This is a genomic window from Paenibacillus sp. FSL H7-0703, from assembly GCF_038003485.1.
Taxonomy (GTDB): Bacteria; Bacillota; Bacilli; order Paenibacillales; family Paenibacillaceae; genus Paenibacillus; species Paenibacillus polymyxa_B.
In genome coordinates this window covers 748703-864045 of record NZ_JBBOPF010000001.1, presented here as the reverse complement: position 1 = coordinate 864045, position 115343 = coordinate 748703, and the positions used below count along the sequence as shown (strand labels likewise).

Genomic DNA, 115343 nt, shown 5'->3' with positions numbered 1-115343 from the left:
TTGTATATGCCACTGGAAGAATAAAGGGTTTGTTGTCCCTCAATCGCTAGATAAATATCAAATACCCGTATATCCTCAGGTTTTTTCTTTAATTTGAACCCGCCCTTGACACCAGGCACAGAAGTAATCAAATCGGAGCTAACCAATTTTCGTAACAGTTTATGAAAATAAGTAGGAGATGCACCTAACTGCTGGCTAATGGCCTCCCCAGGTAAAACGGCTTTGTCCGGCAGCATCGTGAGTAGAAGAAGAGCGTAGACGGATTGTTCGACACCTGTTTTCATATGCACTAGCAATCACCTCAATCTTTATAACCAGGCTAATGTGGATAATCATTATCCACATATATTGCATAATAGATGAGCTTATCATAAAAGTAAACTGTTTTTTGATAAAAACTAAAAATTTAAATCATTTGCAATTCATAAAGGAACACATTATCATAATTGACGTATCAATTGATAGGTCAAAGAATTAAGGCATTGAGGAAAATTCGTAAAATAATATTTTAACAGGGGGTTTATATATAATGACTACGCGTAACGTTGCACTATCTATATTAGATCTTGCACCTGTCCTTGAAGGCGGCACTCCTGCCGATTCCTTCCGCGACACGGTGGATCTTGCCCAGCATGCTGAACAATGGGGGTACCATCGGTACTGGCTAACGGAGCATCATAACATGCAGGCGGTTGCCAGTGCGGCTACGTCCGTGATCATCGGGCATGTGGCTGCACATACAAACAAGATTCGGGTGGGTTCAGGCGGTATTATGCTGGCTAACCATGCTCCACTCATGATTGCAGAGCAGTTTGGAACCCTAGAGTCGCTCTATCCGGGACGAATTGATCTGGGACTTGGCCGGGCTCCAGGCACGGATCAACCTGCGATGAGAGCACTGCGGAGAGGGCTTCACAATACTGGGGAAGATTTCCCTGAGCAATTGAATGAGCTGCGTTCTTACCTGAATCCAGCGCTGAACGGAGCCGTTCCGGGAGTAAGAGCGATTCCTGGAGAAGGGCTGGACATTCCCATCTGGTTACTGGGATCAAGCGGATTCAGCGCACAGCTGGCAGGTCAGCTTGGGCTGCCGTTCGCGTTCGCCAGCCACTTTGCCCCGGCTCATTTGCTACAGGCTCTGGAGTTGTATCATCGCAATTTTCGGCCATCCAAAGCACTGGATAAGCCATATGTGATGGTCGGTGTTAATGTGCTTGTTGCAGATTCTGATGAGGAAGCAAAATGGCTCTTTACATCACAAGAACAACAGTTTCTAAATGTGCTGCGCGGGCACAGCGGAGGACTGAAGCCACCAGTGGATGACATGGAAAAGCTTTGGAGTGAGCACGAGAAGGAGATGGTTCGTGGTAATATGCTGGGGTATTCAGCCATCGGCAGTCCTGACACCGTCAAGCAAAAGATGGATTTGATAATCGACCAGACTAGAGCCAATGAGCTGATTACAACCTCTCAGGTATATGACCATCAAGCGCGCCTGCGCTCGTATGAGCTGCTAGCCAAAGTGATGCGAACAGACGGGTAGTTGGTCAAACCATAAGGCCGTGCTGGAAAAGGTTCTCATAACCTGATCTGGCATGGCCTTATTATATTTTAAAGCTTATACTTACGAATCGAATAGGTTGGGGTAGCTCCACGCGTGACAGTAGCTGTTGATCAGATAACTGCCGTAGGGTGAAAAGGCTTTGTTATGGGGATCGTACAACTCCCAGAACGTATCGGCTCCGTCCCGCAGCATGCCTCCCCAGTAGGATTTGAGGTGCTGCACAGCTCCATCCCGATCACCCGTAATCAGCCAAGCTTCAACTAAATAGTGATGCATATATGGTGTTGTCAGTCTAATTTCGGGTTTCTCAGACAGCAAGTGTTGCTGTCGTAACGTCCTCTAACCGCTGGTTCAGGAACGGAATCCTGTCAGGATCAACCTGTTCAGCCAATCGAATAGCCCTTTTTAACGTGTAAATAAGTATGGCTTGAGAAGGGGGTTGGCTTATCCAACTGCTCATGCCAATCGATAAAAGACCACCATTCGTCGGTATGCGGTGGGAGGTGATGATTGCCCAAGGTGTACTCAATTATCCGCAAGCAGAATTGGTATTGATGGAAAAGTATAGTCTGTTTATGTGGGGAGAAACATCCGAGGCAGCCTATGTGAAAACAATTATTGATATTTGCAATACATTGAGCAGCATTATCGGGATTACACGCTACCCCAATTGGGGACGGCATTTAATTTTAATGCTAATTATCTGGGGAATTTGTTAAAAGAGCAGACTGGCAAAACTTTTCGGGAGCTTGTTCAAACCCAACGTATGCTGCACGCAGAGACGCTACTTAGCTACGATCAGAATGATTAAAGCCTGGTGCAATCCGGCAATTCAGCATTATGATATATCATCTCTCACATACTCGCTTAACAAAAAGCTTGTCTTCCACGACTTGAACCCCACAAATATAAGTTGCATATATTATCAAGCAAGTTGGTTCATAAGCTTTGAGTTTGAAAGGGGAAGAGCACGTGATAATCCATGTTTATGCTTTATGCTGGAATGAAGAAAAAATGCTCCCGTTTTTTTTAAAGCACTATGATAATATAGCGGATCAATACTATATTTTCGATAACGGCTCAACTGATAATTCTATATCCATGTTAAGGGAAAATCCCAAAGTTGTTATAGATAGATTCGAAATAAAAGGTAATTCTCTCGTGAAATCAGCACAAGATAAATTCAATCAATTTTGGAAAGGAAGCAGAGGAAAGGCAGACTGGGTTATTGTCTGTGACGCTGATGAACATTTCTATCACCCTAACCTTAGAATATATCTGCGAGAATGCACCTCTAAAGGGATAACGTTGATTGTCCCTGATGGTTATGAGATGGTTTCTGATTTTTTTCCGAGTAGCGATCAACCATTACATGAGACGGTAAGGAATGGTGTAAGAAGTCAAACGTACGATAAGCCTCAAATATTTAATCCAAATGCGATACAAGAAATAAATTTCAGTCCTGGCAGGCATACTGCTTCACCTATAGGGGACGTCATAAAGCCATCCAATAATGATGTTTTATTGTTACATTATAAATACTTGGGACTTGACTATATAAATTCACGTTTCTCGGCTTTAAAACAAGGGCTGCGAGAAGGGGACACGGCAAATAGATGGGGATTTCATTATTTATGGGATGAGAAACAAAGGTTGGAACAATTTGAGAAATTAAAAAATAGATCTATTAGAGTGTTCTAGCATGAACTGTTGGCACAAGTGGCATTTGTAAGAAGCTATTATAACTTCATTGTTTCTATGTAAACGTGATAGCAAGAGAATGGAGTTGATTGAAATTGATCTACAAGGCTTAAAGGCACCTTTTTTTCTTGGGGTGCCTTTTTTATGGTTTGAAATGATATTGATGAATAAGCGCCAATAAGTTACTTAAAGCTCGATCACTACCTTTTAATGTCCCCAGAATTTAAAAAGGTTTGAAAAAGTAAATATCTATTTTAATTTTAATAGGTAAACAAACAATCACATGTAACAAATTATTAATATGATACATGGAGCTACAGTAATCCCTATTCTTTTCTATATGGATTGAACTGTAAAATAATATAGTGGATTAAAACCCAAGTATATTTAAGTTCAATATATATAGTATTTTTACATGATATGGATTTGTTGTTAATAAATAGGAAAGGGGAGACCGACTAAATGGCAGTATTATCAACTGGACCTATTGAGAATAGTCCTGTTAGTGGGATCAGGCCTATCCAGCAGGTTACCGTTAAAATAATTAATCGTGATTTGGTCAATTCTTCAACTATTTTAATTCAGGGCTACATTTTAAATGGTTTACGAACATTGTATGTACAAGAACAAATAGCTTTAGCCCCCAATGCAGTTGTTACGAGAAACTATCTAGTGAACTTCGACGCATATGAATTCGTTTTTACCACAAGCGGTTTAGCAGAAGAAAGTACTGATATTTCAGTTTGGGGAAAAAACGCGAGCGGTACAATCATTGATGTTCAGCGTATTGTTGCGGATGAGCAACTAGGGTCTTAAAACTCAACATATGTATAGTGATAGAACCACAATCGCAGCAAATGGTTGAGACATAAAATAGAGGGAACAGGGTCTTGAGAAAGATCATTGTTCACAAAAAAATTTGCTTTTTACTAGAGAGGAGGGAGTATCTAAATGGCAGTATTATCAACTGGACCCATTGCAAACGATCCTGTTCTAGGAGTCAGACCCACCCAACTAGTCACAGTAAAAATAGATAACCGAGATTCTGTAAATTCTTCTACTGTTTTGATCGAGGGTTTTATTTTAAACGGCAGCAGAACATTATATATACAACAACTAGTGGCAGTGGGACCAAATGCGGTTATAACTAGGAATTTCTTTGCAAATTTAGACGCATTTGAATTCGTGTTTACCACAAGCGGACCAGCAGAGGATGAAACTCAAATTTCTGTTTGGGGTAAAGATGCATTGGGGCAATTAGTACCTGCGCATCGGTTAGTATCTGATGAACTTTTAGGAACCGATCAAGGAGTCCAAGGACCTCAGGGTGTTCAGGGAGCCCAAGGTGACCAAGGACCTCAGGGTGTTCAGGGCGTACAAGGCGATCAAGGACCTCAGGGTGTTCAGGGCGTACAAGGCGATCAAGGACCTCAAGGAGTTCAAGGAGCCCAAGGCGACCAAGGACCTCAAGGCGTTCAAGGAGTCCAAGGCGATCAAGGACCTCAGGGTGTTCAGGGCGTACAAGGCGACCAAGGACCTCAGGGTGTTCAGGGCGTTCAAGGTGACCAAGGACCACAGGGTGTTCAGGGCGTACAAGGTGACCAAGGACCTCAGGGTGTTCAAGGAGCCCAAGGCGACCAAGGACCTCAGGGTGTTCAGGGAGCCCAAGGTGACCAAGGACCTCAAGGCGTTCAAGGCGTGCAAGGCGACCAAGGACCTCAAGGTGTTCAGGGCGTACAAGGCGACCAAGGACCACAGGGTGTTCAGGGAGCCCAAGGTGACCAAGGACCTCAGGGCGTACAAGGCGACCAAGGACCTCAAGGAGTTCAAGGCGACCAAGGACCTCAGGGCGTACAAGGTGACCAAGGACCTCAAGGAGTCCAAGGCGATCAAGGACCTCAAGGAGTTCAAGGCGACCAAGGACCTCAAGGAGTTCAAGGCGACCAAGGACCTCAGGGCGTACAAGGTGACCAAGGACCTCAAGGAGTCCAAGGCGATCAAGGACCTCAAGGAGTTCAAGGCGACCAAGGACCTCAGGGTGTTCAAGGAGTTCAAGGCGACCAAGGACCTCAAGGAGTTCAAGGCGACCAAGGCCCTCAGGGTGTTCAAGGACCGCAAGGTGACCAAGGACCTCAAGGAGTCCAAGGTGATCAAGGACCTCAGGGCGTACAAGGTGACCAAGGACCTCAGGGTGTTCAGGGCGTACAAGGCGACCAAGGACCTCAGGGAGTCCAAGGCGACCAAGGACCTCAGGGAGTCCAAGGCGACCAAGGGCCTCAGGGAGTCCAAGGTGACCAAGGACCTCAGGGTGTTCAAGGAGTTCAAGGCGACCAAGGACCTCAAGGAGTCCAAGGCGATCAAGGACCTCAAGGAGTTCAAGGCGACCAAGGACCTCAGGGTGTTCAAGGAGTTCAAGGCGACCAAGGACCTCAAGGAGTTCAAGGCGACCAAGGACCTCAGGGCGTTCAAGGTGACCAAGGACCTCAAGGTGTCCAAGGTGATCAAGGACCTCAGGGCGTACAAGGCGACCAAGGACCTCAAGGAGTTCAAGGCGACCAAGGACCTCAGGGCGTACAAGGTGATCAAGGACCTCAAGGAGTCCAAGGTGATCAAGGACCTCAGGGCGTACAAGGTGACCAAGGACCTCAGGGTGTTCAGGGCGTACAAGGCGACCAAGGACCTCAGGGAGTCCAAGGCGACCAAGGACCTCAGGGAGTCCAAGGCGACCAAGGGCCTCAGGGAGTCCAAGGTGACCAAGGACCTCAGGGTGTTCAAGGAGTTCAAGGCGACCAAGGACCTCAAGGAGTCCAAGGCGATCAAGGACCTCAAGGAGTTCAAGGCGACCAAGGACCTCAGGGCGTTCAAGGTGACCAAGGACCTCAAGGTGTCCAAGGTGATCAAGGACCTCAGGGCGTACAAGGCGACCAAGGACCTCAAGGAGTTCAAGGCGACCAAGGACCTCAGGGCGTACAAGGTGATCAAGGACCTCAAGGAGTCCAAGGTGATCAAGGACCTCAGGGCGTACAAGGTGACCAAGGACCTCAGGGTGTTCAGGGCGTACAAGGCGACCAAGGACCTCAGGGAGTCCAAGGCGACCAAGGGCCTCAGGGAGTCCAAGGCGACCAAGGACCTCAGGGTGTTCAAGGAGTTCAAGGCGACCAAGGACCTCAAGGAGTCCAAGGCGATCAAGGACCTCAAGGAGTTCAAGGCGACCAAGGACCTCAGGGTGTTCAAGGAGTTCAAGGCGACCAAGGACCTCAGGGCGTACAAGGCGACCAAGGACCTCAAGGAGTTCAAGGCGACCAAGGACCTCAAGGAGTCCAAGGCGATCAAGGACCTCAAGGAGTTCAAGGCGACCAAGGACCTCAGGGCGTACAAGGCGACCAAGGACCTCAAGGAGTTCAAGGCGACCAAGGACCTCAGGGTGTTCAAGGAGTTCAAGGCGACCAAGGACCTCAGGGCGTACAAGGCGACCAAGGACCTCAAGGAGTTCAAGGCGACCAAGGACCTCAAGGAGTCCAAGGCGATCAAGGACCTCAAGGAGTTCAAGGCGACCAAGGACCTCAGGGTGTTCAAGGAGTTCAAGGCGACCAAGGACCTCAGGGCGTACAAGGCGACCAAGGACCTCAAGGAGTTCAAGGCGACCAAGGACCTCAGGGTGTTCAAGGAGTTCAAGGCGACCAAGGACCTCAGGGCGTACAAGGCGACCAAGGACCTCAAGGAGTTCAAGGCGACCAAGGACCTCAAGGAGTCCAAGGCGATCAAGGACCTCAAGGAGTTCAAGGCGACCAAGGACCTCAGGGTGTTCAAGGAGTTCAAGGCGACCAAGGACCTCAGGGCGTACAAGGCGACCAAGGACCTCAAGGAGTTCAAGGCGACCAAGGACCTCAAGGAGTTCAAGGCGACCAAGGACCTCAGGGCGTACAAGGTGACCAAGGACCTCAAGGAGTCCAAGGTGATCAAGGACCTCAGGGCGTACAAGGTGACCAAGGACCTCAGGGCGTACAAGGTGACCAAGGACCTCAGGGCGTTCAAGGTGACCAAGGACCTCAAGGTTTCCAAGGCGACCAAGGACCTCAAGTCCAAGGCGACCAAGGACCTCAGGGAGTCCAAGGCGACCAAGGGCCTCAGGGCGTACAAGGCGACCAAGGACCTCAGGGCGTACAAGGTGACCAAGGACCTCAGGGCGTACAAGGTGACCAAGGACCTCAGGGCGTTCAAGGTGACCAAGGACCTCAAGGTGTCCAAGGTGACCAAGGACCTCAGGGTGTTCAAGGAGTTCAAGGCGACCAAGGACCTCAAGGAGTTCAAGGCGACCAAGGACCTCAAGGAGTCCAAGGCGATCAAGGACCTCAAGGAGTTCAAGGCGACCAAGGACCTCAGGGTGTTCAAGGAGTTCAAGGCGACCAAGGACCTCAGGGCGTACAAGGTGACCAAGGACCTGAAGGACCACAAGGTGATCAAGGACCTCAGGGCGTACAAGGTGACCAAGGACCTCAGGGCGTACAAGGTGACCAAGGACCTCAAGGAGTTCAAGGTGACCAAGGACCTCAAGGAGTCCAAGGTGACCAAGGACCTCAAGGAGTCCAAGGTGATCAAGGACCTCAGGGCGTACAAGGTGACCAAGGACCTCAGGGCGTACAAGGTGACCAAGGACCACAGGGAGTCCAAGGCGACCAAGGACCTCAAGGAGTTCAAGGAGCCCAAGGTGACCAAGGACCACAGGGAGTCCAAGGCGACCAAGGACCTCAAGGAGTTCAAGGAGCCCAAGGAGCCCAAGGCCCTCAGGGAGTTCAAGGCGTCCAAGGCGAACAAGGACCTCAAGGAGTTCAAGGACCGCAAGGCGACCAAGGCCCTCAGGGAGTTCAAGGCGTCCAAGGCGAACAAGGACCTCAAGGAGTCCAAGGACCGCAAGGTGACCAAGGACCTCAGGGCGTTCAAGGACCACAAGGTGCTCAAGGCCCTCTAGGTCCACAAGGTGTTCAAGGCCCTCTAGGTGCTCAAGGCCCTCTAGGTCCACAAGGTGCTGGAGGGCCTCAAGGAGTTCAAGGACCACAAGGTGACCAAGGACCTGAAGGACCACAAGGCGACCAAGGACCTCAAGGTGTCCAAGGACCTCAGGGTGTTCAAGGACCGCAAGGCGACCAAGGCCCTCAGGGAGTTCAAGGCGTCCAAGGCGACCAAGGACCTCAAGGAGTTCAAGGCGTGCAAGGCGACCAAGGCCCTCAGGGTGTTCAAGGACCGCAAGGTGACCAAGGACCAGCTTAAGGTCAAGGTATATTTAGAGGACTCAAAAGTTATTTATAACTTTTGGGTTCTTTTTTTGTCTTAAGTTCATGTTTGCAGTTCTGCTGTAACGAAAAAAAACCTTTGTCGAAGTCTCATGGAAATGATTCAGAGAGACTTCGTCAAAGGTATTGGAAAATAATTGTTGGCTAATATTCTAATCAGCCTTGTTGTAATTTAGGGCAACACAACCACTTTCTCTTTGCAGGACGCAACAAATTTTCCATATTGAATACAAGTTTCTAATGAATCATTTGGCTCCATAGGCCACCATCGTATGGCTCCCCTGGGAGCTTTGGAGGCATAGGTTTCGATTTCTGATGGAATTCGACCTACAACCACAATTTCAATCTCCCTAAAGTTGTTTTCAATGCCCTTTTGGAGTGTCTTAATTAATTGGGTATGCTCTATTTCAGGGCAGGGATGGGGGATAGGGAACAATATCGAGAATCTTGAAGTATCTTCTTGAATAACATGAGCAGATTTCCGGGCGGGATCATCCGTAGAAGTCTCCCAAATACGACGATAAGGCAATAGCTCTGGTAAATCGAGCTCTTTCAATCTCATTTGGATCCTTTGAAAATAGCATCTATATAGTTCCCTTACAAGAACCTGAATCTGCTTATTTCTGAGAAATGTAGTGTTATTTCCATGTTCGTTACGATATTGGATATATATCAAATCGGGGATGTTTACAAATTTAGTACAAAGAAACGTCCGGACCAGCATATCGTAATCATCTGCTACCAGTAGTTCATTGCGATGGCCTCCGATCAGATGGTAACAGTCCCTCGTCCACGCACGGGGATGATTGGGTAAACCGACCAAATGTCGAATGGTTTTGCCATTAATGGTCGTATGTTTTTGTACATTTTGCCATCTGTTCATTTCATGCAGCCAGACTCGATAATGAACACTGTAGCCAAAGCCACAATCCCAGCCATACCAATGTGCATGATTGCTCCCTGCATACACTTCAGCACAATCCCCATAAACAAAGCCACAGTCAGGGTTTTGTTGAAATGCTTTGACGATTTTCTCCAGGCAGTCAGGAGTTAGCTCATCATCATGATCGACTTCTACCAAAATTTCCCCTGTACATAGACCTGCTGCAAACCTTTTGATAGCCCCTATATAACCATTGCGGGAATCCTGGCGATATCTCCGCACACGGTGATCCTCTAAAGGGAGTAAATACTCCTTGTACGTTTCATCTTCATCACCGGAATCATCCACGATTACCCATTCCCAGTTCTTGTAGGTCTGCTTCAATAAAGATTGATAAGGTCGTTGAATTTTTTCCTTTGATCTGTAGCTGGCAGTAAAGACGGATATTAAAGGTGTGTTTGAAGAAAAATGTGTTGGAGGAATCGTTCTATTCTCCGGCAGAGGATCTGTTGCCTTAAGCCAGCAGAAAAATAAATGCATAGGTTGAATTTCGTTTGGTGATTGGAAGTGCAACCAGCGTTTTTTTTCGTGACCAGGCAACGCTTTTAGTGCTGAAAATTCTCCCCACTCTTCTCCGATCGAGACGTAAACCCGAGGCTTTTGGAGGCTATTGTCTATAAGTGGCTGCTCAGCCTCATACAAGTTTATTGTAATGTGACTTTCTTCCAATCTATCTATCAATTCTTTTACATGATCCTTTAAAACCTTCTTCGATACAAATAAATGAGTTATCAGTAGCGGAGTGAAATTCAATGACATGATCATTCCCCTTTACCAGTTTCGAACACCAACGAGAGGGAGGTGCCGTTCAGACGTAAGTTATTATTTTTATTGAAACAACCATTTTCCTGGCATCATTTTATTTCCCAGTAGTATATATGTATGTGTATGTGTTCGGGGATGTGAGGAAAATGCCAGCCCATATGAACATAGCGAATAAACCGTTTGAAACCTCCGACGTAAACACCTAAGCATAAAAGAAAGGTGGAGTAAGTGTGGAATGCCCATTAGTAAGTGTAGTTATACCTGCATATAACCGGCCGCATACACTAAAAATCGCCATCGACAGTGTATTGGAACAAACTTACCCGAACATCGAAATTATTATCTGTGATGACAGTATAACGAATGAAGTACAAGAAATGATTGATTCTTATTTAGATTCTTTTCCCCAAATTAAATATTATAAAAATGATAAAAATCTTTTTCTTGGAAATTGGCATAAATGTTTTGATTTGGCATCAGGTGAATATATCAATTACTTGATGGATGACGACATGTTTCATAAAGAAAAAATAGCAAGGATGCTCTATTTTTTTGAAAATTTCGAAAACATCACACTGGTTACCTCGTATCGGCAAACCATGAATGAATCAGGGGCTATTCTCCCACCGCTCTATGCAACGGAAAAGTTATACGAAGAAACAAGGATAATGGACGGAAGAATGTTGGCAAACGTTGCATTAACTCGTTGTTTAAATGTGATTGGTGAACCTACAACAGTGTTTTTCAAAAAAACAGATCTTATCGAACGGTTTGGAGTTTATAAAGGAAAACAGTATTCTCTTCTTAATGATTTAGCTTCCTGGTTGAACTTACTATCCAAAGGAAAAGCAGTTTATATTCCTGAAGCACTAAGCTATTTCCGAATACATCCCAATCAAAATAATCAAACACTTGGTCAAAATGCGTTCACGGAATGGTTAGATATTATGATTGCCTCAAGAGATGATGGATTTCTTGATACTGACGATTTGTTTAAAACTGCACTTCATTCTTATCAGGAACGTATAAGGGGTCGTTCACAATTTGTTGCAGATATCAAGCGAATTGAAATGATATTAAAAACATTGGAATCCTAGTTTGCTCATCCCATATGCGAAGGAGGCTGGCTCATGTTCGACATTCCCTTTTTACGACCTAATTTAGTAAAAAAGGAACGATTTATTGCTAATTTTGAGAAAATAGAAGAGACCCGGATTTACTCCAATTATGGTCCCTTAAATAACCTGTTTGAAGAGCGGGTCATTGCGCAAATGTTTGATGGAATCGGTTCGGCTGTGACCGTTCATAACGCTACCATCGGCTTGATTTTGGCGATCGCCCAAAGCAAGCGACCACAGGGCAAATATGCAGTTATGCCAAGTTTTACTTTTGCTGCCACTCCACTTGCTGCTGAGTGGTGCGGGTTGGAACCCTACTTCCTTGACATTGAACCGGAGAATTGGCAAATGAATAGGGAGCAGTTAGAGCAGACAGTCAAGCTGCTGGGAGATAAGATTGCGGTAATCGTTCCTTATGCCACTTTCGGTACAGCCATTGATTTATCCGTATACAATAAGCTGCAGGAGCAAGGAATTCCGGTAGTCATTGATGCTGCTGCCAGCTTTGGAACGATAACACCCGAGGAAGCCACCCAATTTGGTAAAGGCTTTGGAGGAGCTGTAGTATTCAGCTTTCATGCCACCAAATCCTTCGGTATTGGAGAGGGTGGCCTAGTATATAGTATGGATCAGGATCTCATCAAGCGGATTCGTCAGGCAGGAAATTTTGGTTTCTCCAGCAGCAGGGAGTCTGTCATCCAAGGTCTAAACAGTAAGATATCTGAGTATACCGCTGCTATCGCTTTAGCCACTCTTGATCATTTCAAGACTGTACGGGAGAATAGAAGGACTATCTACGAATATTATCTTCAAGAACTGCTCCAAGCAGACTTATTAGAACGAGGATGGTCTATACAAAAAACGCAAGGATCGGTTGTTCATCAATTTATCCCTATTCTTAGTCCAGATTCACACACGAATCAAGAGGTCGTTAAGTTATTAGCCTCTAATTCAATAGAAGCCAGAACCTATTTTTCTCCGGCGTGCCATCAGCAAAAACAATTCCAAAGTTATCTCCATTCTACTCTTCATGTTACCGAGCATATTGCCAAACATATTGTCAGCCTGCCCTTGTGGGAGGAGCTGGACGAGATGATCGTTCGAAGAATTGTGAACGTTCTAGGGAACTTGGGAAGAAAGGCAAGCGGATGAGAAAAATCGTTATCTGGGGATCGGGCGGACATGCGAGGGAAGTCAACTGGTTATGTGAAGAGCTGGGAGTTCATGTGACAGGTTTTTTAGACGAACGGCCTGAGACGAAAGGGCAGATCGTAAATGGCGTTCCTGTACTGGGAACGTTGAATGACATTGAAGCATTAAAATATGAGGTGGAGCTGATATGTGCGGGGGTGGGTGACCCGGCATTAAAGAAGCGATTCGTTCATCATACAATTCAAGCGGGATTTCGTATCGCAGCTCCGCTAATACATCCCCGTGTTCGCTTGTCTCGAAGAAACACCATTGGAGAAGGAAGCATGATCTTTGAAGGGGCTATCCTGACGGACAATATTAAAATCAGACAGCATGTAATTATCAATCGGAGTGTTAACGTGAGTCATGATGCGGTTATTGGCGATTATGTAACCATAGCCCCCGGCGTGAATCTGGCAGGTAACGTAACCATAGATGAAGGAGCCTATATCGGGGTCGGTGCCTCGGTACGAGAGAAATGTCACATCGGCTGTTGGTCTATGATAGGTGGAGGTGCCTTTGTTAAAGATGATATACCCAGCTTTACCATGGCTGCAGGTGTACCAGCAGTCGTTAAAAAACGACTTGATATGCCCTAAGCCTCCTTCCTTTGAACCAGAGCGCAATCAAATTCGTAGCAATATGCTTGGTAATGAAGTGATTTACCTGTCAAAAGGCCGTACCGGAAAAGGTCCTTATACCTGATCTGGCACGGCCTTATTATATTTTAAGCTAGACAAATATATTCCTTTTTAAGATGGATAAAATTAAAATTTATTTTTGATTATTTTTGTATTTTATATTTTCAAATTAAAACAAAAGTGTTATAGTCTCCATAAACAAAGAATAACCACTGTAATAAAGCCATTCAAAACAAAAACAGAACTTGGAGGTCTTTTTCCTATGGTACAAAGTCTGTGGATTTCTTCACAAGCATCTGAGCAGAAAAGCATGCTGGAACAGCTCGTATACCGTTCTAACCTGATTGGCACAGATAGGAGTGTGTGCAACTGGGGAGGCGGCAACACTTCGGCCAAAACGATGATACAAGATTTTCGTGGGCGTGAAGTAGAAGTGATGTACGTTAAGGGCAGCGGTTCCGATCTAGCAACAATGAAAGCGCATAACTTCACAGGGCTTCGTATGGAGGATATTCGTCCTTTATTTGAAAGGGAAGATATGTCTGACGAGGATATGGTGGCATATTTGGCGAACTGTATGATAGATGCCAAGCATCCACGGGCTTCAATTGAGACGCTATTGCATGCTTTTCTGCCTTTTAAGCATGTCGATCATACACATCCGGACGCGATTATCAGCTTATGCTGCGCGCATAACGGCAAGGAAATCGCTAAGAAAATTTTCGGTGACCGTTTTGTATGGGTACCCTATATCCGTCCCGGCTTTAAGCTGTCGAAAATGATTGCCCGAGGTGTAATCGATCATCCACAAGCTGAATTGGTATTGATGGAAAAGCATGGTCTGGTTACGTGGGGAGACACATCCGAGGCGGCTTATGCCAAAACGATCGAAATCATCCAAGAAGCAGAAAACTATATTAAAGCTCGTCAAGAGGAAAAGCAGGCGTTTGGAGGTGTAAAATATAAAGCGCTTACTTCTGGAGAGCGCCGAAGCATTGCGTCCCAAGTTATGCCATCCGTCCGGGGTGCAGTTAGTGATGAGAAAAAGATAATCCTCACCTTTGATGACGCGGAGGATGTGTTGGAGTTTGTGAACGGCCGAGATTCTGCTGTTTTATCCCAGGTTGGGGCAGCATGCCCGGATCATCTGGTTCATACCAAGATGAAGCCACTCTATGTAGATTGGACACCGAATGTGGAGGACGTAGAGGGCTTGAAAGTTAAGCTAGCTGAGGGTATAGCAGCCTATAAGGAACAGTATCAAGCTTATTTCGAGCGCAATCGGCATGAGGGAGATGTTATGTTTGAGGCTGCGCCACGTGTAATTTTGATTCCGGGTATGGGTATGATCAACACAGGAAAAAGCTGGAGCAACGCGCAGGTAAGCGGCGCCTTGTATCATCGTGCTATTGCTGTCATGCGAGGAGCAACGGCGTTAGGAGAGTTTGTTTCACTCAGCGAGAACGAGTCATACAACGTGGAATACTGGCCGCTGGAGCTTTATAAGCTGTCACTCGCACCAGCAGAAGCTGAATTTTCCCGTAAAATTGCATTCATTACAGGCGGTGCAGGCGGGATTGGCAGTGCAACCGCACGTCGCTTGGTGGATGAAGGTGCACATGTCGTACTGGCAGATCTGAATCTGGAAGGCGCGCAAAAGGTAGCCGCAGAGATAAATAGCAGCTACGGAGAAAACCGTGCCATCGCCGTAAAAATGGATGTGACGCAGGAGGAGCAAATTCAGGCTGCCTATGCAGAAACGGCATTGACCTATGGCGGTGTAGATATCATCGTCAACAATGCAGGCCTTGCTACATCCAGTCCGTTCGATGAAACATCGTTAAAGGAATGGAATTTAAATGTGAATGTGCTGGGAACGGGTTATTTTCTGGTTGCACGAGAAGCGTTCAAGCTCATGAAGGAGCAGACACATGGCGGCAGCATGGTATTCGTCGGCTCTAAAAACTCAGTCTACGCAGGCAAAAATGTAACGGCCTATAGCTCGGTCAAGGCGCTGGAAGCACATTTAGCCCGTTGTATTGCCGCAGAAGGCGGTGAATATGGCATCCGTGTGAACACCATTTTGCCGGATGCCATTCTGCAAGGCTCGGCAATTTGGAACTCCAATTGGCGCAACGAGCGCGCTACCGCCTACGGCATCGAGCCCGACCAGCTGGAGGAGCATTACCGCAAACGGACGACGCTGCTGGTTAACATTTACCCGCAGGATATCGCCGAAGGCATTGCCTTTTTCGCCTCATCCAAGGCAGAGAAAACGACAGGCTGTATGCTGACCATCGACGGTGGCGTCCCCGCAGCATTTACACGCTAGGCGAATTAAAATGAACCTATGTAGGCGATATGACGATAGTTTCGAAGGGTTATAAAACTCTTTGAAAAACACGTAAATAAGTAATGATATTTATTTACGTGTTTGCATCCTTTTATATACACACTAACACTTTAAAATAGAAGTGACTTTATGGATGGTCAGCAGCGAAGCGGCCTCCCGTAACTCGCTTTATTTTCCAAGGAGGAACCACGATGAGTGATAAAGCGTACGCCTTATTCGAGGAGCAACAGCAACAACGAGGCATTGACTTGGAGCAAGTAAAGGCAAAGCTGAAAGCGCTTAGCATAGAAACACCATCCTGGGGATATGGCGACTCAGGTACACGGTTTAAAGTCTTTCAGAAAACAGGCGTCCCGCGTGATCCGTTCGAAAAGTTGGAGGATGCCGCGCAGGTTCATGCTGTGACAGGCTTATGTCCATCCGTTGCGATCCACATTCCGTGGGATACAGTAGACAATTACGGCAAGCTTCGCAGTCATGCCGAAAGCCTCGGTTTGCAGATTGGGGCCGTGAATCCCAATTTGTTTCAAGATGAGGACTACATGCTCGGCAGTGTCACCAATGTAGACCCGGCCATCCGCCGCAAGGCCATCAACCATTTGCTGGAATGCGTGGATATTGCGAAGGAAACGGGCTCTAACGATTTTAGCTTATGGTTCGCAGACGGAACGAATTATCCCGGTCAGGGGGATATTCGCAAACGGAAAAATTGGATGCTGGAAGCGCTCAGTGAAATGTATAAGGCGCTCACACCTGACATGCGCATGCTGATTGAATACAAGGCGTTCGAGCCAGCCTTTTATCATACGGATATTGCCGATTGGGGTATGGCGTACAATTATGCAACCAAGCTGGGGCCGCAGGCACAGGTGCTGGTGGATACAGGGCATCATCTGCCGGGAGCCAACGTGGAGCATATTGTCGCGTTTCTAATTGATGAGAAGCGATTAGGTGGTTTTCATTTTAATAGCTACAAATATGCGGATGATGACCTGATTGTAGGTTCCGCCAATCCGTATGAGTTATTTTTGATCTTTTATCAGATTTTAAATGCGGCTCAGGATGTAGAAGCTGATATTCGCCAAACCGTAGATAAAATCGCGTATTTGATCGATCAGTCGCACAATATTGAACCCAAAATCCCGGCTATGATTCGCTCGGTGCTAAATGTACAGACTCAATATGCGAAGGCACTCTTGATTAATCATACAGAAGTGGAGGAAGCGGCGAGCCGCCAGGATGTGCTGGGTGCGGAGGATGCTGTACGTCAAGCGTTTGAGTTTGATGTGGCGCCATTACTCAGAGCGATCCGTGAAGAGCAAGGGTTACCAGCAGACCCGATGAAAGACTACTTAGCGTCTGAGTATGGTACGCAGATTTTGCAAAGAGGCAAGGGTGGTGCAAGCTGGTGAGTATCCTCGCTTATGATTTGGGGGCAAGCAGCGGCAGGGTTCTACTCGGAGAATTGACAGATTCACGTATAGTGGTGGAGGAAATCCATCGCTTTTCGAATGATCCGGTCAAGGTTGGGGAACGTCTGCACTGGGATCTGTTGCGTCTGTATCACGAGGTTCAGCAAGGATTGCTCAAAGCCAAGCATATGGGAGTAAATCCGTCCAGTCTTGCGATTGACTCCTGGGCGGTCGATTTTGGATTAATTGGGGAAACCGGAGAATTACTGGGGAACCCTTATCATTATCGGGATTGGCACACCCATGGGGTGATGGAAGAAATACAGGGACGGCTGGGAAAAGAGTTCATTTTTCAGCGTACAGGCATTCAGTTTTTGACGTTTAATACGATTTATCAGCTGGCTGCTATGCGAAATGCGAGTTCTCCGTTGTTGGAGCAGGCAAAGCATTTCTTGATGATTCCAGATTTGCTGCGGTATTTTCTGACAGGTGAAATGTACAATGAGTTTTCGAATGCGACCAGCACGCAATTATATAATCCGTTGCAGCAAAAATGGGATGAAGAGCTTTTGTCTGGAATCAACATCCCCTGTTCCTGGTTTGGTGAGGTGCTGGAGCCAGGAAATGTTGCAGGAACTATCCGCTCGTCGGTCATGACTGATCTGGGCATTGGAGCGATTCCTGTGATTGCAGTAGCAGAGCACGATACGGGATCTGCTGTGGCTGCCGTGCCTGCCCTGGAGCGCTCGTTTGCGTATTTGAGTTGCGGAACATGGTCCCTGATGGGAACGGAAACGGCACAGCCTGTAATCAATGACGATACGCTTCGTTTTAATTTTACGAACGAAGGTGGGGTCGGTCGAACTTACAGACTGCTTAAAAACATTATGGGCTTGTGGATTTTACAGGAGGCGCGCAGAGAGTGGGAGCGGCAGGGAAGCTCCTATTCCTTCCCCGAACTGGTTCATATGGCAGAACAGGCTCCAGCATTCACTTCTTTGATTGACCCGGACGATGAACTGTTTCTGCATGCCGGGGATATGAAAACACGTATTCGCCAATATTGCCGTAACACCGGGCAGCCATTGCCCGAGACGCCGGGAGAGATTACGCGCTGTATTTTGGAGAGTCTGGCGTTAAAGTATCGTTACATTTTGGAGCTTACGGAACGGGTCTCAGGACAACGGTTTAATGGTTTGCATATGGTCGGAGGAGGGATTCAAAATCGCTTGCTGTGCCAATGGACGGCCAATTCGATTCAAAAACCAGTGTGGGCGGGACCTGCAGAAGCGAGCGCAATCGGCAATCTTGCGGTACAATGGATGACACAGGGAAAGTTCGCCGATATATGGGAAGCACGCCGGGTCATCGCGGATTCTATTTCCGTGGAGGAATATGAACCTGCCGAGTCAGAAGCGTGGGAGGATGCCTACGGGCAATTCCGGCGGGTGGCGGGACTTTTTGTACATTAAAGATGTGGAGTGAGATTGCCATGCTGGTCGCAGAAAGATATGAGATGATTGTGCAGCTCGTTAATGAAAAAGGAAGCATACGGGTGTCCGAATTGAGTGAGTTGTGCAAAGTAACGGAGGAAACGATCCGCCGTGATCTGGACCGCCTGGAGCAGGCGGGGCGACTGCGCCGTTCGCATGGGGGAGCGGTCAGTGTCAAAAACGAGCAGCCTGAAACGCCCTATGCGGTACGGGAAATTATGAACGCAGAGGAAAAGCGTAGGATTGCCGAAGAAGCGGTCAAGCAGATTCAGCCGAATGATCGTATTTTGCTGGATGCTAGCACAACCGCCTGGTATATGGCGTCAAGCTTACCGGATATTCCTTTGACAATATTAACAAATTCGATTCGGGTAGCTACAGAGCTGTCGGGTAAGGAAAAAATCGAGGTCATTTCGACGGGGGGGCAGTTGCTTCAACGCTCGCTGTCATTTGTAGGCCCGCTCGCAGAGCGTTCACTAGAAACCTATTATGTGGATAAATTGTTTTTCTCCAGCCAAGGGGTTCATCTGGATCGCGGTATTAGCGAATCGAATGAACTGCAAGCTCGTTTGAAGCAGAAAATGGTCAGCATTGCAGACCGTGTGATTTTACTGGCGGATGCGAGCAAATTTGGGCAGCAGGCGTTTACGCATGTCGTGAGCCTGTCGCAAGTGTCCGAGATCATTACAGATTCACGGTTGTCGGACCCGATTCGCAGTCAACTTGCGGAGCTGGCGATTCCAGTTACGGTTGTATAAAGCGGGGAGTTTCCAAGGTGAAGGCCGCTTTGCGTTTCATTTGATCTTACAATCGCTGTTGCAGGGGAATTCTTTGATGATGTAAAAAAGTTATAAATGAGAATCCCCCTGCAAGCTTCTAAATTATCACTTCCCCGGATTTTTAGCATTGAGTAAAAATCTGGGGGCAACAGCGATGGGAAGCACCATCCGACTGCGCAGTGGCACCAAAGGTAACTTTTCAGTTATAGAGTAATAGCAATTCTATGGACGGAAGGGGTGTTCCGTATGAAGGTATCTTTATTTATTACCTGTCTGAGTGATGCGATTTATCCCAAGGTGGGGGAAGCGATGGCATGCTTGCTTGCCAGATATGGTGTTCAGCTGGATTTTCCGAAGGTGCAGACATGCTGCGGACAGCCGTCCTATAACAGCGGGTATTGGGATGAAACGAGGGCTGCGGCCAAAACGATTTTGAAAGCGTTTAACGACAGCGATTTTGTCGTATCCCCCTCCGGTTCCTGCACATATATGATTCATCATTACCCGGAGTTGTTTAAGGATGAGCCCGAATGGCTCGATTCGGCACGGAGGCTTGAGCAAAAGACGTACGAGTTTACGCAATTTATGGTGCAGGTGCTGGGCGTGACCGATGTGGGCGCGTCTTTTCCGCATAAGGTAACCTACCATCCGTCTTGCCATGGCACACGTTTGCTCGGCGTGAAGGAGGAACCGATGAAGCTGCTTGGCAGTGTAAAGGGGCTGCAATTAGTACCACTTCCCTTTGCTGAGGACTGCTGTGGCTTTGGCGGGACTTTCGCGGTGAAAATGCCGGATATTTCGGGAGCGATGGTGACTGAAAAAGTGGACCACATCAGGGAGACCGAAGCCGAGGTACTGGTCGGACTGGATATGGCCTGCTTGATGAACATTGCCGGAAATATCCGGTATCGGGAGGAGCCAGTTCGGGTGATGCATCTGGCTGAGCTGCTGTACGAAGGGGTGAAGCACGCATGACCGCCGTACACTCACATTCCATGAACCAAAAGGTTAAGAAACGCGCAGAGCTGGCTCTCAATGATGATTTTCTGCGGAATGCAGTTCGTTTCACTACAGAGCGGCTGCGCAACGGTAAGCGGGTGGCCTCAGAGCAGCACGGAAATTGGGAGGAATGGCGTGAGCGCGGGCGCCAAATTCGTCTTCATACCATTGCCCATCTGGACTATTACTTAAATCTATTTGTAGAAAATGCCCGCGCCAACGGGGTGCATATCCATTTTGCCGACACAGCAGCCGATGCCGTACGTATTACACTGAATATTGCTGCGCATAGCCAAGCTCGTTCCGTCGTCAAATCCAAGTCGATGGTGTCGGAGGAGTTACATTTGAATCAGGCGCTGGAGGGTGCGGATATCGAGACGATTGAAAGTGACCTCGGTGAATATATTATTCAACTGGCAGGAGAGCCCCCGTCTCATATCGTCATTCCGGCGATTCACAAAAACCGCTATCAGATTGCCGAGCTGCTGTCCAAAGAAGCAGGGGAGAAACTGTCCACGGATACGACGATTTTGGCAGGCTTTGTCCGCAAAAAGCTGCGTGAAAAGTTTCTAGAAGCGGATATTGGCATGACCGGGTGTAATTTTGCCATCGCCGAGACAGGCTCCATGGTCCTGTTTGAAAATGAAGGCAACGCACGAATGGTATCCACTTTGCCCAAAACGCAAATTACGCTGATGGGCATGGAACGGATTATTCCATCCTGGACGGATTTGGAGGTCATGGCTACATTACTGCCACGATCTGCTACCGGACAGAAGCTGACCATGTACATGTCTGGTATTTCAGGCCCCCGGCGCAGCCAGGATGCCGATGGGCCTGACGAAATGCACATCATCATCGTAGATAACGGACGTTCACTACAGCTAGGCAATCCCGAGTTTCAAGAGCTGTTGAATTGCATTCGCTGTGGGGCTTGCCTGAATGCCTGTCCGGTGTACCGACACATTGGAGGGCACGCGTATGGCGGGACATATAGTGGCCCTATCGGAGCAGTGCTTACGCCTGCCCTTCATGGTAACATCGAAGAGTGGAACGATATTGCAAGTGCGTCTAGTCTGTGTGGTGCGTGTTATGAAGCCTGTCCAGTCAAAATACCACTGCATGATATGCTGGTATATTTGCGTAGACGCAAGGTGGAGGCGGGACAAGGAGATAAGCTGGAAACGGCAGGAATGAAAGGTTTTGCGACCGTAGTTTCCAGCTCGAAGCGATTCGCAGCGGCGATTCGGCTAGGGCAGATTGCACAGAAAGCGGTCGTCCGTAAGGGCGAAATCACCCTAAAGCTGGGCCCTCTAAAGGGATGGAATACGTACCGTGTAGCCCCCTCTCTGGCGAAAAAATCCTTCCGTCAGCAATGGAACACGCTGGAGCATAAGCTGGAGCAGGAACGCAACGTGATGCAACCGGATGTTCTCAGCCGAATGGAGAAGATTTTGGCAGATAGAAGTAAAGGAGGGACGCAGCATGAGTGAACAGAGTAATCCTTCTGCACAAGCAAAAGCGGCCCATGAAGCGTGGCTTCATCAAATGGAAGTTGAATCCCGTGCCAAGCAGGTGCGCTTTATGGACGGCATCGCGACTCGGCTCAAGCGTCCACGACAGACGGAGCCGCCAGTTCAGCCGTTTCGCGGGGCACCTGCATTTTGGCACGAATTCGAATGGAGCGCGGAGCAGCGCATCGAGGAGTTTACCGCCAACTTTACAAGTGTTGGCGGGCATGTCGTGCGTCTGCTGGATTTGGAGCAGACCGCAGACTGGATCGCGCTCAAAGCGCGAGAGCTGGGAGCGGCCTATATCGTCCGGCAGAATGAGCCGGACCTGGATGCGCTCCAGCTGGAATCGGCGCTGCCGGAAGTCCGTTTATCGGTGTGGAACACCGATCCAGTCGAGGACTGGAAGGCCCGCGCTGCCGAGGCGGATATTGGCATCGTCATCGCCGACGAAGCGGCTGCTTACACCGGTTCGGTAGCGGTGCTATCCTCGCCGGAGAAAGGCCGTGCGGTAAGCCTTTTGCCAACCGCACTGATCATTCTTTTGCCAGTAGAGCGCTTGCGAACACGACTGGGCGAGATTCTAAGCAGCTTTGACGAAGTCGGGCGTGAGCAGCTGCCCGCAGGCATTCATTTCATTACTGGACCGAGCCGCTCGTCGGATATTGAAAATGATTTGACGATTGGCGTGCATGGACCCGGCATCGTCTATACGTTGTTAGTGGGCTAGCGTGGAGGCCGCCTAACGAGCATGATAGAGGGGAAAACGGGTTTCAAAATCTGTTTGTCTGCGATTACTCCTAACCGAAATGCGGCCATCGTGCAGCTCAGTAATACTTTTTGTAATCGCAAGGCCCAGTCCGGTGCCTCCGGTTTCCTTGGAACGTGATTTATCCACCCGGTAAAACCGCTCAAACAAGTGCGGGACATCTTCCGCAGGAATTGGGGTGCCGTAGTTGGTGCAGATTACCACCGCCTCGTCGTCTTCGCGTCCTATGGTGATATCGAGGCGTTTGCCGTCTTTTCCGTATCGAATAGCGTTGGAAAACAAATTTTCATACAGGCGTACCAGCTCGTCGGTATCGGCTAGAATCCGAACAGGCTCGACGATTCGGACGCGGTAGGACATGTCCGCCTGTTCCAGCGAGGGTACAAATTCCTCAGCAAGCTGAGTGAGCAATTTGCCGAGATCTACAGGCTCCAGCTCCAGTGGCAGACTGCCACCGCTCACACGCGTGTATTCAAACAGCTCGTCGATCAGCTTTTTAAGCGTCAATGACTTTTCATAAGCAATGTTCACATAATAGCGCAGCTCAATTTCATCCCGATAGCGGTCGGTTTCAATATATTCCAAAAAACCGATCACGGATGTTAGCGGGGTGCGAAGATCATGAGATACGCCGGTGATCAGGTCGTTTTTGGCTTTGGCGGAAGCCCGTTCTTCTTCCAGTGAGAGACGGAGCTTGTCCGCCATGGTGTTCATATTTTTCGCCAAGGTACCCAGCTCGTCCGCTGAAGAAACAGGAATCGTATATGACAGATCTCCATCAGCAAACTCCTGCATCCCCGTCGTAATTTCGCGAAGGTAGCCAATCGTATTTTTGGTAAAAAGAAAAAAGAAATAGATATATGTAGGTAGCCCGCCCACCAGCATGATCAGTGGGGACCCAATGTGATTTACGGTCCAGCGAACCAGACGGGTGCCAAAAAATGAACGGGAAGGGTTCAGCCATAGCAGCAAGGATGCTCCATAATAAAACACCATCAAAATCAGTCCGGTTAGAGCGAAAGCGGCAAGGCTAAGGGCTGCCAGCTTCCATCCCAACGTGTCATATCGTTTTGCCTTCAAGACGTAAATCCTCCATTAATCGAATTTTTCCATTTTGTAGCCGATGCCCCACACCGTTTTCAGGTATTTGGGTTTTCTCGGATCAGCCTCAATTTTCTCGCGAATTTTACGCACATGAACCATCAGCGTGTTGTTGGATTCCAGATATTGCTCCTTCCACACTTTTTCATAGATCTGCTCCATGCTCAGCACTTGACCACGATTACGGGCCAACAGCTCGACAATGGCAAATTCTCGCGGGGTCAGCTTAATGGATTCTCCGGCGAGAGTGATCTCATGCGTAGCAGAATTAATGGTGAGTTCGTCCAGTATCATTTCATGCTCCAATGCAGGGGAAGAGTGGGTATATTTCCGTACTCTGCGCAGCTGAGATTTGATGCGTGCCACCAGCTCCAACGGGCTGAACGGCTTAGTGACATAATCATCGGCTCCAACGCTAAGTCCTGTGATTTTGTTGCATCAGCTTAATAATCTCAGGCTCATCGTCTACTAATAAAATGGTTCCGTTATGCATGGTTGTGCACCCTTTCTGTTCTTCCAGCAGTAAACAATATGGGCGTATTATATACCTTTTTAAAGATGGAGGCTATGGACACTCATCTCAGTTCGCTTGCTTGGGGTCGTCAGCCTTTGGATAGTGCTGTTTCAGTTGAAGAAATACGGTTTTCTTGCTTGAATTGTCTTTTTTCTATTTCTGGTAGTTGACCGAACAAGATCCAAGCAAATGGCAGGAAACGGGAGATGATCGACACGACGAGCCAAGAGCAAAGAAGTGCAAAGAGAAAACCTCCGGCATACCACACATGAATAAGCTGCGGAGAACCGATATGTGGTGAAAACTGCCGATACAGGAGCAGGAAGAACGGATGAACCAGATACACACCAAAGGACAGTGTGCCTAGACGTTCCAGTTTGCGAGTGACAAAGGAATGTTGCCGTCTGTATATTAAAAAGGAAATCTGTAGTATTACCAGCGTGCTAGACAGGCTGTACATATTATACATAAGTTCAAAAACTAGCGAATTGTACGAGATTCCGTACATTCTATTTTCGTACCACATATAGACATGCATGGTGGCTGAAATCAGCCATAAAGCCCAAATTGCGATCCATGTCAGCACGCCGGCAACACTTCGTTCCCCCTTACGCATCAGAAACCACGTTTTCAGCTGTGGGTAGTAGTAACCGAGAGCAGCACCCAGCATGTAGCAGGCTATATAAGACAGTGCCCAACTGCCCTTATTTTGAACCTGAAATAGAAATTTATTGCCAATTACAAATGACCACTGTACCAATAGCCCAAGGACAATAGAGCATTGTGGAAGTTGCCGACAACGCTGGAACAGCCACAGTACGAATGGAAATGCGAGATAGAATTGCATCATGATAAAAATATAATATAAATGAGTATACGCTTTACCTGTGGCCAGCTTTAGAGCAAAGCTTTTCGCAAGTGTAGCTATATTCCATGGTTCGGAGCTGCCAGCCATAAGGGACAGAATGAAATAAAACAGAGAGAACATGACATAAGGTAAGAGGATGTACAGCAATCTCTGCTTATAAAAGCGGCTCAAGAGCTGTCGTCCCATCGGACGATCCTTGTAGTTGTAGAACAGCACCATGCTGCTAAGCGCGATAAATACGGGGGTTCCATACTTCATCAACACATTGAGCGCATTGTATACAACATAAAGACTGGAATTTGTAAGCTGAACCGTTGCATAAGAAGTGGCATGTACCATCAAGACGGCTAAAATCGCCATGGCTCTGACCAACTGCAACTCGGGAATTTTTTCTTTGGTCTTAGGCTTCATAAGCTTCATTTCCTTTCAGGAGTGAACTGTATCTTGTTGAACTCTTTCTATTAAAAAATAAAGTTCTTAACAACCTGAAAGGGAACGGCTTAAGAAACGCTTATGAACTTCTTAACTTTTGTTAAGAATTGAGGATTTTGCAAAAATCCCATAAGCGACTTCCAATGAACAAGATATAGATCGAAATGGTTTAGTTCGTCTATATATTGCACTTCGGAGCGACTGGAATCGAATTTTGCAAAATCCTGAATTAAAAAGAACTTCCATAGCCTCAAAATGAGTGGCATGGAAGTTCTTTTTTTATACTCATGATCATTCGTTATTTGCAGCGTTTGATAGGTGCGCGTCTAATTTGTCCACGAATGGCACCGTTCGGATGACGGATCGTGTGGACATTGACGTAGGCATTACCCTCTCTAATTTGGCACACCAAATCATAAATGGTTCTGCCTCTGAGCGGACCGGTAAGATCACATGCACGGAGCACGCCGCTAACGACGCCTCTTCTAACGGTTATCCCAAACTTCGAAGGACCAAACAGTGTAGCAACAACAGGGCCATTTTCACCTCTTCGTCCCAGATGAATATGCGCTTCGGTTACCCGTGAGATATTGCGTACAGTCAGTTCAAAGCTTAATTGTTGGCTCGTTGGACGGTAACGAAATTCGGCTGTTCCTGTCGCATTTGTTCTGACAGGAGGCACTTCATTAGCCCCCCTTAAGGTGGCTCTAAACTTATTAGACATGACATCCCTCCTTTCCCAGTGTTGGTTTAGTGTATTCACAGGGCCAGAGAAAGGGCTGCACATTAGCCTATTCATCCAAAGTTGTGTGTTTTACAAGTTATTCAGTCCAAGCACAAAACAAACTTTTTCATAGTCTAATAGTATCTGGTAGAGAGAGGAGGAAAAACCATGGGAACATTTATTGATGGAAGAACATCTCAAAATGCCTCATTTGCAAACTCTATTGCCATTCCGATCACCGTTTTGAATACGCCTCAGTTGTTTGGGCAGATCGGATTAAACACACTGGGAGCTACAGGTACGGCACGGGTTCTGCTTAAAGGAACCATATCAGTCCTACTTCCGCTTGCTTTAGTCGGAATTACGATCACCATTGTAAGAGGTACCTTGCCAACCGATCCTCTCGTTTATTCGGCTACGTCAACTTTTAGTTTGAGTTTATTAGCTCCACAGGTTATTGCGTTCTCAGCAGATGATTTCAATCCGCCTATTACGCCACAACTGGTGTATACCGCTTTTGTTTCTTCGAACCTGCTGGGTACAGTACGAGTAGGCCCAGAGAGCTTTGACGGTATTCTGGTTGCGGATTAATGCAGTAATTTTGAATTAACGAAATTTTGATTCATATAGCTTCGCAGTTGTATCTGCGAAGCTTTTTTGTGTATATGCACAAGTTTTAGCTTAACGAATAAACTACTTTTCTTTTGCATAAGAATTACATAGGCATAACCCTGCAACAATGGGTAGAATTTTATGTATACGCTTACAAAAAAGTGAAATGTCCTTTGCTTCATACAATTAAAAATTTGGAGGAGGAATGAAAAATGAAGTGGAAAAAAGGATTGACTGGTATGCTTTTAGCAGCTTTTTTATGTGGTGCACCAGTTGTGGGCATAGCTACCCCGGCACATGCATCCGCTGGCGAGTACAAGTTTGATTTTGGTGGAGGTACGGTCGAAACGGGTTATACTGGAGTGAGCGCTTCGCTGTCCTATGACTCAGCACGTGGCTATGGCTTTCGTACCCCTGAGAATATGCGTAATGTCAGTGCTTCGGGGACTGGAGTGGCAAGCGATGCGGTACGGTTCCTGGCTACAGGTACGAAAAGCGAGAATACTTTTGACGTTGATCTTCCTCCTGGTTTGTATGAGGTGTCGGTTACTTTAGGAGATACCTCTCGTTCGAGTATTGCGGCTGAAGGGGTGTATCAGGTCATTAATATGACAGGGAATGGGGCCAAGGATCGCTTTCAAATTCCAGTGACAGACGGACAGCTAAATCTGCTGGTTACTGAAGGCAAAGAGGGCGCGGTCTTCACACTCAGTGCATTGGAAATCAAGCAATTATCTAGCAATCCGGTTACGAATCGAACGGTTTATATCGGTGGAGATTCTACGGTTTGTAACTATTATCCGCTAGATAGCAGCGTGCAGGCGGGATGGGGTCAACTGCTGCCAGAGTTTGTGAACACGAATACTTTTCAAATTCGCAATATGGCGTCAGGAGGCCAAATTGCTAGAGGCTTCCACCAGGACGGTCAGTTGGAGGCCATCGTCCAATATATCAAGCCGGGGGATTATTTTATTCTCCAATTGGGCATTAATGACACCAATCCAAAGCATAACGAAAGCGAAGCGGAGTTTAAGGACTGGATGCGGGATATGATCCGGCAGGTTAAGACCAAGGGGGCGACGGTAATCCTGTCAACTCCGCAAGGACGAGCCACTGACTTTAATACTAACCATGTACACAACGCAGAAAACAGATGGTATAGAAGCGCTATTTTGGCGCTGGCTCAAGAGGAACAAACGCCTTTAGTCGATCTGAATGTTCTTAGCTCAGCTTATTTCACTTCTATTGGTAAAGACGCTACACTGGCCTTGTATATGAATGGCGATACACTCCATCCAAACTATGAAGGTGCAAGGGAACTGGCCCGATTGGTAGCACAGGATTTAAAAAGGCAGGGTCTGAGCGGATTCTAAATTTAAATTATGGGTTTTCCCCTGCTTCTTGCATTCGTAGGAGCAGGGGTTTTTAGCCTCTGTTCAGGGTGCTATAATTATTGAAAAAGCAATAGTAATACGGAGGAATTAGAACATGCAGCCTTTCACTGCCCGTGTGCTTCAAATTATACTGTTGATCCCTGAGGGAAAAGTAATGACTTACGGTCAAATTGCGGCAGAGGCCGGAAGCCCAAGAGGTGCCAGGCAGGTGGTGCGAATTTTGCATACATTGAGCCAAAAACACCGACTTCCTTGGCATAGAGTAGTCAACCGCTTGGGGGAGATTGCTTTGCAGGAGGATGAGTCCGCATCCCTGCAGCGTCTGTATTTAGAGGAGGAAGGCATACATTTTAATGAAAGCGGGCGTATTCCACTAGATCAATATCTCTATGATCCTCAGGTGGAGATGGAAGAATAGGAATGGAACAAGCTATGCGGTTTTATATTGGGTTTGATTATCACAAAGATCCGGGACAAATCAATTATCGATTTGTCCCGGATTTTTTTCATCTAGCATACGAAGCAGATAACTAGAGGTAATCTGTTATTTATAGCATAAAATTCACTTGTCATTTTATCCGATAAGATGCTGCTGATCCCGTTGAGCAAGGTGAAAAGAAATGCTGTTCATCAGCGGTATATCGTTATTTTTCCGGGCTTCCCGGATTAGTTGTTTCTTTTTTTGTTCTGATTCACGTAAAAAGCGGGTCATCCACAAATCAGACGGTTCGTTAGTGGTTGTCATGCGAGATTCTTTTATCATCTATTAACCCTCCCAGTGAGCGGCTGTTATTCTTTCTCTAGTATATGTTCCAAACCTTAATAGATGCTGTTGGTTTCCTTAAAATTAGCTGAAAATTAGGTAAAGTTCAGGTAAAAATAGCTTGAATCAATATCTCATTGGACGAAAAGCAGTATAAAGCGAGTAATCAGGGAAGTAAAGGTTACAAAAATGTATTGTTTTGATACCTTGTACCAACATAAACCTGAAAGTACAATTAGAATGCAAAGAGTTCGTGGAAGTTTATGTCGAAAAAAATGGAAAAGATTCGGGGAATGAACCGAAAGGGGAGAGATTCATCTATGAAGCAAAAAGCGGCTGTCGTGCTGCTTGTATTGTCCTTATCATCAGGATTGGCCTCCACTGTACAGTCTGAGAGTTTATCAGGAAATGTAGCATCAAGTACGTCGGTTAGTCCATCTACTGCGGCTACATCGAAGACATCATCCGTAACGGGTCAGGCTTTACCTACATTAACACTCAAGCAGGCCGTGGAATGGGCACAGACGAACAGTTACAATACGCGTACCGCCGAACGGGACGTAGAGCGTCACAGAATGGAACTAAAAAATGCAGAAAAGGATCTGGGAAATGCATTTGTTGATTTTATAGACGGCGAATATGTTGATGATAATACCTCTTGGAAAAGTTATAACTCTTCGACGCTATCTTATCTAGCCAGCAAAAAGCAGGCGCAGTTCGCCAAAGACCAGATTTATTTTAATGTAATGAAAAGCTATCAAAGTGTGTTCGTGGCAGAGAATCAAGTGAAAAATGATCTAGAAGCGCTGGAAATCGCCCAAGCGGAGGAAAAGATTGCACTTGCCAAATTTGCGCGCGGCAAGCTGTCTGAGTATGCAAAAAACGAGAGTACACAGGCCAGAAACCAGGCTCAGCAAACAGTAGAGCAGGGGAAAATTGCGTTGCAAAAATCCAGGGATGCTCTGAACTTCCTCATGGGACAGCCTAATGGAACAGCTTATGAATTGGTTGATCGGCCCGTGTACAAGGAACCGAAGAAGCTGGATATCGAAATACATATACAACAGCTGACAGACATGAATCCGAATTTATGGAAGCTGGAGGATAGTATCAAAACTTCGGAGCTCAATGTGAGATACTTCGATTTTAACAGCGGCGCAGGTGCTTACGATCTAGCTAAAATGGATGTCGATACAGCCAAAGAGGAGCTCGCCAAAGGTCAAAAGGATTTTGCCGAATCAATCCGCAATTTGTATGCCACGGTTAAGGAAAACCAAAAGAAATACGTACAACTGGAAGAAAGCTTGCGTACGGCAAAAGAGGCCTTGGAGTTATCACGCAAAAAGTGGGCCAGAGGTCTAATTATCGAGACGGAGTTGAAAAATAATCAGCTAAAAGTGAACCAGATTGAACGGCAAATGGAAGAGCTGGCGATCGAGTTGGATCAAAATGAGTATACGTTGAACAAGCCATGGAGCACATAGGGAGGAAAAGGCGTTGGCAGAAACGGTTTTAAATGATGCTTTAATCAAGTTACGGAAAAAACGGAGAAAAAAGTGGATATGGACTGCAATTGTTCTACTGGTTGTAGGTGGAGGCGGAGCGGCAGTATATCTGAATCTGCCCAAAGAGCAGGCGGCACCTTTAGTTCAGGATGAGACGCTTAAAGTAGAGCGCGGCGATGTGAGTGAGAAGCTGGACACGTCCGGCACTGTGCAAGCGTCCAAGGAAGTGAAGTTAAACTTCACGAGTGCAGGTGATAACAAGCTGGCAGCGGTAAATGTGAAAGCCGGGGACAAGGTGAAAAAAGGACAGGTGCTGGCTCTTCTGGACAGTTCAGAAATTAAAATGCAAATTCAGACTGCGTCTGATACTTTGGAAATATCCAAAGCCAAGCTGGCTGAATTGGAAAAAGGTCCGAAGGCAGAGGACATTGAAATTCAGAAGACAAATGTACTTCGGGCCAAAATGGCTATCGATACAGCGCAAGAATCATTTGAATTGGAAGAAGCCGAAAGTCAGAAGAAAACTTCCCAAAAGCAGTTGGAACAGGCGCGAAAGGCATATGAAGACCAAAAGTTTTTACATGATGCCGGGGCGGTGTCCAACAGTGAATTGGAGCAGGCAGAGCAAGCACTGGATAAAGCACAGACGGACTATGATGGTCTGGATCTGCAGTTCCGCAAAATCATGTCGCAAAAACGTCGCACCATTTCAGAAGCTGAAATCGGATATCGTACGGCAATGGCAGAGCTTCGCAAAATTCAGGTTCCTGCTGATGCATCCAATATTCAAGCCTCACGGATAGAGGTTCGAAGACAGGCGACGGAACTGGAGCAGAAGAAAAATGAATTGAACAAGCTTCAGGTCACAGCACCTTGGGACGGAGTGATCTTGAAGGTGAACGGGGATGTGGGGACCAGTCCGACCGCTCCATTCATTGTCATGAATAACTCGGATTCCAACGATCTTAAGGTAGTTGTAAAGGTAAGTCAGACCGACATTGTCAAAGTAAAGAAGGGTCTTTCAGCCGTGTTGACTACCAATGCCTATCCGGGTGAATCTTTTCCAGGGAAGGTGCAATTCGTCTCACCGGAAGCCTCTACGGATGAAGGGATGACGACGTATCTGATGGAACTGTCTGTCCATGACCCGAAAGGCAAGCTCAAAACGGGCATGATTATGAATGTGGCCGTTATTTTGGGAGTACACAAAAATGTACTGTTCGTACCTGCGACTGCGCTGAGATCCGAAGGGGGACAGGATGGCGTGTATGTTGCCGCCAATAACGCTGCGAATCCAGGGGCGCGCACATTCAAGCCCGTAGAACTCGGATTTTATACGCCAGATCGAGTCGAACTCAAGTCAGGTGTAAAGGAGGGTGACACGCTTATTGTGCCTGCTCCTGAACCTCCGCCGGATCCTTCCGCTATGGGCGGCATGCAGGGAGGCTTTTAAACGGGTATGAGATACGTCATTCAGATTGAGGATTTGAAAAAAGTGTACCAGGTCGGAGATCAGGAAATTCATGCCCTGCGTGAGGTACAACTTAATATTGCTGACGGTGATTTTGTTGCGATCATGGGACCGTCTGGATCAGGCAAGTCCACGATGATGAATGTCATCGGCTGTCTGGATTTACCTACATCGGGACAATTTTATTTGGATGGCTATTCGATATTAGATGCCCGCGAGGATGAACTGGCTATTATACGTAATCAGAAAATCGGATTTGTATTTCAAAAATTCCATTTGCTCCCGCGAGCAACGGCTTTGGAGAATGTGGAACTGCCTATGATCTATGCGGGTATTTCTGCCAAGGAGCGTCGTTTGCGGGCAATGGAAGCCCTCACTAGCGTAGGTCTAGGCGATCGGATGAACAATAGGCCGAACGAATTGTCAGGCGGTCAGCAGCAGCGGGTATCCATTGCGCGCGCACTTGTGAACAATCCGGTTATTCTCTTGGCGGATGAACCGACAGGCGCATTGGACTCCAAAACTAGCGTTGAAATAATGGGGATTTTTCAGCGTCTGAATGATCAGGGGAAAACGGTTGTATTGGTTACTCATGATCAGGAAATTGCGGAATACGCCAAGCGTCTGATTCATTTTCGAGATGGGCGGATTGAAGAGGATCAGCCTGTTGGGAAACGAAGAATGGCGGCAGAGGAAGTGAAGGCATGAAGTTTAAGGAAATTATCCGTGTGTCGCTCAACAGTTTGCGAACCAATATGCTGCGATCTTTGCTGACCATGGTGGGCATTATTATCGGAGTAGCCGCTGTGATTATGATTGTAGCCATCGGTAAAGGATCAACGGCTACGATTACATCTCAGATCAACAGTATGGGAAATAATCTGCTGATGATCTATCCTTATGCTCCATATGATGGGTCCAGCTCCATGTCGTTCAGTCAGACGAAAGGAATATCTCTGGAAGATATCGATGCGCTAGAGCAGCAAAAAGCAGTAGCAGAGGTAGCACCAAGTGCCATGACCAATGCAGATATTACGTGGAGCCGCAATAAGGTCAGCGGGCAAATTGAGGGAACTTCGCTGGCATTTGTCCATGTGAGAAAGCTGTCGCTAGCTCAAGGTAGGTCCTTTACACACTATGAAGTGGATAAACGAATGAATGTGGCTGTGCTTGGGAGTGATGCGGCCCGTAATATTTTTGGTCCGGATGCCTCCAGAGCGGTCGGTGAGACGATCATGATCAAACAGCTTCCTTTTAAGGTGGTTGGTGTGCTGGCAAATTCCAATTCCAATATGAGTAACAGTGGTCAGCAGGTATATGTACCGATTACAACGGGGATGGAACGGCTAGGCAATATGAGTATTCAGCAGGTGAACGCCTCCGCAACAACAGAGGAGAAGATCAGTCAGGCAAGTGCTGAAATTCGGCAGGTGTTACGTGTCAGACATGAGCTAAAGCCATCAGAGGGTGATGATTTTCAGATTATGACCCAGACGGAAATCTTAAAAACGGTGTCCGGGGTTGATCGTATTATGAATATGTTGCTGGCCGGTGTAGCTGCAATTGCGCTTGGCGTTGGTGGTGTCGGCATTATGAATATTATGCTGGTGTCCGTCACGGAACGCACAAGGGAGATCGGGATTCGCAAAGCGATTGGTGCGCAGCGCAGTGATATAATGCTGCAGTTTGTGGCTGAGGCTGTTTTTCTCAGTCTGATGGGTGGACTGGTTGGCGTAATGGTGGGTCTCGGAGGTGCAAAGCTGCTCGAGAAATTCGTCCAAATGCCGATTGTGTATTCGATAGAGCCCGTGCTGTACTCTTTTCTGTGCTGTATGGCAGTCGGGGTGTTATTCGGAGTATATCCGGCGCGGAAGGCGTCGAAGCTACGTCCGATTGATGCTTTAAGATACGAATAAGGGAGCGGGTACTTCGCCTTACTCGAAAGAGCAGGGTGTAAGTACCCGTTTTTTGTGTGTAATAAGTGTTTTAAATGATGAAAAGACATGAATAAACACTTTAGTTTTATATATATGATGTTTTATATGATTTTTAAGGTTGATTTATTGTTATATATGACGTATTATATTCAATATCAGATTGAAAGAAAAAAGGAGGGACGTTCATCATCGACCTTACGGCAAGACAAGTAGAAATTTTAAACATTGTACAAAAGCATGCCCCGATTACCGGGGATCAGATTGCGGAAATGCTTAATCTCAGCAAGGCGACCATTCGGACCGACTTATCCAAATTGGGCATTCTGAATTACATAGATGCAAAGCCCAAGGTCGGATATTTTGTTGGAAAGCGGGGCACGCCGAACCGGGAGGAAAAATTCCGGCTGTTGCAAATGAAGGTCGGCGATCTTCATGGGGTTCCAGTCATCGTACGTGAAACAACAACGATTCAGGAAGCTGTCGTGGCTCTCTTTTTGGAAAATGTGAGCAATTTGATCGTCACCGATGAAGACGGAGATTTGGCAGGGGTAGCTTCCCGCAAGGATTTGCTTAAGGTAACGTTAGGGAATCCCAATGCAGCAACCATTCCTGTCAGCCTTGTGATGACCCGACAGGCGAATGTTGTCACCGTTTCCCCAGAGGATACGGTATTAGAGGCAGCGCGCAAAATTATTGCCCGTCAAATCGACAGCCTGCCTGTCGTCGTCCCTTCCGACTCCGACAAGCAAGGGGAGCACTGGAAAGTCGTGGGACGCATTACAAAAACGAATATTATTAAAATGTTGCTCGATATGGTAGCAGAGGATTAATGGGAGGAATCGAATGGTTCAGGCGAGCAGTCATTTTATAGCGATCTGTTCAGACTCAATTGGCGAAACGGCAGAAGCTGTCGTACAGGCGACCATGCGCCAATTTGAGTTACCAGACACAGAGATCAAAAGATTTATGAACGTGAGGGATGAAGACGAGCTGAGCCGGGTGATGGAGGAAGTTGCCGAGCGTAAAGGCTTTGTAGCTTATACGCTGGTACAGCCGGAATTGAGAGAGGCGATGAAAGAGGAGGCTGTCCGGCTGAATGTGCGGGCTGTCGACATTATGGGGCCGATGATGCAGGCGTTTGCCGATACGTTCCATGACGATCCCAAAGAGAAGCCTGGTCTGCTGCATCGACTGGACGACAACTATTTTCGCCGTGTAGAGGCCTTGGATTTTGCGGTTCAATACGATGATGGCAAAGATGTGAGCGCCATTCTTAAAGCGGATATTGTATTGCTTGGGGTATCCCGTATTTCCAAAACCCCTTTATCCATGTTTCTCGCGCATAAAGGTTATAAAACGGTCAACATACCGGTTGTACCGGAGCTGACACCCCCTGTTCAGTTGAAAGATGTTCAGCGTGGTCGAGTGTTCGGATTAACGATCGAGCCAGAGTTACTGTTAAAAATACGCAGTGAGCGACTAAAGGTTATGGGGCTTCCTAATAATGTGCAGTATGCTACAGCGACGAGGGTGGAAGAGGAAATAGCGTATGCGCAGTCTTTGTTTAAAGAGCTGAATTGTCCGGTTATTGATGTTACAGATAAGGCGATTGAAGAGACGGCAGGTTTGATTATCAGAATGTTATAGAGCCTAGTAGCTGCTCATATAACTAAAAATTAAAATCGTAGGATACAGGAGTTTAATAGATAAATAGAAAGATTGCAGCAAAGCTACCCTAAATAATTCATTTGCTTAAGGGTAACTATTATTTTTAGAAGAGGTGGAGGGATAGGTATGGAGAGTCAAATGGCTTTGGAATTCGTTCGGGTAACAGAGGCAGCGGCACTGCAATCAGCACAATGGACAGGGCGTGGAGATAAGAATAGCGCGGACGAGGCGGCTACGGTAGCCATCCGCACTCATTTTAATGCGGTATCCATGGACGGCACGGTCGTCATTGGCGAAGGCGAAATGGATGAGGCTCCCATGCTGTATATCGGAGAAAGAGTAGGCAATCGTAGAGGACCGGCTATGGACATCGCTGTCGATCCACTAGAGGGAACCGAAACAGTAGCAAATGGTTTGAATAACGCTCTGTCGGTCATTGCTGCTGCACCTCGTGGTAGTCTACTCCACGCTCCAGATATGTACATGCAAAAAATGGCCGTTGGCCCGGCATTGGCTGGAAAGCTGTCACTTGAGGACCCAATCCCAACTACATTGTCAAAAGCTGCACGAGTACTCGGTAAATCCTTGTCTGATCTTACCGTGTCCATTCTGGATCGTACACGGCACGCTGGGATCATCAAGCTTCTGCGGGAAAGCGGCGTTCGAATCAAATTGCTTGGGCATGGGGATGTGATGGGCGCGATTGAAACATGCCTGGATAGCGGTGTGGATTTGCATATCGGTTCTGGTGGCGCTCCTGAGGGTGTATTGGCCGCTGCAGCGCTGAAATGCATGGGCGGAGAAATTCAGGGTCGTCTGCTGCCTCATGGTGAAGAAGAGATTGAGCGTTGCAAACGTATGGGCATTACTGACCCCGGTGCGTTGCTTACCATGGATGATATGGTCGGACGCCAAGGCGTGATGTTTGTGGCTACAGGTGTGACACCTGGAGAGTGGTTGCAGGGGGTTCGTTCTCTTCCCGGTCACAGAGCGGAAACTCATTCAGTCGTAATGCACTCGGAAACAAAAACGATTCGCTTCGTTCGGAGTATTCATCATACAGCTGATTCTTCCGGCACGCTTGCGGTAGCGGCATCCTCTTGAATATTGAAGTCATGGCTTCCTAAATCTGTTTCCACAGTAAGCAAAAGGTTCTTCTTCACCTTGCATTGTCCAGAGGTGAACTCGAAACAGGAGTTTGCGTATGCTGTAAACACAATACGGAGATTAAGTTTATCGTTTAACAAACGAGGAACGATAGTTCAATAAAACAGCGGTATCTAGGACTCGTCTAAAGATACCGCTGTTTTTCATATTTCGGGATCAATCTAACTGTCATAGAGCAGATGAAGTTATCAACTCTTGGAATACGCATCGAGTAACCTCACTTTCATTGAGTGACGTAAGCATAATTGTTTTTGCCATAACTAATTGACAAAGCAAATCCTTATGTAAAATTAGAATAACACAGATTTAAGTAATACTTCCGCCTATTGGCATATGAATTACTTTGGTGTTTATCTATAGTTGTCTATTAAAAGGAATTAATTGCAAGTAGAATTAATTTGGTATACGTGTTAAATTACTAGTCCAGCCGATAAAACAAGATCAAAGAATTTTAATAAGTTTGAACAAGTTGGAAATTTTTACATGTATACTTAATTGCTTTAAATTGATATATTGTTAATCCAGCCCGAAAATGATTATTAAAAATATGGGTTGGATGAATCGCCTGGAATTATTTACAGGTTGAACAAATTAGACGAAAATGTTATATTATTATTCTGGCTCAAACAAAGCCGTATGAAAATTTGATCTTTGAAAACTGAACAACGAGTGAGCATGGATTTTGTTTACAAAATCCAACGCAGAAATTTTGGTACATGCCATTAGGCTGTATGAAATGGAAGCGAAAATGAGATGTTTTATCTCGTCAGTTTCAACATGAGCTTATCGCTCTTTCTATAAACCAACTTCGGTTGGTCTTTAATGGAGAGTTTGATCCTGGCTCAGGACGAACGCTGGCGGCGTGCCTAATACATGCAAGTCGAGCGGGGTTGTGTAGAAGCTTGCTTCTACACAACCTAGCGGCGGACGGGTGAGTAACACGTAGGCAACCTGCCCACAAGACAGGGATAACTACCGGAAACGGTAGCTAATACCCGATACATCCTTTTCCTGCATGGGAGAAGGAGGAAAGACGGAGCAATCTGTCACTTGTGGATGGGCCTGCGGCGCATTAGCTAGTTGGTGGGGTAAAGGCCTACCAAGGCGACGATGCGTAGCCGACCTGAGAGGGTGATCGGCCACACTGGGACTGAGACACGGCCCAGACTCCTACGGGAGGCAGCAGTAGGGAATCTTCCGCAATGGGCGAAAGCCTGACGGAGCAACGCCGCGTGAGTGATGAAGGTTTTCGGATCGTAAAGCTCTGTTGCCAGGGAAGAACGTCTTGTAGAGTAACTGCTACAAGAGTGACGGTACCTGAGAAGAAAGCCCCGGCTAACTACGTGCCAGCAGCCGCGGTAATACGTAGGGGGCAAGCGTTGTCCGGAATTATTGGGCGTAAAGCGCGCGCAGGCGGCTCTTTAAGTCTGGTGTTTAATCCCGAGGCTCAACTTCGGGTCGCACTGGAAACTGGGGAGCTTGAGTGCAGAAGAGGAGAGTGGAATTCCACGTGTAGCGGTGAAATGCGTAGAGATGTGGAGGAACACCAGTGGCGAAGGCGACTCTCTGGGCTGTAACTGACGCTGAGGCGCGAAAGCGTGGGGAGCAAACAGGATTAGATACCCTGGTAGTCCACGCCGTAAACGATGAATGCTAGGTGTTAGGGGTTTCGATACCCTTGGTGCCGAAGTTAACACATTAAGCATTCCGCCTGGGGAGTACGGTCGCAAGACTGAAACTCAAAGGAATTGACGGGGACCCGCACAAGCAGTGGAGTATGTGGTTTAATTCGAAGCAACGCGAAGAACCTTACCAGGTCTTGACATCCCTCTGACCGGTCTAGAGATAGACCTTTCCTTCGGGACAGAGGAGACAGGTGGTGCATGGTTGTCGTCAGCTCGTGTCGTGAGATGTTGGGTTAAGTCCCGCAACGAGCGCAACCCTTATGCTTAGTTGCCAGCAGGTCAAGCTGGGCACTCTAAGCAGACTGCCGGTGACAAACCGGAGGAAGGTGGGGATGACGTCAAATCATCATGCCCCTTATGACCTGGGCTACACACGTACTACAATGGCCGGTACAACGGGAAGCGAAATCGCGAGGTGGAGCCAATCCTAGAAAAGCCGGTCTCAGTTCGGATTGTAGGCTGCAACTCGCCTACATGAAGTCGGAATTGCTAGTAATCGCGGATCAGCATGCCGCGGTGAATACGTTCCCGGGTCTTGTACACACCGCCCGTCACACCACGAGAGTTTACAACACCCGAAGTCGGTGGGGTAACCCGCAAGGGAGCCAGCCGCCGAAGGTGGGGTAGATGATTGGGGTGAAGTCGTAACAAGGTAGCCGTATCGGAAGGTGCGGCTGGATCACCTCCTTTCTATGGAGAATCGTTTCCTGCAATGGAAACATTCAAATCAGCAGGTACAACGTACCTGCAACTGGATATTCAATTCGGTTCATCACGTTCGTGTGAATGAAATGAATATCCTTAACTTACTCACTCGTTGCTCAGTTTTGAGAGTTCAAACTCTCACATCAGATTTCCAAAATATACTTGTATTCAAGTGTTGAGGAATTTGATATGATGTTTTTCCGGGGTTAAAGCCGGAGAGAATATTGCACCTTGAAAACTGGATACCGAAACGAAATTGCGTTTTAGAATATTCCTTTAAGCTGATCTTGTGTAAACAAGTGAAATAAAGGTAGCAGGTAAGGAAAGATTTTTTGCTTATGGCAAAAATCATTCTTTATCGAACATCGACATTTTCTTTCTTTGAAAGAAAAGTCTAGGTTAAGCTACAAAGAGCACACGGAGGATGCCTAGGCGCCAGGAGCCGACGAAGGACGTGGCGAACAACGATAAGGCCTCGGGGAGCTGTAAGCAAGCTTTGATCCGGGGATGTCCGAATGGGGAAACCCGGCTGTCTTCATCGACAGTCACTTTCTGCTGAATACATAGGCAGAATAGAGGCAGACCAGGGGAACTGAAACATCTAAGTACCCTGAGGAAGAGAAAACAATAGTGATTCCGTCAGTAGCGGCGAGCGAACGCGGATTAGCCCAAACCAAGGAGCTTGCTCCTTGGGGTTGTGGGACGTCTCACATGGAGTTACAAAGGAACCGGTTAGATGAAGAGGTCTGGAAAGGCCCGCCAGAGAAGGTAAAAGCCCTGTAGTTCAAAACTTGTTCTCTCCGAGACGGATCCCGAGTAGTGCGGGGCACGTGAAACCCCGTATGAATCCGGCAGGACCATCTGCCAAGGCTAAATACTCCCTGGCGACCGATAGTGAAGCAGTACCGTGAGGGAAAGGTGAAAAGCACCCCGGAAGGGGAGTGAAATAGATCCTGAAACCGTGTGCTTACAAGAAGTCAGAGCCCGATCTATGGGTGATGGCGTGCCTTTTGTAGAATGAACCGGCGAGTTACGTTCCCGTGCAAGGTTAAGGTGAAGAGCTGAAGCCGCAGCGAAAGCGAGTCTGAATAGGGCGAATGAGTACGTGGACGTAGACCCGAAACCGGGTGATCTACCCCTGTCCAGGGTGAAGGTGCGGTAACACGCACTGGAGGCCCGAACCCACGCATGTTGAAAAATGCGGGGATGAGGTGGGGGTAGCGGAGAAATTCCAATCGAACCCGGAGATAGCTGGTTCTCCCCGAAATAGCTTTAGGGCTAGCCTCGGAAAAAAGAATCGTGGAGGTAGAGCACTGATTGGGTGCGGGGCCCGCAAGGGTTACCAAGCTCAGTCAAACTCCGAATGCCATAGATTTAGTTCCGGGAGTCAGACAGTGAGTGCTAAGATCCATTGTCGAAAGGGAAACAGCCCAGACCATCAGCTAAGGTCCCCAAGTGTGTGTTAAGTGGGAAAGGATGTGGAGTTGCACAGACAACCAGGATGTTGGCTTAGAAGCAGCCACCATTGAAAGAGTGCGTAATAGCTCACTGGTCGAGTGACTCTGCGCCGAAAATGTAACGGGGCTAAACACACCACCGAAGCTATGGCTTGATGCTTGCATCAGGGGTAGGGGAGCGTTGAATGCGGGTTGAAGGTGTACCGTAAGGAGCGCTGGACTGCATTCAAGTGAGAATGCCGGTATGAGTAACGAAAAGATCTGTGAGAATCAGATCCGCCGAAAGCCTAAGGGTTCCTGAGGAAGGTTCGTCCGCTCAGGGTAAGTCGGGACCTAAGGCGAGGCCGATAGGCGTAGTCGAAGGACAACAGGTCGAAATTCCTGTACCACCGTAATCCGTTATGAGCAATGGGGTGACGCAGTAGGGTAGTGACGCGGACTGATGGATGTCCGTCTAAGCAGTGAGGCTGGTGTGTAGGCAAATCCGCACATCGTAAGGCTGGGCTGTGATGGGGAGCGAAAATTGTAGTAGCGAAGGTCATGATCTCAGACTGCCAAGAAAAGCCTCTAGCCAGGAGAAGGTGCCCGTACCGCAAACCGACACAGGTAGGCGAGAAGAGAATTCTAAGGCGCGCGGAAGAACTCTCGTTAAGGAACTCGGCAAAATGACCCCGTAACTTCGGGAGAAGGGGTGCCTCGGTAGGGTGAATAGCCCGAGGGGGCCGCAGTGAAAAGGCCCAAGCGACTGTTTAGCAAAAACACAGGTCTGTGCGAAGCCGCAAGGCGAAGTATACGGGCTGACGCCTGCCCGGTGCTGGAAGGTTAAGGGGAGTGGTAAGCCCTTCGGGGCGAAGCTATGAACCGAAGCCCCAGTAAACGGCGGCCGTAACTATAACGGTCCTAAGGTAGCGAAATTCCTTGTCAGGTAAATTCTGACCCGCACGAATGGCGTAACGACTTGGGCGCTGTCTCAACGAGAGATCCGGTGAAATTTTAATACCTGTGAAGATGCAGGTTACCCGCGACAAGACGGAAAGACCCCATGGAGCTTTACTGCAGCTTGATATTGAATTTGGGTACGATCTGTACAGGATAGGTGGGAGCCGTTGAATCTTGAGCGCCAGCTTGAGAGGAGGCATCCTTGGGATACCACCCTGATCGTATCTAGGTTCTAACTTGGTACCGTGATCCGGTGCGAGGACAGTGTCAGGTGGGCAGTTTGACTGGGGCGGTCGCCTCCTAAAGAGTAACGGAGGCGCCCCAAGGTTCCCTCAGAATGGTTGGAAATCATTCGAAGAGTGCAAAGGCAGAAGGGAGCTTGACTGCGAGACCTACAAGTCGAGCAGGGACGAAAGTCGGGCTTAGTGATCCGGTGGTACCGCATGGAAGGGCCATCGCTCAACGGATAAAAGCTACCCTGGGGATAACAGGCTTATCTCCCCCAAGAGTCCACATCGACGGGGAGGTTTGGCACCTCGATGTCGGCTCATCGCATCCTGGGGCTGAAGTAGGTCCCAAGGGTTGGGCTGTTCGCCCATTAAAGCGGTACGCGAGCTGGGTTCAGAACGTCGTGAGACAGTTCGGTCCCTATCTGTCGTGGGCGTAGGAAATTTGAGAGGAGCTGTCCTTAGTACGAGAGGACCGGGATGGACGTACCGCTGGTGTACCAGTTGTTCCGCCAGGAGCACCGCTGGGTAGCTATGTACGGAAGGGATAAGCGCTGAAAGCATCTAAGCGTGAAGCCCCCCTCAAGATGAGATTTCCCAATTAGTAAGACCCCTTGAAGACGACGAGGTAGATAGGTTGGGGGTGGAAGTGCAGTAATGCATGGAGCTGACCAATACTAATCGGTCGAGGGCTTATCCTAAGAATAAAACGCAAATGAGTTTCGGATCCAGTTTTCAGGGTGTAACCTTGAAGGTATGTAGAAATACATACAACAAGCGCATGGCTATTCATTCGCACGATAAGTGATGAACCGAATAACCATACGGAAGAATTTACGATGTAAATTCATGTTTGGTGGCGATAGCGGAGGGGTTCCACACGTACCCATCCCGAACACGACCGTTAAGCCCTCCAGCGCCGATGGTACTTGGACCGCAGGGTCCTGGGAGAGTAGGACGTCGCCAAGCACGATAAAAGAGCACAGCCTTAATGGGCTGTGCTCTTTTTGTATACCATAAGGCTTTCGCGTTTTGGAAATTATACAAGAAACCCATACATATACTCCATCCCACTAAATTAATAAGATTGGGGGATAACTATAATAAAGCTTACAACGCTCTGCATAACGACCGATAGTGAAGTCAAACATAATAAAATTTATAATGCAGCAAGCTCCAACAACAGGGAGCCTTGCTGTTTTGCCGTTACTGTTTTTTGAGGGGGTGAAAGATTAAAAGTAAGGCTATAAATTTCTAGAGAACAGGTAATTTGAATCGAGATAGAAACGTTTCTATTAGAGTTTGAAAAGAAAATTCATAGCTTTGGGAGAGAAAAACTCAATCCGAACTGAATTTTTTAGACGAAGAGTCAGAAAAAAATATGCAAAATATGGTCCTTCAGGACTATGAAATAACAATATTTATTACAAAATTAAAGAGTTATTAATTTTGGTTTATGTGAGCTTGATATAAATTAAATCCATTATTTAGGATGTTAAAGAGAGTTGCGGAAAAAGGCGGAATTTGTCGGATGATATCAGGTTGAATTTGTTACATTTATGTTAATGGCATGTAAAGATAAAATTGTTGTAGGATAAGGGGGTGGAGCTTCAATGTAAATCATAATGAGTTTAGTTTTACAAAATTCGTGAAAACCTAAAATTTCGTTTCAAACTAAATTAACAGATCATGATTGACAGATAACTAATACAAAAAGTGAAATTGTTGCTTTTGAATTTTGGAAACAAATAACATAATATGGATTTTGTTTTATTTTTATGAGCTCTATCAATTTAGCCCTTTTGTCCCATGCCAAGTGGTTTTAAAGTTTGTATATTTAAAAACAGTTAGAAAGTGTTGGAATAAAAAAAGAGATATAAGGATTTACTGTAAAATTATGAAATGCATAGAGGATGGAGGAATTCATATGACGACTCGATCGCAATCTTGGTTCGCGAAAACAGAGGTCCAACTGACTGCGAAGCTCCAACTATTTTGCTTCCCCTACGCCGGTGGTGGTGCTTACATATTTAACTCTTGGAAGTCTAGGTTTGCGCCTGACATTACCGTGTTGCCTATACAACTTCCAGGACGTGAAAGCCGTTCAACAGAAGCTCCAATGGATACTCTTCAAGACATCGTTCAATCGTTGGTTCCCGCAATGGCTCCATACATGCATAAGCCGTTCGCTTTTTTTGGGCACAGTATGGGGGCACTGATTGCATTTGAAACAGCGCGACAGTTGTACAGCAAAACTGGAAAGCTACCTGTGCATATCATTATATCTGGTAAATCCGCACCACATCTTCCATACTCCAAAAAACGACTCCATGATTTAGCAGACGATTCTTTCACAGAAGAGCTTCGTTTAATGCAGGGAACCCCTGAAGAGGTGCTGCAAAATGCAGAATTGATGCAAATTATTATGCCTCGTCTGCGTGCAGATTTTAAGGTATGTGAAACTTATGTTTATCAGCCGGGAAATCCACTGGTATGCCCGATGACCGTTTTAGGCGGAATGAAGGATTTTGAGGTTAGCACAGAGTCACTCCATGCCTGGCAACAACATACGACATCACCTATGGATGTTCGGATGTTCGAAGGTAATCACTTTTTCATCCATGAACAAGAACAAGAGGTTATGAGCGCAGTCGAGAACATTCTTTCTACATCCTCGCCGATGGCCCACGCAGCGGCATCTCATACAGCTTACAACACAAGCACCCTACAACCACGATTCAGACAGAGTTGAATGTCCCACACATCACGATACACTTCCTTATTACCATCTCAGCAACAATCAACAACCAGCCCACACCAAGATGCAAATTCCAGCATAGTTCAAAATCGCATTTTATTCTGCACGGATACTCATGCATCCAAACCCAGAGTTTATCTCATCGACGTCCACAGCCAATATAAAAAGTTCGCACTGATAAAGTGTGGGCAACGAAAAGAGGGATGCCCTTGTTTCGATTAAATTCTGCTTTTCGGAGACTCATACGTTATGTAAGACCGTACAATCTATGGGTTTTCATAACGGTGATCGCCTCCTTGTGTTTGGCAGCTATTGACATTGTTTTGGGTAAGGCCATTGAGCAAATGGCACAGGGGACATTCTCCTCTACCCAGAACATGATCTATCTGGTTGTTGGTATGACGCTAATTGGAATGCCCTGTAAGTTTGTGATGAGGTACGCTTCAGCGCGATTTAGTGTTAGTGCTCTGCGCGACTTGAGAGGCGATCTCGTACATAAGTTTTGCGATTTACCGGTTTCCAGCGTGGAAAGGAAATTTACCGGAGATTTGGTATCCCGTCTAACCAATAATACGGCAGTATTACAGAACTTTTTTATCCAGCAGTTTTCCAATCTGTTTTATTTACCGCTTGTGTTTACGGCATCACTCATATTGCTTTTACTGACAAGCTGGAAACTGATATTGGCAAGTCTTGCGCTCATGCCAATAGGAATGATCATAACATCACTAATGAGCAAGCCGATTGAAAAATATTCCGCAGATCTTCAGGAGAAAATTGCTCATTTGAACGCTGTGGGGCAAGATGCAATCGGAGGAATCCCTATCGTCAAGGCATTCAATATGCAAGCTGTGCTGTTGAAGAAGTATATGGTGATTATGGAGGAGGTCGTCAAGCGCGGCTTAAGGCTAGAAAAGCGCTATGCAGCCATTACTCCAGTAGGTGTGATGATGCTGGCAACACCAATTATTTTGGTCATTGTATACGGAGGATACCTGATACAACAAGGAGAGCTGAATGCTGGAGGCATTGTACTTTTTTTATACCTGATTTCGTTCATATTGCAGCCGATTGCCATGCTGCCGACGATCATTTCGCAAATGAAGGAAGCGGGTGGAGCCGCAAAGCATTTGTTTGAGGTACTGGATTGGCAGAATGAACGTCAGGATGGCGAAATGACCTTGGTAGATCAGAAGCGAGAGAATGAGGCGCCTCATTTGAAAGACGATGCAAATGGGGAAGCCAACCGAATGAGTGAAGGCGGAGCAGAAAGTGATGATGACGTTGATAGTGTTGCTGTAGTCAGCTTTGAGCATTTGACCTTTGGCTACGATGAAGGGAACACAGTGCTGAAGGATATTAGCTTCCAGGCAGGGCAAGGGGATATGGTGGCGATTGTCGGTGCCAGCGGTGGAGGTAAAAGCACGATTTTCAAGCTACTTTGCGGATTTAATGAACCTGGAGAGCATGCTGGAACCATTCAACTATTTGGAAAGAGTTTGACAGATTGGAATTTAACAAGCCTGCGCAGTCATATTTCGATGGTATCTCAGGAGCCGTCGCTTTTTCCGGCCACTATTGCAGAAAATATCGGATATGGACGTTTGGAGGCGACTCGGGAAGAAATTGTCGAGGCGGCGAAAGCGGCACATGCGCATGATTTTATTGTTCAACTTCCCGAGGGCTATGAAACCCTGTTGAGCGAGCGGGGAGGCGGATTGTCTGGCGGTCAAAAACAGCGTATTTCCATAGCAAGAGCATTACTGAAAAATGCTCCGCTGCTTCTATTGGACGAGCCGACTTCAGCACTCGATAGTCAGTCGGAGGCTCAGGTGCAGAATGCGATGAATGCGGTAATGCAAAACCGGACGGTACTGGTCATTGCTCATCGACTGTCAACCGTACGTCAGGCGAACCGCATTATTGTACTCGATCAGGGGAGCATTGTGGAATCGGGTTCTCATGAGGAATTACTAGGTCGTGATGGTGTGTACCGAAAGCTGTATTTGAAAAATTTTGAAGAAGAACAGCATACGGCGGAAAACGGTAATTCGTTGCCTGAGGAAAGGGGTGAGCGTCGTGACCTTCAAACAGGGGTTTTATGAATTTAAGCAGTTGATATCCCTGATGAAGCCGCACCGAAAATGGTATTTTACCGGGCTGGTTGGCAATAGTCTGACCAATGCCAGCATCACGATTTTACTTTCTTTTGTGGTGCATTATTTGCTGAATTTCGCGGTTAATGGCGATGTACAGGAGCTATACCGAGCGGTCTATTTGGTCAGTGGTACATTTTTGGCATTAAGTCTTATTTCCCCCCTGTGCAGCTATATGTATAAACGGTGTGTAAAGCTGGCGATTGCCGATGTACGAATGAAACTATTTGGCCACATTGTTAAGCTATCGTACGATAAAGCCGAAAAACACCATTCGGGTGATCTTGTATCCCGTATGACGAACGATGTACAGGCGCTGGAGCAGGCTTACACCGTTCATATCCGCTCGATTATACTGGAAATTTCGCTTTTCTTGGGCTCGTTGGTCATTTTGATGGTTCTGGATTGGCGATTTGGGATTATGGCGGTTTTACTTGGGCTGGCTTCAGCCTGGATAAATGCTCATTTCGCAAAGAAAATGCGAAAGACGAGTGAAGAGTTACAGGGACGGATGAGCAGGTTCACGGAACGATTGAGTGATTTGCTTTCCGGTTTGCAGACGGTGAAGTTGTTTGGATTGAGGACAAAGGTAGGTGGACTATGTAACGATGCAAGCGAGGACATAAACCGTATCAGCATCCGGCAGGGACGTCATATGGGCTTGCAGGATATGTGCAATTTTGTCATAGAGTTCATTACGCTGGGCGGTGTGCTTGTCGCCGGATTGATTCTGGTATCGCAGAAGCAAATGGAACTGGGAGTATTGGGACAGATTGTGCAGCTGCAAACCGGTATTTCAACGGTGTTTTTGGAGCTAGGGGCAGCTGTAACACTGTTACAAAACTCTTTGGCAGGCTTGGCGCGTATCCGCGAAATTCTGGATGAGTCGAAGGAAGAAGAGCAGTTCCCCGCGGCTAAAAAGAAGGGACCGCTGACTATGCTTATCGATCCCGAGACGGCAGCTTTATCAGCCCGTGAATCTGGGGAATTCTATGGCGATGTTGAGACCTTGCGTTCAGACCATGCCATTGAACAGACTCCGGCTGCGCTGGAGCTGCACGACATCACCTTTGGCTATCAGCCTGACCATCCAACGCTGCAAAGGTTAAACTTGGTTGTGCCAGAAGGGCAGGTAACCGCGCTTGTCGGCCCGAGTGGTGGTGGCAAAAGCACAGTCATGAAGCTGTTGCTGGGGTTTTACCCACCGGACGAAGGTGTGCTGCGGGTTCGTGGTCGCTTGGCAGAAGAATTTCTGTTGGATGAGATCAGGGATTTGATGGCCTATGTACCACAGGAGGCTACGCTTTTCCACGGTACAGTAGCGGATAATATCCGTTTTGGCTCACCGACTGCCACGGATGAGGAAGTAGAGGCTGCGGCCAAAACAGCCTATGCCAGCGGCTTCATAGCCGAGCTGCCAGAGGGGTACGACACGATTGTCGGTGAACGCGGAGCCAATTTGTCTGGCGGTCAAAGACAGCGGATCGCAATTGCTCGTGCTTTGCTCAAAAATGCACCGATTTTGCTGTTGGATGAAGCGACCTCGGCTTTGGATGCAGAATCGGAGTATGAAGTCCAGCAGGGCTTAAATGAGCTGATGAAGGATCGTACGACATTAGTTATTGCCCATCGATTGTCTACGATTGAACGGGCGGATACGATCTGTGTCCTTGCCGATGGCGAACTGAAAGAGCAGGGTACCCACGATCAGCTCCTTGCCGAGGGAGGTCATTATGCAGAGCTGTATGAGCTTCAATTTCGAAAGCATCCCGAGGAACAAACCGCATAAATATGCGAATTTCCTTTTTACCAATATCTATTTTGCGAGGAGAGAAACGGATGACACAGCAAGATGTTCAATTGTTTTCGCTAAGCCAGCCACAGCAACGGATTTGGTATACGGAGCTTCTGTATCCTAATCGGAACACATCAACAATTATTGCAACAGTAAAAATCAGGGGAACTGTTCGTATAGATGCCTTGCAGCAAGCAATGAACCGGGTGATTGCCCAAAATGATTCTTTCCGTATCAAGATCACTGCTCAGGATGGGATTCCATATCAATATGTAGAGCCGTTTACGGCGGAAAATATAGAAACGCTCCAAGTTGCCCCGGAAGAAGCGAATGTATGGTTAAAGCGTCATAATCCACAGCCGTTCTCATTGTTGGATTCGCAGCTGTACCGATTTGTTATCTTGCAGCTCGGAGCAGAAGAAACATGGTTTAATTTTAAAATGCATCATATTATTTCAGACGGTGTGTCCATGAATCAGGCCATTAATGAAATCACCGGACATTATATGGATATTGTGCATGGTACAGGTCAAGATGCACCGACCAAAGACAATCCATATCTGGATTTTATCCAGGTAGAGCAAAGCTATGAGCAATCAGACCGTTATCAAAAGGACAAAACGTACTGGACAGAAAAGTTTGCCGATTTGCCAGAGACTACAGGTTTGAAATCATATAACCCGCTGACACTGAGCACAGCTGCACGCCGGGAGAGCTTTATACTGGAACATGAGTTGTATCGTGGTGTTACGGCTTTTTGCGAGGAACATAAAATTAGTATTTTCACGTTCTTCCTGGCGGCTCTGTATATTTATTTGCATAAAGTGACGGGAGAGCAGGACCTAACCGTGGGGACACTCTATGCCAACCGTACGTCTAAGAAGGAAAAGGATACCATCGGTATGTTCGTCAGCACCGTGGCTACGCGTCTGTTGGTCGAACCAGAATCCGAACTGCTGACCTTCCTGCAAGGTGTAGGGAAGGAGCAGGCGTCCATTTTGCGGCATCAGCGTTACCCGTACAACAAAATTATTCAGGATTTGCGTGAACAGCAAAGCAGTCTGGACATTCAGCGTCTGTTTGGTGCTTCCATTCAGTACCGTACCTTGAGTTTCTCCCGGTTTGATGAAGCGATTCAGCAGGTTGATAACGATTTCTGCGGAGATACGGTGAACGACTTCGATATTCACATGGTTGAAATGCTGGATGACGATAGACTCGTGCTGTACCTGGATTATCGTACCGAGCTGTTTAGTGAACAGGAAATTGCTCGAATTATTCGACAATTTTTGAGTGTGGCGGAGCATATGGTGCAGGGCCCACACAAGCGGATACAGGAATTGTCGCTGATCAGTGAGGAAGAACGGGCGCAAATCATCGATGTATTCAATGCTACAGCGGTGGAATATCCACACGAAGCAGGCATTCATGAGTTGTTTGAGGAACAGGCTGAACGTACACCGAATCAGATAGCAGTTGTGTTCGGAAATGCCCGTTTAACTTATGGCGAACTGAATGTTAAAGCAAATCGACTGGCTCACACGTTGCGCGGATACGGTGTTACCGCCGAGCAAACTGTAGGTATCGTTGCTGAGCGTTCCACGGATATGATTGTCGGCATGTTGGCGATTCTCAAAGCGGGCGGCGCATATGTGCCGATTGACCCTGATTATCCGGCTGAACGTGTACGTTACCTGCTGGAAGATTCGGGGGCAAAGTTGCTGCTGGTGCAGCATGCAGAACAGCAACTGGAGGAATACACCGGAATCGTACTGGATCTGAGCGATGCTAAGGTGTACGGGGCAGAGAATGACCAAGGCTTGAATACCGTACATTGGGAGCAAAACGAGGCTTATCATGCGGATTATACCAATTATACAAATCTGAAAAATGAGATTTTAAATGAATCATCCTCGTCTGTCGTAGACAGCACTGCTGGAGAACAAGAACGTAAATTTGGAAACCGACTAGCTTATTTGATGTACACTTCGGGCACGACCGGACAGCCCAAAGGGGTTATGGTAGAACATCGCAATGTCGTGCGTTTGGTGAAAAGTACAAACTATGCGCAATTAGATGCTGATACACGCATTTTGCAAACTGGCGCCGTTGTCTTTGACGCGTCCACCTTCGAAATTTGGGGTGCGCTATTGAATGGTGGACAGCTCGTGCTGGTAAGTCAGGATGTCATTTTGGACGCTCCAAAGCTCAAGGCAGCCGTGCGCAACCATGGTATCACGACAATGTGGCTGACTGCGCCGCTCTTTAACCAGCTATCTCAGCAGGACTTGGAGCTGTTCGAGGGGGTACAAGAACTGCTGGTCGGTGGTGATGTGCTGTCTGTACCGCACATTAACCGGGTGCTGGAGGCTCATCCGTCCCTGCGGATCATTAACGGCTATGGGCCGACAGAAAATACAACTTTTTCTACAACTCATGCGATTGCTAGCGTGCAATTGGAAGCGGTGCCGATTGGGCGTCCGATTCACAACTCCACAGCGTATGTCGTAGACCGTTCCATGCAGCTTCAGCCTGTCGGGGCATGGGGGGAGTTGATCGTCGGCGGCGACGGGGTGGCACGTGGCTACCGGAACCGTCCGGATTTAACAGCTGAAAAGTTTGTAGACAGCCCGTTCCGCAGCGGAGAGCGCTGCTACCGCACAGGCGATTTGGTGCGCTGGAATGAGGACGGAACGCTGGAATACAAAGGACGGATTGACGCACAGGTGAAAATCCGGGGCTACCGGATTGAGTTGGGCGAGGTGGAAGCACAGCTGCTGAAGCTGGAGGCGGTGCAAGAAGCCGTCGTCATTGCACGTGAGGATGAGCAGGGGCAAAAGCAGCTCTGTGCATATGTAGTCACCCTTGCGGATATCGCGGCTAGTGAGCTGCGAAGCGCCTTGAGCCAAGAATTGCCGGGTTACATGGTACCGTCATATTTTGTGCAGCTGGAGCAATTGCCGTTGACACCAAATGGCAAAGTGGATCGTCGGGCGTTGCCGCAACCGGAGGGAAGCGTGGATTCCGGTGAGGATTACGTAGCGGCACGTAATGAGGTAGAACGGACGCTAGTGTCCGTGTGGCAATCTGTACTTGGTATCGAGTATATTGGTGTGCTGGATAACTTTTTCCATCTGGGGGGCGACTCGATTAAGGCCATCCAGGTGTCTTCAAGACTGCTGCAAAATGGTTACAAGTTGGAAATGAGAGAGCTGTTCCAGTATCCGACGATTGCTGAGCTGAATGGACGGGTGCAGCGGGTGACCCGCGTTTCCGATCAAGGAGAAGTCAGTGGAAACGTGGTATTGACACCGATTCAACACTGGTTCATTGAGCAGCAGCCATCCAATCCAGAGCACTATAATCAGGCTCTGATGCTGCACCGTGAGGATCGTTTGGACGAAACGGCGCTTCATCAGGCACTGCAACGCATTGTCGAGCACCATGATGCTTTGCGCATCGTATTCAGCCAAAATGCGGACGGCGGGTATGAAGCATGGAACCGTGGCGTGCAAGAAGGAGAACTGTACAGCCTGGAAGTGGTTGATTTTACAAATGAGTCTGACTTTGCTCATTTGCTGGAGAACAAAGCCAGCGAAATTCAAAGCAGTATCCGTCTAGATGAAGGCCCTTTGGTGAAACTAGGTCTGTTCCGTTGCACCGATGGAGACCATTTGTTGGTAGCGATCCACCATTTTGTAGTCGACGGCGTGTCTTGGCGTATTTTGCTGGAGGATTTGGCATCCGGTTATGAGCAGGCTTTACGGGGCGAGTCTGTCCGTTTACCCAACAAAACGGATTCCTTCCGTCTGTGGGCAGACCAGCTATCCGCTTATGCGAGCAGTGGAGCGTTGGAGAGCGAGCGTGCGTATTGGGAGCAGATTGAGCAAGCAGGGAAGAGTCAGGCATCCTTGCCAAAAGATTACACTCGTAAATCTCAGGCCAAGCCACAGCTTCGCGATGATCGGACACTGACAGTAGCGTGGACGGTAGAAGAAACGGAACAATTCTTGAAACAAGCTCATCGTGCCTACAATACGGAAGCAAACGACCTGTTGCTGACAGCTCTGGGCACCGCAATTCAGGAGTGGGCAGGCATCCGTCAGGTGCTTGTAAATCTGGAGGGTCACGGACGGGAAGCTATTTTGCCGGATGTGGATATTACGCGTACGGTCGGTTGGTTTACCAGCCAATTCCCGGTTGTACTCGATATGGGTGAGGAACAGAATGTGGGACGGCGTGTCAAGAACGTCAAAGAAGGACTGCGCCGTTTGCCGCATAAAGGAATTGGATACGGGATTTTGAGATATCTTGCTGACGGGGAAGGGGAAGCCGCTTTTGTCGCCGAGCCGGAAATCAGCTTTAACTATCTCGGACAATTCGATCAGGATTTAAAGAAAAATGCCTTTCGCATGTCTCCTTATTCCATCGGAGCTTCCATTAGTGACACGTTAACCAAGCGGTATGCTCTGGATATCAATGGCATGATCACGGACGGTGCACTGGAACTGACGATCAGCTACAGCAACAAAACGTTCATGAAAAAGTCAATCAAAAAGCTGGCTGATCTGCTTCAGGAGAGCTTGCGTGAGGTATTAGCCCATTGCGTGCAAAAAGAGCTGCCGGAACTGACACCAAGCGATCTGTCCTTCCAAGGACTGACGGCTGGAGAGCTGGATCATATTGTAGAGCAGACGGCTGCTGCGGGAGAACTGGAAAATATTTATTCGCTCACACCCATGCAAAAAGGCATCCTGTTCCACGGCTTAATGGAGCCGAAACCCGGGGCGTACTTTGAGCAGGCGACATTTGATCTGCAAGGCAGCTTTCAAGTGGAGGCTTTTGCCGAAAGCTTAAATCAACTGGTGGATCGCCATCAAATACTCAGAACGAATTTTTATAGCGGCTGGAATGAGCAGCCTTTACAGGTGGTGTACCGCCACAAACATGCCGGGTTCCGTTTTGAAGATGTGCGTTCAATGGGACAAGGAGAGCAGGACGCATACATTGCTGATTTTGCTGAGCGTGACAAAGCCGGAGGCTTTAATTTCAGCTCAGGCGAGCTGATGCGGGTGTCTGTCTTGCGTACAGGCGAGGAGTCGTACCGTTTTGTGTGGAGCTTCCACCATATTTTGATGGACGGCTGGTGCTTGTTCCTAGTTGTGGGGGAAGCATTTAATACGTACTTTGCCATCCTCGAAGACCGCAAGCCGGAGCTTGCCCCGGTAACGCCATACAGCGAATATATTGAATGGCTGGAGCGGCAGGACAAAGCAGAGGCTGAACGGTTCTGGAATGATTATTTTGCTGGTTTCGAGCAGCAGACGGTATTGCCGCAGGCAAAACAGCTGGATGGTCACGCTAAAGAATATGAAGCGGATAAGCTTTCGTTTACACTGGACCGCGAAGTGACCAAGCAGATGAACAAGCTGGTCAAGCAGCAGCAGGTAACGGTCAATACGCTTCTTCAAGCAGCGTGGGGCGTTGTGCTGCAACGGTATAACAACAGTCGGGATGTTGTATTTGGCAGTGTCGTATCCGGCAGATCAGCGGATATTCCGGGCATCGATAAAATGATTGGTTTGTTCATTAACACGGTTCCTGTACGGATTCACAGTGAGAAAGATATGACGTTTGCTGCGTTAATGAAGCGGATACAGGAGCAGGCACTGGCTTCCCGTGCCTATGAAACCTATCCGTTATATGAAATTCAGGCCCTGACAGAGCAAAAACAGGACCTGGTGAACCATATTATGGTGTTTGAAAACTACCCAGTGGAACAGCGCATGGAGCAAATGGGTAGCCGTGGTACGAATGGTTTTACGATTGCCAATGCTTCCGTGTCGGAGCAAACGAACTATGATTTCAACATTACGGTTGTGCCGGGGGATGAAATTCATGTCCATTTGGAGTACAACGCGCGAGTATTGGAACGTACAGCTGTAGAGCAAATCCGCGAGCATTTGCTGCATATGATTGAAGAAGCGATTAACAGACCAGATGCGCTGGTAGATGAGTTTGAGTTGGTGACTGTTTCGGAAAAAGCGAAAATCATCGACGGCTTTGGTTCCGTTGGTGTATCTGCATGGAGTGATGAAAAGCAATCAGAAGGGTTGTTCCACGCCTATGTGGAAGAACAAGCGCAGCTTGCGCCGGATCACGTGGCAGTTGTATACGAGGAGCGGCAGCTTACATACCGTGAGCTGAACGAGCGTGGGAACCAACTTGCTCGTAGATTGCGGAATGAAGGCATTGGGCGCGAATCCATTGTTGGTATTTTGAGCGAGCGCTCGGTGGACATGCTGGTCGGCGTATTGGCGGTGTGGAAGGCTGGCGGTGCTTACGTGCCACTGGATGCGGATTATCCGTCCGAACGTATCCGCTTTATGCTGGAGGACAGCGGTGCGACAGTGCTACTGACGCAAACAGGTTTGCAGGAGCGTGCCCAAGCATGGCTGGAGGAAAGCCGATGGGCTTTGGCCGAAGGAAAGGCTGAGGGCGAGCTGGAAACGGCGGTTAGCATTGAAACGATAGAAAGAGACAGCCTTAATGAGGGATTAAGCTTGAAATCAGATTCGTCATCTGATAGCGAAGCAGCATCCGAATCCGCAGCGAACTTGCGTCTGCACACCGTACTGGCGCTGGACGATGAGTCGCTGTACATCGGGGATGCCACGGATGTGGAACCTATCAATGAGCCGCAGGATCTGGCGTATGTGATCTATACGTCCGGTACAACGGGACGCCCGAAAGGGGTCATGATCGAGCATCACAGTTTGGTAAACACAGCCGCGGCCTACCGCCGGGATTACCGTTTGAACCAGTTCCCGGTACGATTGCTGCAACTGGCAAGTTTCTCCTTCGACGTGTTCGTCGGCGATATCGCGCGGGCGCTCTATAACGGTGGCACGATGGTCATCTGCCCGAAAGACGACCGGATTGACCCAAGCCGTCTATATGGCTGGATTCGTGACTATCAGATTACGGTGTTCGAATCCACACCGGCTTTAATTGTACCGTTCATGCAGCATGTACATGAACAGGGACTGGACATGAGCAGTCTGGAACTGCTGATCACCAGCTCGGATAGCTGCAGTGTGACAGACTACCGGGTGCTGCAGGAACGGTTTGGCGCGGATGTTCGTATTATGAACAGCTACGGCGTCACGGAAGCGGCGATCGACTCCAGCTTCTACGACGAAGAACTGTCGAAGCTGCCAAGTAGCGGCAATGTACCGATTGGTCAGGCGTGGCTGAACGCACGGTTTTACATCTTGGACAGCCAGTTGAATCCGGTGCCGATCGGCGTACTGGGCGAGCTGTGCATTGGCGGTGCCGGGGTGGCACGAGGCTACCTGAATCGTGCGGACCTGACGGCCGAGAAGTTCGTGGCAAACCCGTACGTACCGGGTGAACGATTGTATCGCACAGGTGACCTCGCGCGGTGGATGCCGGACGGCAATGTGGACTTTATCGGCCGGATGGATTATCAGGTCAAAATCCGGGGATATCGGATCGAGCTGGGCGAGATTGAAACGGCAATCCAGCGGGTGCCGGGTGTGCGTCAAGCGGTAGTCATCGACCGGACGGACGAACGCGGACACAAGTATTTGTGCGGATACATCACGGGAGAAGTGGAGCTGCGGATCGAGGAGGTACAGGCCGAGCTGGAAGCAGGACTGCCAGCACATATGGTGCCGGCACGCTTGATGCGACTGGAGACCTTGCCACTGACCCACAATGGAAAAATCGACCGCAAGGCCTTGCCGGAACCGGAAGGAAGCATCCATACCGGTGCAGCTTATGTGGCTCCACGTACTACGGTAGAACAGGTTTTAGCTTCAGTGTGGGCCGGGGTGCTGGGTGCCGAAATAGTAGGCACGCAGGATAACTTCTTTGAACTGGGCGGCGATTCGATCAAAGCGCTGCAAGTATCCTCCCGCTTGCTGCAAGCAGGGTATCGACTGGACATGAAGGATTTGTTCAGCAATCCGACGGTAGCGTCACTCAGTCCTTTGCTTCGTACAGATGGCAAGATGGCCAGTCAGGAAGAGGCAGTAGGCCAGGTGGAACTGACACCCATTCAGCGGTGGTTCTTCGAGCAGCAGCCGGTAGACCTGCACCACAGCAACCAGGCGATGATGCTGTATCGAGCCGGGCGCTTTGACGTCGACGCGCTGCGCTGTACGATGGAACGCATTGTCCAGCATCATGACGCATTGCGCACTGTATTCCGTGAGACGGGGCAAGGCTATGCCGCCTGGAACCGCAGTGTGGTGGAAGGCGAGCTATATACGCTGGACATCGTAGATTTTAGCGGAGTTGAAGACGAATCCACCGCTGTAGAAGCCAAGGCGAGTGAAATTCAAGCGAGCATTCACTTGAGCGAGGGTCCACTTGTGAAGCTCGGTCTGTTCCATTGCGCTGAGGGCGACCATTTGCTAATCGTCATTCATCATCTGGTTGTGGACGGTGTATCATGGCGCATTTTGCTGGAGGACTTGGCAGCCGGATATGAGCAGGCCGTTGCAGGTAAAACGGGTAAAGCTATTCAACTGCCGCATAAAACAGATTCCTACCAGGTATGGGCCAAACAGCTGTCAGCCTACGCGAATCGTGTGACGATGGAGCGGGAGTTTGCATACTGGCAGCATATCGAACAGGCGGAAGCCAGCCTCGCGAAGCCTTTGCCGAAGGATTTTGCGAATGACAATGCTCTGCTTGGAGACAGCGAGGTAGTGACAGTCAGCTGGACGAAGCAGGAAACCGAGCAGCTGCTCAAACAAGCTCATCGCGCGTACAACACGGAAATGAATGACCTGCTGCTGGCCGCACTCGGCAAAGCCGTGTATGAATGGTCTGGTTCCGAACGGGTGTTGGTTAACTTGGAAGGCCACGGACGGGAAGCCGTTGTACCCGACGTGGATATTACGCGCACAGTCGGCTGGTTTACGAGCCAATTTCCGGTTGTACTGGATGGAAGTCTGGGACAAGGTGGAAATACCGCTCGGCTGATTAAACGGGTCAAGGAAGGGCTGCGTCATATTCCGCAAAAAGGCATCGGTTATGGTATTTTGCGATACCTGTCAGATATGAATGTGCTGGAGAAAGCAGGCGTGCAGTTAAAGACTCAGCCTGAGATCAGTTTTAACTATTTAGGCCAATTCGATCAGGATTATAAAGGTAACGATCTGAAGCCTTCCTCCTATTCCATTGGTGTGCCTGTTAGCACGAACGCGGCTATGGATTTTGCACTAGATATCAATGGATTAATCGAGGATGGCGAGCTGATGTTCACTATTCGCTACGGTACCACACAATTCCGGCACGAAACGATTGCACGGCTTGGAGAACTACTGGCATCCGGCTTGCGTGAGGTGATTAGCCATTGCATTGCGCAGGAAAGAACGGTGTTGACCCCAAGTGATGTCTTGTTAAAACATGTAACGCTGGACGAGCTGGAGCAATTGGTGAAAGATACACAAGATATGGGTGAACTAGAAAATGTGTATGCTTTGACGCCGATGCAAAAGGGCATGCTCTTCTTCAGTCTAATGGATGAGAGTTCGGCAGCTTATTTTGAGCAGGCAACCTTTGAATTGAATGGACGTTTTGATGTGGTTGCTTTCAGCAAAAGCTTTGATTTGCTCGTACAGCGTCATGAGGCGTTACGGACGAACTTTATCAGTTTATGGAAGGATGAACCTGTGCAGGTCGTCTTCCGTAATCGTAGCGGGCAATTATATTATGAAGACTTGCGCGGACTAGAAAAAGAGGAACGAGAAGCTTGTGTTGAAGCTTTTGTCATCGAGGATAAAGCGAAAGGATTCAATCTTGCAGAGGATGCACTCATTCGTGTCTCCATTTTGCAAACCGGGGATGATACGTACCACTTTGTTTGGAGCTTCCATCACATTTTGATGGATGGCTGGTGCTTGTCCTTTATGACACAGGAGGTATTCGGTAGCTATCTGGCACTGCGTGCGGGTCATGAGCCAACGCTGGAGCCTGTCACGCCGTTTAGTCGATTTATTGAATGGTTGGAGCGTCAGGACCGTGAGGCAGCCTTGCAATACTGGCGTGGGTATCTGGCGGACTACGAGCAGCAAATTACGCTTCCTCAGCAAAAAACACAGCCTAAATCGATGCAAGATGGGGAATATGTTGCTGAAGATCTGGAATGTGACTTCCAGCCGGAGCTGGTTGCTCAGATCGAACGGGTGGCGAAGCAAAATCAGGTGACGGTCAACACGTTGATTCAGACCGTATGGGGCGTTCTGTTGCAAAAATATAACAACAGTTCGGATGTCGTGTTCGGTAGCGTAGTGTCTGGTCGTCCAGGCGATATTCCAGGTGTGGAGCACATGATCGGGCTATTTATTAATACGATTCCAGTGCGTGTGCAGTCTGAAGAGGGCGAAGCCTTTAACGAGCTGATGAAACGAACACAGCGGCAAGCGCTGGCGTCCAATGCCTATGATGCGTTCCCGCTTTATGAAATTCAGGCACTGACCGAGCAGAAGCAGGATTTAATCAATCATATTATGATATTTGAAAATTATCCGGTGGAGCAGCAGGTAGAGCAGCTGGGAGGCCAAGGACAGGAACCGTTCACGATTTCGAATGTGGTGGCTACAGAGCAAACCAACTACGATCTGAACGTAGCCGTTATGCCGGGAGAAGGCATAAAGATTCGCTTTATGTATAACACGCTCTGTTTTGATCGGAAAGGCATTGAGCGTCTGTATGGACATTTTACCCGTCTCTTGGAGCAAATTTCGCTCAACCCAAATGTTCGGGTTGAAGAGCTGGAACTACTCACAGCAGCGGAAAAACAACAGATTACAGTAGCATTTAATGACACTGCTTGTGCATTTCCGTCCAAACAGACGATCCATCAGCTGTTCGAGGACCAGGTGGAGTGTACGCCAGACCAAGTGGCATTGGTGTTTGGAAATCAGAGTCTGACTTATCGGGAACTGAATGAACGGGCAAACTCATTGGCCCGAATGCTTCAAGCCCAGGGAGTAGGACCTGACAAACGGGTCGGTCTGATGGTGCAGCGCTCAGTGGAAATGATCGTAGGTCTCCTGGCCGTTCTCAAAGCAGGTGGTGCTTATGTGCCGATCGATCCCGAATTTCCGTCCTCTCGTATTGCATACATGCTGGAAGACAGCGAGGCCGCAGTGCTTCTGACCAGTCGTGAGCTGGCAGAAGAGCACCATTGCCATGCCAATACCATGTTTCTTGAGGATGCCGCATTGTATCAGGGAGAAAGTAGCAACCTGGAGACGATTGCTCGCCCAGAGCATTTGGCTTACGTCATCTATACCTCGGGTTCGACTGGAAATCCGAAAGGAGTTATGCTCCAGCATCGCTCGGTACTCAACTTTATTACCGGGATGCGCGAAGCCATTGACTTTGAAACGAGCCAAACCCTTTTGTCACTCACGACCATTTCATTCGATATTTTCGTCTTGGAAACCATCCTGCCCCTGCTGGGTGGAATGTCTGTTGTGCTTGGCGACCGCCAGCATCAGGTGAATCCGCAGGCGCTTGGTGAGTTGATTACTCAACATTCGATTGAGATGTTGCAAATGACCCCATCCCGGTTGCAAATGCTGCTGGGTCATGAAGTAGGTTCCCGCGCGCTGCGAAACGTGAAGATCATTATGGTCGGGGGTGAAGCCCTTCCGTCCAAGCTGCTCGCAGCACTGCAAGAAATAAACGGTCCCCGCATTTATAACATGTACGGACCTACAGAAACGACGGTGTGGTCGGCCGTACAGGAACTGACCCATGCTCAAGACATTAATATCGGACGTCCCATCGCGAATACCCAAATCTATATCATGAATGCGAGTGGAGAATTGCAGCCCGTCGGTGTGCCGGGCGAGTTATGTATTGCAGGGGAAGGATTGGCCCGTGGGTATTGGAAACGTGAAGAACTGACGGCCGAAAAATTTGTGAATAATCCGTTTGCTGGTGGCAAGGCAGGCCATGAGCGGATGTATCGTACAGGCGATTTGGCGAGATGGACGCCGGACGGCAACATTGAATATTTGGGGCGGATGGACCATCAGGTCAAAATCCGGGGCTACCGGATCGAACTGGGCGAGATCGAATCGCAGCTGCTGCAGGTGGAGTCGGTACAAGAAGCGGTCATCATGGCACGCACGGACGAAACGGGTCAAACACAGCTCGTGGCGTACTACGTGGCGAGCCAAGAGCTTGGAGCTGGTGAACTGAGACATGAGCTGGGGCGGGAGCTGCCAAGCTATATGATGCCGTCGTATTTCATTCAGTTGGAGCAGATGCCGCTGACACCGAACGGTAAAACCGACCGCAAGTCCCTGCCAGCACCGGAAGGTAGCCTGCAAAGCGGAGCGGATTATGTAGAGCCGCGCACTGCACCGGAACGGGCACTCGTAACGGTCTGGCAATCCGTCCTAGGCGTGCCAACCGTCGGTATTTTAGACAATTTCTTTGACCTGGGTGGCGATTCGATCAAGGCGATTCAAATCGTATCCCGTGCGTTCCAGGCAGGCTACAAGCTGGACATGAAGGATTTGTTCCGCTATCCCCTCGTCGCAACGCTGGCACCGCATATGCACGAGGTCAGTCGTATGGCAGATCAGGGAGAAGTGAGCGGAGAAACGGCGTTACTTCCGATCCAGCATGGGTTCTTTGCGCAGGAGCAAGTGGATGCGCATCACTTTAATCAGGCCGTTATGCTGCACCGGGAGCAGGGGTTTGACGAAGCTGCTTTGCGTCAGGCGCTTGGCAAACTAGCAGAGCACCATGATGCACTGCGGATGGTGTTCAGCAAGACTGAGCAAGGCTATAAAGCATGGAACCGCGGAATACAGGAAGGCGAGCTGTATCATCTGGACGTGCTGGACTTTAGGGATTTGACGGATGAAGCCATGCTCAGCGCAGCAATGGAGGCAAAATCCACTGAAATTCAAAGCAGTATCCAACTGCATGAAGGACCGCTGTTAAAGGCTGGTTTGTTCCACTGTGCCGATGGGGATCATCTGCTGATGGTGATTCACCATTTGGTGGTGGACGGGGTATCCTGGCGTATTTTGTTTGAGGATTTGGCTACTGCCTATGAACAGGCCGTTCATCAGGAAGTGCTTCAGCTGCCGAACAAAACGGATTCCTTCCGTTCCTGGTCTGGGCGACTCTCCGCGTATGCGAATAGCACAGCCATGGACAGGGAACACGCCTACTGGGAGCAACTGAACGCAGCCGCTTGGGCTGACCAAGTACGTTTACCTGAGGATCAAGCGCAGGCTGAGCCCTTTACCTTGGCTGACACCGATACAGTGGTCGTCCAGCTTACGGAGGAAGAGACATCAAAATTATTGAAGCAAGCACACCGCGCATATAACACGGAAGTGAATGATCTGCTTCTGACGGCACTGGGCATGATGCTGTACACGTGGACGGGTCATGAACGCAGCCTGATTAGTTTAGAGGGACACGGACGTGAAAACATTTTGCCGGATACGGACATTTCTCGTACGGTAGGCTGGTTTACGAGTCCATATCCGGTATTGCTGGACGTTGGTCGTGATCCCGCTTTGTCAGAACGCATCAAACAGGTCAAAGAGAGCCTGCGCCTTATTCCGAATAAAGGACTGGGCTACGGAATCTGGAGATATTTGAGTGAATCCGGCCAAGTCGCCAGTCAGCAAGCAGATACACTGAACCCTGGTCAACAGCAAGCTTTTGCCGAGCCGCAAGTGAGCTTCAATTATCTCGGACAGCTGGATCAGGACTTGCAAAACAGCGATATGCGTAGGTCTCCTTACTCAATTGGATCGGTCGTTAGTGACCGGACGAAGATGAAATATGCTCTCGATGTGAGCGGAATCGTAACGAACGGCATCCTAGAACTGGACATTCGGTATAACGGCAAAGCCTTCCGTAAGGACACCGTCCACATGCTGGCTAATCTGTTAAAATCCAATCTGCTTGAAATGATCGAGCATTGTGTCACACGGGAGCGGACTGAATTGACTCCAAGTGATGTGCTGTTTAAAGGTCTGACACTGGAGCAATTAGATACGATTAAGGAGCAGACCAAGACGGTTGGAGAACTGGAAAATATGTATCCGTTAACCCCCATGCAAAAGGGGATGCTGTTCCATAGTCTGATGAATGCAGAAACAGGCGTGTATTTTGAACAGGCGACCTTTGATCTGGAGGGCTACTTTGAACCGTCCCTATTCGAGGAAAGTCTGAAGCTGCTGGTTAGCCGACATGCTATATTACGGACGAATTTCTACAGTGGTTGGTATGGGCAACCGTTGCAGATCGTCTATCGTCATAAAAATCCGAGCTTCCGTTATGAGGATGTCCGAGGCCGTGAGCACGCTATAGCTGAATTTATGGCCCAGGATAAAGCTCAAAACTTTGATTTAGGCAAGGATGCGCTCATGCGCGTAACCGTCTTCCGCACGGGTGATAGCTCCTACCGTTTTGTATGGAGCTTCCATCATATTGTGATGGACGGATGGTGCCTGTCGCTGGTGACGGATGAAGTGTTTGGTGCATATGTTGCCCTGCTGGAGCACAAGCAGCCAGAGCTCGCACTTGTCAAGCCGTATAGTGACTATATCGAATGGTTGGAACATCAGGATGCACAGGAAGCGACCCGTTATTGGAGTAAGTATTTGGCGGGTTATGAGCAGCAAACCTTGTTGCCTGGTGAGAACGCACAAGCTTCTGTAGTCGCACGGGATGAAGAACCAGACGGAAGCGGTGCGGGTTCCCATTCCGGCTATGTTTCAGAAAAGCTGCCATTTATGTTGGGTAAAGAACGGACCGCGGCATTGAACCAAATGGCCAAGCAACAACATGTCACGATTAACACCTTGCTGCAAAGCGTGTGGGGCGTTATTTTACAGCAATACAATAATCATCAGGATGTTGTATTTGGTGGTGTGGTATCCGGTCGTCCGGCAGACATTCCAGGCGTGGAGAATATGATCGGATTGTTTATCAACACGATTCCGGTACGTATTTGCAGTGCACCGGATGCTACATTTGCTGAAGTATTGCAGCGCACACAGGAGCAGGCTTTGGCCTCTGGTGTCTATGACACGTTCCCGTTATACGACATTCAGGCACTGACTGCACAAAAACAAGACCTGATTCATCACATTATGGTCTTTGAAAACTACCCGATCGGGCAACAGATGAAGCAGATGGGCGGTTCCGGTGAGACAAGAGCACAAAATGGCTTCTCTATTGCCAATGTGGCACTTGCCGAGCAAACCAACTACGATTTCAACCTGATTGTCGTGCCTGACGAGGATATCTCCATCCTGCTTGAATACAATGCTCTGGTGTATAACCGATCTGCTATGGAGCGTATCCAGGGGCATATCGACCATGTCATCGGGCAAATTGTGGACAATCCGAATATTCGTGTGAATGAGCTGGAATTGGTAACCCCGCAAGAACAGGCACAGATCGTTCAGGTGTGGGGAAATACGACGGCAGCTTATCCGCAGGATCAAACGCTAAGTGCACTGTTCGAGCAGCAGGTAGCGAACACGCCAGAGCAAGTAGCAGTGCTGTGCGGAGCGGAATCGCTGACCTACCGTGAGTTGAATGAGCGCGCGAACCGTCTCGCACGCACCTTGCGTGCCGAAGGTATTGAACCGGATCAGCCCGTGGGCATTTTGGTTCAGCGCTCGCTGGACATGATCGTGGGTATCTACGCGATCCTCAAAGCAGGCGGAGCTTACGTGCCCATCGATCCAGAATATCCGGCGGATCGTATCCGCTTTATGCTGGAGGACTCGGGCGCGAAGCTGGTGCTGACGCAATCGCATCTGGCGGAGCAAGCATTGCTGAGTTTCGACGGCCAGGTGCTGGTACTGGATCGTCATGCGCAGGATGGCCAAGACATTTACCACGAAGATGGTTCGAATCTGGAGCCACTGGCTGGCCCACACCATGTAGCCTATGTTATCTATACGTCCGGTTCCACGGGAAAACCGAAGGGCGTGATGGTGGAGCACCATTCTGTGCTAAATCGGATTTTGTGGATGCATGATCGTTATGGCTTGAGTGGGGAAGATACGATTCTGCAAAAGACCGCCTTCACCTTCGACGTGTCAGTGTGGGAGCTGTTCTGGTGGTCGCTGGTCGGCTCGAAGGTGAGCCTGCTGTCGGTTGGCGGGGAAAAGAACCCGGAAGACATCGTCGACACGATTGCCCGCGATGGCGTGAGCACGATGCACTTTGTACCTGCGATGCTGCATGCGTTCCTGGAGTACGTGGAGCAGCAGCCACGAGAAGTGATGCAAGCGAAGCTGGGTACGCTGCGCCATGTGTTTGCCAGTGGTGAAGCATTACCGTCACAGCATGTGGCGCGATTCCAACGGCTGGTGTCGAGCCTGTCCGGAACGAAGCTGATCAATCTCTACGGTCCAACCGAAGCGACGGTGGACGTATCGTACTTCGATTGCGAGCCGGATGAGGAATATGGAGTTATTCCGATCGGGAAGCCGATTCAGAATATTCGTCTGTACATCGTGAAGGAAGGCACGGAGCAATTGCAGCCGATCGGGGTTGCAGGGGAGCTGTGCATCGGCGGTATCGGGGTAGCCCGCGGTTACCTGAACCGACCGGAGCTGACGGCCGAGAAATTTGTGAAAGATCCGTTTGCTGGCGGGGAAGCCGGCTATGAGCGGATGTACCGCACAGGCGATTTGGCGAGATGGATGCCGGACGGCAACATTGAATATCTGGGCCGGATCGACCATCAGGTGAAAATCCGGGGTTACCGGATTGAGCTGGGTGAGGTCGAATCGCAGCTGCTCCAAGTGGAATCGGTACGAGAAGCCGTGGTCATGGCGCGTGCAGACGAAACGGGCCAAAAACAAATGGTGGCGTACTATGTCGCGGGGCAAGAAATGGGTGCCAGCGAGCTGAGAAGTGAGCTGGGCCGGGAGCTGCCAAGCTACATGGTGCCATCGTACTTTGTACAGCTGGAGCAGATGCCGCTGAGTCCAAATGGCAAAATCGACCGCAAGGCCCTGCCAGCACCGGAAGGCAGCCTGCAAACCGGAGCGGATTATGCTGAGCCGCGTACCGCGCAAGAACGTGCTCTGGCAGCGGTCTGGCAGTCAGTACTGGGACTACAGACTGTCGGTATTTTGGACAATTTCTTTGATCTGGGCGGCGATTCGATCAAGGCGATCCAAATCGCATCGCGTGCGTTCCAGGCTGGCTATAAGCTGGACATGAAGGATTTATTCCAGTATCCAACGGTTGCAACACTGGCACCGCATATGCACGAGGTCAGTCGTATGGCAGATCAAGGAGAAGTGAGCGGGGAAACCGCTTTGCTTCCGATCCAGCATTGGTTCTTTGCGCAGGAGCGCGAGCGTCCGCAGCACTTTAATCAGGCGGTCATGCTCTATCGTGCCGAGGGCTTTGATGAGACGGCGGTTCGCCAAGTCATGGATCACATCGTGAAGCATCATGATGCGCTTCGTACGGTTTTCCATCAGGCTTCAGCCGATTACGAGGCTTGGACACGCGGCGTAGATGAAGGCGCGTTGTATGCGCTGGAAACCGCAGACTACCGTAAACAGGAAACCTATGCGGAAGCGCTGGAAGCGAAGGCAAATGAAATTCAAAGCAGCATCCACCTGTCTGAAGGGCCTCTGGTCAAGCTGGGATTGTTCCGCACAGCCGAGGGCGATCATTTGCTCATAGCCATTCACCATTTGGTGGTGGACGGGGTGTCGTGGCGAATTCTGTTTGAAGATTTCTCGACAGGCTACGAGCAGGCGATCAAGGGTGAGCCTGTACGATTGCCCTATAAAACGGATTCCTTCCAAGCATGGGCACGGGAGTTGTCGTCTTACGCCAACCGTCCTGAGGCTGCATCGGATGAAGCCTACTGGCAGCAGCTGGAACAGGCCAAAGCGGAAGCGGCGCCGCTGCCTAAGGATTTTGCCTACGAGGGTTCCTTGAATGCTGACAGCGAAGTGCTGACGGTAGAGTGGACCGAAGCTGAAACCCAGCAGCTGTTAAAGCAGGCCCATCGCGCCTATAACACCGAGGTCAATGATTTGCTATTGACCGCGTTAGGATTGGCGATGCACAACTGGACAGGCGCCGGACAGGTGCTGGTGAATCTGGAGGGACATGGCCGGGAAGCAATCCTGCCAGAGGTGGATATTACACGTACAGTAGGCTGGTTTACGAGCTTGTATCCGGTGCTGCTGGACACAGATGTCAACCTGACGCTGGCCCAGCGGATTAAAGAAACGAAGGAAGGTCTGCGCCGGATTCCACATAAAGGGCTGACGTATGGCACATGGCGCTACTTGTCCCCTGCGTCTGCATCGGATGAAGCGCAGGCGATTGGAGCAGAACCGGAAATCAGCTTTAACTACTTGGGGCAGGTCGATCAGGATGTGCAAAACAGTGGAATCACGTTGTCGTCCTATAGTGCAGGGGATACAGAGGATGCACATTCACCGTTACTGTATACGCTGGATTTGAACGCGATGATCTCGGAAGGCACGCTGCGCTTGACGATCGCTTACAGCCGTAAGCAGTATCGCAAAGAAACGCTGGAACGTGTGGCGAGCCTGCTGCAATCCGCTTTGCAAGAGGTGATTACGCATTGTGTCGCTCAGGAACAGCCAGAGCTGACGCCGAGTGATGTGTCCTTCAAAGGTCTGACGACTAGAGAACTGGAACAAATAGCGGAACAGGCGGCACATACCGGTGAGCTGGAAAATGTATACGCACTGACGCCGATGCAAAAGGGCATGCTCTTTTACAATCTGATGGATTCGCAATCAGGAGCTTATTTTGAACAGGCATCTTTTGATCTGCAAGGACATTTCAATATCGCTGCATTTGCGGCCAGTTTGGATGTCTTGGTGCAGCGGCATACGGTACTGCGCACGAACTTCTACAGTGGCTGGAAAGATGAACCACTGCAGGTCGTGTATCGGAATAAGCGCAGCGAACTGTATGTAGAGGATTTGCGGGATATGGAGCAAGAGCGGCAAAACGAGTACATCCTCGAATATACGCGTAAAGACAAGCAAAGAGGCTTTGATCTGGCGCAAGATGCTTTGATGCGTGTGGCTGTTTTGCGCACAGGTGAGGATGCGTACCGTTTTGTATGGAGCTTCCATCATATCGTCATGGACGGCTGGTGCTTGTCGCTGGTGACAGGCGAAGTGTTTGCGAGTTATTTTGCGATACTGGCTCATAAGCAGCCTGAACTGGCACCTGTAACGCCGTACAGTCAATATATTGAATGGCTGGAACAGCAGGATCGTCAGGCCGCATCAGGTTACTGGAGCAAGGTTCTGGAAGGATATGAGGAACAGTCTCGCCTGCCACAGGCTAAAATTCAGGGTAAGACGGGGTATCAGGCGGAGCGTCTGGATTTTGACTTGGGCGCGGATCTAACGGCTGGCATTCAGCGCGTAGCCAAGCGTTATCAGGTAACGATCAATACATTGATGCAGACCGTTTGGGGCCTGTTGCTGCAAAAATATAATGGCACAGATGATGTGGTGTTTGGCAGCGTGGTATCTGGACGTCCGGCAGACATTCCGAATGTGGAGCACATCATTGGTCTGTTTATCAATACCATTCCTGTGCGTATCCGCAGTCAAGTGGACAGCTTATTCTCCGATGTGATGAAGCAAACCCAGGAGCAATCGATTGCTTCCCATACCTATGATACGTACCCGTTGTATGAAATTCAGGGGCTGTCGGAGCTTAAGCAGGATTTGATCAATCATATTCTTATTTTTGAGAACTATCCGGTAGAAGAACAATTGGAGCAATTAGGTAGCAGTGATGAGTCCAACTTCAGTATCACCGGAGCTCAGTCTGTCGAGCAGACCAACTATGACTTTAACCTGGTGGTATTGCCGGGGAACACCATTCATATGAGCTTTGGGTATAATGCGCTGGCCTTTGAACGGGAAAGTGTAGAGCAAATTCGAGGTCATCTGGTGCAGCTGCTGGAACAGGTGACAGCGAAGCCGAACATTCGCGTACATGAGCTGGATATGGTAACCACGCAGGAGCGCAAGCAAATCGTCGAGGTTTGGGGCAATACAGCGGTAGCATATCCAAACAAGCAAACGATTCATGGCTTGTTCGAGGCGCAAACCGCGCGGACGCCGGAGCAGACAGCCTTGTTCTTTGAAGGAGAGCAGTTGACCTATCGCGAGCTGAATGCACGCGCCAATCGTTTGGCTCGTACCTTGCGTAGTCAAGGCGTGACGAAGGATCGTCTGGTGGGTCTGATGACCGAGCGTTCGGTAGACATGATCGTGGGCATCTTCGGAATTTTGAAGGCCGGGGGTGCATATGTCCCCATCGATCCGACGTATCCAGAGGAGCGTATCCGCTATATGCTGGACGACTCAGGTGCGAAGTTGCTGTTGACACAAAGTCATCTGGTAGACAAAGTCACGTTTGACGGCCGCATGCTGGTGCTGGATGAAACGCAGGATGTGTACCATGAAGATCATTCCAATCTGGAACCGTGGTCCGGTCCGAATGATTTGGCGTATGTGATCTACACGTCGGGTACAACGGGGCAGCCGAAGGGCGTGATGCTGGAGCATCACGGGCTGTGCAATCTGAAAACGTATTTTGATCAGACACTCAAGATCCGTACGTCGGATCATGCGTTGCTGTTCGCCAGCTATTCGTTTGATGCAGCTTGCTGGGAAATCTTCCAGGCGCTGTTCTGCGGAGCCACGTTGTATGTGCCAACGTCAGAAACGATTTTGAATTACGAGCGGTTTGAGCAATATATGGCGGATCATCAAATCAACGTGGCCGCTTTGCCGCCGACCTATGCGGTGTATCTGGAGCCAGAACGGATGCCAAACCTGCGTATTTTGTTTACGGCGGGTTCAGCATCTTCAACAGAATTGGTGTACAAGTGGAAGGATCAAGTGGCGTACTACAACGGCTATGGTCCAACCGAAAACTCCGTGGCGACGTCCATCTGGCCGGTATCCGAGGATGAGAGAGCCGGACAACTGATTTCCATCGGACGCCCTGTGCCGAACCATCGGGTATACATGCTGGATGTGCATGGACATTTGGCTCCGGTAGGTGTCGCGGGTGAGCTGTGCGTGTCCGGTCCAGGTCTGGCTCGGGGTTATCTGGATCGTCCAGAGCTGACGGCTGAGAAATTTGTACCGAACCCGTTTGCGGCTGGTGAAGCCGGCTACGAACGGATGTACCGTACGGGTGACTTGGCGAGATGGATGCCAGACGGCAACATCGAATACTTGGGCCGGATCGACCATCAGGTGAAAATCCGGGGCTACCGGATCGAGCTGGGTGAGGTCGAGGCACAAATTTTGAAAGTGGAAGACGTACAAGAGGTCATCGTACTGGCACAAGCGGACGAGCAGGGGCAAAACCAACTGGTGGCGTACTATGTTGCTGAACGGGAAGTAAGCGCTGGTGAGCTACGCAGCTTACTGGGTGAGGAGCTACCAAACTACATGGTGCCTTCGTATTTCATCCAGCTGGAGCAGATGCCACTGACACCCAACGGTAAAATCGACCGCAAGGCCCTGCCGGCACCAGAAGGCAGTCTGCAAAGCGGAGCGGATTATGTAGAGCCGCGCACAGCGCTGGAGCAGACTTTGGTTTCGATTTGGCAGGCTGTATTAGGAGCGAAGAGAGTCGGGATTTTGGATAATTTCTTTGATCTGGGCGGCGATTCGATCAAGGCAATCCAGGTATCCTCCCGTTTGCTGCAAGCGGGCTACAAGCTGGACATGAAGGACTTGTTCCAATATCCTTCCATTTCGCTGCTGAGTGGTTATGTACACAAGGTCAGCCGTACAGCTGATCAGCGGGTGGTTTCGGGGGCAGTTAGATTGACCCCGATTCAGCAATGGTTCTTTGGACAATCCTCAGCAGAGCCACATTATTTCAACCAGTCGGTGATGCTGTATAGGGCGCAAGGCTTCGATGAAGCCGCATTGCGTGAAACGGTGACCAAGGTAACTGAGCATCATGATGCGCTACGTATGGTCTTCCGTCAGACCGAACAGGGCTATGAAGCGTGGAATCGCGGTCTGAATGAAGGCCAGCTGTATAGTCTGGATGTTGTAGATCTGATGGGCCTCGAAGACGCGACAGATGTGGTGATGGCGATTGAAACGAAAGCCAATGCCATCCAAAGTTCCATTCGTCTGGACGAAGGACCGCTGGTGAAGCTGGGACTTTTCCGCTGCATGGATGGAGATCATTTACTGATTGCGATTCACCATTTGGTCGTAGACGGCATTTCATGGCGGATTGTGTTTGAGGATTTTGCCACGGGATATGAGCAGGCGGTTCGTGGAGAAGCCATTCGTTTGCCTTATAAAACGGACGCTTTCTCCGACTGGGCAGAACGCTTGTCTCAATATGCAAATAGTCCAGCCATCGAAAATGAACGCGAATATTGGCACCGTCTTGCCCAAACGGAAGTTGCATCGTTGCCTAAGGATCAAGAGAGAGCAGAGGGACAACATTCTCTAATCAAAGACACTGCGACGGTGAGCGTAGCTTGGAGCGAGCAGGAAACACGACTGCTGCTGCAGGAAGCACACCGTGCGTACCACACCGAGGTCAATGATCTGCTGTTAACCGCACTCGGCACAGCATTATATAACTGGAGCGGTCAGGAGCGCGTGCTGGTCAATCTGGAGGGACATGGCCGGGAAGCCATTGTTCCAGATATCGACATCACCCGTACCGTGGGCTGGTTTACGAGTCAGTATCCGGTGCTGCTGGGTGTGGACGGAAAGGCAGAAGTAGGGCAGCGAATCAAACGGGTGAAGGAAGACCTGCGTCATGTGCCACAAAAGGGCATTGGCTACGGCATTTTGAAATATATGTCTCAGGATGATGCCCATCATTCCCTTGCCTTGCAGCCTGAAATTAGCTTTAACTATTTGGGACAATTTGATCAGGACTTGGAAAATGGGGATATTACGCTGTCTTCACATCCAGGTGGAGAGCCGATGAGTGACCATACCGTTCTGGAGCATCCGCTGAATGTGAACGGAATGATTACAGCAGGCGCGCTGACACTGGACATTCGCTATGACAGTAAGGTATATCATCAGCAAAATGTAGAAAAATTTGCGCAGTTGCTGCAGGAAAGCTTGCAGGAAGTGATCGCTCATTGTGCCTCCAAAGAGCGGAGTGAGCTAACACCAAGTGATGTATTGTTCAAAGGCTTGACGCTTGGGCAACTGGAACAATTGACGGAGCAAACTTCTTCTGTGGGCGAGCTGGAAAATGTGTATGCTCTTTCGCCTATGCAGAAGGGGATGCTGTTCCATAGCTTGATGGAGCCGGACTCAGGCGCCTACTTCCAGCAAGCCTCGTTTGATCAAAAAGGCAGCTTTGATGTAGCTGTTTTCCGCAAGAGTCTGGATGTACTGACACAGCGTCATGAAGCACTGCGAACGAATTTCCATATGTTTGAGACAGGGCACAGTCAGGAGCCATTGCAGATCGTGTTCCGTCATAAAGATAGCGACCTTTCTTTCCAAGATATACGGGAAATGCAGGAAGCGGAGCAACAGGCGTATATCCAGGCGTTTAAGCAAGAGGACCAGGCTAGAGGCTTTAATCTTGGTACGGATGCACTCATGCGCGTACAGGTATTGCAGACCCATGAAGAAACGTATCATTTGGTATGGAGCTTCCATCATATTGTCATGGATGGCTGGTGCTTATCGCTGGTTACAGGTGAAGTGTTTGGTACGTACTTTGCGCTACTGGAGCAGAAGCAACCGGAGCTTGCAGCGATTACACCGTATAGCCAATATATCGAATGGCTAGAGCGTCAGGATGAACGTGCGGCAAAAGATTATTGGAGCAGCTATTTGGCGGGCTTTGAACAGCAGACGTTGTTGCCGGGTGCAGATGCTTTATGGAAGGAGCCAACGCCGGACAGCAAGGAAAAAGAAAAGGGACATGTTCCATCCACTATTGCCAGTGAATATATTTCTGAAAAAATAACGGTAGATCTGGACCCAACGTGGAGCGAAGCCATACACCGGATTGCAAAGCAGCAGCAGGTCACGATTAATACGCTGATGCAGAGCGTGTGGGGCCTTATTTTGCAGAAATATAACAACAACGAGGATGTTATTTTCGGTAGTGTCGTATCTGGACGTCCGACGGATATTGCTGGCGTAGAGCATATGATCGGTTTGTTCATTAATACGATCCCGGTTCGGATTCAAAGTGAACGGAATGCCACTTTTGTGGAAGTGATGCGGAAAACGCAGGAACAGGCACTGGCCTCGGGAGCCTATGACAGCTTCCCGCTATATGAGATTCAGGCATTGACCGAGCAGAAGCAGCATCTGATTAACCACATTATGGTATTCGAGAATTATCCGGTAGAGGAGCAAGTTGAGCAGCTGGGTGAAGTTCGTCCGTCCGCTTTTGAAATTACGAATGTAGAGGTTGTCGAGCAAACGAACTATGATCTGGATTTGATTGTGATGCCCGATGAAACCTTCCGCATCATGTTTAGATACAACGCCAATGTATACGAGCGGTCTACGATAGAGCGAATGCAGGGACATGTACTGCATGTCATCGAGCAAATCGTGAATAATCCGCATATCCGTGTGAATGAGCTGGAATTGGTGACACCGGAAGAGCAGGCGCAGATCGTTCAGGTCTGGGGGGATACGGCGGCAGCCTATCCGCAAGATCAGACGTTAAGTGCGCTGTTCGAGAAGCAGGTAGCGGAAACACCAGATCAAGTGGCAGTGCTGTACGGAGCGGAATCGTTGACCTACGCGGAGTTGAATGAGCGCGCGAACCGTTTGGCTCGGACGCTGCGTGCCGCAGGTGTTGAACCGGATCAGCCCGTGGGCATTTTGGTCCAACGCTCGCTGGACATGATCGTAGGTATCTATGCGATCCTCAAAGCAGGCGGAGCCTACGTGCCCATCGATCCGGAATATCCGTCGGATCGCATCCGCTTTATGCTGGAGGACTCGGGAGCGAAGCTGGTGCTGACGCAGTTGCATCTGGCGGAGCAAGCATCGCTGAGTTTCAACGGCCAGGTGCTGGTGTTGGATCGTCATGAGCAGGATGGCCAAGACATTTACCACAAAGACGGTTCGAATCTGGAGCCACTGGCTGGCCCGCACCATGTAGCCTATGTCATCTATACCTCCGGCTCCACGGGAAAACCGAAGGGCGTGATGGTGGAGCACCATTCCGTGCTGAACCGGATTTTGTGGATGCATGATCGATACGGCTTGAGTGCAGAAGACACAATCCTGCAAAAGACCGCCTTCACGTTCGACGTATCGGTGTGGGAGCTGTTCTGGTGGTCGCTGGTCGGCTCGAAGGTGAGCTTGCTGTCGGTAGGCGGAGAAAAGAACCCGGAAGACATCGTCGATACGATTGCCCGCGATGGCGTGAGCACAATGCACTTTGTACCTGCGATGCTGCATGCGTTCCTGGAGTACGTGGAGCAGCAGCCACGGGAAGTGATGCAAACGAAGCTGGGCACGCTGCGCCACGTATTTGCCAGCGGCGAAGCGTTGCCGCCACAGCATGTGGCCCGGTTCCAGCGGCTTGTGTCGAGCTTGGCCGGAGCGAAGCTGGTCAATCTCTACGGCCCGACCGAAGCGACGGTGGACGTATCGTACTTTGATTGTGAACCGGATGAGGAATATGGAGTTATTCCGATCGGGAAGCCGATTCAGAATATTCGTCTGTACATCGTGAAGGAAGGCACGCAGCAATTGCAGCCGATTGGGGTTGCGGGTGAACTGTGCATCGGCGGTGTCGGCGTAGCCCGCGGCTATCTGAACCGTCCGGAGCTGACGGCAGAGAAATTCGTAGCCGATCCGTTTGCGGGCGGGGAAGCCGGCTATGAGCGGATGTACCGCACAGGTGATTTGGCGAGATGGATGGCAGACGGCAACATTGAATATTTGGGCCGGATCGACCATCAGGTGAAAATCCGGGGGTACCGGATTGAGCTGGGCGAGGTCGAATCGCAGCTGCTCCAAGTGGAATCGGTACGCGAAGCCGTGGTCACGGCGCGTGCAGATGAGACGGGCCAAAAACAAATGGTGGCCTACTATGTCGCCGGGCAAGAGCTCGGAGCCAGTGAGCTGAGAAGTGAGCTGGGCCAGGAGCTACCAAGCTACATGGTGCCGTCGTACTTTGTACAGCTGGAGCAGATGCCACTGAGTCCAAATGGCAAAATTGACCGCAAAGCCCTGCCAGCACCGGAAGGCAGCCTGCAAAGCGGAGCCGATTATGTCGCACCGCGGACGTGGGTGGAAGTGAAACTGGCGCACATTTGGCAGGATGTGCTGGGTCTGGCGCAGGTCGGTGTGAAGGAAAACTTCTTCGAGATCGGCGGACATTCGCTGCGGGCGACGACACTGGCCTCGAAGATTCACAAGGAGCTGAACAAGCCGCTTCCACTGCGCAGTATTTTTGAAGCACCAACGATTGAACAACTGGCAGTCGTACTGGAACAGCTGGATCAAGTAACCTATGCGTCCATTCCGGTAACGGAAGAACGCAATTTCTACCCGTTATCTTCGGCGCAAAAACGACTGTATGTGCTGCATCAGTTCGACCCGAATGATGTGAACTACAACATGCCGTCGGTGCTGCAAGTGAGCGGTCCGCTGGACGTAAAACGAGTAGAAGACGTGTTCCGTCAACTGATCGCCCGCCATGCAACCTTGCGTACCCGCTTTGAGCTGGTAGACAATGAGCCGATGCAATGGGTTGAGGACACCGTGCCGTTCGAGGTGGAATATACGAAGGTACAAGCAGAGGGTGCGACTACGGATACAAATCAGGACATATCTATAGCTACAGCTACGGACACGACGATCAGCCAGAAAGCACAAGAACGGGTTCGGCAGTTTGTGCGTCCGTTCGATCTGAAAGCTGCACCGCTGCTGCGGGTAGGCTTGGTGAATATGGGCGCACGAGGAGCAGAGCAAGAACCCCAGCATCTGCTCATGCTCGACATGCACCATATCGTTTCGGATGGTGTGTCGATGGAGGTACTGACCGATGAATTTGTCCGCTTGTATGGCGGTGAAGAGCTATCGCCATTGCGGATTCAGTACAAGGATTACGCGGTATGGCAGCAAAGCGAAGCCCATCAGGAGTGGATGCAGCGTCAGGAAGCGTACTGGCTGGGTACCTTCCGGGGCGGCGTGCCTGTGCTGGATCTGTCAACCGACTTTGCCCGTCCGGCGGTACAGAGTACGGCAGGGGATACGATCGAATTCGGACTGGAGCGTGAAGTTAGCGAACGCCTGAAAGAACTGGCTTCGCAAACAGGTTCAACCTTGTATATGGTGCTGCTGGCGGCGTACACCACGCTCTTGCATAAATACACAGGCCAAGAAGATATCGTAGTCGGCACGCCGATTGCTGGAAGACCGCATGCGGAACTGGAGAGTCTGGTAGGTGTCTTCATCAATACGCTGGCAATCCGCAATTATCCGTCTGGCGACCAATTGTTCCTGGATTATCTGCAAGAGGTGAAGGAGCATGCGCTCAGTGCTTATGAGCATCAGGACTATCCTTTTGAAGAGCTGGTTGAAAAGCTGAATTTGACGCGGGATACGAGCCGAAATGCGCTGTTTGACACGATGTTTGAGTTGAAAACATTGGAGCAGCAGGAGTTGCAGCTGGAAGGTCTGACCTTGAATTCATATCCGCTGGAAAATAATACGGCCAAATTTGATCTGAGCTTGGATGCAATAGAGCAGCCAGAAGGCATTCTGTGCCGTCTGGAATATAGCACGGCGCTGTACAAGCCTGAAACGATTTCGCGATTGGCGCAGCATTTTACCGAACTCGTACGTGCAATTACACTGCATCCACAACAGCCACTGGCAGCTTTGGATATGGTACCTGCCGAGGAAAAAGCACAAATCATCCATGGATTTGGAGATGTGGGGGTATCGGATGTTGCTGTAGTCGAGGCAGGAGCCTTATTCCATACCTTTGTGGAAGAACAGGCGCAGCTTGTACCGGATCATGTGGCGGTGGTGTACGAGGAGCAGCAGCTTACGTACCGGAAACTGAACGAGCGCGCGAACCAATTGGCGCGGAGATTGCGGAACGAAGGCGTTGGACGCGAGTCGATGGTTGGCATTTTGAGCGAGCGCTCGGTGGATATGCTGGTCGGCGTATTGGCGGTATGGAAAGCCGGAGGTGCATATGTACCGTTAGATGCAGACTATCCATCAGAACGTATTCGTTTCATGCTGGAGGACAGCGGCGCGACAGTACTGTTGACCCAAACGGGCTTGCAGGAGCGTGCACTGGGTTGGCTGAATGAAAGCCAATGGGGTCTGGGCGAAGGAAAGAATGAGAGTGAGCTGGAGACGGCGGTTAGCGCTGAAACGATGGAAAGAGACCGCCTTAGTGAAGGCGTAAGCTTGAAATCAGATTCGAAGTCTGACAGCGAAGCAGCATCCGAACCGGCAACAGTGCTGCGTTTGCATACCGTGCTGGTGTTGGACGATGAGTCGCTGTACATCGGAGACACCACCGATATCGAGCCTATTAACGAACCGCAGGATCTGGCGTATGTCATTTACACGTCCGGTACAACAGGACGTCCGAAAGGGGTCATGATTGAGCATCACAGCTTGGTGAATACGGCTGCGGCGTATCGTCGGGATTACCGTCTGAACGAGTTCCCAGTACGACTGCTGCAACTAGCAAGCTTCTCCTTCGACGTGTTCGTCGGGGATATTGCGCGGACGCTCTATAACGGCGGCACGATGGTCATTTGTCCGAAAGACGACCGACTTGATTTTAGCCGTCTGTACGGATGGATTCGCGATTACCAGATTACCGTGTTCGAATCGACTCCGGCCCTGATCGTACCGTTTATGCAGCATGTGCATGAACAGGGACTGGACATGAGCAGTCTGGAACTGCTGATCACCAGCTCGGATAGCTGCAGTGTGACGGATTATCGGGTGCTGCAAGAACGGTTTGGCGCAGATATCCGCATTATGAACAGTTACGGCGTCACGGAAGCGGCGATTGACTCCAGCTTCTACGATGAAGATCTATCGAAGCTGCCAAGCAGCGGCAATGTGCCGATTGGTCAGGCGTGGCTGAACGCCCGCTTCTACATCGTGGACAGCCAGCTGAATCCGGTGCCGATCGGCGTACTGGGTGAACTGTGCATTGGCGGAGCCGGGGTGGCACGAGGCTATCTGAACCGTGCAGACCTGACCGCCGAGAAATTCGTAGCGAATCCATATGTGCCAGGTGAACGATTGTACCGCACAGGTGACTTGGCGCGGTGGATGCCGGACGGCAATGTGGACTTCATTGGCCGGATGGATGATCAGGTCAAAATCCGGGGCTTCCGGATTGAACTCGGCGAGGTGGAAGCGCAGCTGCTGACCGTGGACGGCATTCAGAAAGCCATCGTCACCGCCTGGGAAAACGAAGACGGAGACAAGGATTTGTGTGCGTATATCGTAGCCTCTGAGGCGCTGAATTTGCCAGAGCTGCGCAACCTGCTGCAGCCCAAGCTGCCGGGTTATATGATCCCGACGTATGTCGTACAACTGGATCATTTCCCGCTGACACCGAACGGAAAAATTGACCGCAAAGCGTTGCCAGCACCGGAAGCGCGCCTCGAAGGAGGCACAGCGTACGTGGCACCGCGGACACTGCTGGAAGAGCAACTGGTACGTATTTGGCAAAGCGTTTTGAATCACCCGCGGATAGGCATCCAGGATAACTTCTTTGAAGTGGGAGGACATTCTCTGCGCGCGACAACACTGATGGCGAAAATCCATCAGGAGCTGAATTACAAGCTGGCGCTGCGAGATATTTTCCAATATCCGACGATTGAGCAACTGGTACAGGTGATGGGAGAAGTTCAGACACAGCAAACGTATGTATCCATCCCTGTTGCGGAGGAACGTGCATATTATCCGGTTTCCTCGGCGCAAAAACGGATGTACGTGCTGAGTCACCTGGAAGGCGGAGAGGTTAGCTACAATATGCCAGGCGCTTTGATCATTGAAGGTTCCTTGGATAAAACGCGACTGGAGCAAGCCTTCCGCCAGCTGATTGCCCGTCATGAAGCCCTGCGTACCCGATTCGACATGGTGGATGGCGAGGTGATTCAACGGATTGAATCGGGCGTCGCATTCAACGTGGAGCATGTGCAGGCAAGCGAAGAAGAGACCCAGCAGTATGCACTGGACTTTGTACGTGCATTTGATCTCGCACAAGCACCGTTGCTGCGGGTTCAGCTGGTAGAAACCGGACCGGAGCGTCACGTCATGTTCTATGACATGCACCATATTATTTCGGATGGCGTGACTGAAGGAATTATCGTGCAGGAGTTCTCTCAATTGTATGAAGGCAAAGAACTGCCGCCTCTGCGCATCCAGTACAAGGACTATGCGGTTTGGCAGCATGCCGATATGCAAAGTGAACGTCTTCGTGAGCAGGAAAGCTACTGGCTGAACACGATGGCTGGTGACATTCCAGCACTGGATATGCCAACGGATTTTGCAAGACCAGCCGTACAGCGTCTGGAAGGAGCTCGATTGGAATTTGCGATCAGCTTGGAGGACAGCGAGCAGTTGAAACAGCTGGCCGCGCAAACCGGCTCCACCTTGTACATGGTGTTGCTGGCAGCGTATAGCACGCTCTTGCATAAATATTCGGGGCAGGAGGATATTATCGTCGGCACGCCGATTGCCGGAAGACCGCATGCGGAACTGGAGGGCTTGGTAGGCGTATTCCTCAACACGCTGGCGATCCGCAATTATCCGGCTGGCGACAAAACGTTCCTGGATTATCTGCAAGAGGTCAAAGAGCATGCGCTCAGTGCTTATGAGCATCAGGAATATCCTTTTGAAGAACTGGTTGAAAAGCTGAATTTAACGCGGGATACGAGCCGGAATGCGCTGTTTGACACGATGTTTGAGCTGAAAACATTTGAACAGCAGGAGTTCGAGCTGGAGGGTCTGACCTTTAAAACGTATCCGACGGACAATAACACGGCCAAATTTGATCTGACCTTGGATGCAGTGGAGCAGCCGGAAGGCATTCTGTGCAGTCTGGAATACAGCACGGCGCTGTACAAGCCTGAGACCATCGCGCGATTGGCACAGCATTTTACCGAACTCGTACGTGCAATTACCCTTCATCCACAGCAGCCACTGGCAGCTTTGGATATGGTAACCGTCGAGGAGAAGGCACAAATCATCTACGGTTTTGGAGATGTGGGGGTATCGGATGTTGCTGCTGAAGCAGAGGGCTTATTCCATACCTTTGTGGAAGAACAAGCGCAGCTTGTACCAGATCACGTGGCGGTGGTGTACGAGGAGCAGCAGCTTACGTACCGTAAACTGAACGAGCGTGCGAACCAATTGGCCCGTAGACTGCGAAATGAAGGCATTGGACGCGAGTCGATGGTCGGCATCTTGAGTGAACGTTCGGTAGACATGCTGGTCGGTGTATTGGCGGTATGGAAAGCTGGTGGCGCATATGTGCCGCTAGATGCAGACTATCCGTCCGAACGTATTCGTTTCATGCTGGAGGACAGTGGTGCGACGGTACTGTTGACCCAAACGGGGTTGCAGGAGCGTGCACAGGTCTGGCTGGAGGAAAGCCGACAGGCCTTGGCCGGAGGGCAGACTGAGGGCGAGTTGGAAACAGCGGCTGGCACTGAAACGATGGAATCAGATACACTCCATGGAACCCTGAACGGAACAGCAGATTCGGCACCTGACAGCGAAGTAACATCCGAACCCGCAGCGCACTTGCGTCTGCATACCGTGCTGGCGCTGGACGATGAGTCGCTGTACATCGGAGACATCACCGATATTGAGCACATCAACGAACCGCAGGATCTGGCGTATGTGATCTACACGTCCGGGACAACAGGACGTCCGAAGGGTGTCATGATTGAGCATCGCAGCTTGGTGAATACGGCTGCGGCATACCGTCGGGATTACCGTCTGAACCAGTTCCCGGTACGGTTGTTGCAACTGGCGAGCTTCTCCTTCGACGTGTTCGTCGGGGATATCGCACGGGTGTTCTATAACGGCGGAACGATGGTTATCTGTCCGAAAGATGATCGCATCGACCCAAGCCGTCTATATGGCTGGATTCGCGACTATCAGATTACGGTGTTCGAATCGACCCCGGCCCTGATCGTACCGTTTATGCAGCATGTGTATGAACAGGGACTGGACATGAGCAGTCTAGAATTGCTGATTACCAGCTCGGATAGCTGCAGCGTGACGGATTACCGGTTGCTGCAAGAACGATTTGGCGCGGATATCCGCATTATGAACAGCTACGGCGTCACGGAAGCGGCGATCGACTCCAGCTTCTACGACGAAGAACTGTCGAAGCTGCCAAGCAGCGGCAATGTACCGATTGGTCAGGCGTGGCTGAACGCACGGTTTTACATCTTGGACAGCCAGCTGAATCCGGTGCCGATCGGCGTACTGGGTGAGCTGTGCATTGGCGGTGCCGGGGTGGCACGAGGCTACCTGAATCGTGCGGACCTGACGGCCGAGAAGTTCGTGGCAAACCCGTACGTACCGGGTGAACGATTGTACCGCACAGGCGACTTGGCGCGGTGGATGCCGGACGGTAATGTGGACTTTATCGGCCGGATGGATTATCAAGTGAAAATCCGCGGCTACCGGATCGAGCTGGGCGAGATTGAAACGGCGATCCAGCGGGTGCCGGGCGTGCGTCAAGCGGTAGTCATCGACCGGACGGATGAGCGTGGACACAAGTACTTGTGCGGATACATCACGGGAGAAGCCGAGCTGCGGATCGAGGAGGTACAGGCCGAACTGGAAGCCGGGCTGCCAGCGCACATGGTGCCAGCACGTTTGATGCGACTGGAGACGATCCCCCTGACGAGCAACGGAAAAATCGACCGCAAGGCCTTGCCGGAACCGGAAGGAAGCATCCATACCGGTGCAGCTTATGTGGCACCGCGTACCACGGTGGAGCAAGTGCTGGCTGGGGTATGGGCCGGAGTACTCGGCGTGGAAGCGGTAGGCACGCAGGATAACTTCTTTGAACTGGGTGGCGATTCGATCAAGGCCTTGCAAGTATCCTCCCGATTGCTGCAAGCAGGGTATCGACTGGAGATGAAAGACCTGTTCAGTCATCCAACCGTGTCTGCCTTGGCACTGAAAGTTCAATCGGTGACCCGATTGGCGGATCAGAGCGAAGTGGTGGGCGCTGTGAAACTGACACCCGTTCAACAATGGTTCTTTGAGCAGAACCTGACGGATGCTCATCATCATAACCAGTCCATTATGCTGCATAGCAAGGACGGTTTTGATGAACCGGCCCTGCGCACAGCGATGGATCAAATCGTTAGCCATCACGACGCACTGCGTATCATTTTCCGTCCTAGTGAGCACGGTTATGAAGCCTGGAACCGCGCGATTGGGGAGGGCGAGCTGTATACGCTGGAACGTATGGACTTCAGCCATGAGACTGGGGTGGCAGCGGCGATCGAGGCCAAAGTGAATGAAATTCAGGCGGGTATTCATTTAAGCGAAGGACCGCTGGTGAAGCTGGGGCTGTTCCATTGTCCAGATGGAGATCATTTGCTGATAGCTATTCATCACTTAGTGGTGGATACCGTATCTTGGCGCATTTTGTTCGAGGATATTACGACCGCCTATGAGCAGGCATTGAACGGACAAGCGGCTCGTCTTCCGCACAAAACGGATTCGTTCCGCACCTGGGCGGATGGGCAGTCTCAATATGCGAACAGTCCGGCCATGGCAGCAGAACTCGCATTCTGGCAGGAAATGGAACAAGGCGTATATCAGCCGCTTCCAAAAGACGAGTCCCCTTCTCATTCCTTAAATAGGGACAGCGAGAACATTACAGTTACGTGGACAGCTCAGGAAACGGAGCAGCTGTTAAAACAAGCGCATCGTGCTTACAACACGGAGATGAATGATTTGCTGCTTACCGCATTGGGACTGACGATTCATCGCTGGGCGGGCCTGGAACGAGTGCTCGTGAGCCTGGAAGGTCATGGACGGGAGTCCATTCTGCCAGAACTGGATATTACGCGTACCGTGGGCTGGTTTACGACCCAATTCCCGGTTGTGCTGGATATGAGCGTGGGGCAAGACCTTTCACAGCGCATCAAACATGTGAAAGAAGGACTACGCCGCATTCCGCAAAAGGGCATTGGCTACGGTATGTTGAGATACCTGTCCGCAGCACGTGAGCAAGAGCGTTTTGTAACCGAACCTGAAATCAGCTTTAACTATTTGGGACAATTTGATCAAGATATGCAAAATCAATCCATTGGCGTATCTCCTTACGCTAGCGGTGCAGAGCTTAGCGCCCATGCAGCCAGATCGCACACGCTGGATATGAACGGACTGATTTCGGAAGGCGAACTGCAATTGACGATCAGCTACAGCAAGCAGGAATATCGTCGTGAAACGATGGAGCAGCTAGCTGAAGCGTTCCGAATCAGTTTGCAGGAAATCATTGCGCATTGCACAGGCCGCAAACAGCAAGAGCTGACGCCAAGCGATGTCATGCTGAAACATGTAACCATGGCCGAGCTGGATCAATTGGTAGAACGGACTCGCGACATGGGGGAACTGGAAAATGTCTATGCGCTGACGCCGATGCAAAAAGGCATGTTGTTCCATAGTCTGATGGATGCAGAGTCAGGTGCTTATTTTGAACAAACGACCTTTGATTTGCATGGACGCTTCCAAGCGGATATTTTCCAAGATAGCTTGAACCATTTGGCGCAGCGGCATGAGATCTTTAGAGCCAATTTCATCAGCGGTTGGCAGGATGAGCCTGTGCAGGTCATTTTCCGCCGCAAGGAGGTTGGTTTTAGATGTGAAGATTTGCGTCATCTGAATGAGCAGGAGCGTGACGCGTATGTGAAGGAATTTATTCGCAAGGACAAGGCAGCCGGATTCGATTTGTCCCGGGATGCGTTGATGCGCGTGGCGATTTTACGAACAGGTGATGAGGATTATTATTTTGTGTGGAGCTCTCATCACATCTTGATGGATGGCTGGTGTGTGGCATTAGTCACGGATGAGGTGTTTGAGGCTTATTTTGCAGCCGTGGAGCATAGACAGCCGAAGCTTGCCCCCGTGACTCCATACAGTCAGTATATTGAGTGGCTTGAAGCACAGGATGTAGAAGCAGCTGCTGCGTACTGGAAGGATTATTTGCTCGGCTATGATCAGCAAACTTCGATTCCGACCGGAAAAGTAGGCGTGAAAGCGGACGGTGCACAATTTGAACATATCCTGTGCGATCTCGGCAAGGACTTGACCGGACGTATGGAAATGGTGGCTAAGCAGCATCACGTGACCGCGAATACATTGCTGCAAACAGCCTGGGGCTTGCTGCTCCAAAAGTACAACGGTAGTGACGACGCTGTTTTTGGCGGTGTAGTGTCTGGTCGTCCAGCGGATATTACGGGGATCGAAAATATGGTGGGCTTGTTCATTAACACCATTCCAATACGTATCCGCAGTGGGGCTGAGGACACCTTTGCTGACATGATCAGAACGAATCAGCAGCAGGCGCTGACTTCTCAAGATTATGAAACGTATCCGCTATATGAAATTCAAGCCTTGAGCGAGCAAAAGCAAGATCTGATCAACCACATTATCGTGTTTGAAAACTATCCGGTGGAGGAGCAGGTCGAGCAACTTGGCGAAGGTGCAGCGTCGGATTTTGAAATTCGCAATGCCGGCATGATTGAACAAACCAACTATGATTTCAATCTGGTTGTCATGCCGCAGAAAGCGATGAAAATCCGATTTGAATACAATGCGAAGTTATATGATCGGGAAGCCGTTGAACGGATTCAGGGCCATCTGATACAGCTGTTGGAGCAGGTGGTGGCGAAGCCGGACATTCGAGTGCATGAGCTGGATATGGTAAGTGAGCCAGAGCGCGAGCAAATTCTCCGCGTATGGGGAAATACAGCTGCTGAGTATCCAAGCGAGCAAACGATTCATGGCTTGTTCGAGACACAAACGGCGCAGACACCGGAACAGCCAGCGTTGTTCTTCGAAGGAGAGCAGTTGACCTATCGCGAGCTGAATGAACGCGCCAATCGTCTGGCTCGTACCTTGCGTAGTCAAGGCGTGACGAAGGATCGATTGGTGGGTCTAATGACCGAGCGTTCGGTAGACTTGATCGTGGGGATCTTAGGCATTTTGAAAGCCGGGGGTGCATATGTGCCCATCGATCCGACGTATCCGGAGGAGCGTATCTGCTACATGCTGGACGACTCGGGTGCGAAGCTGCTATTAACGCAAAACCATCTGGTGGATAAAGTGGCTTTCGACGGTAACGTGCTGGTGCTGGATGAAGCACAGAGTGTGTATCACGAGGATGCTTCCAATCTGGAGTCGCTGTCTGGTCCAAACGATCTGGCGTATGTCATTTATACGTCGGGTACGACGGGGCAGCCGAAGGGCGTTATGGTGGAGCATCGCGGTCTATGCAATCTGAAAACGTATTTTGATCAGACACTCAAGATCCGTACGTCGGATCATGCGTTGCTGTTCGCCAGCTATTCGTTTGATGCGGCTTGCTGGGAAATCTTTCAGGCACTGTTCTGTGGAGCCACACTGTATGTACCAACGACAGAGACGATTTTGAACTACGAGCGGTTTGAGCAATATATGGCGGATCATCAAATCACGGTGGCTGCTTTGCCGCCGACCTATGCGGTGTATCTGGAGCCGGGACGGATGCCAAACCTGCGTATTCTGTTCACTGCGGGTTCAGCATCCTCAACAGAATTGGTATACAAGTGGAAGGATCAGGTGGCGTACTACAACGGCTACGGTCCAACCGAAAACTCGGTGGCGACGTCCATCTGGCCGGTATCCGAGGATGAAAGGGCCGGACAACTCATTTCCATCGGACGCCCTATGCCGAATCATCGGGTGTACATGGTGGATGTGCATGGACATTTGGCTCCGGTAGGCGTAGCGGGTGAACTGTGCGTGTCCGGTCCGGGTCTGGCCCGTGGTTATCTGGATCGCCCAGAGCTGACGGCTGAGAAATTTATACCAAATCCGTTTGCGGCTGGTGAAGCCGGCTACGAACGAATGTACCGTACGGGTGACTTGGCGAGATGGATGCCAGACGGCAACATCGAATATTTGGGCCGGATCGACCATCAGGTGAAAATCCGGGGCTATCGGATCGAGCTGGGCGAGGTCGAGGCACAAATTTTGAAGGTGGAGGACGTACAGGAGGTCATCGTACTGGCCCAGGCCGACGAGCAGGGGCAAAACCAGCTGGTGGCGTACTATGTTGCTGAACGGGAAGTAAGAGCTGGTGAGCTGCGCAGCTTACTGGGCGAGGAGCTACCAAACTACATGGTGCCTTCGTATTTGGTACAGCTGGAGCAGATGCCGTTGACACCGAATGGTAAAATCGACCGCAAGGCACTGCCAACACCGGAAGGCAACCTGCAAAGCGGAGCCGATTATGTCGCACCGCGGACGTGGGTGGAAGTGAAGCTGGCGCAAATTTGGCAGGATGTGCTGGGTCTGGCGCAGGTCGGTGTGAAGGAAAACTTCTTCGAGATTGGCGGACACTCGCTGCGGGCGACGACGCTCGCCTCGAAAATTCACAAGGAGCTGAACAAGCCGCTTCCACTGCGCAGTATTTTTGAAGCGCCAACGATTGAACAACTGGCAGTGGTCATGGAAGGTCTGGATCAAGTGGCGTATGCATCCATTCCGGTGACGGAAGAACGCAACTTCTACCCCTTATCTTCGGCGCAAAAACGACTGTATGTGCTGCATCAGTTCGACCCGAATGATGTGAACTACAACATGCCGTCGGTGCTGCAAGTGAGCGGACCGCTGGATGTGAAACGGGTAGAAGACGCGTTCCGTCAATTAATCGCCCGTCATGCGACCTTGCGTACCCACTTTGCACTGGTGGACAGTGAGCCGGTGCAATGGATTGAGGACACCGTGCCGTTTGAGGTGGAATATACAAAGGTACAGGCAGAAGATACAACCACGGATACGGACACGATGGTCAGCCAGGAAGCACAAGAACGTGTGCAACAGTTTGTACGTCCATTCGATCTACAAGCCGCTCCGCTGCTGCGGGTAGGCTTGGTAGATTTGGGTGTACAAGGAACCGAGCAGGAATCGCAGCATTTGCTCATGCTCGATATGCACCATATCGTCTCGGATGGTGTGTCCATGGGGGTACTGACCGATGAATTTGTCCGCTTATACGACGGTGAAGAGCTTTCGCCATTGCGTATACAGTACAAGGATTATGCGGTATGGCAGCAAAGCGAAGCCCATCAAGAGTGGATGCAACGTCAGGAAGCGTACTGGCTCGACACCTTCCGGGGTGAACTGCCTGTGCTGGATCTACCGACAGACTTTGCCCGTCCGTCGGTACGAAGTACGGCAGGCGATACGGTGGTGTTCGGGCTGGAGCGCGAAGCAAGCGAACGCCTGAAGGAACTGGCGGCGCACACAGGCTCGCCGCTGTATATGGTGCTGCTGGCAGCGTACACCGCGCTCTTACACCAATACAGCGGGCAAGAAGATATTGTAGTCGGCACACCGATTGCAGGACGACCGCATGCAGATCTGGAGCCAATGATTGGGATGTTCGTCGGAACGTTGGCATTGCGAAACTATCCGACAGCGGAACATACCTTCCGCAGCTACGTGGAAGAAGTGAAAGTTTGTGCTCTGCAAGCCTATGAACATCAGGACTACCCATTTGAGGAACTGGTGGAAAAGCTAAATGTGAAACGGGATATGAGCCGCCATCCGCTGTTCGATACGATGTTTACCCTGCAAACTACCGAGGAAGGCGAACTGCAACTGGCCGATCTGAGCTTCCGTCCATACGGCTTGGAACAAACGCCAGCGAAGTTTGATTTAACGCTGGAAGCCAGAGAGGAAGAGGCAGGTATCCAGTTCGGATTGCAGTATGCAACTGCGTTGTACGAGCGCGAAACGGTAGAACGGATGACGCGTCACTTTGTTCGCTTGGCCGAAGCCGTGGCGGCGAACCCGGATGCGAAGCTGGGTGAGCTGGAGTTGATTACGGCAGAAGAAACCGAGCAGATTCTGAAGGTGTTCAATGATCCGAATGCGCACAGCCTGCTTGGAGCATTGCAAGGACGTTCGCTCAGTGAGCGCTTTGAAGAGCAAGCTGAGCGCAACCCTGAGCGGATAGCAGTCGTGTCTGGGGACACCGCGCTGACCTACACTGAGCTGAATGAGCGTGCGAACCAATTGGCTCGTGTGTTACGAGCGGAAGGGGTCGAAGCAGATCAACCGGTAGGGGTATTGCTGGAACGTTCTGCGGATATCCTGGTGAGCATTCTGGGGGTACTTAAGGCCGGAGGCGCGTATGTGCCGATGGATACGATGTATCCACAGGAGCGCATCGACTACATGCTCCAAGACAGTGGGGCCAGGGTCGTGATTACAAGCAGAGTCGCCAACCTCTCGCTCAGCTTGCCATCCCTAGTACAAGCTGTAGTGCTTGACGACGAGGACGTTCAAGCTCAGTTGGGAGCACAGGATGCGAGCAATTTAATCCCTGTCGCCCGCCCGCATAACCTGGCCTATATGATTTACACGTCAGGTACCACCGGCCAGCCGAAAGGGGTCATGATCGAGCAGGGCAGTGTTAGCAATCTGGTAGATGCTTTATTGGAGCGAGTATACAGCCGTTATGAACAGCCGCTTCATGTCGCATGGCTGTCGGCATTTGTATTTGACGCTTCAGTGAAGCAAATCTTTGCCAGCTTGCTGTTAGGCCACACCCTGCACGTGGTGTCCCGTGACGTCAGTCTGAGCGGAGAGCATTTGATCGCCTACTACGGCACGCACCGGATTGATCTGTCGGACGGCACACCTGCGCATCTGCATATTTTGAACGAAAGCGTCAATGTGACGGAAGCGCCGGAAGTGAAGCATTACCTGATCGGTGGCGAAGCATTATCCGTGCAGCTGGTAAATGTGTTCCTGCACAAGTGGTCCGGGTATCGTCCGGTCATTACGAACGTGTACGGTCCGACCGAAACCACGGTAGATGCGACCGCTTATACGATTGAAGATGTGGAGTCCCTGAACGCACTGCTGGAAAAAGGGGAGCATACGGTATCCATCGGAACGCCGATCGCGAACCAGTCTGTGTACATCTTGAACAGCCAGCAACAGCTGGTGCCGATCGGTATCGCTGGTGAGCTTTATATCGGAGGTGCAGGTGTCGGACGAGGATACCTGAACCTGCCGGAGCTGACGGCAGAGAAGTTCATCCCAAATCCGTTCGCTGATGCGGCAGCAACCGATCAAGCGGACAGCACTCACGCACACCGGATGTACCGGACGGGCGACCTGGCCCGGTGGTTGCCAGACGGCAGCATTGAGTATTTGGGCCGGATCGACCATCAGGTGAAAATCCGGGGGTACCGGATCGAGCTGGGCGAGGTGGAAGCGCAGCTGCTGACCGTGGCCGGCATTCAGAAAGCCGTGGTCACAGCATGGGAAAACGAAGACGGACACAAGGACCTGTGTGCCTACATCATAGCTTCAGAGTCCCTGAGTTTGCCGGAGCTGCGCAATGCGCTGAAGCCGAAGCTGCCGGATTACATGATCCCGACGTATGTGGTACAACTGGATCGTTTCCCGCTGACACCGAACGGGAAAATCGACCGCAAGGCGTTGCCGGCACCGGAAGCACGTCTCGAAGGAGGCCAGGAGTACGTTGCACCGCGGACGCCGCTGGAAGCCAAGCTAGCCCAAATCTGGCAGGATGTCTTGAAGCTGTCCACCGTAGGAGTCACCGACTCATTCTTTGACGTGGGTGGGCACTCCCTGCGGGCAACGACGCTGGTGGCCAAAATCCATCAGGAACTGGACAGCCGGATTACGCTGCGTGAGGTGTTCCAACACTTTACGATTGAGCAGCAAGCCCAGCTCATAGCTACGCACGGCACAGACACCTATACGATGATCCCTGCGGCGGCGCAACAGGCGTACTACCCGGTTTCCTCGGCTCAAAAACGACTGTACATTTTGAGCCATCTGGAAGGTGGGGATCTCAGCTACAATATGCCGGGTGTATTAACCGTAGAGGGACCGCTTCAGGCCGATCGGCTGGAGGATGCGTTCCGTCAGTTAATAGCCCGCCATGAAACGTTGCGGACTTCCTTTGAAATGGTGGAAGGCGAGGTCGTTCAGCGGGTGTACGATCAAGTGGAGTTTGCAGTAGAGCACTTGCAGGCCAGGGAGTCCGAAGCCGAAGCCTATATCGGGTCCTTTGTACGCAGCTTTGATCTTCGTCAGGCACCACTGCTGCGTGTCCGTCTCCTTCAAACCGGGCCAGAGCGCCATCTCCTGATGTACGACATGCACCATATTATTTCGGACGGTGTATCGTCTAACAATATCGTGCAGGAGCTGGTACAACTGTACGAGGGACAGGAATTGGAGCCGTTACAAATTCAGTACAAGGACTATGCCGTGTGGCAGCAGCAGGAGACGCACCGTGAATCATACCAACGCCGGGAACACTTCTGGCTGGAGCATTTAGCCGGAGAATTGCCGGTACTGGATTTGCCGATTGCTTATCCTAGACCTGCTGTTCGCAGCTTCGAGGGTGCGATGTATGAATTTACAGTGGACCCGAATGTATCCGAGCAACTGCACCGAATTGCGGCACAGACCGGAAGCACGCTGTACATGGTGCTGTTGAGCGTCTACACCGTTCTGCTGTCCAAATACAGCGGTCAGGACGATTTGATCATCGGTACGCCGGTAGCAGGCCGCTTGTTGCCTGAACTGGAGCCACTGATCGGAATGTTCGTCAATACGCTAGCCATCCGGCATCAGCCGAGGGGCAACCAAACGTTCCACAGCTACTTGCAGGAAGCCAGAGATCGTACGCTGCAAGCCTTCGAGCATCAGGATTATCCACTGGAAGAGTTGGTGGAAAAGCTGGATGTAGCACGGGATGCAAGCCGTAACCCGTTGTTTGACACTATGTTTGTACTGGAAAATATGGAGTCACAGGAAGCGAAGCTTGAAATGCTGTCCTTCAGTCCGTATGTTCAGGAGCATCGTATTTCCAAATTCGATTTGACCTTGTCCATGAGTGATGAAGATGGGGAGATCAAGGGTTCGTTTGAATATTGCACGAAGCTGTTTGGAGCTGACGCTATTGAGAGATTAAGCAGGGATTTGATAGCGATCCTGTCCCAGGTTGGGATCAATCCAGATTTACTGTTAAGCGATATTCAGGTGAACTCGGACGAGCAACCGGAAGGCTTCTCGCCGGATTCCATCGACTTTGTTTTCTAAATCCGTTTTCTAAATGTAATGATTTCACTTTGCGTGTGCAGAGGGCGGCGGCTTGTCCGACTGCCCTTGCCTGCAAAGTATTCTTTTTCTGACACAACGCTCATGTACGTAACAACGCACCATCCAACCGGGGGAACAGGCCCCGAGAAGCAGGAGGGATGTCATTGAAAGCCTTATTTGAGAAGGAAAAAAATTACTGGAGCCATAAACTGGAATCTGAGGATCATATCATCTGTCTTCCATATACTAACAACGTGTCCAAAAGTACAACTGCAACGAGTTTAAATTCCCACACATACACACTCACATTTCCATCTGAAATTTCCCAAAGAATATCATCTATAACAGGTGGCGCTCCATGGGCCGTGTTTATGGTCCTGCTTGCTGGAGTAGAGAGCTTATTGCATAAATACACATGTGAGGAACGTGTGCTGCTGGGCATTCCGGTAGCCAAGTCTAGCAACGGTGCTACAAAGCCGATCAACCATCTGCTTTTATTGAAGAATACGCTGGATTCCAGCACAACCTTCAAAGCCTTGCTGTCTCAAATCAAAACCTCTGTCGGCGAAGCTATTGAACATCAAAACATTCCTTTTTGGAACTATTCTGAATTACTTGACATTCAACGTAATGAGGATGGAAAGCCTCTTATTCACACCACAGTATCCTTGCAAAATATTCATATTTCTGATTTTTTGAATCACGTACAATCTGAACTAGATTTCCAGTTTCAATGGGAACATGAAGCGGTCTCCCTGAACGTAAAGTATAATAGCGACCGTTATAGCGAGACGACGATTGAGCACTTTGTTGAGCAGCTTCTGCGGCTGTACACTATTGTTTTGCAGCAGCCAGAGTTGGCGATTTCCACAGCACAAGTGCTGTCAGAGCAAGAAGTAGAGCAGCTGCTCCATACCTTCAACGATACAAATGTGGATTATCCACGTCATGCGTCTATTCATGAATTGTTCGAGAAACAGGTGAAGCAGACACCACAGCAGGTGGCGGTAGTGTGTGGGCAAGATAGCCTAACCTATGCAGAATTGAATGAAAAGGCCAACCGACTGGCTCATTCTTTACGTAAGCAGGGAATCCGCACCGAGCAGACGGTCGGCATTGTAGCTGAACGCTCGATTGAGATGATTGTCGGTATGCTCGGAATTCTCAAAGCAGGTGGAGCGTATGTACCTATTGATTCTGATTACCCGGATGAGCGTGTACGCTATTTACTGAAGGATTCCGGTGCGGACATACTGCTCGTGCAGCGAATGGAACATCGGCCCACTGATTTTAAGGGAAGGGTGCTTGACCTTAGCGATGCTGCAATTTATGGAACGGATGATGCTGATCGTTACGATCCCATTTTGCCGAATGATCACGGAACGAATACTGATCCGGGATACGTGGACTGCCTAGATCCGTTCTACTCCATTTCCGCCAGTCCCGAACTTGCTTCTACGACAACCATACAACCAGAAAACATGCAACCCAAAGCTACGCAATCAGAACAAGCAAAACAAATACAGCAGACTTATGCAGCTAAAGAACAACCGAAGGCGAGCGCAGCTGATTGCTTGGCCTATATTATGTACACCTCAGGGACTACAGGCCAGCCCAAAGGGGTTATGGTGGAGCACCGTAATGTCGTGCGTTTGGTGACAAATACAAACTATGCACGCTTGAATGCCGACACACGCATTTTGCAGACCGGGTCTGTTGTCTTTGACGCGTCCACCTTCGAAATTTGGGGTGCGCTATTGAACGGTGGACAGCTTGTGCTGGTGAGTCAGGATGTTATTTTGGACGCGCCCAAGCTCAAGGAAGTTGTTCGCAATCACGGCATTACCACGATGTGGCTGACCGCACCACTCTTTAATCAGCTATCCCAGCAGGACTTGGAACTATTTGAGGGAATGCAGGAGCTGTTGGTCGGTGGTGATGTGCTGTCCGTACCGCATATTAACCGGGTATTGGAGGCCCATCCGAATCTACATATTATTAACGGCTACGGTCCGACGGAAAATACGACCTTTTCCACCACACATGCCATTACCGGCGTTCAATCGGCATCTGTGCCCATTGGTAGCCCGATCCATAACTCGACGGCATATGTTGTGGACGGTTCGATGCAGCTCCAGCCTGTTGGAGCGTGGGGAGAACTGATCGTCGGCGGTGACGGGGTGGCTCGCGGATACCGCAACCGCCCAGAACTGACGACCGAAAAGTTCATTGACAGTCCGTTCCGTGGCGGCGAACGCTGCTATCGAACAGGGGACCTGGTGCGTTGGAATGCGGACGGGACGCTGGAATATAAGGGACGAATCGACGCGCAGGTGAAAATTCGAGGCTACCGGATTGAGCTGGGCGAGGTGGAAGCACAGCTGTTGAAGCTGGAGGCAGTCCGAGAAGCTGTTGTAATTGCACATGAAGATGAGCAGGGGCAAAAGCTGCTCTGCGCATATGTGGTCACCCATGCGGAAGTAGCGACAAGTGAGCTGCGTAGTGCTTTGAGCCAGGAGCTACCGGGCTACATGGTACCGTCGTATTTTGTGCAGCTGGAGCAATTGCCACTGACGCCCAATGGCAAGGTGGATCGCCGAGCGTTGCCACAACCAGAGGGAGGTGTAAGCTCAGGCGCAGAATATGTACCTCCTCAAAATCAATTACAAGCACAACTGGCTAGCATCTGGAAAGATGTGCTGGAGCTTGAGCGCATTGGGATTAAGGATAACTTTTTTGAGGCAGGAGGACATTCCCTGCGGGCGACACATGTCATATCACTCATCTATAAGGAATTGCATAAAAATGTGCAACTAAAGGATCTGTTCCAGCATCCGACAATTGAACAGCTGGCGCAGGTTATTGAAGCACTGGAGCAAACCACCTATGAATCCATCCCTGTTACGGAGAATAAGCCATTTTATGCGGTTTCTTCAGCTCAAAAACGGATGTATATCCTCAATCAGCTTGATGGAGCGGGAATTAGCTATAACATACCTGGTGCCCTGACTCTGACCGGTTCACTTGATCACAAGGCACTGGATAACGCGTTCCGTCAGCTTATTGACCGCCATGAAACATTGCGCACAAGTTTTGAGACCATGAACGGTGAACCTGTCCAGCGAGTACATGACGAGGTTCCTTTTTGCATGGAATTGACCTATGCTCACGGAGCTGCCCCAAAGGAAACGGATGAGCTGGTACGTAACTTTGTCCAACCATTCGATCTGGGGCAGGCCCCGTTATTCCGAGTTGGTTTGATTGAAACAGACCCAGAGCATCATATTTTGCTCATGGACATGCATCATATCATTTCGGACGGCACCTCTATAAATGTACTAATTCAGGACTTTATTCATTTATATGCAGGCGACACACTGCCATCGCTACGCATTCAGTATAAAGACTACGCCGCTTGGCAACAGAAGCAGCAGCAAAGTGAACGCTACCGGGAACAGGAAAACTACTGGCTCAATACCTTCGCAGGAGAGCTACCTGTGCTTGATCTACCGACTGATTATCCACGCCCAGCGGTGAGAAGCTTTGAAGGAGATGTGCTGGAATTTACGCTTGACCAACGGCAAAGCGAAGGCTTAAAAAGCATAGCGGTGCAGACGGAATCGACATTATATATGGTGCTGTTGGCTGCCTATTCGGCTTTGCTTAGCCACTATAGCGGGCAGGAGGATATTATTGTCGGTTCGCCAATTGCAGGGCGGCCCCATGCGGATCTTGGCAGTCTGATCGGGATGTTCGTGAATACACTGGCAATCCGTAATTATCCAGAAGGCGGGAAAACGTTCCGCGATTATGTGTTGGAGGTCAAGGAAAACGCGTTAAAGGCTTTTGAACATCAGGATTATCCGTTTGAAGAGCTGGTGGAGAAGCTGGGCGTAGATCGAGATTTAAGCCGTAATCCGTTATTTGATACCATGTTTGCACTACAAAACATAGAGCAAAAAGAGCAGCAGCTGGCGGGGCTGCAATTGGCATCTTATCCAAGTGAACAAACGACGGCTAAATTTGATTTGAGTCTGTTCGCAGTGGAGGATGGAGAACAAATTTCCTGTGCTCTTCAATACGGAACTCGGCTGTACAAACGGGAAACCATTGAACGACTGACTGAACATTTGCAGCAGCTTATCAATGCGGTTATAAAACAGCCGGATATCGCTCTTTCGGCTATAGAAATGGTTTCGGCCCAAGAAAAAGAGCTGCTTGTGCAGAGATTCAATGATACGGTAGCAGACTATCCGTATCCACGAGATCAAGCACTGCATGTGCTGTTCGAGGAACAGGTAGCGCAATCACCAGATCGGCTGGCCATCACCTTTGCGGACATGCAGCTTACCTACCGCGAGCTAAATGAACGTGCCGACCGTCTGGCACGCATACTCGCTTCCCATGGGATACAGCGCGGGTCCGAGCCAGAGACACAGCGAGTAGGGATTATGGCTGAACGCTCCATTGAAATGGTCGTCGGTATGCTGGCGATTTTGAAGGTCGGAGGGGCTTACGTTCCCATTGATCCTGATTATCCTGAAGAGCGTATCCGTTATTTACTGGAGGATTCCAGTGCGGGGCTGTTACTGTTACAGCGACGTGAACAGATTCCTTTTGAACCCGGCATTCCGGTCATTGATTTGAGTGATGAACAGCGATGCAATAGCAAATCTGAATGTGACGCTCAGACGGATGGAACAATTGCGATTACAACAGGGGGATCTTCCTCCGATCTTGCGTATGTGATCTACACCTCTGGTACGACAGGCAAGCCGAAGGGCGTGATGATTGAGCACCGTAATGTCGTGCGGCTAGTGAAAAACAAAAGCTATGCCATGCTTGATGAAAATACACGTATGCTGCAATTGGGCGCAGTTGTGTTCGATGCCTCCACATTTGAAATCTGGGGAACGCTGCTGAACGGGGGACAACTGTATGTGGTAAGCCATGACACTATTCTGGATGCCTCCAAGCTCAAGCAGGCGATTGACAAGTATCGTGTTAACACGATGTTCATGACCACGGCTTTATTCAATCAGTATTCGCAGCAAGAAATCGGAGTGTTTGCGTCCTTGAAGGAGTTGCTCGTGGGTGGTGATGTGTTGTCTGTACCACACGTCAATCGTGTGTTGAAGGAGTACCCGCAGCTTCGCCTGGCCAATATTTATGGTCCGACGGAGAACACCACCTTTTCCACCATCTATGACATTACAGAACCGCAAACCCAGGCTATTCCCATTGGACGTCCAATTGATCACTCGACCGCTTATGTGGTCAATCGTTCGTTGAAGCTGCAACCTATCGGAGCCTGGGGAGAGTTGATCGTCGGTGGCGACGGTGTTGGGCGAGGATATCTGAATCGGCCCGAGCTTACGGCGGAAAAATTTATTGAAAGTCCATTCCGGTCTGGAGAATATTGCTATCGTACAGGGGACTTAGTGCGTTGGCGTGCTGATGGTGTACTGGAGTACAAGGGAAGAATGGATGAACAGGTCAAAATTCGCGGCTACCGCATTGAACTGGGTGAAATTGAAACCCGATTGTCCACAATTCCAGGTGTGAAGGAATCGGTTGTTACCGTGCGGCAGGACGATCACGGACAAAAGCAGCTGTGTGCCTATTTTGCAACAGACAGTGAATTGAGCGCCAGCGACTTACGTAACATTTTGTCGCAGGATCTGCCTGGCTATATGGTGCCGTCCTACTTTGTGCAGCTCTCCAGACTGCCTTTGACGCTGAATGGCAAAGTAGACCGTAGGGCACTGCCCGCACCTGAGCACAATCTCGATACAGGTATGGATTATGTGGCACCCGAGACGGATGTCCAACAGGCACTGGCTACGGCTTGGGGAGCCATTCTTGGTATCCCGAAAGTCGGAATACAGGATAACTTTTTCCATTTGGGTGGTGACTCCATCAAGGCCATCCAAGTATCGTCCCGCTTGTTTCAGGCTGGATACAAGCTGGAAATGAAGGACTTGTTCAAATACCCGACAATTGCGGGACTAAGCACATATATTCAGCCTGTTAACCGAATAGCCGAGCAGGGCGAGGTTACAGGAAATGTAGTGCTTACACCGATTCAGCGCTGGTTTTTTGAACAGCCAACGGGAGAACTACACTATTTTAACCAATCTGTCATGCTCTATCGTCAGGAAGGCTATGACGAACAGGCACTACGGCGGGCGCTCCATCAGATTACTTCGCACCATGATGCATTGCGTATGGTTTTTAGTTTGTCGGAGAACGGATGTACAGCATGGAACCGCAGTGTAGAGGAAGGCGAACCGTACCATCTGGAATGCTTTGACTATAATGACAGCGATGTAAACAAGCAAGATTTGGCGAAGATAATTGAAGCGAAATGTAATGAAATTCAATCTGGTATTTCCCTAAGCGAAGGTCCGCTGATGAGACTGGGGCTGTTCCGTTGCCCGGATGGAGATCATCTGCTGGTCGTGATTCATCATTTGGCGGTGGACGGAGTATCCTGGCGCATTTTATTCGAGGATTTGGCGACTGCCTATGATCAAGCCTCCAAGGGTGAACAGGTGATTCAGCTGCCTCATAAAACAGATTCGTTCCAAACATGGGCCGAGCAGCTGCACGCTTATGCCAACAGTCCAGCTATGGAACGTGAGCGAGCGTATTGGGGGAAACTTGCACAAGCGGATCCGGCTCCTTTGCCGCAGGATTACGGGCATAACGAGCACGAAAAGCCATTGATTGGCGATAGTGAGTCGGTTACTGCTTTGTGGACACATGCAGAGACAGAGCAACTGCTCAAGCAGGCCAATCGTGCCTACCGTACAGAAATTAATGACCTGTTGTTGACGGCGGTAGGAATGGCATTGCAAGCATGGAGTGGAAATGATCGTTTCCTGATAAATCTAGAGGGACATGGACGTGAAGCCATTTTACCAGAGGTGGACATTACTCGAACGATAGGGTGGTTTACAAGCCAATATCCTGTTTTGCTCGATATGCCGGAAGAACTGGCACTTTCGCAACGGATTAAGCGTGTGAAGGAAGGACTGCGCGGCATTCCGCAAAAAGGGATTGGCTACGGTGTACTGAAATATTTAGCCGACCGTCAGACACAGGCACCGGAGGCATCTCCAGCCATATTTACGACAGATCCCGAAATCAGCTTTAACTATTTGGGACAGTTCGATCAGGATATGAAAGGGAACGACTTGCAATCATCCTCATATGAGGGTGGGATGCCGTTGAGCCCGACCATGGCTCGAACGTATACGCTGGATTTTGGCGGCATTATTTCGGGGGGCCAACTGGGTCTGACGATTAGCTATAGTCGTACCAGCTATAGACCGGAGACCATCGAGCGATTGGCGAAATTCCTGGAATCGAGCCTGCGTGAAATTTTGGCGCATTGCATCCATAAAGAACACCCGGAGCTTACCCCAAGTGATATTTCTTATAAAGGAATGAGTGTGGAGGGCTTGGACAGCCTGTTATCTGAAATGGGTGCTGCGGGTGAGATCGACAATGTATATGCACTGACCCCCATGCAGAAAGGGATGCTGTTTCACAGTCAGCTAGATAGTCAAGCAGCTGCGAATGACGCGTATTTTGAGCAGGTTTCTTATGATATGCGAGGTCAGATGGACATTCGGGCTTTTGCAGAAAGCCTGAATATTCTGGTTCGGCGACATGAGGCGTTGCGTACACATTTTTATTTTGGCAGAGATACGGAACCGTTGCAGGTGGTGTATCGAAATCGGGATTGCGGCTTTCAATATGAAGATTTACACCATCTGGATGAGGATGAAATAGATACCTGGGTGAAAAATTTCAAGCTACAAGATAAAGCACGGGGCTTTGATCTGCGTCGGGATGTCCTGCTGCGTGTAGCGATTTTACGTACTGGAGAAGACAGCTATCATTTTGTATGGAGCTTCCATCATATCGTCATGGACGGCTGGTGTCTCTCCCTTATAAATAAAGAAGTGTTTGAAAGCTATGCAGCACTTCAGGAGGGCAGAGTACCAGAGCTGGCACCGGCAGTGCCGTACAGCCGCTTTATTGAATGGCTGGAAGCACAGGATCGCAAGGCGGCAACCGACTACTGGAGCAGCTATTTATCCGGATATGAGCAGCAAACAGCGTTACCAGCTGTAAAATCCGGTCGCAAGAGTGAAGGCAACACGGCTAGTGATTGGGTGACGGTTTTGGAACGTGAGTTGACCCTCCGGGTGGAGGAGACGGCTAAGCGATATCAAGTGACCATGAATACGTTATTACAAACCGCATGGGGGATTGTGCTGCAAAAATATAACAACCACAGTGATGTCGTATTTGGCAGTGTCGTCTCAGGCCGTCCATCAGATATTATCGGGGTAGAGGATATTATCGGCTTGTTCATTAATACCATTCCCGTTCGCATTCTTAGTAAGGCAGGGGAATCTTTTGCAGAAGTTATGAAGAAAACGCAGGAGCAGGCGCTGGCTTCTCATGCATATGATACGTATCCACTGTTTGAGATTCAGGCATTGACCGACCAGAAACAGGATTTAATTAACCATATTATGGTGTTTGAAAATTATCCGGTAGATGAGCAGGTCGAAGAACTGGGAAGTGCCGGGCAGGATACATTCCCGATTTCCAACGTGGTGGCTGCAGAGCAGACTAACTATGATCTGAGCTTAGTCGTTATGCCGGGAGAATGCATCAAGATTCGTTTTATGTATAATGCGTTAAGTTATGATCAAACAGGCATTGAGCGTCTGCATGGGCATTTTGTGAATCTGTTGGAGCAAGTTTTGCTTAACCCGAATGTTTGCGTAGAAGAGCTGGAACTCGTTACAGCGGCGGAAAAACAACAAATTACAGGAGAGTTTAATGACACTGCCTCTGCATATCCAAGCCATCACACGATCCAAAAACTGTTTGAGGAGCAGGCAGAGCGCACGCCGGATCATATTGCTGTAGCTTTGGGTCATCAATCATTGACCTATCGGGAACTCAATGAGACAGCCAACCGTTTAGCGCATACGCTACGTGATGCAGGGGTGAAATCCGATGAACCTGTGGGCATTTTGACGGAGCGCTCACTGGATATGATTACGGGAACACTCGCTATTTTGAAGGCTGGAGGCGCGTATGTGCCGGTAGACCCTCAATATCCGGAGGACCGTATCCGTTATATGCTGGAGGACTCGGGAGCTAAGCTGCTGCTGGCTCAGCAGGATTTACTGGATCGTTGCTATTTTGACGGACAGATTGTCAATCTGAATGAGGATACGTCCTACAGTGCAGATGCTTCCAATCTGGGTATAGATGGAGCGGGTAATCATGCTGCTTATGTCATTTATACCTCAGGTTCAACAGGTAAGCCTAAGGGTGTCGTAGTTGAGCATCAAAGTGTCGTGCGCCTTGTCCGCAATACGGATTATGTGCCATTTGATGAATCGACCCGAATGCTGCAGACTTGCGCGTTTGTATTTGATGTATCTACGTTTGAAATTTGGGGTGCGCTACTGAATGGTGGTCAGCTTGTTCTTGTGCATAAGGATGATCTATTGGACGCGGCCAAGCTTAAAGAGACGATACGGGATCATCACGTCACCATGATGTGGCTGACCACACCGTTATTTAATCAGCTTTCACAGCAGGATAGTAAACTTTTCGGCGATGTGAAGTATTTGCTGGTTGGTGGTGATGTTTTGTCTGCACCCCATATTAACCGGGTCCTGCGCGATAATCCGGACATGAACATCATTAACGGCTATGGGCCAACGGAAAACACAACCTTTTCGACAACGTATCACATTACGGAAGAACAGCTGGATTCTGTGCCGATCGGACGGCCCATCTGCAATTCGACGGCGTATGTTGTAGATTCGTCATTTAACCTGCAACCGGTCGGAGCTTGGGGTGAGCTGGTCGTCGGCGGAGACGGAGTTGCACGTGGTTATCTAAATCGTCCTGAGCTGACGGCTGAGAGATTTCTTGCTAACCCGTGGAGGGACGGAGATCGCCTGTACTGCACGGGAGACCTTGTTCGCTGGCGTGAAGACGGCATACTGGAATACGCTGGACGGATTGATCAACAGGTTAAAATTCGCGGTTACCGGATTGAGCTGGGTGAGGTGGAGGCGCGGCTGGCAAGTGTACCGTCCGTGCGGGATAGCGTGGTTATTGCTTTGCGGGATGGAGCAGGTCAGCAGCAATTATGTGCTTACTTTACTGCCGATGAACAGCTGACCATCCGTGAGATTCGAGCTGCGATGTCGGCCAGTCTGCCGAGCTATATGATTCCATCCGCATTTGTACAGCTGGATCGGTTTCCGCTGACGACAAACGGCAAAATCGACCGCAAAGCTTTACCTGTGCCGGACAAAGGGCTGCACACGGGTACAGAATATGTCGCACCGCGAACCGATGTGGAGCAGTTGCTGGCATCCATTTGGCAGGAAGTGCTTGAAATTCCACAAGTGGGTATCCATGATGACTTTTTCACGTTGGGTGGACATTCCTTGAAAGTACTGGAGCTTATACGCAAAGTTCACCTTGCCACAGACATTGAGCTCCCCATCCGTAGTGTTATGGACTTCCCGACTATAGAAGAGCAGGCGCTCACATTATTGAAAGCCGATCTGGAATACAAGGCCGATAGTCCAATCATTCGGTTGAATGAACACGGTCCGATCTCCATCTTCTGCTTTCCTCCTATGCTTGGATACGGGCTGTCGTTCGCGGAGCTGGCGAAACAACTGGATCAGGACGCAGTCGTGTATGGATTAGAGTTCGTGGATGATGCTGCGGATGAGCAGGCCATGCTGGCACGTTACGTTGATTTGATCGTCAGCACGCAAGCGCAAGGTCCGTATGTGCTGCTTGGTTATTCCATAGGTGGTAATCTGGCGCATAAGGTTGCTGACACACTGGAACGTCAAGGCTATGCTGTATCCGATATTTTTATGCTCGATTCGGTCAAAAGGGCGGAAGCCCTGCCCTTCACAGTTGAAGAAACAGAGCATGAAATTCATGATATGCTGGAACAGGTTCCCGACTCCTACCGTGAGCTGTTGAATGAAACGTACCAACGTAAAATGATCGCTTACGCGGTGTATGGCAACCAGCTTGTGAATACAGAGAGCGTTCAGGCGAATATTCACGGCTTTGTCGCCGTTGGATCGGAAACGGTGAGGGGTACAGGAGATAATCGACTTTTATGGAAAGACGCTACACAAGGTAGCTATGAAGAGCATAGCTTGATTGGTAATCATTATGAACTACTGGAACCCGGATTTATCGAGGAAAATGTAAAAAGTATCCGTGCCACAATACAAAAGATAACTCGGAACACGGACAAAGACATGACACAAGATTTGGCACATCATAAATCTTGAAAATCTATGGTCGGTGATGTAACGAACGGAATCACTAATTTTTAATCTGTAACACATGAATCCTGATCGACAGGTAAGAAGTCTTCTGCTTACACGATTAGATCAGGATTCGCTTTATCATGTGCACTCCCGCGATGGGAAGTGCGATGATTCCATAGCGCCATGCTGATGGCTTCCATACGGAGTATAAATATCTGCTCGCTATGCAATCACCGCACGGTTCAAATCATTAAATCAACTTCATACGTAAGGATGGTACTTCATATGAAGAATAAAGGCATTTGCTACCTATCCGCATTTTTAGCAGCATTGTTTCTCTGGAACCTGCTCATTGCTTCGGCATGGGCAACAGACAGTATAACACCTGATTCATTGGAAAAAACAGTGGACGATATCATGAATACAGAATTGGAAAAATTGCATATTCCGGGGGCTGCGGTCGTCGTGACCCAAGAAAACCAAATCCTTTTTAGTAAAGGCTATGGATATGCAGATCTGGAGCGGAAAGTGGCATTCGATCCAGCGAAGACCATTGTTCGTGTCGGCTCTCTAACCAAATCATTTAGTGCAAGCGCCACGATGCAGCTGGTTGAGCAAAACAAGCTTGATTTGAATGAAGACGTGAACAGCTATCTCCACAGCTATAAAACTACGCAATACCAAAATCAGCCTTTCAATTTGCATCAGCTTTTGACACATACCTCAGGATTGGATGAAGCGCTGTACGACATTAACAGCTCAACTCGGGCAGGCGTTTTGCCCACAGAGCAGTATCTCAGCACGTATTTCCAAAATCAGCCTCCCATCCGCAAACCTGGAATTCAGTATGATTACAGCAATGTCGCCTACGGTCTGATCGGTAATATCGTGGAGCAAGTAAGCGGTCAGGGACTGAATGATTACCTCCGTACACATCTGTTCCAGCCGATGAATATGCCCAGCGCGACACTGGAATTGCCGTTAAATCATCCGGCACTGGCCCAATCGTATCAGTGGAAGGATGGAGCGTATTTGAAACAACCTTTGTCATATATCAATCTGCCGGGAGCAGGAGCGTTGAACGTCACACCCAACGAGTTTTCCCATTACCTGATTACTCATTTAAACCAAGGCAAGTATGAGGACAAAGTGGTGCTCCAGCCACATACGGTAAAAGTGATGCATGCGCAGCAATTTGCAGTCGATGCACGCCTGGATGGCGTAGGCTACGGATTTTTCCGTGGTCATTTGGAGACGGGAGTACCTATGCTGTGGGCTACCGGGGAAATTGATGATTTTATTTCGGAAATGGTACTGATTCCGTCGCAAAAGATCGGTATTTTTGTGATCATTAATTCAGCTGACACGGACACCCTGCTTCATGGAAAAGTCATCCATGCGATAGCCCAAATGCTGCCCTCAGAGCCGCAGGCCGTTTCGCAGTCACTAGCTCGTTCTTCCACCCAAGTGAAGCTTTCGCCAGAGATTGAGGGCGTATATCAGGTGGATTCTAATCCTGTTCATGGGTGGGGAAAATGGATTCGGATACTGGGAAACATTACATACACCGTGCGAATTCAAGATGATCATACGTTAATTGTTAAAGGAAAATACCCAAATGAGAATGAAGCAACAGACAAAGTTTTTCAAGCAGCAGGCGATGGATTGTTTGTGGAAAAGGGGGACCAGCTTAAAATTTTGCTGTATCAGGAAAACGGTACGTGGATGATGGTTGCCCCGGATAGTAAGACCATGAAGCAGACGACACTTTGGCACCGTACCTGGACTCTGCTTGTCAGCTACGCTGCCGCCTCCTTATTTTTCATCACGACCTTGCTGATTTGGATCGTAAGATATGTGATCAGAGATATCCGTAAAACGAATAATCACATTTCGTCCAACCTTGCATTCATTGCGTCACTAAATACGATTTTTCTCGGGGTGCAGGTCATCTATGGTAACAATCAGATCGTGTATGGCTATTCCGCATGGTATATCTGGGGAATTTGCACGCTGCCACTCATTTCAGCACTCATTGCCGTGTGGGTATTAATCGTGAATGGCGCAAAGCTGATTACAGGGGAAAGAAGAACCCGGGCTGCCGGGAAAATCCTATTTGCGGTACTCACATTGCTGCATACGGTGTATCTTTTTTATTGGAATTTCCTTCCTATTCATTATTCCTAAAGATTTACAAAACCATGCATATTCGAACATAAATGAATGCTAAAATTTGTATCTGATGCCCCCCAGAGGGGCTTTAAACCAACAAACAGGAGGGAAAGAATGGGAATCTTTCGTCGTTTTACATCCCGTAGCTTCAAATACGCAACTGCTATGGTTTTCACTTTATCGTTGTACGCTGGTGTTGCGGGCAGCATGCAACCGGCACGGGCAGAAGGTCCGGCGGACCCAGCCCCCTTCATTGCAGCGAAAGTGGTCAATGAGAACGCTGGTAAAAAAGTGCTGTTTGATAATACACATGGACAGACAGCTGGCGCAGCAGATTGGGTGATTGATGGTGGATTTTCAGACTTCGGCCAAGCCCTCGCGAGTAATGGCTATGATGTACACGAGCTTCGCCAATCTACGCCTATTACTTACAATGATCTAAAGAATTATGATGTATTTGTTACGGCAGAGCCGAATATTCCTTTTAAACAGAGCGAACAGGCTGCAATGGAGCAGTATGTAAAAGCAGGCAATAGTATTTTTTTCATTGGAGATCATTATAATGCGGACCGCAACAAGAATCGCTGGGATGGATCGGAGAGCATTAATGGCTACCGTCGTGGTGCATGGGAAGACCCTGCGAAGGGAATGAGTGCGGAAGAAAAAAGCTCGGCAGCAATGCAGGGCGTAGTCAGCTCAGATTGGCTGGGCAGCCAGTTTGGTGTGCGCTTTCGCTACAACGCATTAGGCGATATCACGGCCAATCAGATTGTCGAGCCAGCGCAGGCGTTCGGCATTACAGCTGGAGTGAGTAATGTGGCAATGCATGCAGGATCAACACTCGCGATTATCGACCCAGCGAAAGCCAAGGGAATCGTATATCTCCCTAAAACCAATCAGGCTTGGGGCAACGCGGTAGATCAGGGCGTTTATAACGGAGGCGGCATTCCGGAAGGACCTTATGCAGCTGTATCGAAAGTAGGACTAGGCAAAGCTGCTTTCATTGGGGACTCGTCTCCTGTCGAAGATGCAACGCCAAAATATTTGCGCGAAGAGACAGGAACCAAGAAGACAACGTATGACGGCTTTAAGGAGCAGGATGACGCTGTGTTACTGGTCAATATCGTAGACTGGTTGTCCAAGAAGGAGGAGTATACCAGCCTGACGGAAGTGAAAAGCTTACAGCTGGACCAGCCGACGGCATTACTGCCTTTTGAAGAGCCGCAGACTTCCACGGAACCACAAGCCGAGCCTTGGTCCGCTCCCGCAGCCGGCTACAAATGGTGGGATCAGCGAACATTCAAAGCAGGGTCCTATGGCGGATCTACAGCCAGTGCGCAACCCGTGTACAGCATTGTTCGTCAAGAGCAGCTGCCCAATGCACAGCCTTTTCAAATTCGGGTTACTGCCGACCAACTGGCTCCTAACAGCACGATTAGCGGATTCAGCACAGGTATTTATGTTGCAGGCGGCAATCAAGTAGCCCAAATTCAAAATCCGGATGGAAGCTGGCCAACCTCTTACGGCTATAGCGAAACATTTAGCCTGGAGTCCAACGGCAAAGGCCACGCCTATAAGGACTTGACGGTGCGAATCAAGCCGGGAACCAGTGGTTCAGCTAATCTTAGACTGAGGCAAAACGGCAGCAATCTGCTGACCCAATCCGTCGTACTGGCTGATGTTCCGGCCCAGCCGTTGCCCGAGGAAGGCAATACGGTTCCAGCTCGTATCAGTGTCGCAGAAGCACGGAGTTTCCCGGCTGGCAAAGTCGTGACCTTAGAGGGTGTTGTGACGACAGAACCAGGTGCATTCGGTGGTCAAGCCTTTTACATGCAGGATGAAAGTGGCGGTATTTATGTATATCAGAACCAAAGCGGCTTTCACCAAGGGGATCGAGTAAAGCTTACAGCAAGCTTGGCACTGTATAATAGTGAGCTAGAGTTAACCGATCCAGTGGCAATTGAAAAAACGGGAGAAGGACAGCTTCCGGAAGCTGTACAAGTCACCGAACTCAGTGATGCGAACCAAGGGCAGTTGGTTGAGCTTCCTACGGCAATGATTCGTAATGTGATAGACGCGACTCCCGTAGGTTCGTTTGAATTTGATGCAGTATCTGGTGAAGTAAGTCACCATGTGCGCGTCGATGCACGGACAGGCTTAACTCGGACATCTTTTCCATATCAAGAAGGACAGCAAGTGAAGCTGAAGGGAATTTCGGCGATTTTCAAAGGGAATTATCAGTTAAAACCGCGTGGACTGGATGATTTTTCAGCTCAGGCAGGCGCAGCTTTGCAGGAAGTAGAGCTTTCACTGGATCAAACGACCCTCAATATTGGGGATACGGCAGCGACACATCTCAAGGGTACGCTGACAGATGGCAGCGAAGCTGATTTAAGCCGCGCTTCTGTTCAGTATATCAGCAGTCATGAATCCGTTTCGCTGGATACGTATGGAGAACTTAAGGCCCTAAAAGAAGGGACCGCGGAGATTACAGCCAGCGTTACTTTGGGCGGTCAAACAGTGGTGTCCAATCCTGTAACCGTTAGAGTCGAAAAGACTGCTGTAGGTGAAGTGCCGGGTAAACCTGTGCTGTCGCATGATAACGGGCAGGACACCGGGCTGAAGGATGGCAACTACAACATCACCATGAATCTGTGGTGGGGTACGAATGGTGATGAACTCAAGTTGTACGAAAACGACAAGCTGATTGGCACCCAATCGTTGCAAGCCGCTTCCCCTGGAGCACAGCATGCAGTCATTCCTGTTACAGGTAAGACCAACGGTACCTACACGTATACTGTAGAATTGATTAACGCTTCTGGTAAAACGACCAGCGACCCATTAACTGTCGAAGTGACCGATGCTTCCCCTGGCATTCCAGTGCTGTCTCATGACAATTGGGACGGTGACGGCACCTACACCCTTACAATGAACATGTGGTGGGGCACGAATGCGACAAAATACAACTTATATGAAAATGGAGAACTGATCGATGCCCAGGATCTGCCAAGCCAAAGCCCGCAGGCCCAAAGTGCAGTCACCAACATCCAAAATCAAAAGCCGGGTACATATGAGTATCGGGCCGAGTTAGTCAATGCTTCAGGAGAAGTTTCTAGTCAAACGATAAGTGTAGAAGTAAAGGGGCATTAAGTAGAAACGATGGGCCGTTAAAAAGTAAGAGCATCTATTGACCTCGTGAGAGTCTATAGATGCTTTTTTATTTTTTTTCGAAGCGGGAATTATCATTTTAGGATTGGGTTGGCGAAGCGGAAAGTCCCTCTATATCTGAGGAGCCATAGAAGAACATGGCAACTAGAATCACAATAATGACAACCTCTGCAAAATATTCTCCATCAAACTCACTCACCGCATAAGTCTCCTTTCGCCACTTGTTAATTATTTATTTTCTGTGAAAAGGCTTGTATCACCTGGTCCAGTGTCATATTCCCGTTATCATTTAAAAATTTCACCATATTATCGACATTGGATGGAGTGGATGCTAGTGTTTTGTATTTTCCTGTGAGTCCTAAAAACAATGTTGCTTGTCTGTATAAAGTCACGGAATCGACGTTTAGTTTTCCTGTTAGTAGGAGGGCTGCCACGAGGACCTCCACATTTTTTCCTTGAAGCGCAGAAAAGATAGCCGAATTACTGTTTAATCCATTTTTCTTTTGACCGTTGAGGGGGGATTTGGATTTACGATTCCCGTTCCCATTACCATTCTTTCCTAAGGAAGCCATTGAATCTTCCTCCCGCCATATACTGCTCCTGCCTGGTTTTCACAAAATTCGAGACAAGGACAGCGGCACTCCATGTGCTCATCAATATACGTTATGGTCATACGATATGCGAATAAGAGAGCATTGGTTACTATAAGAATCACCCTGGCTGAAGTTAGTTGGCTACTATTATCCAGTAATTTATTTCGCATGTTGGTCCGATTTAGAGTAAACTACAATAAAGCAAGCCAAATGAGCAATTGCATAAATCCCAGAGCGTTTTCAATCAGCAATGTTTAGACTGAAACGGTTTAGTTCTTTTATTGTATTTTTGAGCGTTGAATTGGAATTAAGCAAAATGCTGAAATAGGAGTTGTAGATAAAATATGTCGAATGAAGAAGTATTGTTAACTAAAGAGGGATTGGCCAAGCTGGAGGATGAGCTTAAGGAACTGAAGACCGTAAAACGCAAGGAGCTAGCCGAACGCCTTAAGTTGGCTATCAGCTACGGCGATTTGAAAGAAAATAGTGAGTATCACTCAGCCAAGGACGACCAAGCGTTTATGGAAACCCGCATTCTCATATTGGAGAAAATGCTGACCAAAGCCCGGGTCGTGGATGAGAGTAATTTAGACCTTAGAACCGTTAGTATCGGATCGACTGTCATTCTGAATGACATCGAATTTTCGGAGAAGATGGAATACAAAATTGTAAGTCCTGCTGAGGCGGATGTTCTTGATAATAAAATTTCCTATGAGAGTCCTTTAGGCAAGGCACTCTTGGGAAAAGAAGTGGGCAGTATCATTCATGTGGATGCACCCATGGCCGTAATTAAATATGAGCTGCTTGAAATTAAGCTCACATAGTTCATTCCCGATTCCCTTATATGAGGGGGCCGGGATTTTTTACTTCTCGCTGCCTACAATACCGTCCATGTGGAGCACAGTTGCACTCCACATACTGGACAGGATTTTCTTTACTCCGCTAAGCGCACTAAGTTAGTCCGTCATTAGGAAGCCTGCTTGCTCCAATGCAGCGCAGGCATCATTAATTTTATCTTCGTCCGAGGCATTCAAGGTGTGCAGGTGGATGCCTCCTGTCAGCTGGGACAAATAAGTGGCCTGGGTGGAGCTGATTTTACGGATAAAATCGTCCACTTCCTTGCGAGTTCCAACCCGTATCGGAGCAGTCAGATCCCCGTATACCGGATGCTCAACAATAACATCCTGCACACTTACACCGTAGTCCACAATCAGCTTTAGTTCCTCTTCTGTCTGTTCAGGTCGATGTTTACACACAATAATACGTGAGGCTAAGGGAGTTGCCTGACTCGCAGGCTCCATATAAATGTATCCTTGACTTGTTGCAAGGATAGGCTCTTGGCTTGCTTTTAACAGGGAAATATCCTGTACAATTACTTGTCGGGAGACGGAGGATCTGCGCGCCAGTTCGCTCCCGGTCAGTGGTGATTCGCTCTTGAGCCACAACAGCAGCTGTTCGCGACGATCCGTACCTGACCGTTTTAAAGATTCAGTCAACGGGATAAGCTCCTTTCTTTTCGATGCGTCAGGTCTGTCAAAATATCTACCAATACATTCAATTCCTCGATGGTGGTCGTTCTTCCGAAAGAAACACGGATAAATTGTAACGCTTCACGGCCGGATGCTCCAAGCGCCTGTAAGGCAGGCGAAGGATCGTGGTGTCCGGCAGCACATGCGCTTCCAGTTGATATACAGACACCTCTGCGATTACATTCCAGCATAACATATTGTCCCTCGTAACCGTGAAAAAAACATCCTACTATATGATGAAGCACTGCTTTATTCTCGCTTTCCTGTACGGCCCAACGTAACGGAATGGATCTTTCCTGGATTTTCGTAATAAAGTGTCTTCTCAGGGTAGTATATCGCTCCCGATGCGACTCCATCTGTTCGGTCATCATTTCTGCCGCCGCGACAAAGGCTGCAATCCCGGGAACATTAACCGTTCCAGGACGAAATCCGTTTTCATGTAGTGTATCAGGGTACACGGGACGCCACGGGGTTCCGGGTTTGAGATATGCAGCACCGACACCTTTGGGGCCATACACTTTATGGCTTGATACAGAGAGTGCATCTACTCCCATGGATTCTACATCTACGCGAATATTCCCAAATGTCTGTACCGCATCACTATGCAACAAAATACCCCGTTCGCGTAGCAGGGGAGATAAGGCAGCAAGGTCCTGAACCAGTCCCGTTTCCGAATTAGCGTGTTGTACGCAGACAAGTCCGGTGTCTTCTCTCAGGTGAGGTAAAAGAGTTTCGCGAGTCATTCGTCCTTCCCGATCCGGTTGCACAATGGTCAGTTCATAGCCCTGACGTTCCAGCAAAGTAGCAAGGTTGTACATCGAGTGGTGTTCCAAAGCGCTCATGATCCAATGCTTTTTATGCTGCGGCAACCCGTTCAGGATCGATTGCACAACCAACATATTAGATTCTGTTCCCCCGGTTGTAAAATAGATGCCTTCCTTTTGCCCGCCAATCATATTTGCTATTCGTTGCCTGCTGTAATCTAGCGTATAGGCTGCTTGACCGCCCGCATCATGGAGGCTGCTGGCATTTCCGAACATTTCCTTATTTAATACGTTATACATATTTAAAGCTTCGCCACACATAGGTGTGGAAGCGGCATAGTCCAGATAAATCACACCAAATCCTCCCTGCTTAAAATAATTCCATTCAAAAACTCTTGAGATTATTGTAGGCATGTGTAAATATAAGTGTCAAGACACTTGTAAATATGTATGTACACAGAGCGGTTATCTGTTCGTGAGAGCGGGAACGATCAGCCGCATCGATATGGAGGGATTCTAATGTCTATGCTTGACGTTTTACAAGGAAATCGAGGGCTTATGCCAGAGCATTATAAGACACTGACGGTTGCTGACATGGAGCAGCGAGTGGCCGAGCTGAAACAAAAATGGGGACCCAAGCTGCTCATACCGGGCCATCACTATCAGAAGGACGAGGTTATTCAATTTGCTGATATAACAGGAGACTCTCTACAGCTTGCTCAATTGGCTGCACAAAATCAGGAAGCGGAGTTTATTGTATTTTGTGGGGTACATTTTATGGCGGAGACAGCGGATATGCTGACTACTGATCGACAGACTGTTGTCCTGCCGGATATGCGTGCAGGCTGCTCGATGGCAGATATGGCGAATGTGGAGCAGACAGAACGAGCATGGAAGCATTTACAGGAGTTGGTAGGAGATACGATCATTCCGTTAACGTATGTAAATTCCACAGCAGAGATCAAAGCCTTTGTAGGACGGCATGGCGGGGCTACCGTGACTTCTTCGAATGCTAAGCAAGTGCTGGAGTGGGCGCTGAAGCAAAAGGAACGTATTTTGTTTTTGCCGGATCAGCATTTAGGTCGCAATACAGCTTACGATCTTGGAATTCCGCTAAATGAAATGGCCGTGTGGAATCCAATGACCGATCAGCTTGAGACTGAACAGGACCCGGCAACTGTAAAAATTATTTTATGGAAAGGACATTGCTCTGTTCATGAAAAGTTTACAGTAGATCACATTCGCAATGTCCGCGAGCGTGATAAGAACATCCGGGTCATCGTTCACCCCGAATGCTCTTATGAGGTCGTACAGCTCGCAGATTGCGCGGGCTCCACTAAATTCATCATCGATACCATTCGCGCGGCAGAGCCGGGAACACAATGGGCTGTTGGCACAGAAATGAATCTCGTGCAACGAATCAAGCAGCAGTACCCTGAACAGCAGATTGAATCGCTCAATCCCGATATGTGTCCCTGTCTGACCATGAACCGGATCGATCTTCCCCATTTGCTGTGGGCAATGGAGCAGTTTGATCGGGGTGAGCCTGTGGGTGTGATTCGTGTGGATGCTCAGATCAGACAGGATGCTGTACTAGCATTGAATCGTATGCTTGCTATCCGTTAACCATTTGCTGTTCCAGCGAGAATGTTGCTTGAAATCTTTGGCCTTATTTTAAAGAAGCAGGGAGCTTAACAGCATGTAGACGGTTTCCGCTTTGAATAAATATCATTCCACCGGATTTGAGCGTTGGACCGAAGGAGCGTGAGCCTGTGTTGACAGTAAACACGGGCTTTAAGCTCATCAAATCATAACCATGAAATACGCCATCCGATTGCCCGACATAGACTCCTTTGCCAAATACGTCAGCTTGAACGGTCGGATTATCTCCGCCGTAATGAATGAATTGACCTGAGGTCAGCTTCATGGCAGTCAGTCTGGATGTACTAAAATCTTGGTAGAACATGCGACCTTCATGAATAGACAATAAAGGAACAAGTTGATCATAGCCATTTTGCGCCCACTTGCGAGCAGGTTTGCTGTCTGGCTTGTAGTTCCAAAAATCATAGGAAGCTAGTGTCTCTCCCTGAAAGACATAAAGATCTTTGCCGTACAAAAAAGCAGAACCATATACACCTCCAGATCGGTAGACACCGTCTTTATTTTCAGGCTCGGTCCAGCGATACTGACGATCTCCTTTGGATTTACCTGTCTTGAGGTCGTACTGTGCGATCGTAACTTTATGGTTTACCGGGTCATCATCAATCATAAACGTATTGGCAACAGAGTAGACGATCCCGTCTTTAACGGCTAGTGGAAAAGAACTTCTGAAGCTGTCCCAAAGCTTTTTACCGGTTTTAGCGTCATAGGCATTGATCTGTTCAAAGGTCAGGCTGCCCTGTACATTATAGTTGCGGATAAGCACACCGTCAGTTTCCATTATTTCGCCCAAACCACTGTATGAGTTCTTATCCTCACTGATTTTCCACTTCACCTTGCCACTGACAGCATCAATGGCAGCCGTTTGCACCGATTGCATAATATATATAGTTGGACCAATGTGCTGAATACCATATGCTTCAGTAAATCCCAGCGGAGTGGACCACACTTTCTTGCCAGCTTCTGTAACGGCATAGATAGAACCGCTTCGTGTCATTCCATAGATGATACCTTTGTTGTACGTTAAAACAGGGGTAAGCTGATCACCATATTGCCACAATTTCCGACCCGAACTGGCCTCAAGGGCAACCAGTCTATGGTTCGAGTCAACCGCGAACACCTTACCGTTTTCCGCTATTGCAACCGCCTGATCTGGATATCGGTTTCTATCGATTGGGATAACGGGAAAAGACCAGGAAGGTTTGATCACAGGTGCTTGGATTGAGGTGCTATAAGCGCCGTTACTCATGGAGACCGCAGACGGCTCTGCACTTGCCTTTTCAGCGTATACATCGCTGATCAAGGGCAGCCCAATGCTGGCTACCGCCAATCCTGTAAACAATGTGCTATGTATCGTTTTTCTCATACGCGCTGGCTCCTTTAATGGTTAATAGGGGAGTAAGGATTTCAGAAAGTCACCTTTGATTAGACTGTAAATAATCCCAAAAGTTTCATGTAGTATTTGCGTTTTGGTTGTTTTGAGCATAAATACTTAAATTCAGTTGCTTGTGTCGAACCTGTATCTCTAATTAAAGATTAGTCGCTTGTCCGGTTTTCGTGCTATAATTGTGGCAACCAACCGAAGGAGGTGAATCCCTTGTTTGAGCTTCAGGACCTACTCCCTTATTTATTTACAATCGGCTTACTGTGCACAGTAACTTATACGTATCTCGCTCATTTGCACGGCAATGTACCCGAATGCTGGGTCGAAGGCGGGCCCGTAAGATCTCATGCTTCTCCACAGATGCCGATGTCTGCCCGTGGACAGGACATGCCTGTCCGGCTGGCCCGACATATCCGACGTAAGGAAGCGCCGGATGAAGATGCATCCGATTGTTCTCCCTCGTTGAACGATGGCACAGCCAATCAACGAGGAGGAACATATGAAACGATTCAAGGGATTCACCTTTTGGGGTAAAAAAGAACGGATATTTGGATTAATGGTAGCGTTGGCGGTGGTCATGCTGCTGTCTGGTTGTGGTGCGAATGCTGCGGAGATAAATGCACAGACACCGGGATTTTTTAATCATTACGTGGTGTTCCCGCTTTCTTGGCTTATTCAGCAATTGGCGCAATGGTTTGGTGGAAGCTTTGGGCTGGCGATTATGACTTTGACATTTATTGTCCGGCTGGCCTTACTTCCTCTTATGATGCGTCAAACGCGTGCCCAGCAGGGGATGAAGCGCAAGATGAGCGCCATGCAGCCCGATTTGGACCGAATTAAGAAGAAATATGAAAACAAAAAAGATGCCGCCAGCCAGCAGAGTATGCAGCAGGAAATGATGTCGCTTTACAAAGAGCATCAATTCAATCCGCTTAATATCGGTTGTCTGCCTATTCTCATTCAGCTCCCGATCTTGAGCGGTATGTACACTGCAATCCGCTTAACCCCGGAGCTGGCGTCTCACTCCTTCCTATGGTTCCGGCTCGGACAGCCGGACTGGATTTTGGCAATCGTCGTCGCAGTTGTATACTTGGCACAGGCCAAGCTTTCTCAGTTTCAGATGACGCCTGACCAGCGCAAGCAATTTGCGATTATGGGTTATCTTTCACCGATTATGATGGCGGTCTTTTCCTTTAATGCCCCTGCTGCCATGCCATTATATTGGACAGTAAGCGGCACCTTTTTGCTGCTTCAGTCGCTGTGGTTCCGCAGACGCTATCCAATAGAGGAAGCAGAGAGTAAGGTTAAACTTGGAGAAGTCACACCGACCTAAATAGAAGATAATGTTTGTTTAACTTGGGAATTGCACTTGTAGTATGCCACGTGTAATCATAGGATGTCATTCGAGCCGTTTATAAGGCTTTAATGGCGTCCTTTTTTGATGCTGCTTTTTTTCGCTACATTCCGCTTGCGATTTTGTAGTCAATATGAAATCCTTATATTATAAAGTGATACTAAAGTTGGGAGAGGCTAGTATGAGAAGTCCAACCACATCCATAGAATGGAATGATAATCAAATAAGGGAGACGGATGCTATTGCATGAGAAGATTAGGCTCTCAACTCATTCAACGTTGCAGCGAAGACGCTGTTACGTTGGGTAAAAGGGAGTGGCAGTGGTTACCAACAGGGGTGCCCCTAATTCTTTTAATGAAATGATAAGAGAAAAGTGGGCAAAGTAAGACCTATATGTAAGCTAATGCTGAACTTTGTTTTATCACGCAATGAATATTATGGAGGAACTATAGAAAATGAAGCAAACATCAACAAAGCTGCCCATTTCCTTGGCTCTG

General features: G+C 49.2%; 49 protein-coding genes, 3 rRNA genes and 1 pseudogene (2 of these 53 running past the window's edge). 41 read left to right on the top strand and 12 right to left on the bottom strand.

Annotated elements, in window-relative coordinates; all coding sequences use genetic code 11:
* On the bottom strand, positions 1–284 hold the 5' portion of the coding sequence (locus MHB46_RS03230) for an RrF2 family transcriptional regulator (protein WP_341161598.1). It extends 193 nt beyond the left edge of the window; only the first 284 of its 477 coding nucleotides appear in the window; its start codon is at positions 282–284; its stop codon lies off the left edge, out of view.
* A gap of 245 nt (positions 285–529) precedes the next feature.
* Between MHB46_RS03230 and MHB46_RS03225 the strand changes: the two genes are divergently transcribed.
* A complete protein-coding gene (locus tag MHB46_RS03225; protein ID WP_341161597.1) occupies positions 530–1543 on the top strand; it encodes an LLM class flavin-dependent oxidoreductase in 1014 nt (337 codons plus the stop codon).
* Positions 1544–1624: 81 nt separating this feature from the next.
* On the opposite strand, the gene MHB46_RS03220 is transcribed toward MHB46_RS03225, so the two are convergent.
* On the bottom strand, positions 1625–1882 hold the full coding sequence (locus tag MHB46_RS03220) for a hypothetical protein (protein ID WP_341161596.1): 258 nt from the start codon (positions 1880–1882) through the stop codon (positions 1625–1627).
* A 188-nt stretch (positions 1883–2070) separates the two neighbouring features.
* Between MHB46_RS03220 and MHB46_RS03215 the strand changes: the two genes are divergently transcribed.
* The 5 genes from MHB46_RS03215 (at position 2071) to MHB46_RS03195 (ending at position 8597) form a co-directional block, all read left to right on the top strand.
* Positions 2071–2283 carry a hypothetical protein gene (locus MHB46_RS03215; protein WP_341161595.1) on the top strand — a complete coding sequence of 71 codons (213 nt, stop codon included), beginning with the start codon at positions 2071–2073 and terminating at the stop codon, positions 2281–2283.
* A gap of 253 nt (positions 2284–2536) precedes the next feature.
* Complete coding sequence (locus tag MHB46_RS03210) at positions 2537–3265, top strand: glycosyltransferase family 2 protein (RefSeq protein ID WP_341161594.1); 729 nt, start codon at positions 2537–2539, stop codon at positions 3263–3265.
* A gap of 462 nt (positions 3266–3727) precedes the next feature.
* Positions 3728–4081, top strand: a complete 354-nt coding sequence (locus MHB46_RS03205; protein ID WP_341161593.1) for a hypothetical protein — start codon at positions 3728–3730, stop codon at positions 4079–4081.
* A gap of 529 nt (positions 4082–4610) precedes the next feature.
* Positions 4611–8234 (top strand): hypothetical protein, encoded by a 3624-nt coding sequence (locus MHB46_RS03200; protein WP_341161592.1) that lies wholly within the window; start codon positions 4611–4613, stop codon positions 8232–8234.
* A gap of 90 nt (positions 8235–8324) precedes the next feature.
* Positions 8325–8597, top strand: coding sequence for a hypothetical protein (locus MHB46_RS03195; RefSeq protein WP_341161591.1), 273 nt, complete (start codon positions 8325–8327; stop codon positions 8595–8597).
* 131 nt (positions 8598–8728) lie between these two features.
* On the opposite strand, the gene MHB46_RS03190 is transcribed toward MHB46_RS03195, so the two are convergent.
* Complete coding sequence (locus tag MHB46_RS03190; RefSeq protein ID WP_341161590.1) at positions 8729–10258, bottom strand: glycosyltransferase; 1530 nt, start codon at positions 10256–10258, stop codon at positions 8729–8731.
* A 236-nt stretch (positions 10259–10494) separates the two neighbouring features.
* Between MHB46_RS03190 and MHB46_RS03185 the strand changes: the two genes are divergently transcribed.
* From MHB46_RS03185 to MHB46_RS03140, 10 genes are all read left to right on the top strand, one after another.
* Positions 10495–11361, top strand: a complete 867-nt coding sequence (locus MHB46_RS03185) for a glycosyltransferase family 2 protein (RefSeq protein ID WP_341161589.1) — start codon at positions 10495–10497, stop codon at positions 11359–11361.
* Positions 11362–11394: 33 nt separating this feature from the next.
* Positions 11395–12534, top strand: a complete 1140-nt coding sequence (locus MHB46_RS03180; RefSeq protein ID WP_341161588.1) for a DegT/DnrJ/EryC1/StrS family aminotransferase — start codon at positions 11395–11397, stop codon at positions 12532–12534.
* Entirely contained in the window at positions 12531–13172 is a 642-nt protein-coding gene (locus MHB46_RS03175) for an acetyltransferase (RefSeq protein ID WP_341161587.1), read from the top strand. The genes MHB46_RS03180 and MHB46_RS03175 overlap by 4 nt, the downstream gene beginning before the upstream one ends.
* Positions 13173–13476: 304 nt before the next feature.
* Positions 13477–15546 (top strand): bifunctional aldolase/short-chain dehydrogenase, encoded by a 2070-nt coding sequence (locus tag MHB46_RS03170; protein WP_341161586.1) that lies wholly within the window; start codon positions 13477–13479, stop codon positions 15544–15546.
* A 212-nt stretch (positions 15547–15758) separates the two neighbouring features.
* Positions 15759–16979, top strand: coding sequence for an L-rhamnose isomerase (gene rhaI, locus MHB46_RS03165; RefSeq protein ID WP_341161585.1), 1221 nt, complete (start codon positions 15759–15761; stop codon positions 16977–16979).
* Complete coding sequence (rhaB, locus tag MHB46_RS03160; RefSeq protein ID WP_341161584.1) at positions 16976–18451, top strand: rhamnulokinase; 1476 nt, start codon at positions 16976–16978, stop codon at positions 18449–18451. Before rhaI ends, rhaB begins: the two co-directional genes overlap by 4 nt.
* Positions 18452–18471: 20 nt before the next feature.
* The gene (locus MHB46_RS03155) at positions 18472–19230 is read left to right on the top strand and encodes a DeoR/GlpR family DNA-binding transcription regulator (RefSeq protein WP_341161583.1); all 759 of its coding nucleotides are present in this window, start codon (positions 18472–18474) and stop codon (positions 19228–19230) included.
* Positions 19231–19497: 267 nt separating this feature from the next.
* Entirely contained in the window at positions 19498–20226 is a 729-nt protein-coding gene (locus MHB46_RS03150) for a (Fe-S)-binding protein (RefSeq protein ID WP_341161582.1), read from the top strand.
* Positions 20223–21743, top strand: a complete 1521-nt coding sequence (locus tag MHB46_RS03145) for a LutB/LldF family L-lactate oxidation iron-sulfur protein (RefSeq protein WP_341161581.1) — start codon at positions 20223–20225, stop codon at positions 21741–21743. The genes MHB46_RS03150 and MHB46_RS03145 overlap by 4 nt, the downstream gene beginning before the upstream one ends.
* Positions 21736–22491, top strand: a complete 756-nt coding sequence (locus tag MHB46_RS03140) for a LutC/YkgG family protein (RefSeq protein WP_341161580.1) — start codon at positions 21736–21738, stop codon at positions 22489–22491. Before MHB46_RS03145 ends, MHB46_RS03140 begins: the two co-directional genes overlap by 8 nt.
* A 12-nt stretch (positions 22492–22503) precedes the next feature.
* Here the strand turns inward: MHB46_RS03140 and MHB46_RS03135 are convergent, their stop codons facing one another.
* From MHB46_RS03135 to MHB46_RS03120, 4 genes and pseudogenes are all read right to left on the bottom strand, one after another.
* A complete protein-coding gene (locus MHB46_RS03135) occupies positions 22504–23610 on the bottom strand; it encodes a sensor histidine kinase (RefSeq protein WP_250271930.1) in 1107 nt (368 codons plus the stop codon).
* Positions 23611–23625: 15 nt separating this feature from the next.
* Positions 23626–24066, bottom strand: a pseudogene (locus MHB46_RS03130) (winged helix-turn-helix domain-containing protein); the annotation flags it as partial.
* Between the two features lie 167 nt (positions 24067–24233).
* Positions 24234–25424: an acyltransferase gene (locus MHB46_RS03125; RefSeq protein WP_341161579.1), complete on the bottom strand. Its 1191-nt coding sequence runs from the start codon at positions 25422–25424 to the stop codon at positions 24234–24236.
* Positions 25425–25743: 319 nt separating this feature from the next.
* The gene (locus tag MHB46_RS03120; protein ID WP_023988435.1) at positions 25744–26169 is read right to left on the bottom strand and encodes a CHRD domain-containing protein; all 426 of its coding nucleotides are present in this window, start codon (positions 26167–26169) and stop codon (positions 25744–25746) included.
* 168 nt (positions 26170–26337) lie between these two features.
* On the opposite strand from MHB46_RS03120, the gene MHB46_RS03115 reads away from it, so the two are divergent.
* The 3 genes from MHB46_RS03115 to MHB46_RS03105 all read left to right on the top strand — a co-directional run bounded on the left by MHB46_RS03115 (position 26338) and on the right by MHB46_RS03105 (position 28593).
* The gene (locus MHB46_RS03115; protein ID WP_025723331.1) at positions 26338–26760 is read left to right on the top strand and encodes a hypothetical protein; all 423 of its coding nucleotides are present in this window, start codon (positions 26338–26340) and stop codon (positions 26758–26760) included.
* A 233-nt stretch (positions 26761–26993) separates the two neighbouring features.
* A complete protein-coding gene (locus MHB46_RS03110; protein ID WP_341161578.1) occupies positions 26994–28154 on the top strand; it encodes a rhamnogalacturonan acetylesterase in 1161 nt (386 codons plus the stop codon).
* A 115-nt stretch (positions 28155–28269) separates the two neighbouring features.
* Positions 28270–28593 carry an MGMT family protein gene (locus tag MHB46_RS03105; RefSeq protein WP_341161577.1) on the top strand — a complete coding sequence of 108 codons (324 nt, stop codon included), beginning with the start codon at positions 28270–28272 and terminating at the stop codon, positions 28591–28593.
* Between the two features lie 156 nt (positions 28594–28749).
* Here MHB46_RS03105 and MHB46_RS03100 read toward each other — a convergent pair whose 3' ends face one another.
* Positions 28750–28938, bottom strand: coding sequence for a hypothetical protein (locus MHB46_RS03100; protein WP_013370989.1), 189 nt, complete (start codon positions 28936–28938; stop codon positions 28750–28752).
* Between the two features lie 320 nt (positions 28939–29258).
* Between MHB46_RS03100 and MHB46_RS03095 the strand changes: the two genes are divergently transcribed.
* The 17 genes from MHB46_RS03095 (at position 29259) to MHB46_RS03015 (ending at position 107545) form a co-directional block, all read left to right on the top strand.
* Positions 29259–30422 carry a TolC family protein gene (locus MHB46_RS03095; protein ID WP_341161576.1) on the top strand — a complete coding sequence of 388 codons (1164 nt, stop codon included), beginning with the start codon at positions 29259–29261 and terminating at the stop codon, positions 30420–30422.
* Positions 30423–30435: 13 nt separating this feature from the next.
* Complete coding sequence (locus MHB46_RS03090; protein ID WP_341161575.1) at positions 30436–31896, top strand: efflux RND transporter periplasmic adaptor subunit; 1461 nt, start codon at positions 30436–30438, stop codon at positions 31894–31896.
* Between the two features lie 6 nt (positions 31897–31902).
* The gene (locus MHB46_RS03085) at positions 31903–32622 is read left to right on the top strand and encodes an ABC transporter ATP-binding protein (RefSeq protein WP_341161574.1); all 720 of its coding nucleotides are present in this window, start codon (positions 31903–31905) and stop codon (positions 32620–32622) included.
* Positions 32619–33830, top strand: coding sequence for an ABC transporter permease (locus MHB46_RS03080; RefSeq protein WP_165175377.1), 1212 nt, complete (start codon positions 32619–32621; stop codon positions 33828–33830). The genes MHB46_RS03085 and MHB46_RS03080 overlap by 4 nt, the downstream gene beginning before the upstream one ends.
* 236 nt (positions 33831–34066) lie before the next feature.
* On the top strand, positions 34067–34681 hold the full coding sequence (locus tag MHB46_RS03075) for a helix-turn-helix transcriptional regulator (protein ID WP_238794854.1): 615 nt from the start codon (positions 34067–34069) through the stop codon (positions 34679–34681).
* Between the two features lie 13 nt (positions 34682–34694).
* Positions 34695–35498: a pyruvate, water dikinase regulatory protein gene (locus MHB46_RS03070; protein WP_069291845.1), complete on the top strand. Its 804-nt coding sequence runs from the start codon at positions 34695–34697 to the stop codon at positions 35496–35498.
* 147 nt (positions 35499–35645) lie between these two features.
* Positions 35646–36623, top strand: coding sequence for a class II fructose-bisphosphatase (gene glpX / locus MHB46_RS03065; RefSeq protein WP_341161573.1), 978 nt, complete (start codon positions 35646–35648; stop codon positions 36621–36623).
* An 882-nt stretch (positions 36624–37505) separates the two neighbouring features.
* Positions 37506–39061 (top strand): 16S ribosomal RNA (locus tag MHB46_RS03060).
* Between the two features lie 412 nt (positions 39062–39473).
* Positions 39474–42400: ribosomal RNA gene (locus MHB46_RS03055) — 23S ribosomal RNA — on the top strand.
* A 151-nt stretch (positions 42401–42551) separates the two neighbouring features.
* Positions 42552–42668 (top strand): 5S ribosomal RNA (gene rrf / locus MHB46_RS03050).
* Together the 16S, 23S and 5S rRNA genes form the textbook arrangement of a ribosomal RNA operon.
* Positions 42669–43626: 958 nt before the next feature.
* The gene (locus tag MHB46_RS03045; protein ID WP_341161572.1) at positions 43627–44451 is read left to right on the top strand and encodes a thioesterase II family protein; all 825 of its coding nucleotides are present in this window, start codon (positions 43627–43629) and stop codon (positions 44449–44451) included.
* Positions 44452–44666: 215 nt separating this feature from the next.
* Positions 44667–46562: an ABC transporter ATP-binding protein gene (locus MHB46_RS03040; RefSeq protein WP_341161571.1), complete on the top strand. Its 1896-nt coding sequence runs from the start codon at positions 44667–44669 to the stop codon at positions 46560–46562.
* On the top strand, positions 46537–48402 hold the full coding sequence (locus MHB46_RS03035; protein ID WP_341161570.1) for an ABC transporter ATP-binding protein: 1866 nt from the start codon (positions 46537–46539) through the stop codon (positions 48400–48402). Before MHB46_RS03040 ends, MHB46_RS03035 begins: the two co-directional genes overlap by 26 nt.
* Positions 48403–48452: 50 nt before the next feature.
* Complete coding sequence (locus MHB46_RS03030) at positions 48453–90866, top strand: non-ribosomal peptide synthase/polyketide synthase (protein ID WP_341161569.1); 42414 nt, start codon at positions 48453–48455, stop codon at positions 90864–90866.
* 164 nt (positions 90867–91030) lie between these two features.
* On the top strand, positions 91031–102244 hold the full coding sequence (locus MHB46_RS03025; protein ID WP_341161568.1) for an amino acid adenylation domain-containing protein: 11214 nt from the start codon (positions 91031–91033) through the stop codon (positions 102242–102244).
* A gap of 264 nt (positions 102245–102508) precedes the next feature.
* Positions 102509–104410: a serine hydrolase domain-containing protein gene (locus MHB46_RS03020; protein ID WP_341161567.1), complete on the top strand. Its 1902-nt coding sequence runs from the start codon at positions 102509–102511 to the stop codon at positions 104408–104410.
* A 99-nt stretch (positions 104411–104509) separates the two neighbouring features.
* Positions 104510–107545, top strand: a complete 3036-nt coding sequence (locus MHB46_RS03015) for a chitinase N-terminal domain-containing protein (protein WP_341161566.1) — start codon at positions 104510–104512, stop codon at positions 107543–107545.
* A 242-nt stretch (positions 107546–107787) separates the two neighbouring features.
* Here MHB46_RS03015 and MHB46_RS03010 read toward each other — a convergent pair whose 3' ends face one another.
* Positions 107788–108135 (bottom strand): hypothetical protein, encoded by a 348-nt coding sequence (locus MHB46_RS03010; RefSeq protein WP_025721144.1) that lies wholly within the window; start codon positions 108133–108135, stop codon positions 107788–107790.
* A gap of 365 nt (positions 108136–108500) precedes the next feature.
* On the opposite strand from MHB46_RS03010, the gene greA reads away from it, so the two are divergent.
* Positions 108501–108980, top strand: a complete 480-nt coding sequence (gene greA / locus MHB46_RS03005) for a transcription elongation factor GreA (RefSeq protein WP_013310174.1) — start codon at positions 108501–108503, stop codon at positions 108978–108980.
* 132 nt (positions 108981–109112) lie between these two features.
* Here greA and MHB46_RS03000 read toward each other — a convergent pair whose 3' ends face one another.
* Both MHB46_RS03000 and MHB46_RS02995 read right to left on the bottom strand, forming a co-directional pair.
* The gene (locus tag MHB46_RS03000) at positions 109113–109652 is read right to left on the bottom strand and encodes a transcription repressor NadR (protein ID WP_039274627.1); all 540 of its coding nucleotides are present in this window, start codon (positions 109650–109652) and stop codon (positions 109113–109115) included.
* Positions 109649–110803 carry an IscS subfamily cysteine desulfurase gene (locus tag MHB46_RS02995; RefSeq protein ID WP_341161565.1) on the bottom strand — a complete coding sequence of 385 codons (1155 nt, stop codon included), beginning with the start codon at positions 110801–110803 and terminating at the stop codon, positions 109649–109651. Before MHB46_RS02995 ends, MHB46_RS03000 begins: the two co-directional genes overlap by 4 nt.
* 165 nt (positions 110804–110968) lie before the next feature.
* On the opposite strand from MHB46_RS02995, the gene nadA reads away from it, so the two are divergent.
* Positions 110969–112075 carry a quinolinate synthase NadA gene (gene nadA, locus MHB46_RS02990; RefSeq protein WP_069291853.1) on the top strand — a complete coding sequence of 369 codons (1107 nt, stop codon included), beginning with the start codon at positions 110969–110971 and terminating at the stop codon, positions 112073–112075.
* A 43-nt stretch (positions 112076–112118) separates the two neighbouring features.
* Here nadA and MHB46_RS02985 read toward each other — a convergent pair whose 3' ends face one another.
* The gene (locus MHB46_RS02985) at positions 112119–113474 is read right to left on the bottom strand and encodes an outer membrane protein assembly factor BamB family protein (RefSeq protein ID WP_341161564.1); all 1356 of its coding nucleotides are present in this window, start codon (positions 113472–113474) and stop codon (positions 112119–112121) included.
* Between the two features lie 231 nt (positions 113475–113705).
* Here MHB46_RS02985 and MHB46_RS02980 point away from each other — a divergent pair, with 231 nt between their 5' ends.
* The 3 genes from MHB46_RS02980 to MHB46_RS02970 form a co-directional block, all read left to right on the top strand.
* Entirely contained in the window at positions 113706–114026 is a 321-nt protein-coding gene (locus MHB46_RS02980) for a hypothetical protein (RefSeq protein WP_013310179.1), read from the top strand.
* On the top strand, positions 113992–114825 hold the full coding sequence (gene yidC, locus MHB46_RS02975) for a membrane protein insertase YidC (RefSeq protein WP_341161563.1): 834 nt from the start codon (positions 113992–113994) through the stop codon (positions 114823–114825). Before MHB46_RS02980 ends, yidC begins: the two co-directional genes overlap by 35 nt.
* A gap of 476 nt (positions 114826–115301) precedes the next feature.
* Positions 115302–115343: the beginning of a phosphatase PAP2 family protein gene (locus tag MHB46_RS02970; RefSeq protein ID WP_341161562.1), read on the top strand. It continues 633 nt past the right edge of the window; 42 of the gene's 675 nt are visible here — the first part of the coding sequence; it begins with the start codon at positions 115302–115304; its stop codon lies beyond the right edge, outside the window.

Excerpts from the sequence above, each read along its gene's own strand:
- MHB46_RS03225 (WP_341161597.1), top strand. The coding sequence starts at position 530 with ATGACTACGCGTAACGTTGCACTATCTATATTAGATCTTGCACCTGTC.
- MHB46_RS03215 (WP_341161595.1), top strand. The coding sequence starts at position 2,071 with ATGATTGCCCAAGGTGTACTCAATTATCCGCAAGCAGAATTGGTATTG.
- MHB46_RS03205 (WP_341161593.1), top strand. The coding sequence starts at position 3,728 with ATGGCAGTATTATCAACTGGACCTATTGAGAATAGTCCTGTTAGTGGG.
- MHB46_RS03190 (WP_341161590.1), bottom strand. The coding sequence starts at position 10,258 with ATGTCATTGAATTTCACTCCGCTACTGATAACTCATTTATTTGTATCG.
- MHB46_RS03180 (WP_341161588.1), top strand. The coding sequence starts at position 11,395 with ATGTTCGACATTCCCTTTTTACGACCTAATTTAGTAAAAAAGGAACGA.
- MHB46_RS03175 (WP_341161587.1), top strand. The coding sequence starts at position 12,531 with ATGAGAAAAATCGTTATCTGGGGATCGGGCGGACATGCGAGGGAAGTC.
- MHB46_RS03170 (WP_341161586.1), top strand. The coding sequence starts at position 13,477 with ATGGTACAAAGTCTGTGGATTTCTTCACAAGCATCTGAGCAGAAAAGC.
- rhaI (WP_341161585.1), top strand. The coding sequence starts at position 15,759 with ATGAGTGATAAAGCGTACGCCTTATTCGAGGAGCAACAGCAACAACGA.
- MHB46_RS03155 (WP_341161583.1), top strand. The coding sequence starts at position 18,472 with ATGCTGGTCGCAGAAAGATATGAGATGATTGTGCAGCTCGTTAATGAA.
- MHB46_RS03150 (WP_341161582.1), top strand. The coding sequence starts at position 19,498 with ATGAAGGTATCTTTATTTATTACCTGTCTGAGTGATGCGATTTATCCC.
- MHB46_RS03145 (WP_341161581.1), top strand. The coding sequence starts at position 20,223 with ATGACCGCCGTACACTCACATTCCATGAACCAAAAGGTTAAGAAACGC.
- MHB46_RS03140 (WP_341161580.1), top strand. The coding sequence starts at position 21,736 with ATGAGTGAACAGAGTAATCCTTCTGCACAAGCAAAAGCGGCCCATGAA.
- MHB46_RS03125 (WP_341161579.1), bottom strand. The coding sequence starts at position 25,424 with ATGAAGCCTAAGACCAAAGAAAAAATTCCCGAGTTGCAGTTGGTCAGA.
- MHB46_RS03120 (WP_023988435.1), bottom strand. The coding sequence starts at position 26,169 with ATGTCTAATAAGTTTAGAGCCACCTTAAGGGGGGCTAATGAAGTGCCT.
- MHB46_RS03115 (WP_025723331.1), top strand. The coding sequence starts at position 26,338 with ATGGGAACATTTATTGATGGAAGAACATCTCAAAATGCCTCATTTGCA.
- MHB46_RS03110 (WP_341161578.1), top strand. The coding sequence starts at position 26,994 with ATGAAGTGGAAAAAAGGATTGACTGGTATGCTTTTAGCAGCTTTTTTA.
- MHB46_RS03105 (WP_341161577.1), top strand. The coding sequence starts at position 28,270 with ATGCAGCCTTTCACTGCCCGTGTGCTTCAAATTATACTGTTGATCCCT.
- MHB46_RS03100 (WP_013370989.1), bottom strand. The coding sequence starts at position 28,938 with ATGATAAAAGAATCTCGCATGACAACCACTAACGAACCGTCTGATTTG.
- MHB46_RS03095 (WP_341161576.1), top strand. The coding sequence starts at position 29,259 with ATGAAGCAAAAAGCGGCTGTCGTGCTGCTTGTATTGTCCTTATCATCA.
- MHB46_RS03085 (WP_341161574.1), top strand. The coding sequence starts at position 31,903 with ATGAGATACGTCATTCAGATTGAGGATTTGAAAAAAGTGTACCAGGTC.
- MHB46_RS03080 (WP_165175377.1), top strand. The coding sequence starts at position 32,619 with ATGAAGTTTAAGGAAATTATCCGTGTGTCGCTCAACAGTTTGCGAACC.
- MHB46_RS03070 (WP_069291845.1), top strand. The coding sequence starts at position 34,695 with ATGGTTCAGGCGAGCAGTCATTTTATAGCGATCTGTTCAGACTCAATT.
- glpX (WP_341161573.1), top strand. The coding sequence starts at position 35,646 with ATGGAGAGTCAAATGGCTTTGGAATTCGTTCGGGTAACAGAGGCAGCG.
- MHB46_RS03045 (WP_341161572.1), top strand. The coding sequence starts at position 43,627 with ATGACGACTCGATCGCAATCTTGGTTCGCGAAAACAGAGGTCCAACTG.
- MHB46_RS03030 (WP_341161569.1), top strand. The coding sequence starts at position 48,453 with ATGACACAGCAAGATGTTCAATTGTTTTCGCTAAGCCAGCCACAGCAA.
- MHB46_RS03020 (WP_341161567.1), top strand. The coding sequence starts at position 102,509 with ATGAAGAATAAAGGCATTTGCTACCTATCCGCATTTTTAGCAGCATTG.
- MHB46_RS03015 (WP_341161566.1), top strand. The coding sequence starts at position 104,510 with ATGGGAATCTTTCGTCGTTTTACATCCCGTAGCTTCAAATACGCAACT.
- MHB46_RS03010 (WP_025721144.1), bottom strand. The coding sequence starts at position 108,135 with ATGGCTTCCTTAGGAAAGAATGGTAATGGGAACGGGAATCGTAAATCC.
- greA (WP_013310174.1), top strand. The coding sequence starts at position 108,501 with ATGTCGAATGAAGAAGTATTGTTAACTAAAGAGGGATTGGCCAAGCTG.
- nadA (WP_069291853.1), top strand. The coding sequence starts at position 110,969 with ATGTCTATGCTTGACGTTTTACAAGGAAATCGAGGGCTTATGCCAGAG.
- MHB46_RS02985 (WP_341161564.1), bottom strand. The coding sequence starts at position 113,474 with ATGAGAAAAACGATACATAGCACATTGTTTACAGGATTGGCGGTAGCC.
- yidC (WP_341161563.1), top strand. The coding sequence starts at position 113,992 with ATGAAACGATTCAAGGGATTCACCTTTTGGGGTAAAAAAGAACGGATA.